Origin of the sequence: Pseudoxanthomonas mexicana (assembly GCF_010093385.1) — a bacterium.
GTDB classification, from domain to species: Bacteria; Pseudomonadota; Gammaproteobacteria; order Xanthomonadales; family Xanthomonadaceae; genus Pseudoxanthomonas_A; species Pseudoxanthomonas_A mexicana.
Genome location: NZ_PDWV01000008.1, coordinates 1 through 85514 on the forward strand (window position 1 = coordinate 1; position 85514 = coordinate 85514).

Here is an 85514-nt window from a genome sequence, read left to right on the forward strand (position 1 = left end):
GCTCGACCGCGCGGGCTCAAACGGGCATGTTTATGCAGGTTCATCCGGGGCTCCTGGGGGCTGGGTTGGCTTCGCAACCCCCATCTTCCAGAGATGCCCCGGATGAACAACCTACCGAGAGATCACACCTAGCCGTCCGGCGACACCGCGCGTGCTGCGCGGGCAATGCTGCGCTTGAGCTGCCATTCGGCGAAGAACGAGGCCGCGATCAGGCCGGTGCCCAGCAGACCCAGCCACTGGAACCACGGGTTTTCGAAGACTTCGTCGGCCAGGTCGTTGTCCTGCAGTTGCAGGCGCAGCAGCCTGAGTTCGGCGGCGAGCGCGTCCGTGTCCGCGCGGCCCTGCTGAAGCGATCGTTCCGCCTTCAGCGCAATACGGGCGAGGTGCGCCTGTTCGGCACGTTCGGCATTGTCGCGACGCTCCACGGTCACGACCAGCGCGCTGGTCAGCAGGATCAGCAGCGTGCCCAGGCCGCGCAGCAGCGGCGGCAACGGTTCGGGGATCATGCGCGGTCTCCTGCGGGCAACACGGCATCCTAGACCCGTGCGCGGGCGGCCGTCATCGCCGCCGGCGGATCAGTCGAGGAACTGCAGGCGCGCCAGTTCCGCGTACAGGCCGTCCTGGGCGAGCAGTTCCGCATGCGTGCCCTGGGCGACGATACGGCCGCGATCCATCACCACGATGCGGTTCGCCTTGAGCACGGTGGCCAGCCGGTGCGCGATGACCAGCGTCGTGCGTCCGGCCATCAGCCGCTCGAGTGCATGCTGCACGGCGCGCTCGCTTTGGGCGTCCAGTGCGCTGTCGCTTCGTCCAGCAGCAGGATGGGGGCGTCCTTCAGCAGGGCGCGGGCGATGGCGATGCGCTGCTGCTGGCCACCGGACAGGCGCGCGCCGCGTTCGCCGAGCTGGCTGTCGAAGCCTCCCGGCAGTTCGCGGATGAAGTCGTCCGCTTCGGCGGCCTCGGCGGCCGCCTGCAGCTCGGCATCCGTGGCGTCGAGCTTGCCGTAGCGGATGTTCTCCGCGGCGCTGGCGGCGAAGATGGTGGGCTGCTGCGGCACCAGGGCGATGTGTTCGCGCAGGTGGGCGGGGTCGAGGTCGCGCAGGTCCACGCCGTCGATGCGCACGCTGCCGGACTGTGCATCGTGGAAGCGCAGCAGCATGGAGAACACGGTGCTCTTGCCGGCGCCGGACGGGCCTACCAGGGCGACGGTTTCGCCCGGGTTGACGGTCAGGTTGAAATCGTCGAGCGCGGGCAGGTCGGGCCGCGAGGGGTAGTGGAACGAGACGTTGTCGAAGCGGATCTCGCCCTTCACCGGGGCAGGCAGGCGACGCGGTGACGCGGGCGCGCGGATCGTCGGCGTTTCGTTGAGCAGTTCGGCGATCCGGCCCATGCCGCCGGCGGCGCGCTGCAGCTCGTTCCAGACTTCGGCCAGGGCGCCCACCGAGCCGCCGCCGATCAGGGCATAGAAGACGAACTGGCCGAGTTCGCCCGTCGTCATGCGTCCGCCGATCACGTCGTGCGCACCCGACCAGAGCACCAGCACCACCGCGCCGAACACCAGCGTGATGACCGTGGCGGGGACCAGCGACTGCGCGCGGAAGCGCTTGCGCGCGGTTTCCACGGCGACCGATACCGCATCGCCGAAGCGCTTGAGTGCATACGACTCGCGCGCGTGCGCCTGCACGGTGCGCACGGCGCCCAGGGTTTCGCTGGCGAGCGTATTGGCGTCGGCCACGCGGTCCTGGCTCGCGCGCGAAGCTCTCTCCAGCCGGCGGGCGCCCAGCACGATGGGCAGCACCGCGAGCGGAATGCCGACCAGCGCGTAGGCCGCCAGCTTCGGGCTGGTGACGAACAGCATCACGATGCTGCCGATCACCGTGATGCTGCTGCGCAGGGCCACCGACATGCTGCTGCCCACGACGCTGCGCAGCAGTTCGCTGTCGGCGGAAAGGCGCGAGACCAGTTCGCCGCTGCGGGTGCGGTCATGGAACTCGGCATCCAGCCCGACCAGGTGCCCATACAGCTGCCTGCGCAGGTCGGCCACGACGCGCTCGCCGAGCAGCGAGACGAAATAGAAGCGGGCTGCGCTGGCGATCGCCAGCACCAGTACGACGATGAAGACGCCCAGGAACCCCCGATCGATGTTCCCGCCGCTGTGGAAGCCGCCGTCGATCATCTGCTTGAACGCGACCGGGAAGCTCAGCGTCGCCGCCGACGCTAGCGCCAGCGCACACAGCCAGGCGGCGAACAAGCCCGCATGCTGGCGCACGAAGGGCCACAGCGCGCGCAGCGTGCCGAGCTTGGCCTTTGATTTGGAAGGGTCCGGGGTATCGGTGGCGCTGTCGGTCATCGGGGAGATCGGATCAAGGCGACTGTGGGAGGCGTTGCGGTCCGTCGGGACCCCGCAGCGCCTCCCGCATCCGCCTCGCGCAGCGCGTCAGGCCGTGGCCGACATCACGCGCACACGGTTACGGGTGGCGTCGCGCAGCTGGGTTTTCAAGGCGTCCGCGCGATCGGCGGGCAGTTCGATCACGAGCCGGGCACCGGATTCGTCGAATGATTCGTCCTGTTTCACCGCCAGATGGGTGGCCAGTGCGCCATGCACGACGCCCAGATCGTCGAACGGACAGGCGAGGACCAGGGACGTCATCGCCACCACGGGCAGGCGCGGCGCCTGCCGCAGGCACTCGGCCGCCGCCCCGCCGTAAGCGCGCACCAGGCCGCCGGCCCCCAGCTTGATGCCGCCATACCAGCGGGTGACCACCACCATCACCCGGTCGAAGCCCTGGCCATCGATCGCAGCCAGGATCGGACGCCCCGCCGTGCCGGCGGGCTCGCCGTCGTCGCTGGAACGGTACTCGCCTCCGATCCGGTAGGCCCAGCAGTTGTGCGTGGCATCGGGTACGGCGATCTCGCGCAGGAATGCCAGCGCGTCGTCCGGTGTGGCGACCGGCGCGGCCTGGGCGAGGAAACGGCTGTGCTTCACCTCCAGCAGGTGGGAGGCGCGCCCGGCAAGCGTGTCGGTCACGGGGTTCCCAGCAGGGGGCGCAGATCGTCCGGGACGCGCTGGAACGGGTGCGCCTGGACGAACAGCTGCAGGCTGCGCAACGCATTCGCGCTGTCACCGAGGTCGCGCCGCAGGCGGATGCGTTCCAGCCATTCGTCCGGCGGGAGCCGTGTGTCCTCGTCCACGGGGACCTGCAGGTCGGTGCGGCGCAACGCGGTGCGGGCGGCGCTGGGCTGGCTGCTGCCGGCGCTGGCGGCCGGAGGCGGTGGTGCGGGCGGCGAGGGCGGCGTCACGTCAGTGGGCGCCGGCACGGCGTCCTGAACGCGGGTGGGCGTCCCCCGGTTCTGGATGCGGCTTCCGGTCACGGTGATCGAATCCAGCGTACGGGCGTCGGTGGCCCGGGCTTTCTCCTGCCGCGCCTCTTCGTAGCGGACCCGTTGTTCCTGCTGCTGTGCGGCCGCGCGTTCACGCGCCTGTGCCGCAGCCGCCCTGTCCTGCATCTCCATCGCTTCGTCCGCCACCACCGGGGCGGGCGCCGACGCGGGTGCCGGCGCGCTGGCGGCCTCGGCCGGGAAGGCCTGGGGCGCGGAACGCGTGATCCGCGGCGCTTCAGGTGCGGACAGGCCGGGCACTGCGGGAATCAGTCCCAGCGGACCCCGCTTGGGTGTCCCCTCCTGTCGCGCGGCCGCTTCGGCATTCTTGCGCGCAGGGCCTGACGCCGCGGCGTCGGCAGGGGCCGCGGGCGGCAGCGCCGGGGCAGGCGCTTCCTGCACGGCGACGGGGGCGGCGCTGGCGGCGGCCGGATCGATGTCGGCCTCGGCGCTGTCGATCACCCCGGCGGGCGCGCGGACAGGCGCCGCGGCCGGTACCTCGCTGGCCACCGGGACCTCGTAGGCAGGGCGCAGTTGCCAGGCGACGCCGGCGGCAAGCAAGACCGAGGCGGCCACACCCAGGCCCAGGGGCCAGCGGCGACGCGGCGGCGGTACCTGCCCACCCGGCGCGGGCGCATCCTGCACGGCTGCGCGGGCGGCCGCCAGGATGCGCGCGTCCAGTCCGGGCGAGGGACCGCCGTGCGGACCCAGCCGGGACAGCGACTGCGCCAGCGCGCGTTCTTCGGGCGTCAGGGGCTCGTGGGGGGTCTTCATTCGTTCAATCTCGTCCGCAACCGGTCCATCGCATACCGCAACCTCGATTTCACGGTTTCCCGGCCCACGCCGGTGATCTCGCCGATCTCCTCCAGGGTCAGTTCCTGTTCCAGCCGCAGCAGCAGCACTTCGCGCTGCTCCGGCGGCAGTTCGTCCATGGCCAGCTGCAGGCGCCGCCGCTGTTCGAACTGCGACAGCTGGCGCTCCGGCGTGTCCGGGTCCGGCACGCGCTCGGTGCGGGCCTCGGCGTCCTCGGGTGCGGGCGGGCGGTGCTTGAGTGCGCGCCAGTGGTCGTTGAGCCGATTGTGCGCGATCCGGTACAGCCAGGTCCCGAACGCGGCTTCCGGTTTCCAGCCCTGGCGCGCCGCGATGACGCGCTGCCAGGTGTCCTGGAAGAATTCGTCCGCCAGCGCAGCGTCGCGCAGGTGCCGCAGCAGGAACCGGTACAGCGGCCCGCGATGGCGTGCGTAAAGCTGTTCGAAGGCCGACGCGTCGCCGCTGGCGTAGGCCAGCATCAGGGTTTCGTCGGCAGGCTCGGCAAGGTCGTTCACCGGCACCAGCGTAAGCGGTCCGCGCGTGCGCGTGAAGCTGGGACGCGCAGGGGCAGCCGGTACGAGCCGCGCGCGGGAGGCCGACCGGAGGGCGGATCTGGCGGGAGCAGGGAAAAGGCGCACCTGTTCCGGAACGGCCCGGAACGTGCGGCGGGGTTGCGGTGGTCGTTTCCGTTCAGGGCCCGGCTGGCGGTATGCTCGCCGTGGGGGATATCCAGATTCACGCACCGTCTCTGTCGGGACACGGTCATGCCTACGCCATCGGTCAGCGCAGACAATCCGGCCAGCACGCCCGCGTCGCCCGCAGAGCGGATCGCGGCGACCCTGTGTGGCCTGCTGCCGCCGGGCGCGGAGCTGGCGGTGTGCTGGCGCGACTGGGCGCTGGGCGGTGGCAGCGCGGCCACGCCGGGGGCACCGGTGGCGCTGCGGCGGCGTGCGGACCAGGCGCTGGCCGACGCGGCCGAGCACGACGATCCGGACCTCTGCGTGCACGCCTGGGACAATGCCGACGGCAACGCCCGCATGGCGCTGGCGGTAGCCGGAGCGCACGCCCGGCCGGCCGAGCATGAATCGGCATGGTTGGCGCTGGCGCGTACCCTGGTGGAAACCACGCTGGACGCCTCGCGCGCGCAGGCGCGCATCGTGTCCCTGGAGAAGTCCAAGCGGCTGCAGCAGGCCCTCTACGAGATCGCCGATCTGGCCGGTGCCGACCTGGAGATGCCCGAGATGCTCCGCCGCATCCATGCGGTGGTGAACTCGCTGATGTATGCGGAGAACTGCTACATCGTCCTCTACGACGACCAGCGCCGCACGGTCCGCTTCCTGTACTTCGCGGACCAGCGCGATCCGTACGTGGCCGAACCGGAGCGCGAGTTCGGCGAAGAGGAAATGGCCAACAGCATGACGTTCGCGCTGCTGCGCCACGGCCAGCCCCTGCGGGGACCGTCGGCGGTGATCCGGCAGAAGCTGGGCGTGATCCGCGACCCGTCGCACGGGCCGGACAGCCTGGACTGGCTGGGCGTGCCCATGCGCCGCGACGACCGCGTCTGCGGCGCCATCGTCGTGCAGAGCTACGACACGCCCGCCAGCTATGCCGACGAGGACCGCGCGCTGCTGGGGTATGTGGCCCAGCACATCCTGACCGCGCTGGACCGCAAGCACGCGCACGTGGAGCTGGAGCATCGCGTGGCGGTGCGCACGCACGAGCTGCAGCGCGCCAACCGCGAGCTGCAGGCCGAGATCATGGAGCGCAAGCGTGCCGAAAAGCTGCAGCGCGCGCTGTTCCGCATCACCGAACTCGCCATCACCTCCGAGACCCTCGAACGCTTCTATGCCGACGTCCACGTGGTGGTGGACGAACTGATCGACGCGCGGAACTTCTACATCGCCCTGGTCTCGGACGACGGTGAGCAACTCAGCTTCCCTTACTCGATCGACGAGCGCGATCCGATGCGCAAGTCGCGGCGCATGACCAATGGCCTGACCGAGTACGTGATCGCCACGGGCCGCCCGCTGCTGGCCGACCGCCCCGTGATCGCCCAGCTGGCAGAGCAGGGCAAGCTGCAGCAGCACGGGCCGCCGGCGTACAGCTGGCTGGGCGTGCCGCTGTTCCGCGGCGAGGACGTGGTCGGTACGGTGGTGGTGCAGAGCTACACCGAAGAAGTGAAGTTCACCTCGCACGACCAGAACCTGCTGACGTTCGTGGCCCATCACATCGGCAACGGACTGGACCGGCAGCGCACGCATGAACGCCTGCGCAGCGCGCACGCCGAACTGGAGCGCAGGGTGGACGAACGGACCCGCGAACTGGCCGAGGCCAATCACCAGCTGCGCGCACAGATCGGTGAGCGCCTGCGGGCCGAGCAGCAGCTCACCTACCAGGCGACCCACGATGCGCTGACGGGTCTGCCCAACCGTCCGCACCTGCTGGACCGGCTGTCGGCCGCGATCGAGCGCGCACGGCATGGCGACGGCCAGGCTTTCGCCGTGCTGTTCCTCGACCTGGACCGCTTCAAGCTGGTCAACGACAGCATGGGCCACGCCGCCGGCGACGAACTGCTGGTGGAGGTGGCGCGGCGCATCACCATGAGCGTGCGCGAGGACGACGTGGTCTCGCGCCTGGGTGGCGACGAGTTCGCCCTGCTGGTGGAATACACGGACGGCGTGGAGAACGTGCGCGACTTCGCCCAGCGCCTGCTGGCGGTGCTGGGGCGGCCGATGTGGGTGGCCGGCCGCGAGCTGTTTCCCTCCGCCAGCCTGGGCATCGCCGTGTGGCACCCGCGCTACCGCAATGGCGAAGAGCTGCTGCGCGATGCCGATGCCGCGATGTACCGCGCCAAGGAGCAGGGGCGCGACCGCTGCGCCATGTTCGACGAAGCCATGCGCGAAGCGGCGATGCAGAGCCTGGATCTGGAGGCCGACCTGCGCCGCGCGATCAACCATCGCGATTTCCTGCCGTTCTACCAGCCCATCCGCCGCATGGACGACGGGCGGGTGATCGGCCACGAGGCGCTGCTGCGCTGGCAGCACGAGCGCCGTGGCCTGCTGCTGCCGGCCGAGTTCATCGGCCTGGGCGAGGACAGCGGCCTGATCGAACAGGTCGACTGGCTGTTGTACGAGCAGGTGGTGCGGCAGATCGCGCGGGGCGTGGACGGCTACATCTCGGTGAACGTGTCGCCGCGGCATTTCCGTTCGCCCGACTTCGGCGATCGCCTGCTGGCGATGTTCGAGGCCCATGGCGCCGATCCGGCCAGGTTGCGGCTGGAGATCACCGAAGTCGCGCTGCTCGACGACGCCCCGCGCACGCTGCGCATCCTGCGCACGCTGCGCCAGCACGGCATCCTGGCGCAGCTGGACGACTTCGGCACCGGCTTCTCGGCGCTGTCGTACCTGCACCGGTTCCCGATCTCCGTGTTGAAGATCGACCGCAGCTTCGTGTCGGGACTGGGCGCCGAAGCACGACCGGAGAGCCTGGCGCTGGTGCGTGCGATCCTGGCGCTGGCCGGCACGCTGGGCATCGAGACCATCGCCGAAGGCGTGGAAACCGAGGAGCAGCGCAGCGCGCTGATCGAGCTGGGCTGCCATCTGGGCCAGGGCTACCTGCTGGGACGGCCGATGGCGAGCCTGGAGCAGGTCGGCGTAGCAGACACGGTACAGGCCGGATAAAGCGGGAGGGCGGCGTCGATGCCGCCCTCCTTGCGACTCACTCGCCGGCGATGGCGGGCGCATCGTCCGGCACCGCGACCAGCCTCCGTGCCTGGTCGACCAGCTCGATGAACTCCGCCTTCAGTCCGTGCGGGTCGCGGCCGCCGGCCTGTCGTGCCGTGCGGGCCACATCGCGCCAATCCCATGCATCGATGCGCTGGCCGCCACGCAACAGATCGGCGTAGGCCGCCACCGCGCTGGCGAACCGGAACGCGTCGCTGGGCTGCGTGGTCAGCGACGTGCGTGCGACCGGCGCCTCGATGAGGCGGCTGCTGTCCTGCCCCGGCAGCTTGTAGCGCAGGCGCACGTGCGCGACCTCGTCGGTCGGGGCCCCGGCGGCCACCTGCCTGTCGCCATAGCGCAGCGCGGGCAGGCGGTCGGCGCCGCTGCCCACCGGCGTGATCTCGTACAACGCGGTGACCTCGTGGCCCGCGCCGATGTCGCCCGCATCGACCTTGTCGTTGGCGAAATCCTCGTTGGCCAGCACGCGGTTCTCGTAGCCGATCAGGCGATACTCGGACACGACCGCGGGGTTGAACTCCACCTGGATCTTCACGTCGCGGGCGATGGTCAGCAGGGTGGACTGCATCTCGTCCACCAGCACCTTGCGGCCTTCCTGCAGCGTGTCGATGTAGGCATGGTTACCGTCGCCCACATCGGCCAGCTTCTCGGCCAGTGCATCGTTGTAGTTGCCGGTGCCGAAGCCGAGCGTGGTCAGCGCGATGCCCGACCTGCGCTGGTCGGCCACCATCGTTTCCAGCGCATCCTGGCTGACGGTGCCGACGTTGAAGTCGCCATCGGTGGCCAGGATCACGCGGTTCACGCCTTCCTTGACGAAGGCCTGCTTGGCCATCGCGTACGCCAGCCGTATGCCGTCGCCGCCGTTGGTGCTGCCCCCGGCCTGCAGCCGGTCCAGCGCGGCGAGGATCTCCTCGTGGCGGTCGCCCGGCGTGGGCGGCAGCACCAGTCCGGCCGAGCCCGCATAGACCACGATGCTGACGCGGTCCTGACGGCGCAGCTGCGGCACCAGCTGGGCGAAGGACTGCTTCAGCAGCGGCAGCTTGTCCGGCGATTCCATCGAACCCGACGTGTCCAGCAGGAACACCAGGTTGGCCGGCGGCAGCGTCGCCTTGGGTACGTCGTAGCCCTTGATGCCGACCATCAGCAGCTGGCGCTTGGCGTTCCAGGGCGCAGGGGCGAGTTCGGTGGTGACGTTGAACGGACGGCTGCGGTCCGTCGGTGCGGCATGACCGTAGCGGAAGTAGTTGATGAATTCCTCCGCGCGCACGGCGTCGGCCGGCGGACGCTGGCCCTCGCGCAGCATGCGCCGCACATTGCTGTAGCTGCCGGTGTCGACGTCGACGGAGAACGTGGAGACGGGTTCGTCGAGGGTGCGCTTGACCGGATTGTCGTCGCGTTCGGCGTACTTCTCGGTGTTGGCCGGCGTGGCGGGCTGGGCCAGCGGCGCGTGGGCGACGCGGTATTCCATCGCAATCACCGGCGCCGGCGGTGATGGCGGCGCGTAGACGTGCCCCGTGGGCATGGCGGTCTTGGCCTGTTCGTGGTGCAGGCGGGTTCCGGTCACCACGATGCTGTCCAGCGTGGCCTGCTCGCTGCGTGCGGCAGCCGCGGCCTGGCGGGTGAGCTGGGCATCGGCCGCGGCAGTGGCCGCTTCCGCCTCGGGTGTGTGCTGTGCGGTGGGGCTGGACTGGCAGGCGGCCAGCAGGGCGGCGGCCAGCAGGGTGACGGTCAGACGGTGCGACATGGCGTGACTCCGTGTGTGGGACAGGGAGTCGAACGCGCGGGGTCGGGAAATGGGGTTGCGCGAGGGAGGCCTCCGCATCCCCCCCCCCACGCGCGATCGTGTCACGTCAGTCGATGGCACCCACATCCATGCCGTCGTAGGCATCCAGGCCGTGTTCTTCGGCGAAGCGGTACAGCGCCTGGTTGCGCTCATGGAGGCTGTCGGGCGTGTGCACTTCGGTCTTCTCGACATGCAGCCACCACAGGTCCGGGTCTTTCCGGTTGTCCTTGTCCTCCAGGTACAGCGCGATGACGCGGTAGCCCTGCGCCTGCAGCAGCGGCACGACCGCTTCCAGTGCGGGACGCGAGCCATGCGTGAAGAAATAGCCCCACACCAGCGGCTTGCCCAGGTCCCAGGAGGTTTCCCTGGCCATGTTGTCGAACATCTCGACCAGTTGTTCGCGGGTGATCATGTCGTGCTCCTGATGTGGCGCGCGCGTCCGGCTGGCCGCGCGTTGAAGAGATGGGGCCGTGGACCGGTCCTAGGATTCGGCGCGCAGCGTCAGGCGGCCATCGCCGACCTGTGCGTCGACGCGCTCACCCGGCTGCACCTGCGCCACCGAGCGCACCAGGGTGCCGTCTTCCTTGGTGATCAAGGCGTAGCCGCGTGCCACGGTCGCCAGCGGACTGACGGCTTCCAGTGAACGCGCCAGCGCGCGCAGGCGCAGGGCGTCGCGTTGCAGCGTGCGTGCGACCGCGGCCTGGGGGCGGGGGGCGAGGGCCAGCAGCCGCGCGCGCAGTTGTTCCAGCCGACGCCGGGGTGCTTGGGCGCGCAGCACGGCGTCGGCATGGCGGAGTGCGGCCTGGCGACGCGCCTGCTGGTCGCGCCACAGCGCATGCAGGCGGCGTGCGGCGTCTTCCTGGCGACGCCGCAGCATCTCCAGGCGCGCCTGTGGTCGCAGCGCATGGAGGCGCAACGCGGCGCGGTCGGCGCGTTGCATGGCGTTGCGCAGCCGATGCGCCTGGGTCGTCGCGAGCCGGCGCTGCAGTGCCTGCACGCGCGCCAGCAGGTCGCGCCGGTCCGGTACCAGCAGTTCGGCCGCGACCGAGGGCGTCGGTGCGCGCAGGTCGGCGGCGAAGTCGGCGAGGGTGAAGTCGGTCTCGTGGCCGATGGCGGACACGACGGGGACCGGCGAGGCCGCGATGGCGCGCGCCAGACGCTCATCGTTGAAGGCCCACAGGTCCTCCAGCGAGCCGCCACCGCGGGCGACCAGCAGCACGTCGTAACGCCCGCTGCGCGCCGCACGCTGCAGCATGTCGACGATCTGGCCCGCCGCGGTTTCGCCCTGCACCTGCACGGGCAGCACGTCGACCTCCACCAGGGGATAGCGGCGTTGCAGCACGCTCAGCACGTCGCGCACCGCCGCGCCGGTGGGCGAGGTCAGCACGCCGAGGCGCCGCACGTGGGCGGGCAGGGCACGCTTGCGCGTGTCGTCGAACAGGCCCTCCGCGGTGAGCCTGGCCCTCAGTTCCTCGAACGCCCTTCGCAGCGCGCCTTCGCCGGCTTCTTCCAGACTGTCGATGACCAGCTGGTAGTCGCCGCGTGCTTCGTACAGCGTCAACCGACCGCGCGCGAGCACGCGCAGGCCCTCGCGTGGCGCGAACTTCAGCCACTGGCTCTTGGGCTTGAACATGGCGCAGCGCACCTGCGCGCGCGCGTCCTTCAGGGTGAAGTACAGGTGGCCCGAGGCGGGGCGGGTGACGTTGCCCAGTTCGCCCTCCACCCACACCAGCGGGAACGCGCCTTCCAGCAGATCGCGGGCGAGCGTGTTCAGCTGGGTGGGCGTCAGGATGTCGCGGGCGGTGTCGGTCATGCGGCAAGGATAAACGGTGGCGCCGGATGGCGACGCAAGTGCCTGCGACACGCGGTCGCAGTCGGGCAGTCGCATTCCGTGATGGAATGCCGGGGTCCCGATGGCCGGAAACGTCCGCATGCCCCTGTCCCGCTGGCCCCGCTTCATGTTGCCGATGCTCATCGTCGCGGCGTCGGCCTGTTCGCCCGCCGACGCGCCGGCCACCGCCGTCGGCGCCACCCAACCCAAGGTGGAAGACCTGCGCCTGCCGTCACCCGCCCCTGCCGCGCAACCCGACCTGGTCACTGCGCCGGACGGTGCGCTGCTGCTGAGCTGGGTGGAGCCGATGGACAAGGGCGGGCATCGGCTGCGATTCAGCCGTCGCCCTGCGCAGTCCGGGGACTGGCAGGTGCCGCGCACGATCGCCGAAGGCGCGAAATGGTTCGTCAACTGGGCCGACACACCGCACGTCCATGCCTTGCCGGACGGTTCGCTGTGGGCGCACTGGCTGCGCAGCACGGGGCCCTCGCGCATGGACTACGGCATCGACCTGGTGCGTTCCGGCGATGGAGGAGCGACGTGGAGCGCGCCGCAGCTGGTGCATCCCACCGGCACGCCGGGCGATCACGGCTTCGTGACGTTCTGGCCGCAGGCGCGCGACCGGTTGGGCATCGCCTGGCTGGACAGCCGGCAGAAGGCCGTCGAGGGCGCGCATGCGCATCACGATGACGGCCATCACGGCGGTGGCGCGCCGATGATGCTGCGTGCCGCGATCTACGACGCGGAGGCGAAGCAGGACGCCGAATGGCCCCTCGACACGTCCACCTGCGACTGCTGCACCACCTCGTCCGCCGTGACGGATCGCGGTGTCGTGGTCGTCTACCGGGGACGCAGCGACGACGAGATCCGCGACACGCGCATCGTCCGCTTCGATGGCGAACGCTGGACGGCCCCGCGCGACGTGCATGTGGACGGCTGGCGGATCGCGGGATGCCCGGTGAACGGGCCCGTGGTGGTCGCCGATGGCGCGACGGTCTGGGTCGCGTGGTACACGGAAGCGGAGGGCATGCCGGAGCTGCGGGCAGCGCGCTCCACGGATGCGGGCGACACGTTCGGCGCGCCGGTGACGCTGGCGAAGGGCCCGCACGTGCTGGGTCGCCTGGGGCTGGCACGCGGCGACGGTCATCTGCTGGTGAGCTGGCTGGAGCAGGCACCCGATGAGCGCCAGACGCTGGTGCTGGGCCGTTACGACGACGCGTGGCGGCAGGCGCATCACGTGCGCGTGGCCACCCTGTCCGCGCGTGGGCGGGCGAGTGGAATCCCTCGCCTGCAGTGGCACGACGATGCCGCATGGCTGGTGTGGACCGATGTGGCCGTCGACGTGCCGGGCCTGCACGGCGCACGCGTAAGGTGGCCCCGATGAGACGGGTGCGACATTCCGTCGCATCTGACCTCCAGAGTCCTTAACGCTTAGAATTCCACGGTGATCCGCTCGCACGCCTTCCTCCGACCGATGCTGCAGCTGGCCCTGCTGGCCGCGCTGCTGATGGCGTTCGCGCCATCCATCACGCGGTGGATGGCGAGCGACGGGCCGCAGGTGTTGGCCGGCTGGACCGAGCTGTGCACCACCGAGGGCATCCAATGGGTCGACACGCGCGCCGAGTCGCCGGCCGGCAAGTCGGCGCTGCCCGATGGCATGCCGATGGGCCCGGATTGCGCGTACTGCACGCTGGCGGCGGCGCTGCCCTTGCTGCTGCTGGCCATCGCGTTGCTGTTCCCCCGTCTGGCCGGCGACGCGATCGCAAGCGTCGTAACGCTTCCACGCGCTAGGCGGCTGCGCCTGCGTGGCCTGGGCGGGCAAGGGCCGCCCGTCCTGCTCTGAACCACAAGACCCCTGGTTGACCGTGCGGCCCATGCGCCGCGTCCTTGTGCTTTGGAGTTTCCATGTCCCTGATGTCCCGGGCGACGCCGCGCGCGTCGTGCCTGTCCGTGGCCGTAGCCGCGGCCCTCTCGCTTGCCCTGTCCGCGCATGCCGCCGAACCCGTCGTGTTGCCTGATGGCGCGCGCGCCACCGAGCTAGATACGGTTGAAGTCAGTGGCCACAAGGCCGACCTCGAACAGACGGCCGGCACCGGCACCCGCCTGTCGCTGAGCCTCCTGCAGACGCCGGCGTCGGTCACCGTGATCGATCGCGACACACTGGATGCGCGCGGCGTGCGCACCACGCAGGAGGCGCTGGCCGGCATTCCCGGCCTGCCCGTGGCATCGCCGCCCGGCAACGGCAATGCGGTGACCTACCGTGGCTTCTCCGGCAGCCAGATCACCCAGCTGTTCAACGGCATCGACGTGCAGTACGCCAGCATCGCCGCGCGTCCGGTGGATGCATGGCAGTACGAGCGGGTGGAGGCGATCGGCGGGCCATCGAGCTTCCTGTACGGCGCCGGCGCGGTCGGCGGCACGATCAACTACGTCACCCGCCTGGCCCGGCTGGATCGCGACGAAGCGGGCATGCAGGCTTCGTGGGGCTCGTTCCGCGACGGCACGCTGGCGATGGGGGCCAACGTGCGCCTGGGGGGCGACGACGCGCGCCAGGCGACCCGCGTGGATGCGAGCTCGCGCGACGCCGAAAGCGGGATCGACGGGCAGGCGCGCGAAGCCTCGACGCTCGCGGCGTCGTGGCTGGTACAGGTCGCCCCCACGCTGCGCCACACGCTGGCGGTCGAGTTCCAGCAGGAGGACAGTCATCGTCCCTACTGGGGCACGCCGGTGCGCCAGCCGGCGACCGGTCGCCTGTCGGTGCTGCCGCAGACGATGGGTCGCAACTACAACGTCGCCGACGGCTACTACGGACAGGACGTGCGCTGGGTACGCTCGCTGCTGGAGTGGACGCCGGGCGAGCACGACACCGTGCGCAACACGGTCTACCACTACGACGCGCTGCGCGATTACCGCAACGTCGAGAGCTATCGCCTGACGGCCGACAACGACGGCGTCATCCGCTCCGGCACGCTGCTGCAGCGGCACGACCAGCAGGTCTACGGCAACCGGCTGGAGTGGAGCCACGACGGCGCGCTGTTCGGGTTGCCGACGCGATGGGCGACCGGTCTGGATGTCAGCTACAACCGGCAGACGCGCTTTCCGTTGTCGCTGTCGGCCACGGTGGACACCGTGCCGCTCGACGCCGTGACGCCGGGCCGCTTCCTCGACGTGCCCGGCACGTCGATCGTCTACACGCCCGACCGCACCAACCGGCTGCACACGCAGGCGCTGTACCTGGAGAACCTGACGGAGCTGACGCCTTCGCTGTCGCTGCTGACCGGCCTGCGCCGCGACCGCATCGTGTTGGATGTGGTGAACCACCGCGTGGTCACGGCCACCAATCCCGCACGCTTCGAGCGCGAGTACGCGCCCACCACGGGACGTGTCGCGCTGAACTGGGCCATCACGCCGCAGGCGAGCGTGTATGCGCAGTACAGCACCGCGGCCGATCCGCCGGCGGGCATCCTCAGCACCGCCAACTTCGCCACGCTGCGCGACTTCGATCTGACCACGGGACGGCAGGGCGAGGTCGGCGCGAAGTTCCAGTCGCGCGACGCGCGCCACTTCGCCACGCTGGCCGCGTACCGCATCGTGCGGCGGAACCTCGCCATCACCGATCCCGCCAATCCGGGGCAGACGCTGCCGGTGGGGCAGCAGTCCTCGCGGGGCATCGAAGCGACGTTCGGTTGGCGACCGCTGGAGGCGCTGAAGGTCGAGGGCAACCTGGCCTGGGTGGATGCCACGCTCGACGCTTTCTACGAGAACGTCGGCGGCGTACCGGTGTCGCGCGCCGGCAATCGCCCCACCAACACGCCCTCGCGCGTGGGCAACCTGTGGGTGGATTACGCGTTCGGTCCGCGCTGGTCGGCGGGCCTGGATGTCCGCGGCGTCTCATCGCGCTACGCCAACGCCGCCAACACGCTGTCGACCGCCGGTTACGCCACCTGGGGCGCGCACCTGGGCTTCAAGTGGAACGGGAGCACCGAGCTTAGCGTGCGTGGCCGCAACCTCGGCGACCGCACCCACGTGGTGTACGCGCTGGGCAGCACGATGGCCTATCTCGGCGATCCGCGCAGCTGGGAAATCGTGCTGCGCAAGACCTTCTGACCGCATCCCCCGGGATTGCCATGGACACGATCTTCTTCCTCTGCGTCGGCAGCTGGCTGATCGCGTGGGCCTGCGCACTGGGCCTGTGCGGCCTGGGGCGCGTGGCCGCGCATGCACGGCCGCTGACCCTGCTCGACACCTTCTCGTCCACATCCGATACGGAAACCACGACATGAAACGTTCCCTTGCCAGCCTGATACTGCTGCTGTCGGCCTGCCAGCCGTCTCCCCATGAAACCCAGCAGCCGGCCCCGCCATCCGCCGCCGTGACCGTCGCCGGGCCGTGGCTGCGCGCCACGCCGCCGGGCGCGCCGGTGGCCGGCGGCTTCCTCACCCTCCGCAACGGCTCGTCGGCCGATGACCGCCTGCTGGCGGTCGAAAGCGCCGCGGCGCAGCGCGTGGAGATCCACGAGATGCGCGACGAGGGAGGCGTGGCCCGGATGCGCGAGCTGGTCGATGGCCTGCCGTTGCCCGCAGGCACCACCGCCGAACTGAAGCCGGGTGGCCACCACCTGATGTTCATCCAGCCCACGCGCGCACTGCCGGCGGGCGAACAGGTGGACGCGACGCTCGTGTTCGAGCGCGCGGGTCGCATGCCGGTCGTGTTCGAGGTCAGGCCGCTCGGTGCGGCGGCGCCGCACCACTGAGATCGCCGCCGTCGTCTCTTCCCTTTCGAATCCCTGCGGGTGCCGGTCACCCGCCTACTGGAGTCTTTCATGCATCCATGCTTCCTTCGCCGTCCCCTCGCCATCGCGGTCGCCTTCGCATGCGCGACGTCTGCCATCGCGCACGCCGACACCGCCCCCGACGCCGACACGCTCGATCGCGTGGTCGTCACCGCCGCACCCGTCTCGCCGCTGACCTACGAGACCGACCCGACCGTGCCGCGCCAGCCCGTTCCTGCCAGCGACGGCGCCGACTACCTGAAGACCATTCCGGGATTCACCGCCCTGCGCAACGGCGGCACCAACGGCGATCCGGTGCTGCGCGGCATGTTCGGCTCGCGCCTGAACCTGTTGACCAACGATGGCAGCATGCCCGGCGCGTGCCCAGCGCGCATGGACAACCCGCTGTCCTACGTGGCGCCGGAAACCTACGACCGGCTGGTGGTGGTGAAGGGACCGCAGACCGTACTGTGGGGGCCGGGTGCATCCGCCGGTACGGTGCGCTTCGAACGCGATACACCGCGCTTCGATGCGCCCGGCCTGCGTGTCGATGGCAGCCTGCTGGGTGGCTCGCACGGACGCAACGACCAGGTGCTCGATGCGACCGCCGGTGCATCGCGTGGCTATGCACGGCTCAGCGCCAACCGCTCCGAGGCCGACGACTACGAGGATGGCGACGGCCGGCGCGGGCCCTCGGCCCGGAAGAAGTGGAACGCCGACCTGGCCCTGGGTTGGACGCCGGACGCGGACACGCTGCTGGAGTTCAACGCGGGCATCGGCGATGGCGAGGCGCGCTATGCGGGCCGCGGCATGGACGGCTCGATGTTCCGCCGCGACAGCGCCAGCCTGCGGTTCGCGAAGCGCGACCTGCCGGGGGTGCTGGAATCCGTCGAAGCCAGCGTGTTCCGCAACCAGGCCGACCATCTGATGGACAACTACACGCTGCGCGAGCCCAACCCGATGAGCGCCATGCCCCTGCCGATGGCGGCGAACGTGGAACGCCGCACCGATGGCGGACGCACGGCGCTGAGCGCGAAGGGCGACGGCTGGGAACTGACGGGCGGCGTGGACATGCAGCGCAGCCGGCATCGCCAGCGCAGTGCGATGGGCCGCGGCACCTATCGCGCCGAGCCCTGGGAAACCGATGCGCGGTTCGAGACGCGCGGCGCCTTCGCCGAAGGCACGTGGCACGTCGCGGAGCAGCAGCGGCTGGTGGCGGGCGCACGCGTGGATCGCGCCGAGGTCCAGGACCGTTGCGCGACGGCCGGGATGATGGGCATGCCGAATCCGACCGCCGGTCTGACCCGGAAGGAGACGCTGCCGGGGGGCTTCGTGCGGTTCGAGCACGACCTCGCTATCGTGCTCGTCACCTGGTACGCCGGGGTGGGGCACACCGAGCGCATGCCCGACTACTGGGAGCTGTTCTCCGCCGACAGGGGGCCGATGGGTGCGCCGAATGCGTTCGCGGGCATCGCGCCGGAGCAGACCACGCAGCTGGACATCGGCCTGCAGTACCGCAGCGCGCGGGTCGACGCCTGGGTGTCGGCCTACGCGGGCCGCATCGACGACTACATCCTGTTTTCCTACATGAGCGGCGGCATGATGGGGATGATGTCGTCGGTGGCGAACGTGGATGCCCGCGTGCGTGGCGCGGAAGCCGGGGTGGAGTTCCGTCCCCGGGAGGGCTGGAAGCTGGGCGCCACCCTGGCCCACGCATGGGGCGAGGTCCGTCATGCCGGCGCACTGCCGCAGATGCCGCCGCTGGAGGCCAGGCTCACCGCCGCGTACGAAGGTCCGCGGTGGAGCGCGGGGGTGCTGCTGCGCGCCGTGGCGGAACAGGATCGCGTGGCCCTCGACCAGGGCAACGTGGTCGGGCGCGATCTGGGCCCCAGCGCCGGCTTCGCGACGCTCGCGCTGAACGGCGGCTACCGGTTCAACGACCAGGTCAGGCTGATCGCCGGCATCGACAACGTCTTCGACCGCACCTACAGCGAGCACCTCAACCTGTCCGGCAGCGCCGACTTCGGCTATCCCGCCGATCCGGTGCGGATCAACGAACCGGGACGGACCGCCTGGGTGAAGCTGCAGCTGGCGTACTGAGGCTGGCGGCGCATCGGCTGCCGGCATGGGACGGGCATCGCGGTCGACGCCGACCGCGATCCATCGCGCTGACCGCTATTCGTCGACCCAGCGTCGCTCCGGTCCGGGACGCTTGGCCAGCTTGCGTTGCAGCGAGCGCCGGTGCATGCCCAGCAGGCGTGCGGCGGCGGAGATGTTGCCTTCGGTTTCGGCCAGCGCCTGCTGGATGTGCTCCCATTCCAGCCGACTGAGCGGCGTCATGGTGTCTTCGGCAGCCTCGATGTCGTCGATCGGCGTGGCGGGTGTTTCCAGGCCCAGCGCGCGCAGGATGGTCGGCACGGTGGCTGGCTTGGGCAGGTAGTCGTCGGCGCCGCGCTTGATCGATTCCACGGCGGTGGCGACGCTGGCGTAGCCGGTGACCAGCAGGATCTGCATGTCGGCGCGGAGGGCGCGCAGCGGCTCGATCAGGGTCAGGCCCGAATCGCTGCCCAGCTTCAGGTCGACCAGGGCGAAGTCGGGCAGGTATTCTCGCGCCCGCGCCAGTGCGCTGGCCGCGTCCAGTGCGATTTCCGTCTCGATGCCCTTGCGCGCCAGGCTGCGCTGCAGCGTGCGCGCGTAGAGTTCGTCGTCGTCGACCAGCAGGCCTTTCATCGGATGCCTCGCATCAGGGAGATTCGTCGTTGCCCGCCACCGGCAGGCGGAACTGCACCTGCACGCCCTTGGGCGGCACGGCGCGCATGGTCATGCGCCCACCCAACCGCTCGATGGTGGCGTGCGACAGGGCCAGACCCACCCCCATGCCTTCGGCTTGCTGGTGCGGAAGAGTTGTTCGGACTGGAACGGCACCGATTCGTGGAAGCCGTTGCCGTAGTCGCGCACGGTGCCCACCAGTTCGTCGCCCTCGCAGCGCAGGTCCAGGTCCACCCGTTGCGATCCGGCCTGGCGGCTGGCGTCGGCTGCGTTGTTCAGCAGGGCCTGTAGCAGGTGGCCGGTGGAGGCGTCGGTGGCCAGCCAGGGGGGCAGGGCGCCGGTGCGCTGCAGTTCCACCGTCGGGCGGATCAGCTGCCAGCGCTGCACCACGTCGTCCAGGTCCACGCGCTGGCGCACGCCCATGTCGGCCGAGGCGGCGAGCGCGCGCACGCGGTCGCGGCACACGTCGATCAGCTGGCGCATCGTGCCGGCGTCGTCGCGGACATCGGCGTCGCTGGCGTGCTCGCGGATGTCCTCGGCCAGCAGCGTCAGGGTGGCCAGCGGGGTATTCAGTTCGTGCGCCACGGCAGCCGCGTGGGTGGCCAGCGCGACGATGCCCTCGTTGCGCGCGAAGCGCTCGCGCAGGCGCGCGAGTTCCTGTTCGCGCATCCGCAAGGCGGCCACCAGGCGGGGGGAGAAGTACAGCACCCCGCCGGCCGAGAGCACGAAGTTCACCGCCATGCCCCACAGGTGCACGTTGAACTGGCCGCCATGCAGGTGCGGCAGCGGGCGGCCGAACACGGCGGTCATGATGTAGCCCAGCAGGCAGGCCACGCCGGTGGCCAGCACCCAGCGCAGCGGCAGGGCCAGCGCCGAGACGGCGATCAGCAGCAGGAACATGGAACTGAACGGGGGGCCGATGCCGCCGCCCCGGGCCACCAGCCAGGACAGCACCGCCACGTCCATCAGCATGTGGGCGAAGGCTTCCCCCGGGCGCTCCTCGCCGGGCCGGCGGCTGCGCCAGGTGGCGTACACGTTGAACAGGGCCAGTGCACCGATCCCGCCCCACAGCGGCCAGCGGGGCAGGGCGATGCCCAGGGGACCCAGCGCGACCAGCACGGTCACCGCCTGGCCCACGATCGCCACCCAGCGCAGGTTGCACAGCGTGCGCAGGAACGACGGCGTGGTGGTCAGCAGGGTATTCGGCATCGGTACATGCTAGTGCAAGCGCGCCCACGCGGCCTGCGGCACGGCGTCGCAGGCGGGCGGGGCGCCCACGTTACAATGCCGGCATGCACGACGCCGTCACCCGCCCCACGCCCCCTACCGACGCCGCGCCCTGGCCGCGCCGCATCACCCAGGCCGTCCAGATCGGCAACACCGTCGTCGGCGGCGGCCGCCCGGTGGTGGTGCAGTCGATGACCAACACCGATACCGCCGACATCGCCGGCAGCGTGAAGCAGGTCGCCGAACTCTGGCGCGCCGGCTCGGAGATGGTCCGCCTGACCGTCAACAATCCCGAGTCCGCCGCCGCCATTCCGCGCATCCGCGAGAAGCTGGAGATGATGGGCATCTCGGTGCCGCTGATCGGCGACTTCCACTACAACGGCCATCAGTTGCTGGCGGGCGAGCCGGCCTGTGCCGAAGCGCTGGCCAAGTACCGCATCAACCCGGGCAACGTGGGCTTCGGCAAGAAGAAGGACACCCAGTTCGCCCAGCTCATCGAGTTCGCCATCCGCTACGGCAAGCCGGTGCGGATCGGCGCCAACTGGGGTTCGCTGGACCAGGCGCTGGCCGCGCAGCTGATGGACGAGAACCACGCGCGCGAGGTGCCGTGGGACGCCGGCCGCGTGCTGCGCGAGGCGCTGATCCGTTCGGCGGTGGATTCGGCCGAACGCGCGGTCGAGATCGGCCTGCCGCGCGACCGCATCGTGCTGTCGGCCAAGGTCAGCGGCGTGCAGGAGCTGATCGCCGTCTACCGCGACATGGCCAGCCGCACCGATTTCGCCTTGCACCTGGGCCTGACCGAGGCCGGCATCGGCAGCAAGGGCATCGTGGCGTCCAGCGCCGCGCTGGCGGTGCTGCTGCAGGAAGGCATCGGCGACACCATCCGCATCTCGCTGACGCCGGAACCGGGCCAGTCGCGCACGCAGGAGGTCATCGTCGCGCAGGAACTGCTGCAGACCACCGGCCTGCGCGCGTTCACGCCGATGGTCACGGCCTGTCCCGGCTGCGGCCGCACCACGTCCGAGTTCTTCCAGGAACTGGCCAAGGTCGTGCAGGAACACGTGCGCGGCCGGATGCCGGAGTGGAAGGTGACCCATCCCGGTGCCGAGAACATGACCCTGGCGGTGATGGGCTGCGTGGTGAACGGGCCGGGCGAATCCCGCCACGCCAACATCGGCATCTCGCTGCCGGGCACGGGCGAGGCGCCCGCGGCGCCGGTCTTCGTCGATGGCGAAAAGAAGGTCACCCTGCGCGGCGAGAACATCGCGCAGGAGTTCATCGCCCTGATCGACAGTTACGTCGAGGCCAAGTACGCGCGTGCGGCCGGCTGACCCGCTGGCGAACGGCCGGCGTTTCATCGCCGGCCTGTTCCGTGAACACGGCCGGCGCCTGCTCCTGCTGTTCCTCTGCCTGCTGGCGCCGCTGTGGCTGTTCGTCGAACTGGCCGACGAAATCCCCGAGCTGGAAGACTTCTACTTCGACGATGCGCTGCTCTGGCACGCGCATGCGCTGTCCGGCCCGACCCTGGACCGGTTCTTCGTGGTGGTGTCGGCGCTCGGCTACCAGTGGGGCGTGGTCCCGGCCGACATCGTGCTGACGCTGGGCCTGCTGGTCGCGCGTCGCTGGCGAGAAGCGACCTTCGCCGGCGTCTCGCTGGGTGGGTCCGCGCTGCTGAACATGGCGACCAAGCAGTTCTTCCAGCGCGACAGGCCGGCGCTGTGGGAGTCCATCGCGCCCGAGCACACCTTCAGTTTCCCCAGCGGCCACGCGATGGGCTCGGCGACGCTGGCGATGGTGGTGGTGCTGCTCTGCTGGCACACGCGCTTCCGCTGGCCGGCCGTCGTGCTCGCTGCGCTGTTCGCGCTGACCGTCGGGGCCTCGCGCATCTACCTGGGCGTGCACTATCCGTCCGCCATCCTCGGCGGCTGGGCGGCGGGCATCGCGTGGGTGTCTGGCGTCTACCTGGTGCTGTACCGCATCCGCGAACGGCCATGGCAGGTGCGGTGAGGCGTTCTGCTCTTCTGTAGGAGCGACGTGAGTCGCGACCGCATGAATTGAATATCGCGGATGCGTAGCTGATAGCGTCCATTCCGCGTCGCCATGTTGGGTGAGCGAGGGGAGGTGGCGGCGGAGAGCGTGCGGTCGCGACTCACGTCGCTCCTACAACGAGCCGGTTCTACGGCGTATATGCCCGCTCGCGTTCTTCCTGCAGGCGCTGGCGCAGGTACTGGTCGCGGGTGAGGCCGGCGGGAATCGTGGTGGCGGCCATCACCTCGGCGACCACCTGCGCTTCGCGCGCCTTGTAGGTCTGGAAGCGCGGGTCGTTGCGCTGCTGTTCGAGGAAGGCGGCCATGCGCCGGTCGGCGTGGGCGCGATAGCGGTCGGCGATGGCCGCGACTTGCTCCGCCTGCCGCGCGGGATCGTCCACGGTCGCCTTGACCAGCGCGGTGCGCAACAGCACGGCTTCGCCCGCGGACAGGCCGCCCGCGGCTTCGTACTTGTCGATCTGGCGCGTCAGCGCATCGGCGCGTTCGCTGCGTTCCACCACGCGCAACGACGCGGAACGCGCGAAGAAGTCTTTCGCATCGGCCTCGAAGCGCTGGCGCTCGAGGTGCTCCTGCGCCTGTGGCGTGGCTTGCAGGGAAGCCAGGGGCGACACGCCGTCGGCCGCTTCAACCGATGATCGCGGCGCGACCGGCTTGCCCGGGTCGTCGCGCTTCCACCAGACGATGGCGGCGACGAGAACCACGCAGGGCACCAGCAGCGTCAGCCATTTCTTCATGCAGGACCCCCTCTGTGCCGGGACCGTCGAAGCACGACGGTCCCGGACCCGGACATCACCCCAGCAACTGGTCCACCAGCCAGTACAGCAGGTTGAACGGCTTGGCCTTGTCGGCCTTGTCGTCCTGCTCGCTGGCATCCAGCACCTTGCCCCGGCCATCCAGCACGCTGTCGATGAAGTGCTTCAGTTCCAGGTTCTGCGCCTGCACGTCGGCGTTCTTGAAGTCGACGAGGGTGGGGCAGTGGCTTTCGTTGAGCGCGCGGTACTGCGGGAAATAACCGCCGACGTTGTCCAGGCCATTCAGGCGGTCGCGCAGGCGTGCGGTGTCCATGTCCCAGCGCGCATGGATGCGGGCTTCCTTGGTCGCCTGGTCGGGTGCATTGGCGATGTCGGGATAGAGGCGCTCGTACGAGTACGAGGAGTAGTTGAGGTCTTTCCAGAAGTGCGTATGGCCCAGGCGGTCGTTCGCATACTTGCTGGACAGCGCGGGATACAGGCTGCCGAGTTCGTCGAGATCGAACTGCGGCAGGCCGCTGGCGAGATAGGGCAGCGGGCCGTTCGGCTGGTCCAGCCCCCAGGCGCTGCGGATCAGGGCCATCAGCGGTTGCGAGGGATAGTCGACCGGGTTGCCGTTCTTCGGCGTGGGGAAGATCGGACCGGAAGCGTCGATCAGGAAGCTGCGCGTGGGCGCCAGGTCGCGGCGCAGCGGGTGGTAGCTGGTCAGGCTGCCGGCACCTCCGGCGCTGCAGCCGGTGGACAGCATCTGGGTGGGCCGTGGCAGGTTGTCCTTCAGCCAGCTCACCACCGCGCGCACGTTGCGCACGCCGTTGTGGTGCCACACCAGCGGCGCGTTCTGCCCGCTCGGGTCGTCGTAGACCGCCACGCGGTCGCCGCTGTAGATGTCGCCGGTGCAGTAGGGGATGTAGACCATGTTCCAACCCTGCGTCTTCACCGCATCGAACGGACTGACGCGGGTGACGAAGGGGCTGACCAGGCTCGCGCCCGGGTTCAGCAGGCTCATGTAGTCGTCGGGAATGCCGTTGGGATTGCGTGCGCCGCGTACGCCGGTCTGGCCGGTGCAGCTGGCGTAGTCCCAGCAGGCGCCGCCGCCCTCCATGTAGACGATGGTATTGCGCGTATCGGCCACGCGGTTGACGAAGAACTTGAAGGGCGAGCCGTCGCCGCAGACCGCGCCGGTCGAGGGCGCCAGCTGGATGGTCTGCCAGGCGTCGTAACGGCCGGGCTGGAAGCCGTCGCTGAAGCCGGACGGATTGGACAGCAGCGGATAGCTGCCGGTGCGCTGCGCGGCGGTCACCTTGTTGTCGGCCTTGGGCGGCGAGACCAGGTTCACCAGGGTCTGCCAGAAGCTGTAGTCGCCTTCTTCGGCCTTGAGTGGCGCGGCGATGGCGATGGCGAGCGCTGCGGTGGAGAGGACAAGCGGCAGGCGTGCGGGTCGTACGGGTGCAACCATGATCGGATCCTCCGGCGAGAGTCTGTGGACGTTCAACGGGATGGACTGCCTTGGCGTGCGGCACGCGTGGGGGCGGCGACCGTACAGCGGCGCATGGTGGTGCGTTCGTGGCGCCACGGGATTAAGTCCGCGTGATGGCGTCGGCTTTGGCTGCCCTGGCCCCCGGAATTGGCCGCGATGCCCCCCTTCGGCGCCCGCGCGGGCGGTCAGGTAAACGCAGCGATCCCGCGTCGCAGCACGCAGGTGGTACAGGCGTGCGGTATCGCGCCGGGCAACGGATCGTTGCGGGCGGACGCCTTGCCGCAGGCCGGCCGTGGATCGAACATGCGCACGCACGCCGCCGAATGCGCCGTGGACTCCCCGGGGATGGCAATGCAGGAACTGGTCGACCGATACGGCGCACTGCTGGTGTTCGCCAATGTGCTGGCGTTGTCGCTGGGTCTGCCCGTGCCGGCGATGCCCACCCTGGTCCTGGTCGGTGCGGGGCTGGCGCTGCAGCCGGAGGCGATGTGGCTGCCGCTGCTGGGCGTGCTGGCGGTGTCGGTGGCCGCCAGCCTGATCGGCGACAGCGTCTGGTTCTATGCCGGCCGCCGCTACGGCAACCGCACGCTGCAGTCGTTGTGCCGGCTTTCGCTGTCGCGCGACACCTGCATGAAGCGCACGGAACGCTTCTACGGCCGTTTCGGCGTGCGCGTCCTGTCGGTGGCGAAGTTCATCCCCGGCCTGTCGATGGTGTCCGTGCCGCTGGCCGGCGCCATGCAGGCGAGGCTGCCGCTGTTCCTGCGTTACGACGGCCTGGGCGCTGCCCTGTGGGCCGCGCTGGGGCTGGGACTGGGCGTGGTGTTCGCCCGCCAGGTGGAAACGGTCATCGACGCGCTGTCGCAGCTGGGCACCGGCGCCGGTGTGGTCATCGGCGTGCTGCTGGCGGCCTACGTGGGCTGGCGCTGGTGGCGTCGGCGCACGCTGCTGAGGTCGCTGGAGGGGGCGCGGATCGATCCGCCGGAACTCGAAGCCCTCGTCCGGGCGGGCCAGCCGCCGGTGGTGTTCGATATCCGCGCCCCGGGTTTCCGCGACGTGGACCCGTACGTCATCCCAGGCGCGGTGTTCGCCGACGAGCGCCAGCTGGACGGGATCCTGGCCACGTATCCGCGCGACGGGAAGGTCGTCATCTACTGCGCCTGCCCGGATGAAGTATCCGCGGCGTGGATGGCCGCGAGGCTGCGCGAGGCCGGCTTCCGCGACGTGCTGCCGCTGCGGGGCGGCATCGATGCGTGGCGGGACGCCGGTTACGGGGTGGAACGGATCGGCGGCTGAGCGCGTCCGCCGCGGTCAGTGCTCGATGCACACCCGGTTGCGGCCCTCGCTCTTGGCCCGGTACAGGGCCGCGTCCGCCGCGGCCATCATCCGGCTGACGGTGTCGCGCTCGGGCGTCAGCGCGGCGATCCCGATGCTGACGGTGATGCGCTGCGCCTCGCCGCCGGGGCGGAACACCACCGCTTCCACCGCCTCGCGCAGGCGCTCGGCGAAGCCGTAGGCGGCTTCCGGCCCGCACTCGGGCAGCAGCACGGCGAATTCCTCGCCGCCGATGCGGGCGGCCGCGTCGTCGTTGCGCACATGCCGGCGCACCAGCCCGGCGATCTGCTTCAGCACCTGGTCGCCGGAGATGTGGCCGTAGCGGTCGTTGATCGGCTTGAACAGGTCCACGTCGATGATGCACATGGTCAGTGCGCGCTGGTGGCGCATGGCGCGCGCGATCTCCTTCTCCACCGTTTCGATGAAATGGCGGCGGTTGTACATCTCGGTCAGCGCATCGTGGGTGGCGAGCTGGTAGATCTCCTCGTGGTAACGCGCCTCAACGCTGCTGTGGCTGATGAACTTCAGGATGCTCTCCCCTAGGGTGATGTGGTCGCCGTCGACCAGCGCCGATTGCGCCACCGGCGTATCGTTCAGCCGGGTGGTGTTGGTCGCGCCGAGGTCGCGCACCCAGTAGGTGTCGCCGTCGCGCCAGAGCTCGCAGTGCAGGCGCGAGACGCTGTTGTGCGGGATGTGCAGGTCGGCTTCCTGCGAGCGGCCCACGCGCACCCGGGCGGTGTCGATGTCCGCACGCCGGCCCAGGCCTTCGCCGTGGATCACCACCACGCAGGCCGAGCGCGGCGAGGCCGGCCGCGGGCCGTCACTCAGGATGGTCCGTTGCGTGGTGGGTGGATCGTGGGGGTCCCGGGACATGCGCGTGCGGCTGGCAGGTGCGGGCCCGAGTGTACCGGATCGGTCGGTCAACTCACGCTTCCGATACCATGCCGGGGCGCACAGGGGACCGTGGAATGACATCGCAGCCTTACGACGAACTCGCACCCACCGAAAGCCTGGCCACGCGCCTGCAGGATGCGCTGACCGCGGCCGACGGCACGCTGGCGCCCGGGGCGCGCCTGGGCCACTACAGCATCGAGGGCCTGCTGGGGCGCGGCGGCATGGGCGAGGTCTACCGCGCCACCCAGCTGGAACCGGTGCGCCGGGAGGTGGCCCTGAAGCTGATGCGCGCGCAGCGCCTGCAGGCCCGCCACCTGGCCTGGTTCGAAGTGGAGCGGCAGGTGCTGGCGCAGATGCGCCATCCGGCCATCGCCCAGATCTACGATGCCGGCACCACGGAGGAGGGCTATCCCTTCTTCGCGATGGAGCTGATCGAGGGCAGCCCGATCACGCGCTACTGCCGGGAGCAACGGCTGTCGCTGGACGAACGCGTGGCGTTGTTCATCCGCGTCTGCGAGGGCGTGCAGCACGCGCACCACAAGGGCGTGGTCCACCGCGACCTGAAGCCGGGCAACCTGCTGGTGGACACACTGGATGGCCGGGCCGCACCGAAAGTCATCGATTTCGGCATCGCGATGGCCGCGTCGCTGGCCGGCGACGCCGCACTGGAGCGCGCCGGCACGCCGGAGTACATGAGTCCCGAGCAGGCGCTCGGCGATGCGCGGCAGGTGGACACGCGCAGCGACGTGTACTCGCTGGGCGTGGTGCTGTGCGAACTGGTGAGCGGCGTTCGCCCCGAGGCCGTGGGCGAAACCTGGTCGGCGGAAACGCCGACCGCCGTCGCGCCGTCGTCGCGGCTGGCGGCGCTGCCGGCCGAGCAGGCACGACAGGTGGCGCAGGAGCGCGGCCTGTCGCTGCCGCGCATGCGCGACCGCCTGCGCGGCGACCTGGACTGGATCGTGCTGAAGGCCATGCAGCACGACCGGGACGCCCGCTACGGGTCCGTCGCGGCGCTGGCCGACGACCTGCAGCGGTATCTCGAGGGGCGCACCGTGGCGGCGGTACCGCCGAGCCGCGCCTACGTCTGGCGCAAGTTCCTGCGCCGCCACCGCGCCGCGGCCGTCGCCGCGGGCTTCGCGCTGGCGGCGTTGCTGGGCGGTCTGGGCCTGTCCCTGTACGGCCTGCAGCAGGCGCGCACGCAACGCGCACTGGCGGAAGCGCGCAGCGCGGAGCTGGAGAAGGTGGCCGCGTTCCAGCAGTCGATGCTGGAGGGGATCGACATCGAGACCGTGGGTGTGGGCCTGGCCGAGGGTCTGGCGGCTCAGGTGGCCGAACGCGCCCCGGCGGCCGCCGACGCGTTCGGCGCGACCCTGGCCAAGGCCAGTACCGGCGATCTGGCACGCGACCTGGTGGACCGTCAGCTGCTCGCCAACGCGGAAGCCGCGATCGCCCGCGATTTCGCCGACCAGCCCGACGTGGCCGGCGGCCTGCGCGAGTCCGTGGCGCGCGTCTACGCTGCGATCGGTCTGTACGACAAGGCCGCCGAGCTGTTCGGCCGGGTGGCCGAGCATCGCGCCACGAACCTCGGCGACGGCGCACCGGAGACGCTGCGCGCGCGCAACGAGCAGGTGCAGGCGCTGCTGGAGGGGGCGCACATCGACCAGGCCGAGGCCGTGCTGGAGAAGGCGCTGCCGCGCGCCTTCACGCTGCCCGCCAACGACCGCGTGCGGGTCAAGCTGGAACTGGCGCAGGCGCAGGTGATCTCGGCCCGCGGCGACCGACCGCGGGCGAAAGGCGTCGTCGAGGCGGTCCGTGCACGATTGATCGAGGTCGCCGGCGAGCGGGATCCGGCCACCCTGGAGGCCACCAACAACCTGGCCGCCGTACAGCGCAACCTGGGCGAACTGCCCGAGGCACGCGCGAACATGGAGCAGGTGGTCGCCGGGCGCACCGCGGTGCTCGGTCCCGATCACGAGGAGACGCTGTCGGCGATGGGCAACCTGGCCGTGCTGCGCATCATGAACCGCGAGAAGGACGCCGCCATCGCCATGCAGCGCGACCTCACTTCGCGCTACGTGCGCAAGCTGGGCAGCGAGCATCCGGTCACGCTGCAGGCACGCAGCACGCTGGCGACGATGATGGTGGACGCCGGCGACGCGGCCGCCGCGCTGCCGCTGCTCAAGGATGCGTTGGCCGCGCGCGAGCGGGTCTTGGGGCGCGACCACCCGCAGACGGTAAGGACACGCCTGAACCTGGCCACGGCGTACGCACGCCTGGAGGATTACGCGGCCGCGCTGCCGCTGGAGGAGCAGGTCATCACGATGCGTAGCCGGCTGCAGGGCCCATCGCATCCGGACACGCTGTCCATCCTGGTCAACCATGCCGGCACGCTGCTCAACGCGAAGCAGCCCGACGCCGCGCTGCGCCTGCTTTCGGACGTGCAGCCACTGGCATTGAAGGTGCTGGGAGAAAAACACCCGCAGGCGCAGATCACCATGGTGATCCGCGCCGAAGCCCTGCGCGTGTCCGGGCGCACGCGCGAGGCGCTGGACGAGTACCGCCGCCTGTTCGAACTGCGACGCAAGGTGCTCGGCGAGACGCACGTGGAAACGCGTACCGCGGCGTGGAACCTGATCGACACCAGTCGCGAACTGGGCCTGACCACGCAGGTCGACGCGCTGGAGCGGCAGTACATCGCCCCCTTGCTGACGGCCGATCCGGCCACGCTGGCCGATGCGGACGCCGAGTTCGTCAAACGTTATCGAGAGGGCAGGCGGCCTGGCAAACAGCGCTGAGCGCCGGCTACGTCACTCGCCGGGTTTGGCCGCCGCGCTGGGCGCCTCGGACGCGGCGCGGCGCGACAGCACCGCCTCGCGGTGCGCGATGTAGGCGTTGGCGCCGAAGATGATGCCGGCGCCGGCCAGCGTCCATGCGTCCAGCGTTTCGTCGAACAGCAGCCAGCCGAACAGGGCCACCACCGGCAACTGCATGAAGCTGATCGGCGTCAGCGCCGAGACCTCGCCCAGCTTCAGCGCGCGCGTCCACAGCATGTGGCCGCCGGTGCCCAGCACGCCGGCGGCGACCACCCACACCCACGTGATGCCCTGCGGCCATTCCCACACGGCCAGCGCCGGCAGCAGCGACATCGGCACCCACAGCAGGGTGGTGTAGATGACGATGCGGTCGGCCGGCTCGGTCTGCGAGAGCTGCTTGATCTGGATCGCCACCAGCGCGCTCATCACTGCCGCCAGCACGGCGATCATCGCGTCCGCTGTGAATTCCGCGGTGCCGGGCCGCACGATCACCAGCACGCCCACGAAACCCAGCACCACCGCGGTCCAGCGGCGTGCGCGCACGCGTTCGTTGAGCATCGCGGCCGCGGCCAGAGTGACGAACAGCGGCGTGGAGTACGACAGCGACACCGCCTGCGCCAGCGGCAGGTGGCCGATGGCCCAGAAACCGGCCAGCATCGAGCAGATGCCGATCACGCAGCGGAACAAGTAGCGCGGGAACTGGGTGGTCTTCAGGAACCCCGGGCCGTGCCGCAGGATGAGCGGCGCCGCGGCAAGCAGGCCGAAGAAATTGCGGAAGAACGCGATCTCGAACGTGTGCAAAGTGGCCGACGCCAGCCGGATCGCCACCACCATCAGGGCGAACAGCACCGTGCTACCCAGCATCAGCACGGCGGCGCGGAAGTGGGCGGGAATGGCGGGCATGCGCGGTGGTCGGGCTACCAGCGGGCGCCGATGATCTTCGGTTCCGGCTCGATCCCCACGCCGAAGCGCGCGTGCACGGATTCGGCGATGCGCCGCGCCAGCCCCAGCAGCGCGGCGCCGGTGGCCTGCCCGTGGTTGACCAGCACCAGGGCATGCGCGGCGGAGACGCCCGCATCGCCGTCGCGATGGCCCTTCCAGCCGCAGGCTTCGATCATCCACGCAGCGGACAGCTTGCGGTTGTGCGGGGCGTCGCCACGGAATACCGGCAGCGTGGGATAGTCGACCAGCAGCGCGTCGGCCTGCGCCTGCGAGACGATGGGATTCTTGAAAAAGCTGCCGGCATTGCCCACCACGGCCGGATCCGGCAGCTTGCGTCGGCGGATACGGATCACCGCCTCGGCCACCTCGCGCGCGGTCGGCGCGGAGATTCCCATCGCGCCGAGCTCCTCGCGGATACCGGCGTAATCCAGGCGCAGGTGCGGCGTGCGCGGCAGCACGAACTCCACCGCCGTCACCAGGTAGCGGTCGGCCTGGTGCTTGAACACGCTGTCGCGGTAGGCGAACGCGCAGGCGTCGCGGTCCAGCCGCACCATCGCGCCCGCATGGCGGTCCAGCGCTTCGACCACGGCGATGAACTCGCCCACTTCGGTGCCGTAGGCGCCGATGTTCTGGATGGGCGACGCGCCGGCGGTACCGGGGATGAGGGCCAGGTTCTCCAGCCCGCACAGGCCCTGCTCCAGCGTCCACATCACCAGCGGGTGCCAGGCGACGCCGGCATCGGCGCGCACGCGCGCCTGTTCGCCATCGTCGGACAGCACGCGCAGGCCGTGCGTGGCCATGGCGATCACCGCGCCCGGTGCATCGCCGGCGAACAGCAGGTTGCTGCCGCCGCCGATCACCAGGCTTTCGGATTCGGCGACCTGCGGCAGCGCCATCACCTCGCCCAGCGCCGAGGCGTCGTCCACTTCGATCACCAGGGCGCCGACGCCTGCACGCCGAAGGTATTGCGGTCCCGCAGGGGGGCGTTGGCGGTGAGGCGGTAGCCTGGCGTCATTCCGGCGCCACCGGCCCGCGACTCGGCGCTTCGCGACGGCGTCGGATGGCTTCCACGCATTCGTGGATCAGCTCCGGCCCGCGGTACACCAGGCCGGTGTAGCACTGCACCAGCGATGCGCCGGCGGACATCTTCGCCACCGCATCGGCGCCGGACAGGATGCCGCCCACGCCGATCAACGGAATGGTGTCGGGCAGGCGCGTGCGCAGGCGGCGCAGGACCAGCGTGGCCTGGCCCATCAGCGGCGCGCCGGACAGGCCGCCGGTTTCCCGCGCCAGCGGATGGTCCTGCACGCTGAGGCGGGACACGGTGGTGTTGGTGGCGATGACGCCATCCACCTGCATGTCGCCCAGCACGCGCGCGACCGCGTCGATGTCGCTGTCGGACAGGTCGGGCGCGATCTTCACCAGCATCGGCACACGCTTGCCGTGCTGTGCCGCCAGGTCCTCCTGCGCATCGCGCAGCGTGCCGATCAGCTGGCGCAATGCCTGTTCTTCCTGCAGTTCGCGCAGGCCGGCGGTGTTGGGCGAGGAGATGTTGACGGTGACGTAGTCGGCCAGCGGATAGACGCGTTCCAGGCAGTACAGGTAGTCGGACGCGGCGCGCTCGTTGGCGGTGTCCTTGTTCTTGCCGATGTTGATGCCCAGCAGGCCGCGGTCGCGGCGCGCGGCTTCGACGTTGCGCACCAGCGCGTCGACGCCTTCGTTGTTGAAGCCGAGGCGGTTGATGACCGCCTGGTACTGCGGCAGGCGGAACATGCGCGGCTTCGGATTGCCCGGCTGCGGCCTGGGCGTGACCGTGCCGATCTCGACGAAGCCGAAACCCAGCGCGAACAGCGCGTCGATGTGCGCGCCGTTCTTGTCCATGCCGGCGGCCAGACCGACCGGATTGGGGAAGGTCAGCCCCATCACCTTGGTGGGCATCGGGGTGATGGGACGCGCCACCAGCGGCGTGGTGCCGGTGCGGTAGGCCAGGTCGAGGGCTTTCAGGCCCAGGCCGTGGGCGGTTTCGGCGTCCAGGCCGAAGAGGAAGGGTCGGGCGAGGGGATACATGGCAGCAGGCGGGATCAGTTCAGCGTCGCCAGCCAGGCCAGGCCGCCCAGGAACATGAAGAGCACCGCGATGCCGATGACCCACAGCAGCGCCGACAGCCAGCCCAGGATCAGGCCGCCGATGGCCAGTCCGTCGCCCTCCAGCGCGCCGCCGCTGCGGCGGATCTCCGCGCGCGCCATGTGGCCGGTGACGATCGCCACCAGCGTGCCCAAGACCGGCAACAGGGTCCAACCGAGGATGCCGGACACGAGGCTGGCGATGGCGAGACTGCTGGTGGTGCGTGCTGCGTTCATCAGGAGCTCCGTGCAGGGGTCAGGGAGGCGATGGCACTGGATCGGGGGCAAAAAAAACGCGCCGCCCGATGAGGGAGGCGCGATTATCCCAGATGCTGGCCCGTTCAGGGCAGCCGGCATGCGGGCATGCCGGCCGTGTTGCGGGTCAGAGGTCGAACTTGATGCCCTGCGCCAGCGGCAGCGAGTCGGAGTAGTTGATCGTGTTGGTCTGCCGGCGCATGTAGACCTTCCATGCGTCCGAGCCGGACTCGCGACCGCCGCCGGTTTCCTTCTCGCCGCCGAAGGCGCCGCCGATCTCGGCACCGCTGGTGCCGATGTTGACGTTGGCGATGCCGCAGTCGCTGCCGGCCGCCGACAGGAACTGCTCGGCCGCTTTCAGGTTCTGGGTGAAGATCGATGAGGACAGGCCCTGCGGCACGGCGTTCTGCATGTCGATGGCTTCGTCCAGGGTCTTGTACTTCATCACGTACAGGATGGGGGCGAAGGTCTCGTGCTGGACCACTTCGTCGGAGTTCTTCAGGCCGGTGACGATGGCTGGCAGGACGAAGTTGCCGGGGCGGTCGATCGCGGTGCCGCCGGTTTCGACGGTGCCGCCGCTGGCCTTGGCCTTGGCGATCGAGTCCAGGAACTGCTGCACGGCGCCCTGGCTGTTGAGCGGGCCCATCAGGTTGGCCGGATCCAGCGGGTCGCCGATCTTGCCCTCCACCTGCTTGTACGCCTTGATCAGCGTGGACAGCACGGTGTCGTAGATCGATTCGTGCACGATCAGGCGGCGCGTGGTGGTGCAGCGCTGGCCGGCCGTACCGACGGCGCCGAACACGATGCCGGGGATGGCCAGCTTCAGGTCGGCGGTTTCGTCCAGGATGATCGCGTTGTTGCCGCCCAGCTCCAGCAGGCTGCGGCCCATGCGGCGGGCGACGCGCTCGCCCACGGTGCGCCCCACCTGGGTGGAACCGGTGAAGCTGATCAGCGGGATGCGCTTGTCGTCGACGAACTGCTGCGCCAGCTCGACGCCGGCGTCGTTGATCAGGAAGAAGATGTCCGGGAAGCCGCCTTCCTTCAGCGCCTCGTTGCAGATCTTCATGCTGGCGATGGCGGTGAGCGGGGTCTTGTTGGACGGCTTCCAGATGCAGATGTCGCCGCAGATGCCGGCCAGGAACGAGTTCCACGCCCACACGGCGACCGGGAAGTTGAACGCGCTGATGATGCCGACCAGGCCCAGCGGGTGGTACTGCTCGTACATGCGGTGGCCGGGACGCTCGGAGTGCATGGTGTAGCCGTACAGCATGCGGCTCTGGCCCACGGCGAAGTCGGCGATGTCGATCATCTCCTGCACTTCGCCGTCGCCCTCGGGCTTGCTCTTGCCCATTTCCAGCGCGACCAGCGAACCCAGCGCGTCCTTGTGCCGGCGCAACGCCTCGCCGCACAGGCGCACGGCCTCGCCGCGGCGCGGGGCCGGGGTGGTGCGCCACACCTTGAAGGCGGCCTGGGCGCGGGCGACGACCTTCTCGTAGTCGGCCTGGCTGCTGGCATGGACCTCGGCGATCACCTCGTTGGTGGTGGGATTGATCGACTGCAACAGGCCGGCGTCGGTGGTCGTGGACCACTCGCCGCTGCCGAGGTAGGTGCCGGAATTGGTGCTGGCAAGGCCGAGGGCCTTGAGAAGGTCTGCGGGCATGAAGTGCTCCAGGGATCGAATGCGGGGATGCGGCCGGGGCCGCATCGCGGGGGCATGATTCTACCAGAGCACGCGGGCCCGAACGCCCGGAAACCCTGTGTATTTCAATTGCTTACGTGGGCGTTGATTCGCTGTCGGCGTCTGTTCGGATTGCCGAGCCGGAGGTGGCGCTATCGGCGATCTGCCGATGCGCAGCGGCGCCTGCAGGGCAGGGAATGGCGGCCCCGACACGATTCGAACGTGCGACCTTCCCCTTAGGAGGGGGACGCTCTATCCAGCTGAGCTACGGGGCCATCGGTGATGCCAAGAATAGCGCAGTCCGGCAAATGGCCCCAAGCGTGCGCGATCCCGGAGCGCTGGGCGATCCTCAGTACGCCCGCGGCTCGTTCGACGGAAGTCTGCGTGGTGGTGTGCGACAACATCGTTGTCGGAATGGTCCGATACCCTGCCGCTTCGTCCCACGCCAAACTGCCCTCACTGCCCACTCCAGGAGGCTCCCATGGCGTACCGGAATCCTCGCTCAGTCATGTATCCGCACCGTCTGGCTCTGCGCATGCCGAGAGGGTGCCTTGGCCTGCTTGCCTGCGTTCTCGCTCGGGTCAGTCTCGCAACGCCCGCGGACGCACCGATCGCGGAGGGGGAGGCTGACGGTTCAGACATCGCTTTTCATTGCGCACCCGAGCGGTCCAGCGTGATCCTTGCGGATCAACCGCAGCATCCCCGGCGTGGATACGAGGCACGTGTCGTCGATCTGGGCTCGCTTGTCGTCTATGGCAAGGCAGACTCCCGCGGTGAGGTCGTCCGCGTAGGCACGAAAGCGTTGACGTCGGAGTGCGGAGCGCTCACCGTCGTGATACGGGGTGCTTACTACAATGCAAATCCGCAAGGCGAACTGGGAGCGGCAGAGGACTATGCCGTCGTCACCATCCGTCAGCAGGACCGCGTCCTCCTGGGGCCCATCGCCCTGGGTACTTGCTCGAAAGGTACTCCTCGCTATGACACACACGCGAAATGCCCGGAGGAATGGGCAACGCACGTGGAGATGCATGCGGGGCAGAACGGAGCCTATTCGGTTCAGCTGCGGCACGATTACCACGAATGGATGACAGTGACGCCGTAGGGGGAGCTGATTGGTTTCAGTTGCATCCATCTGAAATCATTGGCTTTGTTGCGTCGCAGCGCTTGACAGACCCCGGGGGTGCCGTGGTCTTCTTCGTGCATGCGCTCCCACGCCCACGCCACTGCGGATACGACGACGGCCCCGATGCCGGCGACCCCGCGTGCGCACGGCGGACGCACGACCCCGATTACGACCATTACCACCCTGACTCGTCAGGTGCGGCCGGTCGTGTTCGCGTAATCCGCAACCCACGGCCCCGCACCCGGATCAGGATGCAGGGCCACCCCGATTCCTGATGCGTGCCGGGCCTCCTTACCGAGGTTCCTGACCCATGTCGTCCCGCAGCGCCGAAGTCGAACAGCCCAAACCCCGCACCGTCGTCCACAAGTTCGGCGGCACCTCCGTCGCCGATGCCGAACGCTATCGCCACGTGGCCAAGCTGCGGCTGGCGCGCGACGAGGAGGTGCAGGTCACCGTGGTGTCGGCCATGAAGGGCGTCACCGATGCGCTGATCGAACTGTGCGAGCTGGCCGCCGCCAACCGGCCGGAATGGCACGAAAGCTGGCATGCGCTGCGCGCCCGTCATCGCGGTGCGGCGGTGGCGTTGCTGGGTGAAGCGGCCGGGCCGGTGATCGAGTGGGTGGACGAGCGCTTCCAGAAGCTCGAGGAGATCCTCAACGCGCTGATCGTCATCGGCGGCCTGCCGGAGCTGGTGCTGCAACGCGTCCAGGGCTTGGGCGAAGTGTGTTCGGCGCGCCTGCTCGGCGAGTACCTGACACTGCAGGGCGAGGACTGCGCCGTGCTGGATGCGCGCGAGGTGCTGCGCGTCGATCATGGCGAACTGGGCGTGGTGGTGGACTGGGAGGACAGCGCGCGGCGGCTCGCGGCGTGGCGGGACGCGCACCCGCAACGACGCGTGGTGGCCACCGGCTTCGTCGCGCGTGACCGTGAGGGGCGCTTCACCACCCTGGGCCGCAACGGCAGCGACTATTCCGGCGCGATCTTCGCGGCGCTGTACGACGCGGCCGAACTGCACATCTGGACCGACGTCGATGGCGTGCTGTCCGCCGACCCGCGCGTGGTCCCCGAGGCGGTACAGCTGGGCGCGCTGAGCTACGACGAGGCCTGCGAGCTGGCGTACTTCGGCGCCAAGGTCGTGCATCCGCAGACCATGTCGCCGGCCATGGAGCGGGGGCTGCCCATCATCATCCGCAACACCTTCCATCCGGAACATCCGGGCACCCGCATCACCGCCGAGCGCGATGCGGTGGGCCCGGTGAAAGGCCTGACGCTCAGTGTCGACCTGGCCCTGCTCAACCTGGAAGGCACCGGCCTGATCGGCGTGCCAGGCACGGCGGAGCGCGTGTTCGCCGCGCTGCGCAATGCGCATGTCTCGGTGGTGATGATTTCGCAGGGTTCGTCGGAGCATTCGATCTGCTGCGTGGTCAGGGCCAGCGAGGCCGCCAAGGGACAGGCGGCGCTGCTGGATGCCTTCGCGCACGAGCTGGACACCCGCCAGATCCAGCGCGTGCAGCGCCGCGACGGCGTCAGCGTCCTGGCCGCCGTCGGCGACGGCATGGCCGGCACGCCGGGCGTGTCGGCGCGCCTATTCGGCGCGCTGGGGCGCGCGCAGGTGAACATCCTGGCGATCGCGCAGGGCTCGTCCGAGCGCAACATCTCCGTGGCCATCGACAGCGCCGACGCCACCAAGGCGCTGCGCGCGGCGCATGCCGGCTTCTGGCTGTCGCCGCAGACCTTCGCCATCGGCGTGATCGGGCCGGGCAACGTCGGCGCGGCGCTGATCGAGCAACTGCGGGCCGCGCAGCCGCAACTGCTGGCCAAGGCCAACCTGGACCTGCGCCTGCGCGCCATCGCCTCCAGCACGCGCATGGTGCTGGAAGAGCGCAGCCTGGGCGACGACTGGCGTGCGCGTTTCGAGGCCAGCACGCAGGCCGCGGACCTGGACCGCTTCACCGAGCACCTGCTGTCGGCGCACATGCCGCACGCGGTGATCGTGGACTGCAGCGCCAGTCCGCTGGTGGCCGACCGTTACGCGGGATGGCTGGCCGCCGGCATCCACGTGGTCACGCCCAACAAGCAGGCCGGGGCCGGTCCGCTGGCGCGCTACCACGCCATCCGCGATGCCGCGTCCGGCAGCGGCGCGCGCTTCCGCTATGAAGCCACCGTCGGCGCCGGCCTGCCGGTGATCTCCACCCTGCGCGACCTGCTGGATACGGGCGATGCGGTGGTGTCGGTGGAGGGCATCTTCTCCGGCACGCTGGCATGGCTGTTCAACAAGTTCGACGGCAGCGCGCCGTTCTCGCGGCTGGTCACCGAGGCGCGTGGCCTGGGCTATACCGAACCGGACCCACGCGACGACCTGTCCGGCACCGACGTGGCGCGCAAACTGGTGATCCTGGCCCGCGAAGCCGGACGCGAGCTGGCGCTGGAGGACGTGGACGTGGAGAGCCTGGTACCCGAATCCCTCCGCCAGGCGAGCGTGGACGATTTCATGGCCAGGCTGCACGAGGTGGATGCCGCCTTTGCCGACCGGCTGGCGAAGGCGCGCGCCGCCGGCAACGTGCTGCGTTACGTCGCCCGGCTCGATGCCGAAGGCCATGCCAGCGTGGGGCTGGTGGAACTGCCCGCGGCGCACGCATTCGCCAACCTGCGCCTGACCGACAACATCGTGCAGTTCACCACGCGCCGATACTGCGACAATCCGCTGATCGTGCAGGGCCCGGGCGCAGGCCCGGAAGTCACCGCGGCCGGCGTCTTCGCCGACGTGCTGCGCGTGGCCGCGGGGCAGGGCGCGAAGCTGTGACGCATCCGGGAACGAACGACATGGAGTGGGCATGAGGCAGCAGGCAAGTGCGTTTTCGCCGGCATCGGTGGGCAACGTGGGCGTGGGGTTCGACATCCTGGGCCATGTGATCGAAGGCGTCGGCGACAACGTGACGGTGCGTCGCATCGATGCGCCGGAGGTGCGCATCACCGGCATCCATGGCGCCACCGTCGACCTGCCGCTGGATGCGCCGGGCAATACCGCCGGTGCGGCGCTGATCTCGCTGCGCGAAGCGCTGGCGCTGCCGTTCGGCTTCGAGGTGGAGATCGGGAAGGGCATTCCCCTGGGTTCCGGCATGGGCGGTTCCGCCGCTTCGTGCGTGGCGGCCCTGGTCGCGGCCAATGCGCTGCTCGATGCGCCGCTGACGCGCGAGCAGTTGTATCCGCACGCCCTGGTCGGTGAGGCGGTCGCCAGCGGTGGCAAGCATGGCGACAACCTGGGGCCGATGCTGCTGGGCGGCCTGGTGCTGTCCACGGCGGACCGGCTGGTGCGGGTGCCCGTGCCGGACCATTGGCACAGCGTGCTGGTGCATCCGGAAGCGATCCTGGAGACACGCCGCGCGCGCGCCGCACTGCAGGGCGCCTACGAACTGAAGGAGTTCGTGGCGCAGAGCGCGAACCTTGCGCTGGTGCTGGCCGGCTGCCATGCCGGCGACGCCGGACTGGTGCGCGAAGGCTTGCGCGATGTACTGGTGGAACCGCGGCGCGCGCCGTTGATCGTCGGCTTCGGCGCGGCCAAACAGGCGGCACTGGACGCCAATGCGATGGGGGCGAGCATTTCCGGCGCCGGCCCCAGCGTGTTCGCCTGGTTCGAATCGCGTGGCGAGGCCGAAGCGGCCGCGCCTGCCGTGCAGGCGGCTTTCGCGGCGGCCGGTTTCGACAGCCAGGCCTGGGTGTCGCCGATCAACGCGACGGGCGCCGAACTGCTGTCAGCGACCTGATTCCCCTACCCCACGGCCGCCGCACACGCCGCCTTGCCACGACAGACCATGAACTTCATCTCGACCCGCAACACCGCACCCGCCGCCACGCTCAGCCAAGCCATCGCCGCCGGACTGGCCCCCGATGGCGGGCTGTACGTACCGGACGTGCTGCCTGCGCCGCGCGAGCTCGCGGCCGGGGACGACATCGCTTCAACTGCCGCCACGCTGCTGGCACCGTTCTTCGCCGGCGATGCGCTGGAAGGCGAACTGGCGGCGATCTGCCGGGAGGCGTTCGATTTCCCGGCGCCGCTGCGCCCGCTGGGTACGCCGGACGACCACGTGCTGGAGCTGTTCCACGGGCCCACGGCGGCATTCAAGGATTTCGGAGCGCGCTTCCTGGCCGCTAGCATTGCGCGTGTACGACGCAACGAGCGCGCGCCGCTGACGATCCTGGTGGCGACGTCCGGCGACACCGGTGCGGCCGTCGCCGCGGCATTCCACCGCCAGCCCGGCCTGCGCGTGGTGGTGCTGTATCCGGATGGCCGCGTATCGCCGCGCCAGGCCCACCAGCTGGGCTGCTTCGGGGACAACATCGTGGCGCTGCGCGTGGCGGGTTCGTTCGACGACTGCCAGGCGTTGGTGAAGCGCGCGTTGAACGACGCCGAGCTGCAGGCGCAGGCCCCGCTCAGTTCCGCCAACAGCATCAGCCTGGGCCGCCTGCTGCCGCAGATGAGCTACTACGCGCATGCGGCGTTGAGCCACCGGGCAGCCACCGGCCGAACGCTGAATCTCGTCGTGCCCACGGGCAACCTGGGCAATGCGCTGGCCGCGATCCTTGCCCGCACGCTGGGGGTGCCGCTGGGACGCATCGCCTTGGCCACCAACGCCAACCGGGTGCTGCCCTACTTCTTCGCCGGCGGCGCCTATGCGCCGGCGGCGAGCGTGGCGACGCTGGCCAATGCGATGGACGTCGGGGCGCCCAGCAACTTCGAACGCCTGCGCTGGCTGTACGCCGGCGATGACGTCGCGTTGCGCGCGGCCTTCACCGCCAGCGAGATCGACGACGCGACCATCCGCGAGGTGATCGCGCGCCGCTACCGCGACCATGGCGAAGTGCACTGCCCGCATACCGCCACGGCGGTGAAGGTGCTGGAAGACCTGCGTGCGCAGGGCGGGGTGGGCGACTGGGCCGTGGCGGCCACGGCGCACCCGGCCAAGTTCGAAAGCGTGGTGGAGCCGCTGATCGGGCGCGCGGTGGAGGTGCCGCCGGCGCTAGCGGACCTGCTGTCGCGTCCGGCGCATGCCGATCCCATCCCAGCCGACTACGACGCCTTGCGCGAGCGCGTGCTGCAGTAGTGGGGATCCATCTGGCACAAGGCAGGATGCTCCTGCGCTAAGCTCATCGGATGACGCGCCATTTCTTGCCCGCCCTCTTGCTGGCCACGCTGCTGTACGGGATCGCCCCGCCTGCCGTGCAGGCGCAGTCCGTGGTCTCGCCGCCCGACGTCCGTGCGCTGAAGCCCGGCGAATTCCTGTGGTACCCGCAGATCGCGCCGGAAGGTCCGGTGGTGCTGGTGGTCAGCCTGGACGAACAGCGCGCCTATGTGTATCGCAACGGCATCGCCATCGGTGTGTCGACGATCAGCTCGGGCAAGGCGGGCAAGGAAACGCCCACCGGCGTGTTCACCATCCTGCAGAAGAACAAGGACCATCGGTCCAACCTCTACAACGATGCCCCCATGCCGTACATGCAGCGGCTGACCTGGGACGGCATCGCCCTGCATGGCGGCCACCTGCCGGGATACCCGGCATCGCATGGCTGCGTGCGCCTGCCGCAGGCGTTCGCGGAGAAGCTGTTCGGCATCACCCGCTTCGGCGATTCGGTGGTGGTGGCCAATGCGAAGGCGTCGCCGGCCAGCGTCGTGCATCCTGCGGTGCTGGCGCCGGTCATCGCCGGCGGGCAGGCCGCGCACCCGGCGCTGTCGGCCTACGAGGTGTACTGGAACGAAGCCGCCTCGCCGGAAGGCCCGGTCAGCATCCTCGTCAGCCTGTACGACCAGCGCGTGTCGGTGTTGCGCAACGGCGTGCTGATCGGTTCGGCGCCCTTGCAGAAAATTCAGGATTTCGCCCTCAACGGCACCGTGCTGCTGGTGATGACGACGGAGATGGAAGACATCCCCAGCCTGCTGGATCCGCAGCAGAAGGAGCACCGCTGGGTCGCCCACCGCGTGCTGGGCGAGGCGGACACGCCCATGCCGTCCCTGCGCTCGCTGGGCGATGCGCTCTGGATCCCGCAGGACTTCGCCCGCCGGCTGTACGGCATCCTGACCCCCGGCACCACCGTGCTGCTGTCGGACCTGCCGGGCGTGCGCGCAACGCCGGCCGAACAGCCGACGGTGCCGGTCTTGGAATCGGATGAAGCGGGACCCACGTCGGCTTTACGCTGAGCGGTGTGGAGGGAACCCGGGCACGGCGCATCCTGTCCCCCCGTTCCCGAGCCTGATCATGAAGCGTTGCCTGTCCGTCCTGCTGTTGAGCTGCACCCCGACCGCCGTGGCGCTGGCGGCCGACGCGCCCCCGAGTGTCGGCCCCGGTCGTCTGGCCGAGGCCCTCCATCGGGCGGCACCGGGCGTGGACCGCGAGGTGCTGGCCATGGCCACGCACGCGATGGCCTGCCCCCTGCGGCGCGGCGACGCCGACGTGCCAATGCGCCGGCTCAGCGTGATCGACTACAGCCGGCCGTCCACCCAGCCGCGGCTGTGGGTGTTCGACCTGGAAAAGGCCCGCCTGCTGTTCGAGGAGCGCGTCGCCCATGGCCGCAATACCGGCGAGAACCTGGCCACCCGCTTCTCCAACGCCACCGGCAGCTACATGTCCAGCCTGGGCGCCTTCGTCACCCAGGAGGCCTACCGTGGTTCCAACGGGTACTCGCTGCGCCTGCAGGGACTGGAGCCCGGCTTCAACGACAAGGCGCGCGAGCGCGCCATCGTCATCCACGGCGCTCCCTACGTCAGTGACGCGCTGGTGCGTTCGCAGGGCCGGCTGGGTCGTAGCCTGGGGTGCCCGGCCGTCAGCACCGCGGTGGCGCGGCCGCTGATCGACAGCATCCGCGGCGGTTCCTTCGTGTTCGCGTACTACCCCGACCCCGCCTGGCTGAAGCAGTCGCGCCTGTTGAGCGCCGATTGCGGAAGCGGCGTGGTCGCTCGCCCTGCATCGTCGGCTGCGGGCCGCTGACGCGGATCAGGGCTTCAGCGGGATCCTGAGGAATCGGCGTCCGTCCCGATCCGGATCGGGCAGCCGGCCGGCGCGGATGTTCACCTGCAACGACGGCAGCAGCAGGACGGGTGCGGCCAGGGTGGCATCGCGCGCCTCGCGCATGGCCACGAAGCTGGCTTCGTCCACGCCGCCGCCCACATGGATGTTGCGCGTCTTCTCTTCGCCCACCGTGGTTTCCCACGCGAAATGGTCGCGTCCCGGCGCCTTGTAGTCGTGGCACAGGTACAGGGGCGTGGTGTCCGGCAGCGCGAGCAGCCTGTGGATGGAACGGTATAGCGTGCGCGCGTCGCCGCCCGGGAAGTCCGCGCGTGCGGTGCCATAGTCGGGCATGAACAACGTGTCGCCGACGAACACCGCCTCGCCGATGCGGTACGACACGCAGGCCGGCGTGTGGCCGGGCGTGTGCATCACCTCGACCTGCAGCCCGCCGAGCGCAATGATCTCCCCGTCGCGGAAAAGACGGTCGAATTCGCGGCCGTCGCCGCTGACATCGTCCAGCCCGAACACGGGCGCGAACGTGCGCTGCACCTCGGTGATGCGCGCGCCGATGCCGATCGGGGCACCGGTTTTTTCCTTCAGGTACGGCGCCGCGCTGAGATGGTCCGCGTGTGCGTGCGTCTCCAGCACCCAGTCGACGGACAGGCCCTGGTCAGCGACGAAGCCGAGCAGATCATCCGCCGAGCGGTGCGACACGCGGCCGGTGCGGTGGTCGTAGTCCAGCACCGGATCGATGATCGCGGCACGGCACGTGGCCGGATCCCAGACCACGTAGCTGACCGTGTGGGTGGCTTCGTCGAACTGCGCATGCACCCGGGGTTGTGTCATGGCAGGGCTCCTGGCGGGTTGCGGCGGACCATCATGGCAGCCCGCACGCACCCGGCCAAGCGCTCTCAGGACGCTTTCGCGGAGAACTCCTCGAACGCTTCCAGCGCATGCGCCGCATACATCAGCGATGGGCCACCGCCCATGTAGACGGCGACGCCCAGCATCTCCTGAAATTCCTCCGGCGTGGCACCGAGGCGCACCAGCGCCTTGGCATGGAAACCGAGGCAGCCGTCGCAGCGCGCCGCCACGCCGATCGCCATCGCGATCAATTCCTTGGTCTTCTCGTCGAGCGCACCCGCGCCCATCGCGCCGCGCGCCATGGCGCCGAATCCCTGCATCACCTCGGGCGCCGCCGTGCGGAAGGGGCCGAGGTGCCGGTTGATGCGGGTGGTCAGTTCCTGATAACGGTCTGCACTGGACATGGGAATACCTTGTGGTGTCGGATCAATCGTGTCGCACGATGGGCAGGCCGTGGCTCTGCCACGCCGCCATGCCACCGGCCAGGTTGAGATGGGTGCGCGCGGGGTCGCCGGACAGGATGGCCTGGGCCACGCGCGAGCGCATGCCGCTCTGGCAGACCAGCACGACCTCGCGCGTACCGGCGGGGAGGCGGGCATCCAGCAGCGCGGTGCCGCCGGCGCGCAGTTCGCCCAACGGGATGTTGAGGGCGCCCTGCACATGACCGCGTGCGAACTCGCCCTGTTCGCGCACGTCGACCAGGACGGCTCCCCGGTTGAGGCACGCGACCGCTTCCTTCGGAGAAGCCTGCGCCCCGCGGCGGCCGAACAGGGACTTGAGCATGCCCAGCATCACGATCTCCCCGCGCGCTTCCGGGGCGCTGGAGCCGCGGCCGGCGCGCAGTAGATGCCGTGCAGCGTATGCATGACCTGCGCCGCCGGCCCCGGCATCAGTGCGTAGAACACGTTCTGGGCCTCGCGGCGCGTCTGCACCAGGCCTTCTTCGCGCAGCACGGCCAGGTGCTGCGACAGCGCGGACTGGCTCAGGTCGAGCAGGGCGTTGATGTCGCCCACCGAGCGCTCGCCCGCGGTCAGCAGGCACAGGATCTGCAGCCGCTTCTCGTTGGCGAGGGCCTTGAGCAGTTGCGCCGCATCGCCTGCATGCGCCTGCATGGCGGCGATGTCGAACGTGGACGTGGAGAGGCTGCGGGTCATGCGGGTTCCGGGGTGAGGGGATGGCCGGCATTGCGCCATGCGGTGAGCCCGCCCGCAAGCGAGCGCACACGGGTGAAGCCGAGCGCCTGCAGGCTGTCGGCCGCCAGCGCCGAGCGTCCGCCGGTGAGGCAGTACAGCACCAGCTCACGGTCGGCGACGGCCAGCGCTTCGCTGGTGGTGCAGGCCATCGCCGGGTGCGCGGGGATCTGGAATTCCAGCACGCCGCGCGGCAGGTTGATCGCGCCCGGCAGGTGGCCCTGCGCGTACTCAGCCGGTTCGCGCACATCGATCAGGACGCAGTCGTCCTGCGCCGCCAGCTGGTCGGGCGCGATCTCTTCGATACGGCCGCGTGCCTCGGCCACCAGATCCTGGACGGTGCGTGCCATGGATGCCTCCAGTACATTAGTTGACTCTAATATTAGTAGATGCTAATTTGTATTGCAAGCCGACCGGCACTCCTGCCGGCGGCGGCCATCGAACCTGGAGGGGAAGACATGGCGCGTATCGTCGTATTGGGGGCAGGCATCGGTGGCATGAGCGCCGCCTATGAACTGCGCGGCACCCTGGGCCAGGGGCCGGAGGTCACCGTGATCGGGGAGGGCGACCGCTTCTCGTTCACGCCCTCCAACCCCTGGGTCGCCGTGGGCTGGCGCAAGCCGTCCGATGTCGAAATGCCGGTCGCCTGTTACCTGGCGAAGAAGAACATCGCCTTCGAGGGCGTCGGCGCCGAGCGGGTCGAGCCCGACCACAACCGTGTGCGGCTGCGCGACGGGCGCACCCTCGACTACGACTATCTGGTGATCGCGACGGGTCCGCGACTGGCGTTCGATGAAGTACCGGGCCTGGGGCCGGAAGGCGGCTTCACCCACTCGATCTGCACCACGCCGCACGCGACCACCGCGTGGCAGGCCTACCAGGCCTTCCTCGAGAACCCGGGGCCGGTGGTCGTGGGTGCCGCGCCGATGGCCAGCTGCTTCGGGCCGGCGTACGAGTTCGCGATGATCCTGGACAGCGACCTGCGCAAGCGCAGGCTGCGGGACAGGGTGCCGATCACCTACGTCAGCCCGGAACCGTACGTCGGACACATGGGGCTGGGGGGCGTCGGCGATTCCAAGGGCATGATGGAATCGGAGTTCCGCCAGCGCCACATCCAGTGGATCACCAACGCGAAGATCACCGCGGTGCGCGACGGCGAGATGGACGTGTCCGAAATGGACGAGGCCGGTCAGCCGAGGAAGATGCACACCCTGCCGTTCCGATATTCGATGGTGCTGCCGGCCTTCACCGGCGTGCCGGCCGTGCGCCAGGGCGAGGGGCTGTGCAATCCGCGCGGCTTCATCCTGATCGACAAGCACCAGCGCAACCCGGCCTATCCCAACATCTTCTCGCTCGGCGTGTGCGTGGCGATCCCGCCCGTGGAGGCCACGCCGGTGCCGACGGGCGCGCCCAAGACCGGCTTCATGATCGAGTCCATGGTCACCGCCGTGGCGCACAACATCCAGGCCGAGCTGGCCGGCAGACCGGTCACCGCCGAAGCGACGTGGAACGCCATCTGCCTGGCGGACATGGGCGACACCGGCGCGGCGTTCGTGGCCCTGCCGCAGATCCCGCCGCGCAACGTCACCTGGGCCAAGGTCGGCAAATGGGTGCACGTGGCCAAGATCGCGTTCGAGAAGTACTTCCTGATGAAGATGAAGTCCGGCAACACCGAACCGATCTACGAGAAATACGTGCTCAAGCTGCTCGGCATCATGCGTACCCGCTGATTTCCCTCCCCATTCCATTCCCGGAGAACATCTCATGAACCTCGACCGTGCCGTCCTCGGCTTCGCCGGCGTGATGACCCTCGCCAGCCTGGCACTGGCCCACTTCGTTTCGCCGCTGTGGCTGTGGTTCACCGTCTTCATCGGCGTGAACATGCTGCAGGCCAGCGTGACCGGCTTCTGTCCCGCCGCCATCGTCTTCCGCAAGCTGGGCGTACGCGCCGGCTGCGCATTCAAGTGAGCGCGAGGCCTGCCGTGAGCCGCATCGTGATGTCGTCGCGCCCGTTGTTGCCGCTGTTGCTGGTGGCCGCCCTCGCCGCGTGCGGGCATGAAGAACCCGCCGCGCCTGCCGCGCGCATCGAGGGACTGCAGACGTTCCAGGTGAAGACTGCCGACGCGGTGGGCGGCCGTGTCTGGGAGGGCGTGGTGGAAGCCGTGCAACAGGCCACGCTGTCGGCGCAGACGAACGGGCGCGTGGTCGCCGTGGCGCGCGACGTCAACGACCGCGTGGGAGCAGGCGAAGTGCTGGTGCGGCTCAGTGCGGTCGAACAGCAGTCCGGTGTCGACGCCGCCCGCGCCCAGTTGCGCGCGGCCGAAGCATCCGCGACCGAGGCGGAAGCCAACTACCGGCGCTTCGCCAACCTGGCGAAGGACCAGTTCGTCTCCCGGGCCCAGCTCGACCAGGCCCGGATGGCGCGCGATTCGGCGGCCGCCGCGCGCGACGCCGCCCGCGCCCAACTGGCCAATGCCGGCCAGCAGACCGACTACACCACGGTGCGCGCGCCCTACGCGGGCATCGTCGCCACCCGCGATGTCGAGCCGGGCGAGAGCGTCGGCATCGGCCAGACCCTGATGACCGTGTTCGCACCGGGCGCCCTGCGCATCGAAGTGGCGGTGCCGCAGTCGGAAGCGGAGGCGGTCCGGGCCAACCCCACCGCCGTGGTCACCTTCGACGATGGGCGCCGGATCGATGCCGCCGACGTCACCGTCTTTCCGGCCGCGGATGCGTCCACCCACGCCGTGCGGATCCGCGTGCAGCTGCCGGCGCTCGACGTGCCGCCGCAACCCGGGCCGACCGCGAAAGTGGCGTTCCCGGCCGTGAAGGGCGTGGCATTCCCGCGCGTTCCCACCAGCGCGCTGGTGCGCCGCGGCGAGGTGACGGCGGTGTACGTGCTCATCGACGGGCGGCTGTCGTTGCGTCAGGTCAGGCTGGGTGATGCGGCCGGCGATCAGGTGGACGTGATTTCGGGATTGAAGCCCGGCGAGAGGATCGCCACCGATCCGGTCGCCGCGCAGCAGGCGCTGGTGGCGGCGCGCAAGGACGACTGACATGGCATCGCTCCCGAACCCGCCGCGACTGGGTATCTCCGGTCGCCTGGCGCGCACGTTCCAGGCCAACCCCCTGACGCCGATCCTCGCGCTGCTCGGCCTGCTGCTGGGGCTGGTGGCGGTGATGATCACGCCGCGCGAGGAAGAGCCGCAGATCGACGTCACCATGGCCAACGTCATCGTGCCATTCCCGGGCGCGGATGCGCGCCAGGTCGAGCAGATGGTCACCTATCCGCTGGAACAGAAACTGTCCGAGATCGAGGAGATCAAGCACACCTATTCGATCAGCCGGCCCGGCATGGCGGTCCTGACGGTGGAGTTCGACGTGGGCGTGAAGCGCCAGCCCGCGCTGGTGCGCCTGTACGACAAGGTGTTCTCCAACCAGGACTGGATGCCGGCGAACCTCGGCGTGGGCCAGCCCATCATCAAGCCCAAGGGCATCGACGACGTGCCGGTGATGGCGCTGACCCTGTGGACGGACGATCCCCAGCGCGGCGCACGCGACCTGGCCGAAGTGGCCCACACGCTGGAAACCGAACTCAAGCGCATCCCCGGCACGCGCGACGTGTTCACCCTGGGTGCGCCGGAGCGTGCCGTCATGGTGCAGCTCGATGCCGCGCGACTGGCCAGCCACGGCCTGGCGGTGAATGATCTGTCCGCGGCCCTGCAGGCCGCCAACCTGGCGCGCCAGGCGGGCGAGCGCGTCGGTGCGGACGGGGTGGTGCAGGTGACCTCCGGCCAGTTCCTGGCCGATCGCGCGGACGTGGCCGGCCTGGTGCTGGGCGTGTCGGGTGGCCAGCCGGTGCGCCTGGAGGACGTGGCGACGGTCCGCGATGCGGCCGATGCGCCGTCGAGTTACGTGTGGCACGGTGCGCCCGCGAAACGCTCGGGACCTTCCAGTGGCGTGGCGCCCGCGGTGACGCTGGCCATCGCCAAGAAGCCGGGCAGCAATGCGGCCGACATCCCGGCCGCCGCCCTAGCGCGGTTGGAGGCACTGCGTGGCAGCGTGATTCCCGACGGCATCCAGGTGGAGACCACGCGCGACTACGGCCTGACGGCCAGCGACAAGGCGCAGACGCTGATCAAGAAACTGGTGTTCGCCACCGGCTCGGTGGTGCTGCTGGTGCTGTTCGCGCTGGGCCGTCGCGAGGCCATCGTGATCGGCAGCGCGGTGGTGCTGACCCTGGCGGTCACGCTGTTCGCATCGTGGGCGATGGGATTCACCCTCAACCGCGTCTCGCTGTTCGCACTGATCTTCTCCATCGGCATCCTGGTGGACGATGCCATCGTGGTGGTCGAGAACATCCACCGGCACATGGCGCAGGGCGGCATGTCGCTGGCCGAGGCCATTCCGCCCGCGGTGGACGAAGTGGGCGGTCCGACCATCCTGGCCACCTTCACCGTGATCGCGGCGTTGATGCCCATGGCCTTTGTCACCGGCCTGATGGGGCCGTACATGCGGCCCATCCCGATCAATGCCTCGGTCGGCATGCTGCTGTCGCTGATGATCGCGCTGGTGGTCACGCCGTGGCTGTCGCTGAAGCTGCTCAAGCGGCATGCGGTCGCGCCTGCGGGTGAGGGCGCCGCCCACGGGCATGCGGAAGGCACCATGGCCGCGCGCCTGCATCGCCTGTTCGAGCGCGTGATGACGCCCTTCCTGGATGCCGGCGCGGGTACGCGGCGCCGGCGCCTGCTGTTCGTCGGCATGGCCGTGCTGGTGGCGCTGGCGGCCAGTCTGGCGGTGTTCAAGCTGGTGGTGCTGAAGATGCTGCCGTTCGACAACAAGTCCGAACTGCAGATCGTGGTCGACCTGCCCGAAGGCCGCACGCTGGAGGACACCAACGCCCTGCTGGCCGAGCTGGCCGGCGTGCTGGACCGCACACCGGAAGTCCTGCACTACCAGGGCTATGCGGGTACGGCCGCACCGATCAACTTCAACGGGCTGGTGCGGCAGTACTACCTGCGCGAGGGTGCGAACGTGGGCGACCTGCAGGTGAACCTGGTGGACCGCCACGACCGCGAGCGCAAGAGCCACGAGATCGCCGTCGCCCTGCGCCCGCAGGTGGACGCGATCGGCCGCCGCCATGGCGCGTCGGTCAAGGTGGTGGAGGTGCCGCCCGGGCCGCCCGTGCTGTCGCCGATCGTGGCCGAGGTGTACGGGCCCGACTATGCCCGCCAGCGGCAGGTGGCGCGGGCGCTCGAGCAGCGCTTCCTGGCGACCGAGGGCATCGTCGATGTGGACACCAGCGTGGAAGCCGATGCACGCCGCGATATCCTGGTGATCGACCGCGTGCGCGCGGCGCGCCTGGGCGTGCCGCAGTCGGCGATCACCGAGACGATCGCCGCGGGCCTGTCGGGGCTGGATGCCACCCACGTGATCGATGGCGGCTCGAAGTATCCGCGTCCGATCCGCCTGCGCCTGCCGGTGGCCGACCAGGCTTCGCTCGACGGTCTGCTCGCGCTGCGGGTGCGCGGTGGCAACGGCCAACTCGTGCCGCTGTCGGAACTGGTGCAGGTACGTTCCACCTGGTGGGACGGCGCCATCCACCACAAGGACCTGCTGCCCGTGGTGTACGTGATGGGCGACGAGAGCGGCACGGTCGACAGCCCGCTGTACGGCATGTTCGACCTGGTCGGGCAGGTGTCGGACAACGCCATCGACGGCCAGCAGGTGGGGCAGTTCTACATCCGCCAGCCGCCCGAGACCGCCGGCTTCGGCATCAAGTGGGACGGCGAGTGGCAGATCACGTACGAGACCTTCCGCGACATGGGCATCGCCTACGCGGCCGGCATGGTGCTGATCTATCTGCTGGTGGTGGCCTACTTCCGCAACTATGTGGTGCCGCTGGTGATCATGGCGCCCATCCCGTTGACAGTGATCGGCGTGATGCCGGGCCACGCCCTGCTGGGCGCACAGTTCACCGCCACCAGCATGATCGGCATGATCGCGCTGGCGGGCATCATCGTGCGCAACTCGATCCTGCTGGTGGACTTCATCAACCATCTGGTCGAGCGCGGGCAGTCGCTGGAGTCGGCGGTCGTCGACGCCTGCGCGGTGCGCGCACAACCGATCGCGCTGACCGCGCTGGCGGCGATGGCGGGTGCGTTCTTCATTCTCGACGACCCCATCTTCAACGGTCTGGCGATCTCGCTGATCTTCGGCATCTTGGTGTCCACGGTGCTGACGCTGGTGGTGATCCCGTTGCTGTACTACGCGCTGAAGCACCGTGCTTACAAGGAATCTAACGCATGAGTCCATCGAGCCCTCAACGGCTGCTGTGGTCGGCTTGCCTGGCGTGGGCCGTCACGGCGTGTGCCCCCGGGGCCGTCGGCGATGCGGGCCGGGACGTGGCCGAAGTCCGCCCGCAGCAGGGCGCCGAAGCGCCACGGACCGCACCCCCGCTTGATCCCGATCTCGATCGCGCGAAGGCGGCCGCACAGGCCTTCAGCGCTCGCCTGCGTGGTCGCCTGCAGGCGGCGATGCAGGCCGGTGGCCCCATGGCGGCCGTGGAGGTCTGCCATGCCGAGGCGCCGGCCATCGCAGACGCGGTGATGGCCGAGCACGGCGTGCGCCTGGGCCGCGTCGCGCTGCCCGGGCGCAACCGCAACGCCGGACAGGCCGCCGAGGGTTGGCAGCTCGCCACGCTGGAGGCCTTCCAGCAAGCCGTCCTGGAGGGAGCGCCTGCCGCGGAGCAGGTATCCGTGGTCCGCGAAGGCCTGCCCGAGGGCGTCGCGCTGCGCCTGATGCGGGGCATCGCCACCGAACCCGGCTGCCTGGCCTGCCATGGCGCGCAGGTCGCCCCGGCCGTCCGCACGGCCATCGCGGCGCATTATCCTGACGACGCGGCCACCGGCTTCGCGGTGGGCGACCTGCGTGGCGGACTGTGGGTCGAAGTGCCCGCCACCGCTGCCCACACCCCTCAGGAGGCCACGCCATGAGCACCGACGCGCCGATCCGCATCACCCTGGAACAGGAAGAGGACTACAGCTTCCGCATCCGCTTCGACGACACCACCATCGCCGACCTGATGACCGACGAGCCCGCGCCGCTGGGCAAGGGTGAGGGCCCGAACCCGACGCGGCTGCTGGTGTCGGCCGTCGCCAACTGCCTGTCGGCCAGCCTGCTGTTCGCGCTGCGCAAGTTCAGGAACACGCCGGGCAGGCTGGTCACCCATGCCACCGCGGAGCTGGTGCGCAACGAGCAGGGCAGGCTGCGCGTGGGCCACATCCATGCCGATATCCAGCTGGCCGAGGCCGGCACGGCGCACGCCTCGCTGGAACGCATCCTGGCCCAGTTCGAGAACTTCTGCGTGGTGACCGAGAGCGTGCGCCACGGCATCGAGGTTTCCGTCAGCATCACCGACGCCGACGGCGTCCAGCTGCACGGCAAGGCGCGGACGGAGCAGGCCGCGTCCTGATTTGCAGGTGGGGTGCCTGCTCTTGTGGGAGCGACGCGAGTCGCGAAGGGCCCGCGGGAACGCTTCATCGCGACTCGCGTCGCTCTCACAGGGACGCCGAAAGGCCGTGTAAGCCCCGCGCCCCCCGGATCGCCGCCGGCCTCCCAGCGTGGCATCATCCGGTCCTCTGCCGTCCGTATCCGAAGCCGTCCGTGATCGCGCCCATCAAGGGAAAGGCCACCTCGCTGGACATCGCCCACCTGGCGGGCGTGTCCCAGCCCACCGTGTCGCGCGCGCTGCGGGGCAGCCCGATGGTCAACGAGGAAACGCGCAAGCGCATCCTGGCCATCGCCGAGCAGCTGAACTACAAGGTCGACAAGAACGCCTCCAACCTGCGCCGCCAGCATTCGGGCACGCTGGCCCTGCTGTTCTTCGAAGATCCGACGCCGGACGAATCGGCCATCAATCCTTTCTTCCTGTCGATGCTGGGCAGCATCACGCGTGCCTGCGCGCTGCGCGGCTACGACCTGCTGATCTCGTTCCAGCAGCTGTCCAACGACTGGCAGGCCGACTACGAAGACAGCAAGAAGGCCGACGGCATCATCCTGCTGGGGTATGGCGACTACCTGGAGTCGCGCAGCCGGCTGGAGAAGCTGGTCGAGCAGGGCACCCACTTCGTGCGCTGGGGCGCCGTCCAGCCGGATACGCCCGGGGTGTCGATCGGTTGCGACAACACCCAGGGTGGCCACGACATCACCGCGCACCTGGTCGCGCAGGGACGGCGACGCATCGCGTTCCTGGGGCATGCGTCCAACCACTATCCCGAATTCTTCGAGCGCTACCTCGGCCATCGCCAGGCACTCGAAACCGCGGGCCTCCCAGCCGATCCCGCCCTGCAGGTCGATGCCCTCACCACGGAGCAGTCCGGCCACGACGCGGCCACCGAACTGCTGGCCCGCGGTGCACCGTTCGATGCGATCTTCGCCGCCAGCGACCTGATCGCCGTCGGCGCCATGAAGGCGTTGCTGGAGCGCGGGTTGCGCGTGCCCGACGATGTCGCCGTGGCCGGCTTCGACGACATTCCGCTGGCCAGCTTCATCAATCCCGGCCTGTCCACCGTGCAGCAGGACACCAAGCGCGCGGGTGCGTTGCTGGTCGAGACCTTGCTGGCGCTTATCAACGGCGAGCCCGCCGAAAGCCAGACCATCCCGGTGAAGCTGGCGCTGCGCGGGTCTACCGCAGCGAAGTGAGGGCGCCGTTGTAGGAGCGACGTCAGTCGCGACCGCAGACCGTGCATGTCATGAACTCGTGCCGACCTGCCGACCGCAAGGGTTCGCCTTGGGCATCCTGCGCCGAAGTGGGCTGACGGCATCCGGTCGCGACTGACGTCGCTCCTACAGTGGGGCCCCTCAATCCGCCTTCGGCGCCTTGCGCGCCATCAGCTCGGCCAGGCGCGCGCGCGTATCGGCGCGGGTGATCGGCGCGTCCAGCAGGAACACGCGCACACCGTGCGCCGGTACCTCGGCCTGCAGGCGGTTGCGCACACGTTGGGTCTTGCCGGTGAACGCATCGCGCCATTGGCCGGATTGCAGGTGCTCCGACACCGACAGCTTCGCCGGTGTATCCGCCTTGTTCAGCAGCACCAGCGCGGTCTGGGTGACGCCTTCGTGCTGCAGGACGCGGTAGAAGATCGCCTGGTCGCCTTTCAGGCGCACGTTGAGCTGCAGGCCGCGCTGCAGGGCCGGGGTATCGCGGCGCAGCTGGGCGATGCGCTTGAGCGGGGCGAAGATCGGACTCTGCGGCGCCGCGTCGATGCGTTCCTGACCGAAGTAGTTGCGGTTGCCGGCATGCTCTGCGTTGCCGCGCTCGAAGCCGATCTCGGAGCCGTAGTAGATCACCGGAATGCCGCGCGCCGTGAACAGCCAGTTGTGCGCGTCGATGAAGCCCGCGTCGCTGGCCTTCATGCGCGCCATGTCGTGGTTGTCGTAGAACGTCATCAGGTCGTACGGGTTGGCGTACGGGCCGTCTTCCAGGTACAGCGCCTTGCCGATCTCCTCGTAGCCGGTGCCCGGTTTCTCGAACACCTCGGTCAATTTCGCCTTCAGCGGAAAGTCCAGCACGCTGTAGCTGCCGTTGCGGGCCCAGGTATGGCCGGCGATGCTGGCGGCGTCGTAGTTGAAGTTCTCGCCGAACATGAAGAAGCCCGGTTTCTTCGCCCGGATGCGGTCGGCGAATTCCTTCCAGAACGCGTGCGGCATCCAGGCGATGGTGTCCACGCGGAACGCCGCCGCGCCCTGGTCGATCCACTGCTCGTATGCGCCGACCAGGTACTCCATCACCGCCGGGTTGTTCTCGTTGAAGTCGGACAGCTGCGCCAGGCCACCGCCGGTGTTGTAGAAGGCGTGCATCGGCTTGCGGCGCGGGTCCAGCCTGTCCGGGTCCAGGTTCTGGTGGTCGGCGATCAGCCTGCCGTCCTTGTCCCAGACCTTGCCGTACTGGGGCTGCATCTTCGGCATCGAATACGCGGGCGAGCCGTGGTTGCCGACGATGTCCAGCACCACGTCGAGCTTCTGTTCCTTCATGGCGCGGGTGAAGCCGGCGAAGTCCAGCCCTTCGCTGGGCAGGTGTTCATCCAGTTTGTAAAAGTTGATGCCCCAGTAGCCGTGGTAGCCGGTCTTGCCACGGTCGGTGAACATCCCGGCCCACTTCACTTCTTCGCCGCCGGTGAAGGCTTCATCCGGGTTGTCCACGATCGGCGTGATCCACACCGAGGTGAAGCCGAGGTCGCGGATGTAGCCGGCGTTGTCCAGCACGCCCTTGAAGTCGCCGCCCAGGTAACCGACGTTGTCGGTCTGTCCCTCCGGCGCGCCGGGCGTGGGGCGGTCGAAGGTGTGGTTCGCGCCGCCCTGGTCGCGGTGGTCGTTGGACGGGTCGCCGTTGACGAAGCGGTCCGTCAGCACGAAGTACACCGCCTCCTTCGCGAAAGGCTCGGTGGTGCCGTAGAAATCGTCCGCGGCAAGTGCGGCAAAGGGGGCGCAGAGCAGGGCGGCCAGGCTGGCGGCGAGCGGTCGGCGTGGAAACTTCATCAATGGGCCTGCGAAGCGAGGGAGACGGGCGCGTGCGCAGGTTCGCGCACGCGGACGAGTGCCAGCGCCGCCAGCAGCAGGCTGGCGCCGCTGATGACCAGCGCGAAGACCGCCTCGTTGGCGAAGAACGCACGCAGGGCCGGGCCCAGCAGGGTGGCGGCGACGATCTGCGGGATCACGATGAACATGTTGAAGATGCCCATGTAGAGGCCCATCTTCTCCGCCGGCACATGGCTGGACAGCAGGGCGTAGGGCATCGACAGGATGCTGGCCCACGCCACGCCGACCAGAGCGAACGAGCCGATCAGCCAGGCCGGATGCGGCACGAACCACATCGACAGGAAGCCGACGCCGCCCAGCACCAGCGAGCCGGCATGCACCGCCTTGCGGTTGAGCGGGAAGCGCGCCGCATAGAAGCTCAGCAGCAGGGCGACCAGCATCGACGACAGCCCGTAATAGCCCATGTAGGAGCCGACCAGGTCGGCCGCGTTCTGGAAGGCGGCATTGGCCGACTGGAAGGCGGCGGCCTGTGCCGGGACCGCCATGTCGAAGGCCGCCGGGTCCGGCGCGGGCGCCTTGAACACGTGTTCGGTCAGGCCGGGGGTGGCCATGCTCCACATGGCGAAGAAGGCCAGCCAGCTGAAGAACTGCACCAGCCCCAGGCGGCGCATCTGCGCGGGCATGTGGACCACGTGGTGGGCGATCTCGCCAGCGAAGTTGCCGCGGCGCTTCTGTTCGTCGCGGAACCGCTGCAGGTCTTCCGGCGGATACTCGGGCGTGGTGAGGATGGTCACCAAAATGCTCGCCATGAAGACGAAGGCGCCGATGGCGAACGCCACCTTCACCGAGGGCGGCACCACGCCAGGACCGGCTTCGTTCGGTACGCCGAGCTGGGCGATGAACCAGGGCAGGTTGCTGGCCACCCACGTGCCCACGCCGATGATCAGCGTCTGCAGCACGAAGCCGTACGAGCGCTGTTCCTCGGGCAGCTTGTCGGCCACCAGCGCACGGAACGGCTCCATGCTGATGTTGATGCTGGCATCCAGCACCCACAGCAGGCCTGCCGCGATCCACAACGTGGGCGAGTGCGGCATGAACACCAGGGCGATGGAACTGAGGATGGCGCCGATCAGGAAGAACGGCCGCCGGCGCCCCAGGCGCGGATGCCAGGTACGGTCGCTGAGATAGCCGATGATCGGCTGCACCAGCAGGCCGGTCAGCGGCGCGGCGATCCACAGCAGCGGCAGCGCATCCTTCTCCGCGCCCAGGGTCTGGAAGATGCGCGACATGAAGCCGCCCTGCAGCGCGAAGCCGAACTGTATGCCGAGGAAGCCGAAGGACATGTTCCAGATCTGCCAGAAGGACAGGCGTGGCTTGGCGGTCATGCAGGATTCCTGGCGGAGCGTGGACAAGGGCGTGCGCGAAGGTCGCGGACGTGGCGGCATCTTGCAGGCAAGCGCGTGCGTTTCCATGCTGCACCGCAAACAATGCGGATAGCGCACCGGGTGCGGCCGATCGTGCCCGCCGAGCGTCGAGTTACCGCCCAAGCCCTTGCCGCACCTGGATTTCGGCCGTTCCTTCCAGCCTCGGATGCCGACCAACGCGCTACGCACGTCCGCTGACGTGAGCGTTGCATGCATACGTATTCATGCGCGCCCGTAACGCCTCGCCCTCACGCATGTCGGCGGGGCGTGGAATAGTGGCGCCCGCCGTGCGCACCGGAGGGGTGCGCCATGCATGCAGACCGGTGCCGCAATGAAGAAGAACAATTGGTGGCGCGGAGCGGTGATCTACCAGATCTACCCCCGCAGCTTCCTGGACACCAACGGGGATGGCGTGGGCGATCTGCCCGGCATCGTCGAGAAGCTGGACTACATCGCGGGCCTGGGCGTGGACGCCATCTGGATCTCGCCGTTCTTCAAGTCGCCGATGGCCGATTTCGGGTACGACATCGCCGACTACCGCGACGTGGATCCGTTGTTCGGCACGCTGGCCGACTTCGACGCCCTGCTGGCCAAGGCGCATGCGCTGGGCATCAAGGTGATGATCGACCAGGTGCTGAGCCATTGTTCGGTGGAGCACGCCTGGTTCAAGGAAAGCCGCGAGAGCCGCGACAACCCGAAGGCCGACTGGTACGTGTGGGCCGATCCGAAGGAAGACGGCACGCCGCCCAACAACTGGATGTCGCTGTTCGGCGGCGTGGCCTGGCGCTGGGAGCCGCGCCGCGAGCAGTACTACCTGCACAACTTCCTGGCCAGCCAGCCGGACCTGAACTTCCACAATCCGGCCGTGCAGGACGCCACGCTGGACAACGTGAAGTTCTGGCTGGACCGCGGCGTGGACGGCCTGCGCCTGGACGCGATCAACTTCTGTTTCCACGATGCGCAGCTGCGCGACAACCCGCCCAAGCCGAAGGACAAGCGCGTGGGTCGCGGTTTCAGTCCCGACAATCCCTACGCGTACCAGTACCACTACTACAACAACACGCAGCCGGAGAACATCGGCTTCCTGGAGCGCCTGCGCGCGCTGCTCGACCGGTATCCGGACGCGGGAGCGCTGGGCGAAATCTCGTCGGAAGACTCGCTGGCCACCACTGCCGAGTATGTCACCGACCAGCGCCTGCATATGGGCTACAGCTTTGAGCTGCTGACCGACGACGGCACGGCCGGCTACATCCGTGACACGGTCGAGCGCCTGGAAGCGGCGATGGTGGAAGGCTGGCCGTGCTGGGCCATTTCCAACCACGACGTGCAGCGTGCCGTGACGCGCTGGGGTCGCGGCGATGCCTCGCCGGCGCTGGCGGCGCAACTGGTGGCGCTGGTGTGTTCGCTGCGCGGCTCGGTCTGCCTCTACCAGGGCGAAGAACTGGGCCTGCCCGAGGCCGACGTGCCGTACGAAGCGCTGCAGGACCCGTACGGCAAGACGTTCTGGCCGAACTTCAAGGGCCGCGATGGCTGCCGCACGCCGATGCCGTGGCACGAAGGCGAGCAGGCCGGCTTCAGCCAGGGTCAGCCCTGGCTGCCGATCCCGGCGGAGCACCGCGCCATCAACGTGGCCGCGCAGGACGCCGATCCCGACTCCATCCTCAACCAGGTGCGGCGCTTCCTGGCCTGGCGACGCAGCCAGCCCGCACTGCGGGTGGGCCGCATCCGCTTCCTTGATGCGCCGGAACCGGTGCTGGCGTTCGTGCGCGAGACCGAAGGCGCGGCGATGCTGGTGGTGTTCAACCTGTCGCCGCAACCCGTCGCATGGAAGTTGCCCGCCGGCCTGTCGCCGCACCCGGTGGACAGCCACGGCCTGCCGTCCGGCACCGTGCAGGACGGCACGCTCGCGCTTCCGGCCCGCGGCGTGTACTACGCCGTCATCGATTGAACTGGAGTGCCGTGAACATGGGCAGCGGAGTGGTTCGGATCGGCATGGCACTGCTGCTCTCCGTCGCGTCGTGCGCGGTGCTGGCACAGGATGTCGCGTCGCCTTCACCGCCCGCTCAGCGGGTTGTCGGCGAGGGCGTCACCGGTACGTTGCTGCGCCATTCGCAGTTTCCCTCGCGCCTTGTCGCGGCCCGGAACGTGGATGTGTGGCTGCCACCCGGCTACGACGAGGCGAAGGACGCACGCTATCCGGTGCTCTACATGCACGATGGCCAGAACGTGTTCGATCCTTCCAGCTCCTACACCCGCGTCGACTGGGGCGTGGATGAGGCGATGACGCGTCTGATCGGCAACGGCCATGTGCGACCGGCCATCATCGTGGCCGTGTGGAACACGCCCAGGCGCCTGCAGGAGTACAGGCCGCGCAAGGCCCTCCGGGGCGAGAGCTTCATCCCGACCCCGGGCGCCCCGCCGTTCCCGACGGCCGAGATCGTCGCCGACGCCTACCTGGCCTTCCTGGCTACCGAACTGAAGCCGTTCATCGATGCGCAGTACCGCCCGTTGACGGGGCCGTCGGACACGTTCGTGATGGGGTCCAGCATGGGCGGGCTGATCTCCGCGTACGCAGTGATGGAGTTTCCCCACGTGTTCGGTGGGGCAGGGTGCGTCTCCACGCATTGGCCGATCGCCGGCGGCATCGTCGAGGACTATGTGGCGACGCATGTCCCCGCGCCCGGTCGGCATCGCTTCTATTTCGACTACGGCACCGAAGCCATCGACGCGCAGTACGAGCCGCACCAGCAGCGGGTCGATGCGGCGATGCGCGCGCGCGGTTACCGGCCCGGCGTGGACATGGTGAGCCATCGTTATCTCGGCGCGGCCCACAACGAGGCCGCGTGGCGCGATCGCATCGAAGTGCCCCTGGTGTTCCTGCTGCGTCCCTGAATCGCCGCCGGATCCCGGTGCCCCACTGCGCAGGTGAATGCGCTTCGGATCCGGGGAGGGTGGCGTTCGCACGCCTGCGTGCAGGCATGGATTGCGCGTTACATGATGACGCGGAATATGCATGAATACGTATGCAGCGCGGTTTGTGCAGCTGCGTGCACCACTACCATGGCCGCACGTTCCGGGGCACCCGCCCCGGCGTGGCAGAGCCGGGCGATCGCATCGCGCGACGCACCCGGTTCATCGCATACAACGTCCTTGGAGAGGGGAACATGCAACTCAAGCGCAACCTGCTTAGCGCGGCGTTGGCGTCCGCCATCGCGCTGACCGCGACCGGCGTACAGGCTCAGACGGCCGAAGCCACCGCAGAACAGAACCAGCAAGCCGACGCCACCGAGCTCGATACCGTTGTGGTGACCGGCATCCGCCGCGGCATCGAAAGTGCTATTTCGGTGAAGCGCGATTCCACCTCCATCGTCGAGGCGATCTCCGCCGAAGACATCGGCAAGCTGCCCGATGTCAGCATTGCCGAATCGCTCGCCCGCCTGCCGGGCCTGGCCGCGCAGCGCGTCGCCGGCCGTGCGCAGGTGATCAGCGTGCGCGGTCTGTCGCCCGACTTCTCCACCACGCTGCTGAACGGCCGCGAGATGGTCAGCACCGGCGACAACCGCAGCGTCGAGTTCGACCAGTATCCGTCCGAGCTGGTCAGCGGCGTGACCGTGTACAAGACGCCCGACGCCGGCCTCGGCGGCCAGGGTCTGTCCGGTACGGTCGACATGCAGACCGTGCGTCCGCTTAGCTTCGATGCGCCGGTCGGTGCGGTCGGCATCCGCGGCCAGCGCAATTCTCTCGGCAACGCGGCCGATGCGTCCGCGTACGGCGAGCGCATCAACGCCAGCTACATCACCCAGAACGAAGCGCGCACGTTCGGCTTCTCGATCGGCTATTCGCATGCGACCACGCCGATCCAGGAGAACCAGGTGGGCCTGTACGAGCCCTGGCAGGCGATCGGCGACAACTGGCGCCCGGGCGTGCCGGCCGGCACCTTCTATTCCGATGGCATCAAGGCGCTCCGCCGCACGGGTGAGACCAAGCGCGACGGCGTGATGGCGACCCTGCAGTTCCGTCCCTCCAATGCCTGGACCAGCACGCTGGACCTGTTCCATTCCGAAGCGGAGCAGGTCAGCACTGCGAACCAGTTCGAAGTGCATATCGGCGACTACAACGGTGGCTATGGTCGCCTTGATGTCGACGACCCCGTCATCAACGGCAACAACACGTTCACCGGCGGCACGGCCAACAACGTGTATCCGCTCGTGCGCGGCATGTACAACTACCGCGAGGACGAGATCAACGCGTTCGGCTGGAACAACGAGTTCAATGTCGGTGCGGTGCGCCTGGTGGCCGATGTCAGCTGGTCCAAGACCAAGCGCGACGAAATCAATCTCGAGAACAACACGCAGCGCCTGCCGGCCCCGCAGTTGGATTCGGTCGGCCTGAGCTTCCGCTCGGGCGGCTTCTCGCAGATCAATCCGGGTTTCGACTATTCCGATCCTTCGCAGCTTTTCCTCGCCAACACCATCTACGGTTCCGGCTACGGCAAGACGCCCAAGGTCGAGGACCACCTGACCGCCGTGAAGCTGGCGGCATCCTTTCCGCTGCCGGAATCGCTGGGCTGGTTCACCGATCTGGACGTCGGCCTGAACTACGCCGACCGCGAGAAGAAGAAGCGCCAGCCCGAAGGCAACATCAACCTGGGCGCCCAGGGCGTCACGTCCATCGCCTCGGACCTGCAGTACGGCCTGGTGGATCTGCGATTCGCCGGCATCGGTTACATCCCTTCCTGGAACGTGCCGGCCGCCGTCGCCCGCTACATGACCTTCAATCCGGTGGACAACCTGTCGTACCTGATTCCAAAGGCATGGGACGTCAACGAGAAGATCAGCACGGGTTTCGCCCGCGCCAACATCGATACGGAGTGGGGCTCCATCCCGGTGCGCGGCAACATCGGCGTTCAGATCCAGCACGTCGACCAGTCCTCCCAGTCGCGCTACTGGGACAGCACCCAGCCGGCCGGCAGCAACGTGCAGCCTGTCGACCGCGGCAAGACCTATACCGAAGTCCTGCCGAGCATGAACCTGGCGTTCTCGCTGCCGGCGGACCAGACCCTGCGCATCGGTCTTGCGGAGCAGGTGGCGCGGCCGCGCGTGGATGAACTGCGTGCGTCGCTGGAATTTGGCGTGAACACGGCGACCGGCGAGCCGGGCGGCAGTGGCGGCAATCCGGAGCTCGAGCCCTGGCGTGCCTATGCGTTCGACCTCTCCTACGAGAAGTACTTCGGCACGAAGGCGTACGTGGCCGCCGCGTTCTTCTACAAGGACCTGCGTACCTACATCTACACCGAGTCGCGTGACGGATTCGATTTCAGCGATTTCCTGGTGGATTACGTGCCCGGCCCGGGCGAGCCGCCGACGCAGAGCACCGGTCGTTTCACCGCGCCTTACAACGGCAAGGGCGGCAAGATGAAGGGTATCGAGCTGACCGCGTCGCTGCCGCTGGACCTGTTTACTGATGCGCTGGAAGGCTTCGGCGTGATCGCCAGCGCCAGCTTCAACGACAGCGACATCACCATCCCGCCGCCGCCGGGTTCGACCAACAGCGTCGGCAGCCAGAACATCACGCTGCCGGGTCTGTCGGAACGTACCTTCAACCTGACCGCCTACTACGAGCGCAACGGCTTCGAAGCGCGCGTCAGCCAGCGCAAGCGTTCCGACTTCATCGGTGAAATCGGCAACTTCGACGGCGACCGCACCCTGCGTTACGTGGTGGGCGAAGACGTCACCGACGCCCAGGTGAGCTATTCGTTCCCCGAAGGCCACGCGCTGAATGGCCTGAGCGTCCTGTTCCAGGTCAGCAACCTGACCGACGAGGCCTACCAGACCTACGCCGGCACGAAGGATCGCCCGCTGGAATACGTCGAGTGGGGCCGCACCTACCTGCTGGGCGTCAACTACAAGTTCTGATCAGACGATTTCCTGCTCTCCCAGCCCGTCGGCCTCGTGCCGGCGGGCTTTTTCTTTGGAAGAGCGGAGTGGGCGGCGCAAAGAAAAAGGCCAGGCTTTCGCCTGGACTTTCGTGTTGGATGGTGGAGCCAGGGAGGATCGAACTCCCGACCTCGTCATTGCGAACGACGCGCTCTCCCAGCTGAGCTATGGCCCCACAAGAGCGGCGCCATTCTAGCCCGCGGCGGGCGCCTGTGCCAAGCCTGGGCCGGCCAGGATCGGCTCCAGCACGGGTTGCAGTTCGGCCCGTCGCCAGCCGGCGAGGGAGGCGGGCCACTGGCCGGATTCCAGCAGCGCTTCCAGGTGGCGTCGCGAGGCCAGCACCCCGTCGGGCAGGCCCAGGCCGGCGCTCCGGGTGGCCACGGCATCCTGCAGTCGCTTGAGCCGCGCCTTGTCGCCGTCGCTGGCGGCACGCGCCAGCGGCATCGCGGCCTCGTCGTCCACGGGCGTAGCGAGCGCCTGCCACAACGGATCGGCCAGCTTGCGGGGCGCCTTGGGCTGGCCGTCGAACAGGCGCAGCAGCGCCGTCTTGTCCGTTGGCGGCGTACGCGCCAGTGTCACGGCCAGCTCGTTGTCCAGGATCCAACTGCGCGGCTTGTCACTGGCCCGGGCCTGTGCCTCGCGCCAGCGCAGCAGGCGCACCAGGCGGCGTTGCGCATCCGCATCGAGGAACTGCGCACTGCGCATGCCCAGATGCGGCCAGCGCTCGCCTTCGTCCTGCGCGGCATTGTCGACAAAGCGCGCGCAGTCCTCCTCCAGCCAGCCAAGGCGCCCCGAAGACGCCAGCGCTGTCCGCAAGGCATCGTGCACGGCGAACAGGTAACGCACATCGTCGGCGGCATAGTGGAGTTGCGATTCGCTGAGCGGTCGTCGCAGCCAGTCCGAGCGTGTCTCGCCCTTGGGCAGCACGACGCCGGTGATGCGCTCCACCAGCTTCTGGTAACCGATGCCTGCCGCCACTCCGGCCAGGGCGGCGGCGATCTGCGTGTCGAACAGGGGGGTGGGCAACGCATCGCAGGCCACCTTGAACGCCACCAGATCCTCGCTGGCGCTGTGCATCACCTTGGTGATCGCGGGATCGGTCAGCCACGGCCGCAGGGCGTCGGTCATGCCGGGGGCCAGCGGGTCGACTAGCAGCACGTCGTCGTCCAGCGCGATCTGCACCAGCGCGAGTTGCGGCCAGAAGGTGCGCTCGCGGACGAATTCGGTATCCAGGCCGATCCGCGTGGGCCGGCGCTGCAGGTGCGCATCCAGCGCGGCGGGGGTGTCTATCCAGTGGGGCAACGTGGTCTCCGCGTAATGCGTCGTTTGCTCAGTCAGGGGACAATAACCTAAGGTCCCGGCTCAGCCAGTATCGTCTGCCGGTATTGTCTGCCGGCATTCTCTCACGGGGGCCGGTCGCTCCCATCACGGAGGGTGTTTGCGCGCGATCCTTGCCGTCATGTTGCTCACGCTGCCGTGGCTCGCCGCGTGCTCGCGCGATGCGGCGGGTCCGGGCGACGCCAAAGGCGCCACCGATGCCGTACGCATGCCCAGCGTGACGGTCAGTGGCGATGACAGCAGCGTGGAGGAGTTGAACTGGCGCCCGCCGGCCGTAACGCTGGCGCCCGAAGGCGTTGCCGATGCGCATCGCCGTGCCGCGGCCGCCCTGTCCGACGGGCGTCTGTTCGATACGGCAGACGATGCCATTCCGCTCTACCTTGCGCTGTTGCGCCTGGATCCTGCCGATGCCCGCGCCAGACGCGGACTCGACCGCAGCCTCGATCGGTTGCTGGAGCAGGGGCGGCAGACGCTGCGCCATGCCGAAGACCGCACCGAATCGTTGCGGCGCGCACGCCAGATCGCGGCCGTCGCACGCACCGTGGCGCCCGGCGATACGGCGGTTGCCACGTATCTGGCCCGGGTGGACGAAGCCGATCAGCTCACCCGGCTGAACGTGGCCAGCGAGCGTGCGCTGCGCGAGGGCCGGCTGGGCGAAGCAGGTGGCGGCGCGCTGGCCGGCTTCCGTGAAGTGCTGAAGTGGAAACCGGGCCAGCCGCGCGCACTGCAGGGCGTGGCGGCGGTCGAGAGCGCGATGATCCGGCGCGCCGAAGAGGCCGCCCACGGCAGCGACTTCGCCACGGCCCGGCGCTGGCTGGACCATGCCGCGCAGGTCCGCCAGGACGCGCAGACCGTGGCCGACGCGCGCGTGCGGGTGGAAGCCATCCGCCTGGCGCGCATCGTCGAACTGCGCGACGCCGGCGTGCGCGACCTGGTCACGCCACTGGGGCTGAAGGATGCGCGGATCAAGCTGGCCGAGGTCCTGCGCATCGCCGAACCGGGCAATCGCGTTGCCGCCGATTTCCGGCAGCGCATCGACCTGGCGACCCATTACGGCCTGTTCCGTCCCGGCCAGGCGTTCACCGATGCGTTGCATAACGGCGGTCGCGGGCCCGAAATGGTGGTGGTACCGCACGGAGGCTTCCTGATGGGCGCGGGCGACGACGAGGTCGATGCCGCCGATGCCGAGAAACCCGCGCACTACGTCCGCTTCGACCGCGGCTTCGCCATGGCGCGGCATCCAGTGACGGTGGGCGAGTTCCGGCGTTTCGTCGAGGCAACCCAGTACCGGCCACGGGCCACCCGGCGTGGCCACTCCATCGTCTATGACGAACGCAGCGGCAATTTCGTCCGTCGCAGCGGGGTGGACTGGCGATCCGACTACGCCGGCCAGCCCGCCAGCGACGACATGCCGGTGCTCCACGTGAGCGTCTACGACGCCGAGGCCTATGCCGAGTGGCTGGCCGGCCAGACCGGCCACGGCTACCGGCTTCCCAGCGAGGCCGAATACGAATACGCGCTGCGCGCCGGCCAGCAGGGACGCTACGCCTGGGGCAACGGCCAGCCGCCGCGCGGCGTGGCCAACCTGACCGGGGGCAACGACCGCTCGCCCAGTGGCCGCACCTGGAACAACGCGTTCGTCGGTTATGGCGACGGTTACTGGGGACCGGCGCCGGTAGGCCGTTTCCGCGCCAATGCCTTCGGCCTGAAGGACCTGGACGGCAACACCAGTGAATGGGTCGGCGACTGCTGGCATGCCAGCTACCGGCGCGCTCCGGCGGACGGGGCCGCATGGTTCAACCCCGGCTGCAGGTCGCGGGTCGTGCGCGGCGGTTCCTGGGCCAGTTCACCGGCGCAGGCGCGCGCGGCATGGCGTTCGTCTTCGGATTCGGATATGACTAATGCGCGGGTGGGTTTCCGCGTCGTTCGCGGCATCTAGCCGCCAGGGAGAGGGTGATGAGGCAAGATCCTTACGGTCGCTCGCAGTACGGGCAGGGCGGCGGGCGTCGCGGCAGCGGACTGGGCAACCTGCGCTGGCTGATCCTGCTGGGCTTTCTGGTTTACGGCGGGTGCTATTACCTGAACAACCGCGTCGTCGATCCGTACACCGGCGAGAAGGTGCTGATCGACAATTCGATCGGCGTGGAAGAGGAGAAGGCGCTCGGCCTGCAGGCCTACGAGGAAATCCTGCAGCAGGAGCAGCCGGTCGATCCCAATTCGCAGATCGCCCAGCAGGTACGCGCCATCGCCCAGCGGCTGATCGCCAAGGTGCCGGAGGTGGAGGCTGCCATCGCGGCGGAGAAAGGCACCCAGCCCAGCGGCAACTGGAAGTCCTTCGACTGGGATGTCAACGTCATCCAGTCCGACCAGGCCAATGCCTTCTGCCTGCCCGGCGGCAAGATGGCCGTCTACACGGGCCTGATCCCGGTGGCGCAGAACGCCGACGCCGTGGCCGTCGTCATGGGGCACGAGATCGCCCACGCCCTGCTGCGCCACGGCGCGCAGCGCATGTCGCAGCAGAAGCTCACCCAGATCGGTCAGATGGCCGGCGCCATGAGCGGCATGGATCCGCAACAACAGCAGATGGTGATGGCCGCGATGGGCTACGGCTACCTGCTGCCCTACGCACGCGAACACGAGACGCAGGCCGATGAAGTGGGCCTGATGCTGGCCGCGGCGGCCTGCTTCAATCCGCAGGAAGCCGTGTCGCTGTGGCAGCGCATGAGCGAAGCCAGTGGGGGCCAGGCGCCGCCGGAGTTCTCCTCCACCCACCCCAATCCCGGCACGCGCATCCAAAACCTCACCGCGCTGATGCCCAAGGCGATGGCCTACCGCGCGAAGCTCTGCCCCCAGGGAGCGGCGCAGTGAAGACGCTGGCAGGGGTCGTGCTGCGGGGGCTGGCGGTCGCCGCGCCGGTGCAGGCGGCGGTCAAGGATGCGCAGCCTAATGGCTTCACCCTCGAGAATTCCGAATGGGTACCCGGCGCGCCGCAGGTGGCCTACGCGGCGCTGGTGAACGATGTCGGCCGCTGGTGGCCGGCCGACCACACCTGGTGGGGCGATGCCTCGAGGCTGTCGATCAGCGACAAGGCCGGCGGCTGCTTCTGCGAGATCAAAGGCGCGCAGCAGGCCTGGCACATGACGGTGACCTTCACCGATCCGGGCAAACTGATGCGCATGACCGGGGGCCTCGGCCCGTTGCAGGGCATGGGGCTGCACGGCGCGCTCGAGTGGCGCTTCGTCGAAGAGAACGGCGGCACCCGCATCACCCTGTGGTACCGCGCAGGGGGTTACACACCGGATGATGTCGGCAAGTTCGCGCCCGTCGTGGACAAGGTGCAGGGCCTGCAGCTGGGCGGCCTGGCGACGTTCCTGCGCAAGGGCAACGAGGGCGCCCCGCGCTGAGCCAGGCGCATCCGGCCACCGGGACGAAGGCTGCCTTCGGCCGCTTTGCCTGAGGAACGACATCAACGCTCGGCTCGAGCCGGAGATCGGCGCACAGGCCGTGTGCCCACTCCGGTCGGCCATGCAAGGGAGGGGGGGCGTGTTCAAGAGAATCGCGATCGTTGTCATGGTGCTGCTACTGGTACTGGCGCAGGGCTATTTCATCTATGCCATCCAGCACGGTGCCGGCGACGCATTCGCCGAGACCTGGGCCGGTTTTGACATCGTCCAGTCGGGCTACTCGCATTTCGTGTTTCGCACGATCAAGGGATGGTGGTCCTTGCCCATGCTTTGTCTGTGCCTTGCGACGGTGGCCGCAAAAAGCGGTCGGACGCGCCATGCAGCACTTGCGCTCACGGTCAGTGTCGTCGGCATCATTGCGTTGTTGGCGGCCGCGTACGCCCCCGGGTTGTTCATCTCCGTGTGAGCTCTGCCGACGGAGGGCCGGTGAGCCGGTTCCATCGCGCATCCAGCGCTGCACGTCGTCCGCCAGCGCAGCGCGATAGCTTGTTTGCCGGAAGCCGCGTTCAAGGAGTGAGATCCATGCCCCAGATCATCCCCATGCAGCCCGTCCGCCATCTGCCGCGGGCGATCGCGTTTTACGAGAAGCTCGGTTTCACCCTCGAAGACCGCCGCGACGACTGGGGCTGGGCGAAGCTGTGCTGGGGCGATTGCCAGGTGATGCTGGACCAGTCGATCAACGTGAACCCGGACGCGCCGCGCGGCGCGGTGCTGTACCTCTATCCCGACGACATCAGCGTCTTCCATGCGCAGGCGCGGGCGAACGGGCTGGACGTGCCGGAGTTGGAGACTACGTTCTACGGCATGCGCGAGTTCCGGATCGACGATCCGGATGGCAACCGGCTGTGGATAGGGCAGGTGGAGGTGGCCTGACCTCCGCGGGCGAGGAATCGCGTTGGAAGAGCGTGTGCCCCACACGGGCGCGCTCTCCTTCCCTCATGGAGCCCCTGCCATGCCCGTACAGCGCGATCGTCCGTATGCCGGAATGAATTTCCACGTCGACCTCGGTCTGGGCGACGGGCCCGATGCGGGCGTGTCCGAGGTGGTCTTCCCCGAAGCCCGCCTGCAGGTGAACGAGTACCGCAATGGCAACGACAGGGTGCTGGAGGCGACGAAACTCCCAACGCTGACCCGGTACGACAACCTGCTGCTGCGCCGGGGCGTGACCGGTTCCCTCGCCTGGTATCAGTGGTGGGACGAGGCACGCAATGGGGGCGATGCGCGGCGCACGGTCACCATCACGTTGCTGGACGAGCAGGGCAACCCGGTGATGCGTTGGCGCTTCCTGCGGGCGCGACCGGCGGCGTACGCGCCTTCACCGTTGGATGCGGCGGTGGGCGACACCCTATTCGAGACACTCGAGATCGCTTTCGAGCGCTTCGAAATGGAATGACGGTCAGGCGCCGGGATCGCGCGGGAAGGGTTCGCGCAGGTAATCCAGCGGGAAGTCGATGGCCAGGCCGAGCAGGGCACAGCCAAGTGCCATGGCGGCCGATGAAGGTGCCTTGCCGGTCAGATGGAACAAGGCCAGCCCCGCCGCGATGCCGAGCAACGGAGGCACAACCCGGCGAGGCCTGTTTCAGAAGCCGAGCAGTGCGACGATCAGTTCCATGGCCGACTCCCGATGATCGACATCGGGAGCGTAGCCCGTGGCGCTCAGAGCTTGCTGAAGAGCGTCGCGGCCACCAGCAGGCCGAAGCCGGCGACCACCAGCCAGAACGCATGCGGAGCGAGCACCGGCACGTAACCGAACTTCGCGGCGATGCCGCCGCCGCCCAGCAGCAGGGCGATCAGCCAGACACCGAAGGTGGGAGGAGTGAGTTTCATCGGGAAGTCTCTTGAGGGTTCGTGAAGAGATCGTCGTACGACCGGGGATCAGGTCAGAAGCTCATGAACAGGCCGCCGTTCACCGGCAGGTTGGCGCCGGTGATGTAGCCGGCATCGTCCGCAGTGAGAAAGGCGACCGCGCGCGCGATGTCGGCTGGCTGGCCGATGCGGCCGACGGGGACCGACGCGACGGTCCGCTCGCGGACCTCGTCCGGCATGGCCCGGGTCATCGGCGTTTCCACGTAACCGGGCGAGACGCTGTTGACGGTCACGCCCTTGCGCGCGACTTCGCGGGCCAGCGACATCGAGAAACCGTGAAGGCCGGCCTTGGCCGCGGCGTAGTTCACCTGGCCAAAGTTGCCGGTCTGGCCGCTCACCGAGCTGATGTTGACGATGCGACCGAAACCGCGTGCCTGCATGCCGTCCACGGCGTGCCGGCACAGGTTGAATACGCTGTCCAGGTTCACGCCGATCACCGCGTCCCACTGCGCCTTGTCCATCTTGCACAGGGTGGCGTCGCGGGTGATGCCGGCGTTGTTGACCAGGATGTCGAGGGCGCCGTGGCGGTCCTGGATGTCCCGTACGAAGGCCGCGCAGGCATTGAAGTCGGCCACGTCGACGACGGCGGTCTCGATGTCCAGCGAGGCGGTACGGGCCCGGAACTCGTCCAGGCGTTCGGGAGAGGCGGGCAGGTCGGCAGCGATCACCTTGCGGCCGGCGTTCGCCAAGGCCTGGCAGATCGCCAAGCCCAGGCCGCCCAGGCCACCGGTCACCACGGCAATGCGTTGCGTCATGCGAAGTTCCTGAGGGTGTGGCTCAAAAAAAGGCCCGCGCAACAGGGCGCGGGCCGGGTCTCACTACGTAGAGGATCAACGCGCGCGCGTTTTCGGCGTCTCGCGCGGAGCGTCCTTCGGCTTGACCGTCGTGGGGCGGCCCATGCCGCCGGTCAGGTTGCGCTGGAATTCCTGCCACAGCTCCATGTTGCGTTCGGTCAGCTGGTTCATCATGGTCCAGGGCGTCTGGCCCAGCAGGTTGCCCATCTGGCTGCGGAACTGCTGCTGCTGCTCCATGAACAGCTGCATGCTGCGCTCCAGGTAGTTGCCCATGAAGCCCTGCAACGAGTCGCCGTAGAAGCGGATGATCTGGCTGAGCAGCTGCGTGGACAGGACCGGCTCGCCGTCCTGTTCCTGCTCGCTGATGATCTGCAGCAGCACGGTGCGGGTCAGGTCGTCGCCGGTCTTGGCGTCGCGGACCTCGAAATCCTCGCCGTCCACGATCAGCTGGCGCACGTCCTCGATGGTGATGTAGCTGGAGATCTCCGTGTCGTACAGACGACGGTTGGGATACTTCTTGATGATGCGGATCGCAGCCATTGAGTCTTCGCTCTAAACGCGTATTGCGGCAGCATGACGCAGCGCAACAGCCCTTGCAACAGGCCGGAGGGCAGGGTGTCCCTGTTCAGGCAAAGCGGGGCGCGGAACGGGAACGACGTGATCCTTCGCCGGAGGCGGCATGGCAGGAGGCCCGCGCCCCCGACTCCCCGTTCCCCTCTGTGCCTCACCACCCCATATGGTGGCCGCCGTTGATGTCCAGGTTGGAGCCGGTGATCCAGCTGGCCTGTTCGTCGACCAGGAAGGCGACCGCGTAGGCGATTTCCTCGGGCTTGCCCAGGCGACCGGTGGGAATGTCGGCGGCGATCTTGGCGCGGACTTCCTCCGGCACCGCCATCACCATGTCGGTGGCCACATAGCCGGGCGATACCGTGTTGACGGTGATGCCGAGCTTGGCGTTCTCGCGCGCGAGCGAAATGGTGAAGCCGTGCATGCCGGCCTTGGCGGCGGCGTAGTTGGCCTGGCCGTACTGGCCCTTCAGGCCGTTGATCGAACTGATCTGGATGATGCGGCCCCATTTGCGGTCGCGCATCCCTTCGATCACCGGACGGGTGACGTTGAACACCGAGTTGAGGTTGGTGTTGATGACATCGCCCCACTGGGTGGCGGTCATCTTGTGGAAGGTGCCGTCGCGGGTGATGCCGGCGTTGTTGATGAGGATCTCGACCGGGCCCAGCGTCCGTTCCACTTCCTTCACCATCGCCTGCGCTTCGTCCGGCGAGGTCACGTCGCCTTTCACCAGCGCGATGTCGTAGCCGTCGGCCTTCATCTGCGCCTGCCACGCGCGCGCCTTCTCCTCGTTGCGGTAATTGGTGGCGACCTTGTGGCCCATGTCGGCCAGCTTCTTGCAGATGGCGGTACCGATACCTCCGGTGCCGCCGGTGACCAGGGCGCCGCGCGATGTCATGTGGGGGATCTCCGTATACCGCCGCAAGCCGACGGCGATCCGATTCTAGACAGCGCCTTCGACAGGATTGTTGTGCGCCGCAGCGAACGTCACGTGTGTCACTTTGGGCAGGCGCTCGGGCCGGAAGCCTCGGGCCGCGGCCTGCATCGTCTGGGCCACCGTCGGCAGGCCGGTGAGCAGGGCCGGCGCCTGTCCCAGTGCCTGCCAGGCGGCACGGAGGGCGGGCAGGGGTGACGCATCGTCCACCGGCAGGGCGGCCATCGCCTTGGACAGCTTGTCGCCGTGGGCGTCGACGATCAGCGGCAGGTGCAGGTAGCGCGGCGTGGGCAGGCCCAGCGCGCGCTGCAGCAGGATCTGGCGGGGGGTGGAGTCGAGCAGGTCCGCCCCGCGCACGACATCGGTAATGCCCTGTTCTGCATCGTCCACGACCACCGCCAGCTGGTAGGCCCAGAAACCATCCGCTCGGCGCAGGACCACATCGCCGACGTCGCGGTCGACCGCCTGCGCGATGTGCCCCTGCAGGCCATCGATGAAGGCCACGGTGCTGCCATCGGTGACGCGCAGCCGGATGGCGGGCGACCGCGCGGGGTCGCGTGCGACGCAGCGGCGATGGATGCCGCCCGCTGACGCCAGTTCGCTGCGGCTGCAACGGCACTCGAACGCCGTGCCCGTGGCCAGCAGCCGCTCCAGCGCGCTGGCATACCGGTCATGGCGACCGCTCTGCCAGACGACGGGCAGGTCGGAGGTCATGCCGAAGGCCGCCAGCGTGGCCAGTTGGGCCCGGGCAGCGCCGGCAACTTCGCGGGGGGGGTCCAGGTCCTCCACGCGCACCAGCCATTGGCCATGGTGGTGACGCGCGAGCAACCAGCTGCCCAGGGCCGCCACCAGCGAGCCGAAATGCAGGCGGCCCGTGGGCGAGGGCGCGAAGCGTCCCCGGTAGCGGGGGTGGGGAAGCGTCTCGGTCATTCGTCGGAAAGAAAGGAAAGCTGAACCACACAGTCAGCCATTGGCTTGAATTCGTGTCGCTGCAACCGCAATTCTGCGGCGTCCACCTCTGTTCTTGCACGTCATTTCTGGAGCTTCAACCGTGTTCACGCGCGTCGCCCTGTTCCTCGCCACCAACCTGGCCGTCCTGGTCCTGGCCGGCATCGTCATGTCGCTGTTGGGGGTGAACCCCAACCAATTGGGGGGGCTGCTGGTTTTCGCCGCCATCTTCGGCTTCGGCGGATCGCTGATCTCGCTGCTGACCTCCAAGTGGATGGCCAAGCGTGCCACCGGCGCGCAGGTGATCGAGCAGCCGCGTAACGATGCCGAGCGCTGGCTGGTGGCCACCGTTCAGCGCCAGGCGCAGGCGGCCGGTATCGGCATGCCGGAAGTCGCCGTCTACGATGCGCCGGAGATCAATGCCTTCGCCACCGGCGCCAACCGCAACAACGCCCTGGTGGCGGTGTCGACCGGCCTGCTGCGTTCGATGAACCAGGACGAGGCCGAGGCCGTGCTCGGCCACGAGGTGGCGCACGTCGCCAATGGCGACATGGTGACCATGGCCCTGCTGCAGGGCGTGCTGAACACCTTCGTCATCGTGCTGGCGCGCGTGGTGGGCGGCGTGGTGGACAGTTTCCTGTCCGGTAACCGCGAGGGCGAGGGCCGTGGGTTTGGCTACTACATCATCGTGATGGTGCTGGAAGTGGTGTTCGGCCTGTTCGCCACGATGATCGCCATGTGGTTCTCGCGCCGCCGCGAATTCCGCGCCGACCACGGCGGCGCCTCGCTGGCGGGCCGGCAGAAGATGATCGCCGCGCTGGAGCGCCTGAAGCAGCAGCAGCGCCCCAGCACGCTGCCTGCCCAAGTGGAAGCGTTCGGCATCGCCGGCGGCATCGGCCAGGGAATGAAGAAGCTGTTCCTCAGTCACCCCCCGCTGGAGGAGCGCATCGCCGCGCTGCGCGCACAGCAGGCCACCGTCGCCTGAGCCGCGCGAGGCCGCAGGAACGAAAAACCCGCCGGAAGGCGGGTTTTTTCAGCGTTTTTCGTAGGAGCGGGCCATGCCCGCGATGCTTTTTGGACCAACGGCGGAGAGCATCGCGGGCATAGCCCGCTCCTACAAGCGCGAGAGGGTGGTCAGCTGAAGTCGTAGTTCATCAGCGGTCCCGGCGCCGCCAGGAAGTTGCCTTCCACGTAATCCACATTGGCGGTGAACAGGAAGGCCATCGTCGCCGCATCCTGCACATGCTCGGCCACGGTCACGATGCCCAGCGCCTGCGCGCGCTCCGCGATCTCGCGGATCTTCTGCTGGTGTTCGGCATTGCGGCCCAGGTCCTCGCTGAAGACGCGGTCGATCTTGAGGAAGGTGGGCTGGAAGTGCGACAGCAGCTGGAACGAATCCAGGCCCGCGCCGAAATGCTCCAGGCCCACATGGCAGCCCAGCTTGGCCGCGGCGGTCTGGAAAGCCTGCGCCTGGCGCAGATGGGTGAACACCTTGGCCTCCGGCGTCTGCAGCCACAGGCGGTCGCCGGGCACGTCGTGGGCGGCCAGCTGCCGGGCGATGAGGTCGAGCAGGCGGTTGTCGGCGAAGGATGCCGGGCTGACCTTGACCACCATGCGCGTGTCGTGGCCGTTGCGCTTGCGTTCGGCTAGCACCTCGATGGCGCGGTTCACCACCCAGCGGTCGATGGCGTCGAGCAGGCCGTTGTCCTCGGCGATGCCGATGAAGGACTGCGGCTGCACGATCTCGCCGTTGGACTCCAGGCGCAGCAGCGCCTCGTAGACCTCGCCGGGCTCGGCCTGCAGGCTGACCACGGGCTGGTAGTGCAGGCGGAAGCTATCGTCCTGCAGCGCTTCGCGCAGGCGCTGGATCCAGTTCTGCACGCGCTCTTCTTCGGCGCGGTCGACGGCGCCCGGATCGAAGATCTCGAAGCGGTTGCCGCCCAGGTTGGTGGCGGCCTGCAGGCAGTCCGTCGCGCGCGTCAGCACGGGACCGACGCTGGCGATCTTCTCGCCGATCTGCACGCCGCCCAGGCTGGCGGTCACCGAGGCCGAGCGTTCGCCCACGGTGAACACGTGCGAGGCATAGGCCGCGCGCAGCTTCTCGGCCAGGGCGGCGGTGTGGGCGTGGTTGCCGCGCAGCAGCACGGCGAACGTGCGCTCGCCGAAGCGGGCCGCGATGCAGCTGTCGTCCAGCTTTTCGGACAGGCGCGCCGCCAGCGCGGCGGCCAGGTCGTCGGCCGAATCGATGCCAATGTCGGCCAGCAGGCGCTGGTAGTGGTCGGGTTCGACCAGCAGCAGGCCGTACTGGTCTTCGCCGCGGGCCACCGCGGCCACCGCCGTCTCCAGCTCGCGCAGGAAGGTGGGGCGGTTGAGCAGGCCGGTGACCATGTCGCGCTGGCGCAGATCCTCCACCTCGCGGGCCAGTTCGGGATCGAACTCCTCGCGGCGGCGGAACACCACCTGCACGCAGGGCTCGCCCTCGTAGGTGGCGGTGGCGAATTCCAGCGTGGCCGGGAAACTGTCGCCGTCCAGGCTGCGCGCTTCCAGCTCGAAGCGCGGCGGCGGCGGTTCGCCCTTGCTGAGCTTCTTCAGCAGGGCCTTGAAGTCGCTGACGTACTGCGGACCCACCAGGTCCAGCAGCGACAGGCCTTCCACATCCTCGAACGACTCGAAGCCGAACATCTCCAGGTAGGCATCGTTGGCCCGGATGTGCATGCCTTCGTGGATGTAGGCGATTGGGTCGCGCGATGACGAGATCAGTGCGTCGCACCGGCGCTCGGTCTCGCGCATCTGGCCTTCCAGGCGGCGCTGCGAACGGCGCGCGTCCAGGTCGGCCCACTCCCGCTGCAGTACGGTCAGCACGTGGTCCGGCCGCCCGCGCAGGGCGACCGCGCGTGCGCCGGCCGCCTGGTCGGCCAGCAGGTCGGTCTCGGTGATGGCATCGGCCAGCACGATGACGGGGATGTCCTTGCCGCTCCCGTCCACCTGTGCCAGTACCGTGGCCAGCGGGATGCCCTTGGCGGTGCGGGAGGCCAGCAGCAGGTCCATGGGCTGGGACGCCACCATCTGCCCCAGTTCGCCGGCGTCGAGCGGCCGCAGGGGGCGCACGGCGATGCCGCCGTTGCGCAGGGTGGACACGATGGCCTCGGCGTCTTCGGCGCTGTCGTCCACGAGGGTCAATCGAAGGGTGGTGTCTTTGCCGATCTGCATGCAGCGGGTCCGCCGGGGGTGCGGGTTTAATACACGAAGGGGCGCGAAGCGTCCAATGCACGCGTCGCAGATGCGGCGGCGCGTCGCAGCCTGCGGCCTAGAGCGGACGCTTGCCGGTGTCGCCGGGGATCTCGCGCACCAGTCGGGGCACGAGGTAGCCGGACAGCCGGGCGGCCAGGCCGGCGTGGAGCGCGCGTGCATGCGCGTCGTCCACTTCGAAGTGGGCCACGCCGGCGACCCGGTCGAGCTGGTGCAGGTAGTAGGGCAGCACGCCGGCCGCGAAGCCGCGTTCGCTCAGTGCGGCCAGGGCGTCCACGCTGTCGTTCACGCCACGCAGCAGCACGGCCTGGTTGAGCAGGTGCACGCCGGCCGCGCGCAGGCGCCCGAGCGCCGCGTCGACGGTGCCGTCGAACTCGTTGGCGTGGTTGGCATGGACCACGAGGGTCACCGGCCAGGGCAGGGCCGAAAGCCAGCCCAGGAGGCCATCATCGATGCGCTCGGGCACCACGATGGGCAGGCGGCTGTGGATGCGCAGGCGGCGCAGGTGGGGAATATCCGCCAGCGCGCCGGTCAGTTCGGCCAGCTTGCCGTTGGACAGCGACAGCGGATCGCCACCGGAAAGCAGCACTTCCTCGATCGAGGCGTCCTGGCGGATGAGGTCGACAGCGTCGCGCCAGCCGTCGCGGGCCGCGGTTTCCTCCGCATAGGGGAAGTGGCGACGGAAGCAGTACCGGCAGTGGATTGCGCAACTCCCAGTGGCCACCAGCAGGGCACGGCCGCGGTACTTCTGGATGACGCCGGGCGCGGTTTTCGCCGCGCCGTCGCCCACCGCGTCCAGGCCGAAGCCCGGCATGGGGCGCATCTCGTCGTCCAGGGGCAGGACCTGGCGCAGCAGCGGATCGCGCGGGTCGCCGCGGCGCATGCGGGCCACGAAGCCACGCGGCACCCGCAGCGGGAACTGGGCCATCGCTTCGTCCGACAGGCGCGGGGCCAGGCCGTCCAGCCCCAGCAGGTCCAGCAGTTCGCGCGGATCGCGCACGGCCTCCCGCAGGGCCTGCTGCCAGCGGACGGGCACCAGCGCGGCAGGCTGTCGGGGTTCGGGGGCTGCGGTTATCATGTCGGGTCTGAAAACAAGCACCCGCCGGGTCCGGCGGGTTCCCCATTCTATCCGGCCGGCCGTGTCCCGCGGCGGGTTTGTCTCCCCCCAAGGAGTTTATCCATGGCCAGTTACGGCATGAACGATGTCAAGAACGGGATGAAGATCCTCGTCAACAACGAGCCTTCCGTCATCACCGACACCGAGTACGTGAAGCCGGGCAAGGGCCAGGCGTTCACGCGCGTGAAGTACCGTCAGATCCGCACCGGCCGCGTGCAGGAAATCACCATGAAGAGCACCGACTCGGTCGAGGCGGCGGACGTGGTGGACACCGACATGCAGTACCTGTATTCCGACGGCGAGTACTGGCACTTCATGCAGCAGGAAACCTTCGAGCAGGTGCAGGCCGACAAGGCCGGCATGGCCGGCGCCGAGAAGTGGCTCAAGGGCGAGGAGCAGTGCGTGGTCACGCTGTACAACGGCACCCCGATCCAGGTGACCCCGCCGAACTTCGTCGAACTGAAGATCGTCGAGACCGATCCGGGCGTGAAGGGCGACACCGCCGGTACCGGCGGCAAGCCGGCCACGCTGGAAACCGGCGCGGTCGTGCGCGTGCCGCTGTTCGTCGGCCAGGACGAGATCATCAAGGTCGACACGCGCTCGGGCGACTACGTCAGCCGCGTGAAGTGATGGAGCATCTTGCGCTGTATCTGGGCGTCTGGGCGGTGGGCGTGCTGCTCGCCGGCTTGGGCGTGATGCTGTGCTGGAATGCGACCCTGCCGCTGCTGTTCCCCAGCGTGCCGCGGCTGGGCTACGGGCGCGCCCTGGCCCTGATGCTGCTGTGCTGGCTGCTGTTCGGCGCCGGCGCCATCGGGCTGACCTACACGCTGGGATTCTGAGCCGAGGCCCCATGAGCGACCGCATCCCCGAAGCCTGCGACCTGTTGATCGAAGCCGGTTTCGTGGTGCCGGTCGTCCCGCACGGGGTGGTGCTGGAACACCATGCGGTCGCCGTGACCGGCGGCCGCATCGTGGCGGTCCTGCCGGTGCCGGAGGCGCGCTCGCGCTTCGCGCCGCGCGAGACGGTGTCGCGCCCGGATGCGGCGCTGATCCCGGGCCTGGTGAACGCGCATACCCACAATCCGATGACGCTGCTGCGCGGCGTCGCCGACGACCTGCCGCTGAAGGTCTGGCTGCAGCAGCACATCTGGCCGATCGAAGCGGCCGTGATCGGCCCGGACTTCGTCGCCGACGGCATCACCCTGGCGATCGCCGAGATGCTCCGTGGCGGCACCACCTGCGTCAACGAGAACTACTTCTTCCCCGACGTGCAGGCGGCCACCTACAAGCGCCACGGCTTCCGTGCGCGCGTGGGCCTGCCGGTGATCGACTTCCCCACCGCGTGGGCGGCGTCGGACGACGAGTACTTCGACAAGGCCGACGAGGTGCACGACCAGTGGCGCGACGACGCCCTGATCGCGACCGCGTTCGCCCCGCATGCGCCGTACACCGTCAACGATGCGAACTTCGAACGCGTGCGCATGCTGGCCGACCAGCTGGACATCCCAGTGCACCTGCACCTGCACGAGACCGCGCAGGAAGTCGAGCAATCGCTGGAAAAGCACGGCCAGCGTCCGATCGCCAGGCTGGACCGGCTGGGGCTGGTCAACGAGCGGCTGATCGCCATCCACATGACCCAGCTGACCGAGGCCGAGATGCATCTGTGCGCCGAGCGCGGTGTCAGCGTGGTCCATTGCCCGGAATCCAACCTCAAGCTCGCCTCCGGCTTCTGCCCGGCCTGCGCGCTGGAACGGGCGGGCGTGAACCTGGCCATCGGCACCGACGGCTGCGCCAGCAACAACGATCTGGACATGTTCAGCGAAACCCGCACCGCGGCCCTGCTGGCCAAGGCGGTGGCGCAGGATGCCGCGGCGCTGGATGCGTTCAGCGCCCTGCGTGCGGCCACCCTGGGCGGGGCGAAGGCGATCGGCTTCGACGACCGCGTCGGCTCCATCGAGCCGGGCAAGGAGGCCGACCTGGTGTGCGTGGACCTGTCCGCGCTGGAAACCCAGCCGCTGCATCACGTGGTGTCCCAGCTCATCTACGCCACCGGCCGCCAGCAGGTCAGCGACGTCTGGATCGCAGGGCGGGCCCGGCTGCGGCAGCGCATGCTGGTGGATATCGACATCGAAGGCGCCCTGTCCAACGCGCGCCAGTGGCGCGAGCGGATCGCCGGCATCCGTCTCTCCTGAGTCATACGTGACGGCGTCATGGCCGGCATCGTCTTACAATGACGCCATGACCACCTCGACTGCGCCCCGCGACGACAATTTCAGCCAGGCCGAACTCGACAAGTTCGGCGCATTGGCCAACCGCTGGTGGGACCCCGATGGTCCCCAGAAGGCGCTGCACGCGCTGAATCCGGTCCGCCTGCAGTACGTGCGCGACCGTGCACGTCTTGCCGGCGCGACCGCGCTGGACGTTGGCTGCGGCGGCGGATTGCTGAGCGAAGCCCTTGCAAGCGAGGGTGCTCAGGTCACCGCGATCGACCTGGCGCCGGAACTGGTGAAGGTGGCGCGACTGCACCGGCTCGAATCCGGCGTGCATGTGGACTACCAACTGCGCTCGGTGGAATCGCTGGCCGAGGAGCGGCCCGGCAGCTTCGATGTGATCACCTGCATGGAAATGCTGGAGCACGTGCCCGATCCGACCTCAATCATCCGTGCCTGCCATGCGCTGCTGAAGCCGGGCGGGCAGCTGTTCCTCTCCACGCTCAACCGCACGCCGGCCGCGTTCGCGCTGGCGATCGTCGGTGCGGAATACGTCGCCCGCCTGCTGCCGAAGGGCACGCATCACTACAAGGAATTCATCCGTCCGTCGGAACTGGCCGCCTGGCTGCGCGATGCGGGGCTGCAACTGCAGGACGTGTCCGGCCTGGCCTACGAGCCGTGGCGGCAGCGCGCACGGCTGAGTACGCGCACCGACGTGAACTACCTGGCCTGCGCGGTGAAGCCGTGACGTCGGCGGGGTTCCCGCGTGCCGCCCTGTTCGACCTGGACGGCACGCTGCTGGACAGCGCGCCGGACATGCTGGCCACCGCCAACAGGATGCGCGCCTCGCGGGGCATAGCGCCGATGACGCTGGACCTGTTGCGGCCGCATGTCTCCAAAGGGGCGCGTGCCATGCTGGCCGCAGCGTTTCCGGAGATGGAACAGGGTCCCCGCGAAGCGCTGGTGCCCGAATTCCTGGCGATCTACCGGGAAGAGCTGGGACGGCACAGCGTGCTGTTCGACGGCGTGGCCGCGATGCTGGCCGCGCTCGAAGCGGCGGGCAGCACCTGGGGCATCGTGACCAACAAGCCCGAATACCTCGCGCGCGACATCCTGCCCCAGTTCGGCTGGGATACGCGCTGTGCGGTGCTGATCGGCGGCGACACGCTGGCCGAGAAGAAGCCGCACCCGTTGCCGCTGCAGGTGGCCGCCGACCGCATCGACATCGCCATCGCCGACTGCGTCTACGTGGGCGACGACGAGCGCGACATCCAGTCCGCCCGCGCCGCCGGCATGCCGTCGGTCGCCGCGCTGTGGGGCTATCGCCAGGCGCATGAGGAGCCGGCGCTGTGGTTGGCGGATGTGATGGTGGGAGTGCCCGCTGCGCTCATCGATCCGTCGGCATGGCCTTCGGCCGCAGTTTCGTGGGAGCGACGTAAGTCGCGACCGCACGGTCGCTGTCCTCCATTTTTTCAGCCGCGAATCGAGAACGCATTGCGCCCGGTCGCCCGTGCGCGCCAGCATCACGGGCGCGACTTACCAGTACCGGCATGCCGGTACTACTCCTACAAGGTTTGATGGCATGTCCGACTCCGCCGCCCTCGACAGCTTCCTGGAAAAATGGCGCGCCCGATGGCCGGAATGGTCGGTCGCCGAAGTATTCGTTGCGCACGCGCGACGCGACATCGTGGTGGCATGGTTCGCGCTGTTGCAGGAGTTCGAGGACGTGCTGAACATCGCCGGCGACCCGCTGCCGGCGGACGCCAAGCTGGCCTGGTGGGGCGAGGAACTGCGCGGCTGGGCCTCGCAACGCTCGCGTCATCCGCTCGGCCGTCGCCTCGAACCGGTGCGCGCCGACTGGGCGCGGCTTGCCGACGCGTTGCCCACGCTTGCAGAAGCTCGCACGGTACCGCGGGATCGCGAGGCGGGCTTCGCCGCGTTATCGCGTTATGGCGACGCGGTTGCCGCCGTGGAGAGCGGGGTCCTGGGTCGCATGCCCGCCTCGCAGGCCATCGTCGCGGAGATGCTGTCTGCCCGCTTGATGGAGGTCGGCGGCGTGGCCGTGCCGGTGAACCTGCAGCAAGGCGCGGATGAAGCAGGCCAGCTCAGGGCCTGGGCCACCGCGTTGCACGAAGCCTGGCCCCCGCGCGACGGCGCGCGCGAGCGTCGCCTGCTGTCCGCATATATGCATGGCCGCCTTCCCCGTTTCGCGCGCCGGGGCGAACCTGCGCCGCTGCCGTCGCGGGCCTCTCTGCTGTTCACCGGCTGGCGCGCCGCGCGCGGCGGCTGAAGGGCCCGCTTATCGCGCCGATAGGTTCGGAAGCATGCTGTAACGGACTGTTTCATCGAGCGATTCGGGGGCAGGGGGTACAATGCGCGGCATCCACTCCCCCGTGCATGACGATGGCTCCCTCGCTCCCCGCGGCGCCCCGCGCCGATCTTCCCGATGTCGCCCACCAGCGCGTGCCGCTGGCGCGCCCCCTGGACTGGGTGGGCATGGAGAACATCGCGTTGCCGGTCCGCCTGCCGGACGGGCAGGGTGGGCAGCTGCAGGTGGCCGCCAGCATCGACCTGTCGGTGAACCTGGCCCATGCCGATGCGCGCGGCATCCACATGTCGCGTCTCTACCTGGAACTGCAGGACGGTCTGGCGCGCGAGTCCATCACGCCTGCCGGCCTGCGCCACCTGCTGCAGACCAGCGTGGACTCGCAGGCCGGGCTGGCCACGCAGGCGCGGCTGCGTATCCGCTACGAGGCGCTGCTGCAGCGGAAGGCGCTGGAAAGCGATTACGCCGGCTGGAAGAGCTACCCGGTCGAGATCGAGGCCACACTGGCCGACGGTCATCTCCTGCTGGCACTGTCGTTCGCCGTCGAATATTCCAGCACCTGTCCGGCCTCGGCCGCGCTGTCGCGCCAGGCCAACGCCGAGCGCTTCGCCGAGGATTTTGCAGCAGCACGTCCGCTGTCGGTCAACGTGGTGCATGACTGGCTCGCGTCCGAGCGTGGGCTGGCTGCCACGCCGCACGCGCAGCGCAGCCGGGCCAGTGTGCGTGTGGAGTTGCGGCCACAGTTCGACGAGTTGCCGCTGGTGGCGCTCGTTGACGCGATCGAAGCCGCGCTGGGCACGCCGGTGCAGACCGCGGTGAAGCGGGTGGACGAACAGGCCTTCGCTCGCCTCAACGCCGAAAACCTGATGTTCTGCGAAGACGCAGCCCGTCGGGTGGCGTCGGTGCTGGCGGGCGATGCGCGCATCGCCCGCTACGACGCCACCGTCGCGCACTACGAAAGCCTGCACCCGCATGACGCGGTGGCCCGGGTCAGCGGCAGCAACGACTGAGGGCTCGGTTGCCGGCTGTGGGAGCGACGTGAGTCGCGAGGCTTTGCGTTGAGCGCGATCGCGACTCACGTCGCTCCCACAACGGCAGGTCGGGTCACTTCCCGCGTTCGAGTACCAACAGCGGATCGATACGCGTATCGAACCAGTTCATTCCCCAGTGCAGATGCGGCCCCGTCGCACGCCCCGTGGCGCCCACGGCCCCAATGACCTGTCCCGGTTCGATCCGGTCGCCCACTTTCACGTCGATGCGTGACAGGTGCAGGAAATTTGAACTGACGCCATGGCCATGGTCCAGCAACACGGTACCACCGGTCAGATAGAGGTCGGGCGACGCGAACGTCACCACGCCACCGGCCGGCGCTTTCACCGGTGTCCCGTCCGGCGCCGCGATGTCCATGCCCGAGTGGCCCGCACCGGGCTGGCCGTTGTAGACGCGCGCATTGCCGAAGCGGCCGCTGATGCGCCCCTGCACCGGCCACTGGAAAGGAAGCGCGAAGTCGGTGCGCTCATCGTCGCGCTCGCGCGCGGCGGTGACCAGCGCCTGCTCGCGCTGGATGCGCGCGGCGATCTCCGGAGGGGGATTGACGGTCTTCGGTGGCACGCCGTTGACATGTTCGACCGGCCAGTCGCGCGGCGTCACTGCGATGCTGACGGGTTCCACGCGGCCCGAGGGCAGGGTGACATCGACCTTCAGCGGGCCGGTCTCATCGCGGCCCACGCCGATGGCGACGGTGCCGTAGCCGGTGGCGCGCAACAAGCGTTCGCGGTAGCGCACCTGGCTGCCGGGTGGCACCTTGCCGAACACCAGCGCGCCCTGCGGCACGCTGGCGGGAAAAACGACACGATCTTCCTGTGGAACCGGGGCTGCCGGCACCACGTCCTGCGCAACGACGAGCGGTACCCAGCCAGCACAGACAGCGGCGAACAGCGCCGCGACGATCAACTTCAACGCGCGAACTCCAGGCGCTGGCCGTTGGGTGTGCCGACCAGATGCTGGCCATTCCAGACCATGCGGCCATTGACCCAGGTGGCGCCGATCCGCGAACGGAACGTGCGGCCCTCGAAGGGCGACCAGCCGACCTTGGACAGCACGTCCTCGCGCTTCACCGTGAACGGCTCGTCGTCGATCAGCACCAGGTCGGCGAAATAGCCTTCGCGCAGGTAGCCGCGCTCCTTCACGTCGAACAGCTGCGCCGGGGCATGGGCGAACTTCTGCACCACGCGGGCGACGTCCATGCGGCCTTCGTGCACCAGTTCGAGGGCGGCTACCAGGGCGTACTGCACCAGCGGCAGGCCCGAGGGCGCCTGAACGTACGGCTTTTCCTTCTCTTCCAGCGTGTGCGGGGCATGGTCGGTGGCCAGCACATCGACCACGTCGTCCACCAGCGCCTTGATCAGCGCTTCGCGATCGCCGGCATCCTTGATGGCGGGATTGCACTTGATCAGGTTGCCCAGCGCGGCGTAGTCGGCACGGTCGAAGCGCAGGAAATGGATGCAGGTCTCGGCGGTGATCTGCTTGCACTTGCCATCGGGCTGCACCAGCGGGCCCGGCGTGAACAGCGCCAGCTCGTCGGCCGTGGAGATGTGCAGCACGTGCAGGCGGGTGCCGTGCCTGCGCGCCAGCGACATCGCCAGACGGGTGGACTTTATGCAGGCCTCGCGGCTGCGGATGTCGGGGTGGTGCTCGGCACTCAGCGCATCGCCGTACCTGGCCTGGAACGCCGCCAGGTTGGCGTCGATCGTCGGCGTGTCTTCGCAGTGGGTGATGATCGGCGTGGGCGCTTCGCGGAAGATCGCGTCCAGTGTGTCGGGATTGTCGACCAGCATGTTGCCGGTGGACGCGCCCATGAACACCTTGATGCCCGGCGCGGTCTTCGGGTCGAGCGTGCGGATCGCCTCCAGGTTGTCGTTGCTGGCGCCCAGGTAGAAGCCGTAGTTGCCCCAGGCGCGTCCCTTCGCGCGCTGGTACTTGTCCTCCAGCGCGGCCGCGTCCAGCGTCGGCGGGCTGGTGTTGGGCATGTCCATGAACGTGGTCAGGCCGCCGGCGACCGCCGCGGCGGATTCGGTGGCCATGTCGCCCTTGTGCGGCATGCCCGGTTCGCGGAAGTGCACCTGGTCGTCGATCATCCCCGGCAACAGCCAGCGTCCGGCGGCATCGATCACCGTATCGTCGCCCTGGGGCCGGATTTCGGCGGCGACGCGGGCGATGCGTCCGTTCTCGATGCGCAGGTCGCCTTCGGTGATGCGACCTTCGTTGACCAGGCGGGCATTGACGATGACGGTAGAGGGCATCAGTGGTGTCCTGAACAGGAGTGGGTGGGGGAGGCGCCGTCGCGGGCAGGGACCGGGTCGTGCCCGCCGGGGTGCAGGGGATGGCAGCGGCCGATCCGACGAAGGGCCAGCCAGCCGCCCCTGAACGGCCCGAACCGTCCGATCGCCTCCATTGCGTACTCCGAGCACGAAGGCACGAACCGGCAGCGCGGCCCCAGCAGCGGGCTTATGAAGCGCTTGTAGCCCTTCAACAGCAGGATGAGCAGACGGGCGAGCATGTTCCGATGATACCGCGTCGGGTTGCCGCTGCCCGCCGGGTAGGCTATAAAAGCGCGCTTTCCCGATGCTCGGGAAGAACAAGGAAGCGTTGTTCGTGGCTGCGAAGAAACCTGCGAAGAAGGCCGCCAAGGCCGCCAAGAAGCCCGTTCAGGCCGTCGCCAAGAAGCCTGCCGCGAAGAAGGTTGCCGCCAAGAAACCGGCTGCAAAGCCGGCGGCCAAGAAGGCGGCGCCCAAGCCTGCTGCCAAGAAGGCCGTCGCCAAGAAGGCGGTACCGGCCAAGAAGCCGGTCGCCAAGCCGGCGGTGAAGAAGGCCGCACCCGCCAAGAAGGCGGTTGCCAAGCCGGCGAAGCCTGCCGTCGCCAAGAAGCCCGCGCCGGCGTCCAAGGCGACCGCCGCCAAGGCTGCTCCGGTGAAGGCACCGGCCACTGTCTCTTCTAAACATCTC

General features: G+C 69.0%; 75 protein-coding genes, 2 tRNA genes and 4 pseudogenes. 42 read left to right on the top strand and 39 right to left on the bottom strand.

Annotated elements, in window-relative coordinates; genetic code table 11:
* Window positions 1–128 precede the first annotated feature (128 nt).
* The 5 genes and pseudogenes from CSC76_RS04685 to CSC76_RS04705 form a co-directional block, all read right to left on the bottom strand.
* Complete coding sequence (locus tag CSC76_RS04685) at window positions 129–506, bottom strand: hypothetical protein (RefSeq protein ID WP_162108881.1); 378 nt, start codon at window positions 504–506, stop codon at window positions 129–131.
* Between the two features lie 69 nt (window positions 507–575).
* Window positions 576–2350: pseudogene (locus CSC76_RS04690) on the bottom strand (ABC transporter transmembrane domain-containing protein).
* An 87-nt stretch (window positions 2351–2437) separates the two neighbouring features.
* Entirely contained in the window at window positions 2438–3028 is a 591-nt protein-coding gene (locus CSC76_RS04695) for an IMPACT family protein (protein ID WP_162108882.1), read from the bottom strand.
* Window positions 3025–4152: a hypothetical protein gene (locus CSC76_RS04700; RefSeq protein WP_162108883.1), complete on the bottom strand. Its 1128-nt coding sequence runs from the start codon at window positions 4150–4152 to the stop codon at window positions 3025–3027. The genes CSC76_RS04695 and CSC76_RS04700 overlap by 4 nt, the downstream gene beginning before the upstream one ends.
* Complete coding sequence (locus tag CSC76_RS04705) at window positions 4149–4667, bottom strand: RNA polymerase sigma factor (RefSeq protein ID WP_276533567.1); 519 nt, start codon at window positions 4665–4667, stop codon at window positions 4149–4151. The genes CSC76_RS04700 and CSC76_RS04705 overlap by 4 nt, the downstream gene beginning before the upstream one ends.
* A 285-nt stretch (window positions 4668–4952) precedes the next feature.
* Between CSC76_RS04705 and CSC76_RS04710 the strand changes: the two genes are divergently transcribed.
* Window positions 4953–7868 carry a bifunctional diguanylate cyclase/phosphodiesterase gene (locus tag CSC76_RS04710; RefSeq protein WP_162108885.1) on the top strand — a complete coding sequence of 972 codons (2916 nt, stop codon included), beginning with the start codon at window positions 4953–4955 and terminating at the stop codon, window positions 7866–7868.
* Between the two features lie 37 nt (window positions 7869–7905).
* Here CSC76_RS04710 and CSC76_RS04715 read toward each other — a convergent pair whose 3' ends face one another.
* The 3 genes from CSC76_RS04715 to xseA all read right to left on the bottom strand — a co-directional run bounded on the left by CSC76_RS04715 (window position 7906) and on the right by xseA (window position 11524).
* Window positions 7906–9672: a vWA domain-containing protein gene (locus tag CSC76_RS04715; protein ID WP_162108886.1), complete on the bottom strand. Its 1767-nt coding sequence runs from the start codon at window positions 9670–9672 to the stop codon at window positions 7906–7908.
* A gap of 106 nt (window positions 9673–9778) precedes the next feature.
* The gene (locus CSC76_RS04720) at window positions 9779–10123 is read right to left on the bottom strand and encodes a ribonuclease E inhibitor RraB (RefSeq protein WP_162108887.1); all 345 of its coding nucleotides are present in this window, start codon (window positions 10121–10123) and stop codon (window positions 9779–9781) included.
* A 69-nt stretch (window positions 10124–10192) separates the two neighbouring features.
* Window positions 10193–11524 carry an exodeoxyribonuclease VII large subunit gene (gene xseA / locus CSC76_RS04725; RefSeq protein ID WP_162108888.1) on the bottom strand — a complete coding sequence of 444 codons (1332 nt, stop codon included), beginning with the start codon at window positions 11522–11524 and terminating at the stop codon, window positions 10193–10195.
* Between the two features lie 118 nt (window positions 11525–11642).
* Here xseA and CSC76_RS04730 point away from each other — a divergent pair, with 118 nt between their 5' ends.
* The 6 genes from CSC76_RS04730 to CSC76_RS04755 all read left to right on the top strand — a co-directional run bounded on the left by CSC76_RS04730 (window position 11643) and on the right by CSC76_RS04755 (window position 18413).
* The gene (locus tag CSC76_RS04730) at window positions 11643–12926 is read left to right on the top strand and encodes a sialidase family protein (RefSeq protein WP_162108889.1); all 1284 of its coding nucleotides are present in this window, start codon (window positions 11643–11645) and stop codon (window positions 12924–12926) included.
* Window positions 12927–12986: 60 nt separating this feature from the next.
* Window positions 12987–13385, top strand: a complete 399-nt coding sequence (locus tag CSC76_RS04735) for a DUF2946 family protein (RefSeq protein ID WP_162108890.1) — start codon at window positions 12987–12989, stop codon at window positions 13383–13385.
* A 62-nt stretch (window positions 13386–13447) separates the two neighbouring features.
* Window positions 13448–15649 (top strand): TonB-dependent receptor, encoded by a 2202-nt coding sequence (locus CSC76_RS04740; RefSeq protein WP_238394873.1) that lies wholly within the window; start codon window positions 13448–13450, stop codon window positions 15647–15649.
* Between the two features lie 20 nt (window positions 15650–15669).
* Complete coding sequence (locus CSC76_RS04745) at window positions 15670–15825, top strand: hypothetical protein (RefSeq protein WP_162108891.1); 156 nt, start codon at window positions 15670–15672, stop codon at window positions 15823–15825.
* Window positions 15822–16295, top strand: coding sequence for a copper chaperone PCu(A)C (locus CSC76_RS04750; protein WP_162108892.1), 474 nt, complete (start codon window positions 15822–15824; stop codon window positions 16293–16295). Before CSC76_RS04745 ends, CSC76_RS04750 begins: the two co-directional genes overlap by 4 nt.
* Window positions 16296–16364: 69 nt before the next feature.
* Complete coding sequence (locus CSC76_RS04755) at window positions 16365–18413, top strand: TonB-dependent copper receptor (protein WP_162108893.1); 2049 nt, start codon at window positions 16365–16367, stop codon at window positions 18411–18413.
* A 75-nt stretch (window positions 18414–18488) separates the two neighbouring features.
* On the opposite strand, the gene CSC76_RS04760 is transcribed toward CSC76_RS04755, so the two are convergent.
* Together CSC76_RS04760 and CSC76_RS04765 are read right to left on the bottom strand one after the other, a co-directional pair.
* Window positions 18489–19043, bottom strand: a complete 555-nt coding sequence (locus CSC76_RS04760; RefSeq protein WP_162108894.1) for a response regulator transcription factor — start codon at window positions 19041–19043, stop codon at window positions 18489–18491.
* Between the two features lie 13 nt (window positions 19044–19056).
* A pseudogene (locus CSC76_RS04765) lies at window positions 19057–20291 on the bottom strand (ATP-binding protein).
* Window positions 20292–20374: 83 nt separating this feature from the next.
* Here CSC76_RS04765 and ispG point away from each other — a divergent pair.
* Both ispG and CSC76_RS04775 read left to right on the top strand, forming a co-directional pair.
* Window positions 20375–21640, top strand: coding sequence for a flavodoxin-dependent (E)-4-hydroxy-3-methylbut-2-enyl-diphosphate synthase (gene ispG / locus CSC76_RS04770; RefSeq protein ID WP_162108895.1), 1266 nt, complete (start codon window positions 20375–20377; stop codon window positions 21638–21640).
* Window positions 21627–22316, top strand: a complete 690-nt coding sequence (locus CSC76_RS04775) for a phosphatase PAP2 family protein (RefSeq protein WP_425500834.1) — start codon at window positions 21627–21629, stop codon at window positions 22314–22316. Before ispG ends, CSC76_RS04775 begins: the two co-directional genes overlap by 14 nt.
* A gap of 169 nt (window positions 22317–22485) precedes the next feature.
* Here CSC76_RS04775 and CSC76_RS04780 read toward each other — a convergent pair whose 3' ends face one another.
* Entirely contained in the window at window positions 22486–23091 is a 606-nt protein-coding gene (locus CSC76_RS04780) for a hypothetical protein (protein ID WP_162108896.1), read from the bottom strand.
* Between the two features lie 55 nt (window positions 23092–23146).
* Window positions 23147–24562, bottom strand: a complete 1416-nt coding sequence (locus tag CSC76_RS04785; RefSeq protein WP_162108897.1) for a pectin acetylesterase-family hydrolase — start codon at window positions 24560–24562, stop codon at window positions 23147–23149.
* A gap of 372 nt (window positions 24563–24934) precedes the next feature.
* Here CSC76_RS04785 and CSC76_RS04790 point away from each other — a divergent pair, with 372 nt between their 5' ends.
* On the top strand, window positions 24935–25876 hold the full coding sequence (locus tag CSC76_RS04790; RefSeq protein ID WP_162108950.1) for a DedA family protein/thiosulfate sulfurtransferase GlpE: 942 nt from the start codon (window positions 24935–24937) through the stop codon (window positions 25874–25876).
* A gap of 15 nt (window positions 25877–25891) precedes the next feature.
* On the opposite strand, the gene CSC76_RS04795 is transcribed toward CSC76_RS04790, so the two are convergent.
* Window positions 25892–26788 carry a GGDEF domain-containing protein gene (locus tag CSC76_RS04795; RefSeq protein WP_162108898.1) on the bottom strand — a complete coding sequence of 299 codons (897 nt, stop codon included), beginning with the start codon at window positions 26786–26788 and terminating at the stop codon, window positions 25892–25894.
* Between the two features lie 95 nt (window positions 26789–26883).
* Here CSC76_RS04795 and CSC76_RS04800 point away from each other — a divergent pair, with 95 nt between their 5' ends.
* Entirely contained in the window at window positions 26884–29604 is a 2721-nt protein-coding gene (locus CSC76_RS04800) for a serine/threonine-protein kinase (protein ID WP_162108899.1), read from the top strand.
* Between the two features lie 12 nt (window positions 29605–29616).
* On the opposite strand, the gene CSC76_RS04805 is transcribed toward CSC76_RS04800, so the two are convergent.
* The 6 genes and pseudogenes from CSC76_RS04805 to CSC76_RS04830 all read right to left on the bottom strand — a co-directional run bounded on the left by CSC76_RS04805 (window position 29617) and on the right by CSC76_RS04830 (window position 34895).
* The gene (locus tag CSC76_RS04805) at window positions 29617–30525 is read right to left on the bottom strand and encodes a DMT family transporter (RefSeq protein WP_162108900.1); all 909 of its coding nucleotides are present in this window, start codon (window positions 30523–30525) and stop codon (window positions 29617–29619) included.
* 14 nt (window positions 30526–30539) lie between these two features.
* Window positions 30540–31579: pseudogene (gene murB, locus CSC76_RS04810) on the bottom strand (UDP-N-acetylmuramate dehydrogenase).
* On the bottom strand, window positions 31576–32631 hold the full coding sequence (locus CSC76_RS04815) for a quinone-dependent dihydroorotate dehydrogenase (protein WP_162108901.1): 1056 nt from the start codon (window positions 32629–32631) through the stop codon (window positions 31576–31578). The pseudogene murB and the gene CSC76_RS04815 overlap by 4 nt, the downstream one beginning before the upstream one ends.
* A gap of 14 nt (window positions 32632–32645) precedes the next feature.
* A complete protein-coding gene (locus CSC76_RS04820) occupies window positions 32646–32924 on the bottom strand; it encodes a DUF4190 domain-containing protein (RefSeq protein ID WP_162108902.1) in 279 nt (92 codons plus the stop codon).
* A 145-nt stretch (window positions 32925–33069) separates the two neighbouring features.
* Window positions 33070–34602 carry an L-piperidine-6-carboxylate dehydrogenase gene (gene amaB, locus CSC76_RS04825; RefSeq protein ID WP_162108903.1) on the bottom strand — a complete coding sequence of 511 codons (1533 nt, stop codon included), beginning with the start codon at window positions 34600–34602 and terminating at the stop codon, window positions 33070–33072.
* A 216-nt stretch (window positions 34603–34818) separates the two neighbouring features.
* Window positions 34819–34895: transfer RNA gene (locus CSC76_RS04830), tRNA-Arg, on the bottom strand.
* 206 nt (window positions 34896–35101) lie between these two features.
* Between CSC76_RS04830 and CSC76_RS04835 the strand changes: the two genes are divergently transcribed.
* From CSC76_RS04835 to CSC76_RS04860, 6 genes are all read left to right on the top strand, one after another.
* A complete protein-coding gene (locus CSC76_RS04835; RefSeq protein WP_162108904.1) occupies window positions 35102–35722 on the top strand; it encodes a hypothetical protein in 621 nt (206 codons plus the stop codon).
* Window positions 35723–36053: 331 nt separating this feature from the next.
* Entirely contained in the window at window positions 36054–38546 is a 2493-nt protein-coding gene (gene thrA, locus CSC76_RS04840) for a bifunctional aspartate kinase/homoserine dehydrogenase I (protein ID WP_162108905.1), read from the top strand.
* A gap of 31 nt (window positions 38547–38577) precedes the next feature.
* On the top strand, window positions 38578–39507 hold the full coding sequence (locus CSC76_RS04845; protein WP_162108906.1) for a homoserine kinase: 930 nt from the start codon (window positions 38578–38580) through the stop codon (window positions 39505–39507).
* A 48-nt stretch (window positions 39508–39555) separates the two neighbouring features.
* Window positions 39556–40845: a threonine synthase gene (thrC, locus tag CSC76_RS04850; RefSeq protein WP_162108907.1), complete on the top strand. Its 1290-nt coding sequence runs from the start codon at window positions 39556–39558 to the stop codon at window positions 40843–40845.
* Between the two features lie 50 nt (window positions 40846–40895).
* The gene (locus CSC76_RS04855) at window positions 40896–41936 is read left to right on the top strand and encodes a L,D-transpeptidase (protein ID WP_162108908.1); all 1041 of its coding nucleotides are present in this window, start codon (window positions 40896–40898) and stop codon (window positions 41934–41936) included.
* Between the two features lie 55 nt (window positions 41937–41991).
* Window positions 41992–42723, top strand: a complete 732-nt coding sequence (locus CSC76_RS04860) for a murein L,D-transpeptidase catalytic domain family protein (RefSeq protein WP_425500836.1) — start codon at window positions 41992–41994, stop codon at window positions 42721–42723.
* A 6-nt stretch (window positions 42724–42729) separates the two neighbouring features.
* On the opposite strand, the gene CSC76_RS04865 is transcribed toward CSC76_RS04860, so the two are convergent.
* The 5 genes from CSC76_RS04865 to CSC76_RS04885 all read right to left on the bottom strand — a co-directional run bounded on the left by CSC76_RS04865 (window position 42730) and on the right by CSC76_RS04885 (window position 45148).
* On the bottom strand, window positions 42730–43590 hold the full coding sequence (locus CSC76_RS04865; protein WP_162108910.1) for an MBL fold metallo-hydrolase: 861 nt from the start codon (window positions 43588–43590) through the stop codon (window positions 42730–42732).
* A 65-nt stretch (window positions 43591–43655) separates the two neighbouring features.
* Complete coding sequence (locus CSC76_RS04870) at window positions 43656–44012, bottom strand: carboxymuconolactone decarboxylase family protein (RefSeq protein WP_162108911.1); 357 nt, start codon at window positions 44010–44012, stop codon at window positions 43656–43658.
* 22 nt (window positions 44013–44034) lie between these two features.
* The gene (locus tag CSC76_RS04875; protein ID WP_162108912.1) at window positions 44035–44400 is read right to left on the bottom strand and encodes a rhodanese-like domain-containing protein; all 366 of its coding nucleotides are present in this window, start codon (window positions 44398–44400) and stop codon (window positions 44035–44037) included.
* The gene (locus CSC76_RS04880; protein WP_162108913.1) at window positions 44400–44762 is read right to left on the bottom strand and encodes an ArsR/SmtB family transcription factor; all 363 of its coding nucleotides are present in this window, start codon (window positions 44760–44762) and stop codon (window positions 44400–44402) included. Before CSC76_RS04880 ends, CSC76_RS04875 begins: the two co-directional genes overlap by 1 nt.
* Complete coding sequence (locus CSC76_RS04885) at window positions 44759–45148, bottom strand: rhodanese-like domain-containing protein (protein WP_162108914.1); 390 nt, start codon at window positions 45146–45148, stop codon at window positions 44759–44761. The genes CSC76_RS04880 and CSC76_RS04885 overlap by 4 nt, the downstream gene beginning before the upstream one ends.
* Window positions 45149–45256: 108 nt before the next feature.
* Here CSC76_RS04885 and CSC76_RS04890 point away from each other — a divergent pair, with 108 nt between their 5' ends.
* The 7 genes from CSC76_RS04890 (at window position 45257) to CSC76_RS04920 (ending at window position 53501) form a co-directional block, all read left to right on the top strand.
* The gene (locus CSC76_RS04890) at window positions 45257–46528 is read left to right on the top strand and encodes an NAD(P)/FAD-dependent oxidoreductase (protein WP_162108915.1); all 1272 of its coding nucleotides are present in this window, start codon (window positions 45257–45259) and stop codon (window positions 46526–46528) included.
* A 34-nt stretch (window positions 46529–46562) separates the two neighbouring features.
* A complete protein-coding gene (locus CSC76_RS04895; RefSeq protein WP_162108916.1) occupies window positions 46563–46766 on the top strand; it encodes a YgaP family membrane protein in 204 nt (67 codons plus the stop codon).
* A 14-nt stretch (window positions 46767–46780) separates the two neighbouring features.
* Window positions 46781–47854 carry an efflux RND transporter periplasmic adaptor subunit gene (locus CSC76_RS04900; protein WP_238394874.1) on the top strand — a complete coding sequence of 358 codons (1074 nt, stop codon included), beginning with the start codon at window positions 46781–46783 and terminating at the stop codon, window positions 47852–47854.
* A 1-nt stretch (window position 47855) separates the two neighbouring features.
* Window positions 47856–51107: an efflux RND transporter permease subunit gene (locus CSC76_RS04905; RefSeq protein WP_162108917.1), complete on the top strand. Its 3252-nt coding sequence runs from the start codon at window positions 47856–47858 to the stop codon at window positions 51105–51107.
* Window positions 51104–51793, top strand: a complete 690-nt coding sequence (locus tag CSC76_RS04910) for a c-type heme family protein (protein ID WP_162108918.1) — start codon at window positions 51104–51106, stop codon at window positions 51791–51793. The genes CSC76_RS04905 and CSC76_RS04910 overlap by 4 nt, the downstream gene beginning before the upstream one ends.
* The gene (locus CSC76_RS04915; RefSeq protein ID WP_162108919.1) at window positions 51790–52272 is read left to right on the top strand and encodes an OsmC family protein; all 483 of its coding nucleotides are present in this window, start codon (window positions 51790–51792) and stop codon (window positions 52270–52272) included. Before CSC76_RS04910 ends, CSC76_RS04915 begins: the two co-directional genes overlap by 4 nt.
* Window positions 52273–52466: 194 nt before the next feature.
* Window positions 52467–53501: a LacI family DNA-binding transcriptional regulator gene (locus CSC76_RS04920; protein WP_238394876.1), complete on the top strand. Its 1035-nt coding sequence runs from the start codon at window positions 52467–52469 to the stop codon at window positions 53499–53501.
* Between the two features lie 159 nt (window positions 53502–53660).
* Here CSC76_RS04920 and CSC76_RS04925 read toward each other — a convergent pair whose 3' ends face one another.
* Window positions 53661–55337, bottom strand: a complete 1677-nt coding sequence (locus CSC76_RS04925; RefSeq protein ID WP_162108920.1) for an alpha-amylase family glycosyl hydrolase — start codon at window positions 55335–55337, stop codon at window positions 53661–53663.
* Window positions 55337–56722: an MFS transporter gene (locus tag CSC76_RS04930; protein WP_162108921.1), complete on the bottom strand. Its 1386-nt coding sequence runs from the start codon at window positions 56720–56722 to the stop codon at window positions 55337–55339. Before CSC76_RS04930 ends, CSC76_RS04925 begins: the two co-directional genes overlap by 1 nt.
* A 370-nt stretch (window positions 56723–57092) precedes the next feature.
* On the opposite strand from CSC76_RS04930, the gene CSC76_RS04935 reads away from it, so the two are divergent.
* The 3 genes from CSC76_RS04935 to CSC76_RS04945 all read left to right on the top strand — a co-directional run bounded on the left by CSC76_RS04935 (window position 57093) and on the right by CSC76_RS04945 (window position 62676).
* Window positions 57093–58709 carry an alpha-glucosidase family protein gene (locus CSC76_RS04935; protein WP_162108922.1) on the top strand — a complete coding sequence of 539 codons (1617 nt, stop codon included), beginning with the start codon at window positions 57093–57095 and terminating at the stop codon, window positions 58707–58709.
* Between the two features lie 44 nt (window positions 58710–58753).
* A complete protein-coding gene (locus tag CSC76_RS04940) occupies window positions 58754–59653 on the top strand; it encodes an alpha/beta hydrolase (protein ID WP_162108923.1) in 900 nt (299 codons plus the stop codon).
* A gap of 272 nt (window positions 59654–59925) precedes the next feature.
* The gene (locus CSC76_RS04945) at window positions 59926–62676 is read left to right on the top strand and encodes a TonB-dependent receptor (RefSeq protein ID WP_162108924.1); all 2751 of its coding nucleotides are present in this window, start codon (window positions 59926–59928) and stop codon (window positions 62674–62676) included.
* 120 nt (window positions 62677–62796) lie between these two features.
* Here the strand turns inward: CSC76_RS04945 and CSC76_RS04950 are convergent.
* Window positions 62797–62872, bottom strand: a tRNA-Ala gene (locus CSC76_RS04950).
* Window positions 62873–62889: 17 nt separating this feature from the next.
* Window positions 62890–63999: a ribonuclease D gene (gene rnd / locus CSC76_RS04955; RefSeq protein ID WP_162108925.1), complete on the bottom strand. Its 1110-nt coding sequence runs from the start codon at window positions 63997–63999 to the stop codon at window positions 62890–62892.
* Window positions 64000–64156: 157 nt separating this feature from the next.
* Between rnd and CSC76_RS04960 the strand changes: the two genes are divergently transcribed.
* The 6 genes from CSC76_RS04960 (at window position 64157) to CSC76_RS04985 (ending at window position 68892) form a co-directional block, all read left to right on the top strand.
* Entirely contained in the window at window positions 64157–65974 is a 1818-nt protein-coding gene (locus CSC76_RS04960) for a formylglycine-generating enzyme family protein (protein ID WP_162108953.1), read from the top strand.
* 17 nt (window positions 65975–65991) lie between these two features.
* Entirely contained in the window at window positions 65992–66903 is a 912-nt protein-coding gene (locus CSC76_RS04965) for a M48 family metallopeptidase (protein WP_162108926.1), read from the top strand.
* The gene (locus CSC76_RS04970) at window positions 66900–67439 is read left to right on the top strand and encodes an SRPBCC family protein (RefSeq protein WP_162108927.1); all 540 of its coding nucleotides are present in this window, start codon (window positions 66900–66902) and stop codon (window positions 67437–67439) included. The genes CSC76_RS04965 and CSC76_RS04970 overlap by 4 nt, the downstream gene beginning before the upstream one ends.
* A 139-nt stretch (window positions 67440–67578) precedes the next feature.
* Window positions 67579–67905 carry a hypothetical protein gene (locus tag CSC76_RS04975; protein ID WP_162108928.1) on the top strand — a complete coding sequence of 109 codons (327 nt, stop codon included), beginning with the start codon at window positions 67579–67581 and terminating at the stop codon, window positions 67903–67905.
* A gap of 116 nt (window positions 67906–68021) precedes the next feature.
* Window positions 68022–68372 (top strand): VOC family protein, encoded by a 351-nt coding sequence (locus CSC76_RS04980; RefSeq protein WP_162108929.1) that lies wholly within the window; start codon window positions 68022–68024, stop codon window positions 68370–68372.
* Window positions 68373–68451: 79 nt separating this feature from the next.
* Window positions 68452–68892 (top strand): phage tail protein, encoded by a 441-nt coding sequence (locus tag CSC76_RS04985; protein ID WP_162108930.1) that lies wholly within the window; start codon window positions 68452–68454, stop codon window positions 68890–68892.
* A 3-nt stretch (window positions 68893–68895) separates the two neighbouring features.
* On the opposite strand, the gene CSC76_RS04990 is transcribed toward CSC76_RS04985, so the two are convergent.
* The 6 genes from CSC76_RS04990 to gluQRS all read right to left on the bottom strand — a co-directional run bounded on the left by CSC76_RS04990 (window position 68896) and on the right by gluQRS (window position 72590).
* Window positions 68896–69051 carry a hypothetical protein gene (locus CSC76_RS04990; RefSeq protein WP_162108931.1) on the bottom strand — a complete coding sequence of 52 codons (156 nt, stop codon included), beginning with the start codon at window positions 69049–69051 and terminating at the stop codon, window positions 68896–68898.
* A gap of 104 nt (window positions 69052–69155) precedes the next feature.
* A complete protein-coding gene (locus tag CSC76_RS04995; RefSeq protein ID WP_156383629.1) occupies window positions 69156–69326 on the bottom strand; it encodes a hypothetical protein in 171 nt (56 codons plus the stop codon).
* A gap of 53 nt (window positions 69327–69379) precedes the next feature.
* A complete protein-coding gene (phbB, locus tag CSC76_RS05000; protein ID WP_162108932.1) occupies window positions 69380–70120 on the bottom strand; it encodes an acetoacetyl-CoA reductase in 741 nt (246 codons plus the stop codon).
* A 75-nt stretch (window positions 70121–70195) separates the two neighbouring features.
* Window positions 70196–70699: a polyhydroxyalkanoate synthesis repressor PhaR gene (gene phaR / locus CSC76_RS05005; protein ID WP_162108933.1), complete on the bottom strand. Its 504-nt coding sequence runs from the start codon at window positions 70697–70699 to the stop codon at window positions 70196–70198.
* Window positions 70700–70883: 184 nt separating this feature from the next.
* The gene (gene phbB / locus CSC76_RS05010) at window positions 70884–71624 is read right to left on the bottom strand and encodes an acetoacetyl-CoA reductase (protein WP_162108934.1); all 741 of its coding nucleotides are present in this window, start codon (window positions 71622–71624) and stop codon (window positions 70884–70886) included.
* Window positions 71625–71669: 45 nt separating this feature from the next.
* Window positions 71670–72590 carry a tRNA glutamyl-Q(34) synthetase GluQRS gene (gluQRS, locus tag CSC76_RS05015; protein WP_162108935.1) on the bottom strand — a complete coding sequence of 307 codons (921 nt, stop codon included), beginning with the start codon at window positions 72588–72590 and terminating at the stop codon, window positions 71670–71672.
* Between the two features lie 121 nt (window positions 72591–72711).
* Here gluQRS and htpX point away from each other — a divergent pair, with 121 nt between their 5' ends.
* Window positions 72712–73593 (top strand): protease HtpX, encoded by an 882-nt coding sequence (gene htpX / locus CSC76_RS05020; protein ID WP_162108936.1) that lies wholly within the window; start codon window positions 72712–72714, stop codon window positions 73591–73593.
* A 149-nt stretch (window positions 73594–73742) separates the two neighbouring features.
* Here the strand turns inward: htpX and CSC76_RS05025 are convergent, their stop codons facing one another.
* Both CSC76_RS05025 and epmB read right to left on the bottom strand, forming a co-directional pair.
* Window positions 73743–75818 (bottom strand): EAL domain-containing protein, encoded by a 2076-nt coding sequence (locus tag CSC76_RS05025; protein ID WP_162108937.1) that lies wholly within the window; start codon window positions 75816–75818, stop codon window positions 73743–73745.
* Between the two features lie 97 nt (window positions 75819–75915).
* A complete protein-coding gene (gene epmB / locus CSC76_RS05030) occupies window positions 75916–76935 on the bottom strand; it encodes an EF-P beta-lysylation protein EpmB (RefSeq protein WP_162108938.1) in 1020 nt (339 codons plus the stop codon).
* A 102-nt stretch (window positions 76936–77037) separates the two neighbouring features.
* Here epmB and efp point away from each other — a divergent pair, with 102 nt between their 5' ends.
* The 7 genes and pseudogenes from efp (at window position 77038) to folE2 (ending at window position 82519) form a co-directional block, all read left to right on the top strand.
* Window positions 77038–77604 carry an elongation factor P gene (gene efp, locus CSC76_RS05035; protein ID WP_162108939.1) on the top strand — a complete coding sequence of 189 codons (567 nt, stop codon included), beginning with the start codon at window positions 77038–77040 and terminating at the stop codon, window positions 77602–77604.
* On the top strand, window positions 77601–77813 hold the full coding sequence (locus CSC76_RS05040; RefSeq protein WP_162108940.1) for a hypothetical protein: 213 nt from the start codon (window positions 77601–77603) through the stop codon (window positions 77811–77813). Before efp ends, CSC76_RS05040 begins: the two co-directional genes overlap by 4 nt.
* Window positions 77814–77824: 11 nt before the next feature.
* Window positions 77825–79165, top strand: coding sequence for a TRZ/ATZ family hydrolase (locus tag CSC76_RS05045; protein WP_162108941.1), 1341 nt, complete (start codon window positions 77825–77827; stop codon window positions 79163–79165).
* Between the two features lie 46 nt (window positions 79166–79211).
* A complete protein-coding gene (ubiG, locus tag CSC76_RS05050) occupies window positions 79212–79931 on the top strand; it encodes a bifunctional 2-polyprenyl-6-hydroxyphenol methylase/3-demethylubiquinol 3-O-methyltransferase UbiG (protein ID WP_162108942.1) in 720 nt (239 codons plus the stop codon).
* Window positions 79928–80593, top strand: a pseudogene (locus CSC76_RS05055) (phosphoglycolate phosphatase); the annotation flags it as partial. The gene ubiG and the pseudogene CSC76_RS05055, both read left to right, overlap by 4 nt.
* A gap of 172 nt (window positions 80594–80765) precedes the next feature.
* On the top strand, window positions 80766–81473 hold the full coding sequence (locus tag CSC76_RS19325; RefSeq protein ID WP_162108944.1) for an isoprenoid biosynthesis enzyme family protein: 708 nt from the start codon (window positions 80766–80768) through the stop codon (window positions 81471–81473).
* A 113-nt stretch (window positions 81474–81586) separates the two neighbouring features.
* The gene (gene folE2 / locus CSC76_RS05065) at window positions 81587–82519 is read left to right on the top strand and encodes a GTP cyclohydrolase FolE2 (RefSeq protein WP_202923486.1); all 933 of its coding nucleotides are present in this window, start codon (window positions 81587–81589) and stop codon (window positions 82517–82519) included.
* 94 nt (window positions 82520–82613) lie between these two features.
* Here the strand turns inward: folE2 and CSC76_RS05070 are convergent, their stop codons facing one another.
* The 3 genes from CSC76_RS05070 to yidD form a co-directional block, all read right to left on the bottom strand.
* Window positions 82614–83396 carry a M23 family metallopeptidase gene (locus CSC76_RS05070; RefSeq protein WP_238394878.1) on the bottom strand — a complete coding sequence of 261 codons (783 nt, stop codon included), beginning with the start codon at window positions 83394–83396 and terminating at the stop codon, window positions 82614–82616.
* 68 nt (window positions 83397–83464) lie between these two features.
* The gene (locus CSC76_RS05075) at window positions 83465–84811 is read right to left on the bottom strand and encodes a dihydroorotase (RefSeq protein WP_162108946.1); all 1347 of its coding nucleotides are present in this window, start codon (window positions 84809–84811) and stop codon (window positions 83465–83467) included.
* Complete coding sequence (gene yidD / locus CSC76_RS05080) at window positions 84811–85068, bottom strand: membrane protein insertion efficiency factor YidD (RefSeq protein ID WP_162108947.1); 258 nt, start codon at window positions 85066–85068, stop codon at window positions 84811–84813. The genes CSC76_RS05075 and yidD overlap by 1 nt, the downstream gene beginning before the upstream one ends.
* 95 nt (window positions 85069–85163) lie before the next feature.
* Here yidD and CSC76_RS05085 point away from each other — a divergent pair.
* Window positions 85164–85514 (top strand): hypothetical protein (locus CSC76_RS05085; protein ID WP_202923487.1); only part of this gene is annotated, 351 nt, incomplete at its 3' end.

Excerpts from the sequence above, each read along its gene's own strand:
- CSC76_RS04705 (WP_276533567.1), bottom strand. The coding sequence starts at position 4,667 with ATGCTGGCCTACGCCAGCGGCGACGCGTCGGCCTTCGAACAGCTTTAC.
- CSC76_RS04780 (WP_162108896.1), bottom strand. The coding sequence starts at position 23,091 with ATGAAGAAATGGCTGACGCTGCTGGTGCCCTGCGTGGTTCTCGTCGCC.
- CSC76_RS04715 (WP_162108886.1), bottom strand. The coding sequence starts at position 9,672 with ATGTCGCACCGTCTGACCGTCACCCTGCTGGCCGCCGCCCTGCTGGCC.
- amaB (WP_162108903.1), bottom strand. The coding sequence starts at position 34,602 with ATGCCCGCAGACCTTCTCAAGGCCCTCGGCCTTGCCAGCACCAATTCC.
- CSC76_RS04915 (WP_162108919.1), top strand. The coding sequence starts at position 51,790 with ATGAGCACCGACGCGCCGATCCGCATCACCCTGGAACAGGAAGAGGAC.
- phbB (WP_162108934.1), bottom strand. The coding sequence starts at position 71,624 with ATGACATCGCGCGGCGCCCTGGTCACCGGCGGCACCGGAGGTATCGGT.
- folE2 (WP_202923486.1), top strand. The coding sequence starts at position 81,587 with ATGGCTCCCTCGCTCCCCGCGGCGCCCCGCGCCGATCTTCCCGATGTC.
- CSC76_RS04755 (WP_162108893.1), top strand. The coding sequence starts at position 16,365 with ATGCATCCATGCTTCCTTCGCCGTCCCCTCGCCATCGCGGTCGCCTTC.
- CSC76_RS04945 (WP_162108924.1), top strand. The coding sequence starts at position 59,926 with ATGCAACTCAAGCGCAACCTGCTTAGCGCGGCGTTGGCGTCCGCCATC.
- CSC76_RS04865 (WP_162108910.1), bottom strand. The coding sequence starts at position 43,590 with ATGACACAACCCCGGGTGCATGCGCAGTTCGACGAAGCCACCCACACG.
- CSC76_RS04835 (WP_162108904.1), top strand. The coding sequence starts at position 35,102 with ATGGCGTACCGGAATCCTCGCTCAGTCATGTATCCGCACCGTCTGGCT.
- CSC76_RS19325 (WP_162108944.1), top strand. The coding sequence starts at position 80,766 with ATGTCCGACTCCGCCGCCCTCGACAGCTTCCTGGAAAAATGGCGCGCC.
- CSC76_RS04745 (WP_162108891.1), top strand. The coding sequence starts at position 15,670 with ATGGACACGATCTTCTTCCTCTGCGTCGGCAGCTGGCTGATCGCGTGG.
- CSC76_RS04940 (WP_162108923.1), top strand. The coding sequence starts at position 58,754 with ATGGCACTGCTGCTCTCCGTCGCGTCGTGCGCGGTGCTGGCACAGGAT.
- CSC76_RS04785 (WP_162108897.1), bottom strand. The coding sequence starts at position 24,562 with ATGGTTGCACCCGTACGACCCGCACGCCTGCCGCTTGTCCTCTCCACC.
- CSC76_RS04980 (WP_162108929.1), top strand. The coding sequence starts at position 68,022 with ATGCCCCAGATCATCCCCATGCAGCCCGTCCGCCATCTGCCGCGGGCG.
- CSC76_RS04905 (WP_162108917.1), top strand. The coding sequence starts at position 47,856 with ATGGCATCGCTCCCGAACCCGCCGCGACTGGGTATCTCCGGTCGCCTG.
- CSC76_RS05045 (WP_162108941.1), top strand. The coding sequence starts at position 77,825 with ATGAGCGACCGCATCCCCGAAGCCTGCGACCTGTTGATCGAAGCCGGT.
- thrC (WP_162108907.1), top strand. The coding sequence starts at position 39,556 with ATGAACTTCATCTCGACCCGCAACACCGCACCCGCCGCCACGCTCAGC.
- CSC76_RS04960 (WP_162108953.1), top strand. The coding sequence starts at position 64,157 with ATGTTGCTCACGCTGCCGTGGCTCGCCGCGTGCTCGCGCGATGCGGCG.
- CSC76_RS04985 (WP_162108930.1), top strand. The coding sequence starts at position 68,452 with ATGCCCGTACAGCGCGATCGTCCGTATGCCGGAATGAATTTCCACGTC.
- CSC76_RS04750 (WP_162108892.1), top strand. The coding sequence starts at position 15,822 with ATGAAACGTTCCCTTGCCAGCCTGATACTGCTGCTGTCGGCCTGCCAG.
- CSC76_RS04995 (WP_156383629.1), bottom strand. The coding sequence starts at position 69,326 with ATGAAACTCACTCCTCCCACCTTCGGTGTCTGGCTGATCGCCCTGCTG.
- CSC76_RS04930 (WP_162108921.1), bottom strand. The coding sequence starts at position 56,722 with ATGACCGCCAAGCCACGCCTGTCCTTCTGGCAGATCTGGAACATGTCC.
- CSC76_RS04710 (WP_162108885.1), top strand. The coding sequence starts at position 4,953 with ATGCCTACGCCATCGGTCAGCGCAGACAATCCGGCCAGCACGCCCGCG.
- CSC76_RS04965 (WP_162108926.1), top strand. The coding sequence starts at position 65,992 with ATGAGGCAAGATCCTTACGGTCGCTCGCAGTACGGGCAGGGCGGCGGG.
- CSC76_RS04795 (WP_162108898.1), bottom strand. The coding sequence starts at position 26,788 with ATGTCCCGGGACCCCCACGATCCACCCACCACGCAACGGACCATCCTG.
- CSC76_RS04760 (WP_162108894.1), bottom strand. The coding sequence starts at position 19,043 with ATGAAAGGCCTGCTGGTCGACGACGACGAACTCTACGCGCGCACGCTG.
- gluQRS (WP_162108935.1), bottom strand. The coding sequence starts at position 72,590 with ATGACCGAGACGCTTCCCCACCCCCGCTACCGGGGACGCTTCGCGCCC.
- CSC76_RS05025 (WP_162108937.1), bottom strand. The coding sequence starts at position 75,818 with ATGCAGATCGGCAAAGACACCACCCTTCGATTGACCCTCGTGGACGAC.
- CSC76_RS04740 (WP_238394873.1), top strand. The coding sequence starts at position 13,448 with ATGTCCCTGATGTCCCGGGCGACGCCGCGCGCGTCGTGCCTGTCCGTG.
- CSC76_RS04885 (WP_162108914.1), bottom strand. The coding sequence starts at position 45,148 with ATGGCACGCACCGTCCAGGATCTGGTGGCCGAGGCACGCGGCCGTATC.
- CSC76_RS04935 (WP_162108922.1), top strand. The coding sequence starts at position 57,093 with ATGAAGAAGAACAATTGGTGGCGCGGAGCGGTGATCTACCAGATCTAC.
- CSC76_RS04790 (WP_162108950.1), top strand. The coding sequence starts at position 24,935 with ATGCAGGAACTGGTCGACCGATACGGCGCACTGCTGGTGTTCGCCAAT.
- CSC76_RS04845 (WP_162108906.1), top strand. The coding sequence starts at position 38,578 with ATGAGGCAGCAGGCAAGTGCGTTTTCGCCGGCATCGGTGGGCAACGTG.
- CSC76_RS04685 (WP_162108881.1), bottom strand. The coding sequence starts at position 506 with ATGATCCCCGAACCGTTGCCGCCGCTGCTGCGCGGCCTGGGCACGCTG.
- thrA (WP_162108905.1), top strand. The coding sequence starts at position 36,054 with ATGTCGTCCCGCAGCGCCGAAGTCGAACAGCCCAAACCCCGCACCGTC.
- CSC76_RS04890 (WP_162108915.1), top strand. The coding sequence starts at position 45,257 with ATGGCGCGTATCGTCGTATTGGGGGCAGGCATCGGTGGCATGAGCGCC.
- ubiG (WP_162108942.1), top strand. The coding sequence starts at position 79,212 with ATGACCACCTCGACTGCGCCCCGCGACGACAATTTCAGCCAGGCCGAA.
- phbB (WP_162108932.1), bottom strand. The coding sequence starts at position 70,120 with ATGACGCAACGCATTGCCGTGGTGACCGGTGGCCTGGGCGGCCTGGGC.
- CSC76_RS04910 (WP_162108918.1), top strand. The coding sequence starts at position 51,104 with ATGAGTCCATCGAGCCCTCAACGGCTGCTGTGGTCGGCTTGCCTGGCG.
- CSC76_RS05075 (WP_162108946.1), bottom strand. The coding sequence starts at position 84,811 with ATGCCCTCTACCGTCATCGTCAATGCCCGCCTGGTCAACGAAGGTCGC.
- epmB (WP_162108938.1), bottom strand. The coding sequence starts at position 76,935 with ATGATAACCGCAGCCCCCGAACCCCGACAGCCTGCCGCGCTGGTGCCC.
- CSC76_RS04805 (WP_162108900.1), bottom strand. The coding sequence starts at position 30,525 with ATGCCCGCCATTCCCGCCCACTTCCGCGCCGCCGTGCTGATGCTGGGT.
- efp (WP_162108939.1), top strand. The coding sequence starts at position 77,038 with ATGGCCAGTTACGGCATGAACGATGTCAAGAACGGGATGAAGATCCTC.
- CSC76_RS04700 (WP_162108883.1), bottom strand. The coding sequence starts at position 4,152 with ATGAAGACCCCCCACGAGCCCCTGACGCCCGAAGAACGCGCGCTGGCG.
- ispG (WP_162108895.1), top strand. The coding sequence starts at position 20,375 with ATGCACGACGCCGTCACCCGCCCCACGCCCCCTACCGACGCCGCGCCC.
- CSC76_RS04895 (WP_162108916.1), top strand. The coding sequence starts at position 46,563 with ATGAACCTCGACCGTGCCGTCCTCGGCTTCGCCGGCGTGATGACCCTC.
- CSC76_RS04925 (WP_162108920.1), bottom strand. The coding sequence starts at position 55,337 with ATGAAGTTTCCACGCCGACCGCTCGCCGCCAGCCTGGCCGCCCTGCTC.
- xseA (WP_162108888.1), bottom strand. The coding sequence starts at position 11,524 with ATGACCGACACCGCCCGCGACATCCTGACGCCCACCCAGCTGAACACG.
- yidD (WP_162108947.1), bottom strand. The coding sequence starts at position 85,068 with ATGCTCGCCCGTCTGCTCATCCTGCTGTTGAAGGGCTACAAGCGCTTC.
- CSC76_RS04800 (WP_162108899.1), top strand. The coding sequence starts at position 26,884 with ATGACATCGCAGCCTTACGACGAACTCGCACCCACCGAAAGCCTGGCC.
- CSC76_RS04855 (WP_162108908.1), top strand. The coding sequence starts at position 40,896 with ATGACGCGCCATTTCTTGCCCGCCCTCTTGCTGGCCACGCTGCTGTAC.
- phaR (WP_162108933.1), bottom strand. The coding sequence starts at position 70,699 with ATGGCTGCGATCCGCATCATCAAGAAGTATCCCAACCGTCGTCTGTAC.
- CSC76_RS04875 (WP_162108912.1), bottom strand. The coding sequence starts at position 44,400 with ATGCTGGGCATGCTCAAGTCCCTGTTCGGCCGCCGCGGGGCGCAGGCT.
- CSC76_RS04820 (WP_162108902.1), bottom strand. The coding sequence starts at position 32,924 with ATGAACGCAGCACGCACCACCAGCAGTCTCGCCATCGCCAGCCTCGTG.
- CSC76_RS04815 (WP_162108901.1), bottom strand. The coding sequence starts at position 32,631 with ATGTATCCCCTCGCCCGACCCTTCCTCTTCGGCCTGGACGCCGAAACC.
- CSC76_RS04730 (WP_162108889.1), top strand. The coding sequence starts at position 11,643 with ATGCCCCTGTCCCGCTGGCCCCGCTTCATGTTGCCGATGCTCATCGTC.
- CSC76_RS04880 (WP_162108913.1), bottom strand. The coding sequence starts at position 44,762 with ATGACCCGCAGCCTCTCCACGTCCACGTTCGACATCGCCGCCATGCAG.
- CSC76_RS04720 (WP_162108887.1), bottom strand. The coding sequence starts at position 10,123 with ATGATCACCCGCGAACAACTGGTCGAGATGTTCGACAACATGGCCAGG.
- CSC76_RS04870 (WP_162108911.1), bottom strand. The coding sequence starts at position 44,012 with ATGTCCAGTGCAGACCGTTATCAGGAACTGACCACCCGCATCAACCGG.